Raw genomic sequence first — 112,483 nt, forward strand, 5'->3', positions numbered from 1 at the left:
TCCGCAACGAGCTGGCGGTGGCCGCCGAAGCCGGCGGCGCGGAAGCTCGGGCGCTGGCGGATCGGCTCAGCGCTCCGCTGGACTCCGCGGTGCGATTGACGCTGCTCGAAGCGCTGTCGACGGCCGCGGACGAGATCACCAGGGAGCTGGCTCCCGGGTCGGTCGACCTGCGACTGCGCGGTGGTTCGCCTACGTTCGTGGTCACGCTGGCGCCTGGGGGTGCGGCGCTCGAGGACGTGGCGCGGCAGCACGATGGTGCCACTGGTGTGCCATCGGTGGCACCAGAGGGCGATGACGGTCCCATGTCGCGGATCAACCTGCGACTGGCAGAACAGCTCAAGGCCCGGATCGAGGAGGCCGCGGGCCGCGAACGGCTCTCGGTCAACGCCTGGCTGGTCCGGGCCGCCGCCGCGGCACTGGAGCCGGAACCCCCGGCTCGCCCCAGTGCCGCCTACGGCCAGAAGTTCACCGGCTGGGTGCGCTAGCCCCACCCAGTTCCAGCTCCACCCCACACGTTCCCCACCTGCGGGAACGCTCATCAACGACCCTGAAAGGGCACAGCCATGCCTATTTTCGACACCGCCGCCCCGATCACCGTCGAACTGTCGCTGATCTCGGCCAACATCCGGATCAACGCCACCGACCGCATCGACACCGCGGTCGAGGTGCGACCGAGCACGGAGAGCAGCAAGAAGGACGTCGCCCTCGCCGACCTGACCGAGGTCCGCTTCAGCAACGGCACCCTGGTGGTGAAGACCCCCAAGCCGAAGCCCCTGCTGGGCGGCCGCGGCAGCATCGACGTGGTCATCGACCTGCCCGCGGGCTCCCGCCTGCGCGGCGATTCGGCCGTCGCCGACCTGCGCGCCACCGGCCTGCTCGGCGAATGCCGGTTCAGCATCGCCAGCGGCGACCTGGAGTTCAACCAGACCGGCCCACTGAACCTGAACACCACCAGCGGCCGCATCTCGGTCGAACACACCACCGGCCACGCCGACATCACCACCGGCTCCGGCGAGGTATGGCTGCACCAGATCGACGGCACCGCCGTGATCCGCAACTCCAACGGCCCCACCACGATCGGCGACATCACCGGCGACCTGCGAGTCAAGGTCGCCAACGGCGACACCACCATCCACCGCGCCCAGTCCACCGTCGCGGTGAAGTCAGCCGCCGGCAACATCCGCCTCAACGAGGTCGTCCGAGGCTCAGTCGTCCTGGACACCAACGTCGGCGACCTGGAAGTCGGCATCCGCCAGGGCACCGCCGCCCACCTCGACGTCAGCGCCCTGACCGGCCGCCTCATCAACGAACTCGCCACCACCGGCGGCCCCGAAACCAACGACGAAATCGTCAAAATCCAAGCCCGCACCCTGGCCGGCAACATCCGAGTCCACCGCACTCAGCCACAGACCGTGTGACCCGCAAGAAGAACTCCGGCATTGACCGCAGCAGTTCACCCTGCGGCCGGACAGATCCTGCCACGCAAAACCCCCAGGCCGGTGACCTGGGGGTTTGGTGGGCCGCGTGGGACTCGAACCCACAACCCGCGGATTAAAAGGGCTCCGCATTCCGTGTCTCTTGCTGTCAGGATGGTCGACGTTGTGGCGTTTTCGCTGGTAGCAGCACAGCCGTAGCGCCGTCATCTGACGCAATAGTTCGGCTCAGTTTCCCGCTGCCGAGCACATACGAAGCACAAATCAACCCGATATGTCGGCGGCCCTTCAGCGGCTGGCGTTGACACGCACCCGCTGCACGCGGTCGAGCGAGTGGCTACAACCCCATTTCACAACCACTTGTTCACCACGGCCAGTCCAGAGGCGGCCTACTCCCCGAAGAAGAGCCGGTCAGTCGCGATCAGCGTTCGTGCGGCGGGGGTGTGCGGGCCGGGTCAGTCGGCGGCCGCCTAGCGCCAGGAATCCGCCGAGCACGATCGTAACGATGAAGGAGTCGGCGGGTACCCCGCCGAGCAGGGCGAACAGGGCAAGGGCAATGAGGATCGTGCCGACAGTCAGCAAGATCCTGCCGCCCCACAGTCTTGGGGCGGTGTGCCGGGTCGTGCCCGCCGGGTCGGTGGGGATCGCGTGGATGGGTTGGCCGACGGGCACAGGAACCGGGTGTGAAGGTTGGAAATCGAGACGTTGTGGAACTACAGGTTCTCGGGAAGCAGGGGACAGGCTCGGCCTGCCGATCTCGGCGAGGATCTGCTGTGCCTGATCGACATCGAGTACTGGGACGTTGTTCTGGGCCGCCTTGTGCCGTCTCGGCTCCGTCGGGGACACAGTGTCGTCGACAACGACATGGGTGACGGTGGCGGTCAGGTTCTTCGCGATGCGAGCCCCGCCTTCCTGGCACCACTGCCGCAGCTGCTCGCTTTGGTCACTGGTGCCGAGGATCAGGATGCGCACCGCGCGCAGCGGCCCAGGCTGGGTCATTCGATCAACGGTGAGACCGTTGAAGAATCCCGGCATGCACAAGGCCGTGGCAGCAGTGACGAGTTGCCGGTGTTCAGCGTCGGTGATCCCACCATCCGCGGACGCGACCTCGCGCAGACCGGTCAGCACGTCCTGCTGTATCCGTCGCAGATCGCCCGGTGACAGCCCGGCCTGGCGCGCCTGTGCGGAGAGGGCGGAGGCTTCCTCCTGCGTGATCCGACCATCGGCCAACGCAGCGGTGAGCAGCTCGACATAGCTGCCAACAAGATCGTCGTCACGGTCGGCGCCGGCCAGTGGGAGCTGGTCCATCAGACCGCCAAGCCAGCTCTGACCGCGGTGGGCCGCGGTGCGTGGCTTGTGGCGGCTCGCGGCAGCCAGCAGCGGCAGTGGCGCGTGTCGTGGGGCCCTGGTGAAGCCAAGGTTGTACGGCGATGCGATCAGGGCGGCGAGCAGCCGTGCGCAGGCCCGCGCGTCATCGAGTGCGGCGTGCGAGGCCACCGCAGGCAGCCCGAGTTCATAGACAAGGGTGGCCAACCGGTAGTTGGGCATCGACATCGCTCGGCGGGCCGTACGCAGCGTGCAGACACCGAGAATCTCCGGGACAGCGACACCGATGAGGTCAAGTTCGTGCGCGAGGAACTTGTCCTCGAAGGACAGGTTGTGCGCGACCACGACACTGTCCCGACAGATTGCCAGCAGGTCCCCCACAACCTCGATGATCGGCGGGGCGCCGTTGAGGTCGCGGCGGGTGATCCCGTGGATCCTTGTCGCTCCTGGGGAGACACCGCGCCCGGGGTCGACCAGGGTGCTCAACTCGCCCAGGATGGTGCCGTCCCCCCGCATCCGGACCGCACCGATCTCGATGATCCGGCCGGGCGGGTGCAGACTGGTGGTCTCGAAGTCCACCACGGTGAACTCTGTGTCGCGCAACGGAAAAGACCCGGTCGGGGACAACTCGACAGTCTTGATCAGCCTAGGCACAGCCCCGCAGGCTAACGTCGGCCGTTCCACCGTTGGGCTGTTCCGGAAGAACCACCCCCAATGGACGCACAGCCAAACGTTGGAGCAGCGATACCCATCAGTCCAGAAGGCCGCGGATGTCCTCGGCGTTCAAGGCCGCGCTAACCGCATGGACAAGGCGTCGAATGGCAGCTTGCCCACCGTCAACGGAATCCACATACCCAAGTAACCGGATGCCCCAGACCTCCTCACCACGGAGCTACCACAATGACGGACCCAGACCCGGTGAGCGACACGGAACTCGCTCGCACAGACATCGCGTCGGAGTTGGGCCGAGTGCTGGCCGAGCATGCTGAAGGAGCCGGCAGCGCATTGCCCGGAGACCTCGCGGTTGCCGCGGCGATCACGCTTGGTCGTCTGGGGACTCTGCCCCGTTCTCTCACGTTCCTGGCCGAGATCGTGCGCAGCGGTGGCATCAGCTACGCCGCCGAACTCAGCGAGCCGTTGCCGACTCAGGAGAAAGGCCCGCGGCACCGGACCCGCCGCGATCTGAGAGAGGTCTGCCCTCAGCGAACAGTCACCCGGAAGGTGACCTCCTGAGTGTGGTCGTTGGTCAACGGACGATCTGGGAAGTCCCACTGGCACAGGAAGCAACGGAAGGCCGTGATCGTCGTGGTGCCCGGTGCCACGGCGTCGAATATGAAGTAGTGGGTTCCTCCGCTGCCGATGGCTCCACCGAAGGAGTTTGTGTCACGTTCCTTGCCGTGGACCTTCACCACTCGCTCGTCCGGATTTCCGGTGATATGCCATCTGGTCGAGGTCGCATCCTGCACCGGCAACACCAGCGTGAACCGGTCTCCCGCGCCTACCGCTACTTGGGCTCAGTCTAGTCAGAATCTGTCCAGTGGATGTCCCGCCGCCCGACTGACGGCGATTCAGGCCATGCGGTGGTGTGGCTTCACTGAAGCTCGGCAGGGTGACGTAAGAATCGAAGTGCTCCGGACAGTACTGAGTGACAACGTCCCCGGTTTGGGAGGCCACGACTCATGGGTGATGACCATCAGAGGTTCACCCAGCTCTACGAGACGCTGTACCCGCGTGTACTGGCATATGCCCTGCGCCGGGTGCCGGCGCAGGAGGCCCAGGACGCTGTGGACGAGGCGTTCCTTGTGGCATGGCGAAAACGTGCGCAACTGCCGGTGGATGCCTTGCCGTGGCTGCTGGTGACCGCTCGGAACACTCTGGCCAACCAGCAGCGCAGTCGACAACGTCAGGACGTGCTTGCCGCGGAGGTGGCCCGGTGCGCCGCCGCTCAACACACAGCGGCCGCAGAGACCGCGGTCGTCGAACGGATGACGGTGCTGATGGCTCTTGCGGAACTGACGCCCAGGGAGCGGGACGCACTGATGCTCACTGCATGGGACGGGCTGAGTGCACGGGAGGCAGCCAGGGTCGCGGGTTGTTCGGCCGTGGCCTTCGGTGTCCGGCTACATCGAGCCCGGCGGCGGTTCGCCGATGCCTTGGCTCGTCTCGACCGCGTCTGTCAGCCAAGCGGTTCTCCTGGGACACACACTCCCACTGTCGTCGGCGGGGAAGGACGGAAGTAGATGAACCTCCGGACCAAGCAGGCACTGCGGCGCTTGGCCGCGCAGGACCTAGCAGGGCGCGATGTGCCCGAGCATGGCCGCCGACTGCCCTGGGAACAGCCCGAACCGCAGTCCGAAGGCCGTTCGACCGCAAAGATTCAGCGCGGGACGAACCGGCTCGGAGTGCTTGTCGCCGCGGCGGTGGCCGTGGGGGTACTCGCCGTTTCGATGGTGATGGTGAACCAGTCGAATCTGTTCGCCGAACCGCTGGAAACTCCGCCGTTGTTGTCCTTCCGCGACCCAGTCGAGCGCGATCCAGCGGCGTTGCTGCTCCATCTGGCCGCCCGCGCCGCGAGCCAGCCTGTCCCGCGTGGTGCTGGCGCGGTGTTCTACGCCGATCGGCGTGAGTGGCAGTTCACCACGGCGTTCGGCGCCGACAGTCGATATCTGGGGGTGGAGTTCTCCCAGTATCGGCAGGAAATCTGGCGCACCGCTGACGGAACTGGTCGCAGCCTTCGCAGGGAACTCAACCCTCCGTCTGGCAGCAGGGCCATCACGATGGATGGGCCGTTGAAGCTGAGCACCTCGCCAGGACCTGCGGTCGGGTCGGCTGACCCGGAGGTGCTGAAGCAGTGGTTCCTGAAAGAAGGACAGGGACGGACAACTGCGCAGTGGTTCGAGAACATCTCGCGGGACTGGGGACTGCGTGCCGGTGAACCGGCAGCCGCAGCCGCCCTGTTGCGGATCCTCGCCAACCAGTCGGGAATGACGATCGACGGGATGACCACCGATCGGGCAGGCCGCCGGGCGGTCGCGGTCTCGACGCCGACAGACCGGCCAGGAGACTGGTTCCCGCGGCAGCGCCAACATCTGCTGATCGATCCAGAGACGGGACTGTTGCTGGCGACCGAGTTGGTCGGGTTGGCGGTGGACACCGACGCAGTGGGTGCGCCCGTGCGCACTCCAGCGACGATCGGGTTCACGCTCTGGCTGAGCTCGGCGCTCGTGCCCGACACCCACAGCCGACCGTGACACCGCAGGTCCGGTGCATCCCGCGCGCTGGGATGCACCGGACCTGTGAACGCGGGAGCAAACTCCGGTCAGCGGCGATGGAAAGGCTGGGTCAGGCCGACGTTGTCGCTGTACTCGCCCAGCCAGCGACCCTCGTCCGGAATGTCCTTAATACGAAACTCCGAGGCACTGTTGAGCGCACGGTTGTGAATCTTTGCCACTGTGCAGTCATTGTCCCCGATAATTGAGGACATGTTCTGCTGCCACCAGGAGTTGGGTTTGACCCGATATCCCGAATTGTCGCAGCCACCCTTATCGCCATAGATGTAGGTCATCCGACCCGGGTATCCGCCATGAGCTTCACTGTTGTAACCGATGTTTTCGTACCAAACCATGATCCGGGTTTCGACGGCCGCTGCCACTGGGGCGCCGACACCGGCGACCGTCGCGTATCGGGCGACCAGCCGTGTCTTCGCCTCCTCAATCGAGACATCTGAGCATGCCTGTGCCCGGACTGGCGACACACCGCCTTCAGGTGCCTTGCCGACCAGCATCGCACAGTAGGCGCCGTCCTCGCTGAGGCCAAGTGCCTGCGGATCGGCGTTCGCCGAGGCGGGAACCACCGCCATCACAGCGGCGACGAGTGTCACGGTGGTCAGCCCTGCCCCTCCGAGCTTCTTTCCATTTCGTGAAATATACACAAAACCCCCTATATCAAGGTCAGCAAATTATTCGCATACTGATTTTCCTGACGCGTCGCACTGCCACACAGAGAATTGGTCACCGCGACGCTGTCTGCAGCACGCGATAGACACACCGCGCAGCGGCCGGTTGCCGGGTGTTCTTTACGCCAATCGGCCGATAACACGCGGGCCGATGACGACTGCCCTCATCAGGAACTATGCCTGGGTAGCCGTGATTGACCTGGGCAACCGCCGGCCAGGCACGAAAGCGCCACTATCCGCAGCGTCATCAATGGCTCCCCCTGTTTCACACAGCAGCTCCATCCCCTGGCTGCCGCCCTCAGCCAAGACACTAGGACGAGCACATCTTTCTCGCATTAGTTCTTCCGGGTGAACCTGCCTGAGTCGGCACCACAGCTCACCCACCGATGCGGATCCTTGCCTACGCCCATTACAATCGCCCAGTCTCGCATCGACCGAGACAATCGGGCTCATCCACCGATCGCGGCACTACGCCCGGAATCCTGCGCGGCCAATATCGTTGCACTTACCGAAACCAGCGCGGCGACAACAACGAACCCGACTACAGTCAGCGCATGTCGAGCCCGCACTCTTTCTTAAGTGTCGACGTGTCAGTGCCACCGTATTGGTTTCACTCAAGCACTCCATCTCGGCTTCACCCAACCTGGGAAACCCTGGGCAAACCACACAGCCGAAGCAGTCGACCCCCTGCACAAACTCACCGTATCGCCTGTTCATCCCCATGGGTCACCAGCCAGCCACACATGCCGGCTGGGCCGTCTGCCCAGCCAACTACGACCAACGTGGACCGAAAAACTGGATTGCGCATGACAGGAGCAAGTGAAGAACCTAACCCATGTTCATCCATCCTCTGATTCAACTCAACAACCCTGACATTTCTTCAAACTCAAGACTTCAGACGCAGGCATACTTGTTGCATTTCGACACAATTGGGGGATATTGAACTTGCGAGCGTCCGGACGACGCCCTGGTTCTCCACTCTCATCACCAACACCATTTGCTGGGAGACGCTCCGCCATAGGTCGCTATTCTCTGACACCTGAACAACGCCAAGAACGCCTTGCATCTGCGCACCAGGAGCTTGCCGAGGCAGTCGAGTCGCTGACCACCGCCGAGGGCTGACCGGCCGTGATCCAGGCCAGGGCATGGCTGTGCCGCCACACCCTGAACGACCTGTAGATGATCCTGACCCAGTGCCCGTCTGCCTCGGACGTGTGGCCGCCGAAGGAGTGGAACGAACTCGGCCGGCGAGTCGGCACGGGTGAGCGCGGACTACGGCTCTGGCCCCCGGCTGCGCCGCGTCCAGGCCGAGGACGACGAGAAGGAAGCTCGCGCCGACGGCCCGGCTACCCGGGGCTCGCGGCGGTCGCCCCCACCTCGGAGGAGTCGGCGGCTACCAACCACCACTCGCCGCAACAGCCCGTCGTCCACACCCATCTGGACCAGTTGCTGGTGCCCGGCATGGTGAATGGTCGCTCGACACTCGTCCAGCTCCGAGTGAACACGGTGCAGAGCATCGGCCTCGGCGCCCTCCCGGAGTCGACCAGCTTGACCGCACGGCCTTCCGGGAGCGCCCACCGAATGGGACGCCATGAACCTCCTGAACCGCCTGAGCTTCCTCACCCACGCGGTATACGCCGCGATGTGGTCCGCATTGGCACCTCATGAACTCGCGCACCTCGAAGCTGCGCTTGCCAACGTTTCCGCCGACTTCGTGGATTCGACTGTTGAGGGCGAGTTCTTCCGTTGCCAGCTCTCGGCCTGCACTGCCGATGACGGAACGGCAGGCGCAAGGAAACCCTTGCAGTCGGTCCTCAACCTGCTCTCACTCATGGAGCGGAGCGCCCGCGAGGTTCGATCAGTACGACGTGAACTGTTGTCCGTCGGCGCCCGGAGAGCAGAGGTCGCCAGATGGCTGTTCCGCGATTGTCGCCTGCCGCGGCCACCGTCCTGCCCGGTACGGCCCGGATTCGGCAGCCCGATCCCACAATGGCCGGCAGCCCCGGACGATTCGTCAGGGTCGCCCGGCGAGGCGGTGAGAATCCGGGCACCGGTAGCAGCGCAACTGGAGCACGACCCCGACTGACGACGATCGTGCCCCGAGTGCAGATTTGATCTTCAATTCCGCCCGGTTCCCGCCCGCGAGCACACACGGAGCACACATCAGACCACTGTGGACGTTCACCTGCGCAAACCAGCAGTGTTTGCGCAGGTGGAACCAAGGTCGCGTGGTGGGCCGCGTGGGACTCGAACCCACAACCCGCGGATTAAAAGTCCGCTGCTCTGCCAGTTGAGCTAGCGGCCCGGGGACACTCTACCGATACCGGGCTGGGGCGTGCGTCGTGGTTGCGGTCACGGGGGGCTGGGGCGTTGCCAGTTGGCCAGCAGGGTGGGGAGTTCGGATTGCAGGAACTCGAAGAAGTCCCTGGTGAGTTCCAGGCGGTGGCCTGCGGGGGTGGTGGGGCCTACGGCCTGGATGCCTTCCTTGACGCTTTGGACCCAGCGGGAGATCTGCTGTTCGCGGCGCATCAGGGACTCGAACCACAGGTCGTCGCGGACTCGGTAGTGGTCTCGGCGGGCGCCGGGGGAGCGTTCCTTGGTGGCCAGGCCGATGTCGGTCAGGTAGCGGACGCCTCCGCTGACGGCGGCGGGGCTGATCTGCAGGTGGGTGGCCAGGTCGGCGGCGGTGCGGGTGCCGTCGTCGCTGGCGAGCAGGCTGGCGAAGATCCGGGACGGCATGCGGGGCCAGCCCGCGTCGGTGAGGACCAGGGCGAAGCGTTCCACGAAGCGGGCCACTGCTGCCTCGTCCCTGGCGGGCGGGGTGGGACCGGTCATGTAGGCCATCCTCTCCGTCACCCCCTTGACCTGCCGGTTTAGTTTAGCTGTTTCAGGAAGATGTGAAGCTAGTGCGGTGTGGTGGGGGCCACCTGGCGCGTCAGGGTTGCGGAAACGTGACTGGGCGGGGCGTCAGGGGCGCGTAGGGACGGCTGACTGCGGGGGCTGGGCGGCGTTTTCTCGTCATTGGCGGGCAACGTGCCCGTGACAGTGCCCGCGGAGGCCGTCGTGACTCTGGAGTACCTCATACCGTCGCTGCACCGATCGCTGCGCTCGCACCTGGAGCCGGGGATCTGGCCGGCGGGTACCGAACTGGGGCCGGACAACGACCTGGTGGTGGGGGGTGTGTCGCTGCGGCGGATCGCGGCTGACTTCGGGACTCCGTCCTATGTGCTGGATGAGGCCCAGGTCCGGGGGCGGTGCCGGGACTACCGGGCCGCGCTGCCGGAGATGGAGATCGCCTACGCGAGCAAGGCGCTGCTCACCAAGGCCGTGGCGCGGTGGGTGCGGGAGGAGGGGCTTTCGCTGGACGTGTGCTCGGCGGGGGAACTCGCCGTCGCGCGGGCCGTGGACTTCCCGGCGGAGCGGATCATCCTGCACGGCAACGCCAAGACGCCGGAGGACCTGAAGGCCGCGGTGGGGTACGGGGTTGGGCGGGTGGTGCTCGACTCCTTTGACGAAATCGAGCAGCTAGGCGCGCTGGCCCGGTATCCGCAGCAGGTGCTGGTGCGGGTGACGCCGGGCGTCGACGGGCACACGCACAAGGCGATCGCCACCGGGGTGGAGGACCAGAAGTTCGGGTTCTCGCTGGCCAGTGGGGCCGCGGCGGAGGCGGTGCGGCGGGTGCTCGGGCAGCCGAATCTGCACCTGGCCGGGTTGCACTGCCACATCGGCTCGCAGATCGGGCGGGTGGCCGGGTTCGAGCTGGCGGCGCGGCGGATGGTCGCCTTGCTGGCGGCGATCCGGGATGAGCACGGGATGGTGTTGCCGCAGTTGAACATCGGCGGTGGGCACGCGGTGGCCTACCTGCCGGGCGAGGACGAGTTCGACCTGCAGGGCTTCGCGGCGCGGATCCGGTGCGCGGTGAACTACGAGTGCTCGGCGCACGGGCTGCCGGTGCCGCGGCTGGTGGTGGAGCCGGGGCGGTCGCTGGTCGCGCGGGCCGGGGTGACGCTGTACCGGGTGGTCGTGGTCAAGGACGTGCCAGGCGTGCGGACCTTTGTCGCGGTGGACGGCGGGATGAGCGACAACCTGCGGCCCTCGCTCTACGGATCCCGTTACGCGGTAAGGATGTTCGGCCGGGCCAGCCAGGCGGCGCCGCGCACGGTGACCGTGGTCGGGCGACACTGCGAGGCCGGGGACATCATCGCCAGGGACGTGCGGTTGCCCGGTGACATCCACAGCGGCGACCTGCTGGCGGTGCCCTGCTCGGGCGCCTACCACCACTCGCTGGCGTCCAACTACAACCTGGTCGGCAGGCCGCCGGTGATCGCGGTGGCCGACGGTCAGTACCGGCCGATCATCCGGCGGGAGACGGATGAGGACGTGCTGGCCCGGGATCTGGGCTGAGCCGCACGGTGCTCCCTCGGCCGGTGCGTTCGCGCCAGCCGAGGGCGGTCACCGCCAGCACCAGCAAACCGAAGCCCAGCCACTGGGTGCCGGACAGGTGCGCGCCGAGCAGGCCGACGCCGATCAGCGCGGCGGTGGCCGGGAAAGCCAGTTCGGCCAGGGTGGCGCGGGTGGCCGGGGTGTTGCGCAGGCCCAGGTAGTACAGGCTCAGCGCGAGCAGGCCGGGCACGATCGCGAGCAGCAGCAGGGCGGGCGCGTTCGCCCAGTCCACCAGGAACGGGGCGCCCTGACCGGCCACCACCACCGCGGTCGCGGGCAGGCCGATGGTGAAACGCAGCACCGTGACGTCCCACGGGCGCAGATCGGCGCTGACCAGCCTGCCGAGCACGGTGCCGCCAGCCCACAACGCGGCCGCGCCGAGGGCGAGCAGCGCCGGGACCGCCGCGCTGACCTGCACCCGCAGTGGATCGGGGAAGCTCAGCAGCCAGGCGCCGAGCAGGGCGGGCACCGCGAAGTACAGGTAGTGCGCGCGCGGGCGTTCGCCGAGCAGGGCGAAGGCGGCCAGCAGCACGAACACCGGCTGGAACTTCTGCAGCACCAGCGGAGTCACCGGATCGCCGTAGCGGAAGGCGGCGGTGAACAACGCGGTCGCCACCGCCGAGGAGCCGACACCGATCACCAGCACCGCCACTCGCCGCGGCCAGCTCAGCCCGGCGAAGGCACGCAGCGCGCGCGGCACCCAGGGCAGCAGCAGGGCCACCACGATCAGGTGCTCCCAGAAGACCACCGTGGCCGAGGGCAGCGCCTGCGCGAGCGGCTTGCGGAGCAGGGCGTCCGTGCCCCACAACGCCGCGGCCAGCGCCACCAGCCAGGTCCGGTCCCGCATTCCCGCCCCCATATCAACCCGCCATACCATCGCTGCCTGCCGCTGCCGGAACTCACCGACCGTGCCAGGGTGAGCACCATGCGACGTCTTCCCCTTGCCGCGACCGGCGTCGCGGCAGTGTTGGTGCTGACCACCGGCAGCACCGCGCCCGCAGGCGCCGATCCGGTCAACTCGCTCTCCACCGATTCCATTCCCGTGCTCACCGTCGGCCGGTTCGCGCCCTATGCCGAGGGCGCCAAGGCCATCACCCACGACCCCAAGCTGGTGCCCGTGGGCGCCGGCGTGACGGTCGCCGCGACCCACGTCCGGCACGGCGGCACCCTGGTGCTGCTCGCGGTGCGCGGGCTGGTGCCCGGCCGCACCTACGGCGCGCACGCGCACACCAAGCCGTGCGGGGCCGCGCCCGCCGACTCCGGACCGCATTACCAGAACGTGCTCGACCCGGTGCAGCCCTCGGTCGACCCCAAGTACGCCAACGCTTCCAACGAGATCTGGCTGGACTTCACCACCAACCGGCACGGCGTGGCGCTCAGCAAGACCGTGGTGCCCTGGCACTTCGGTGAGCGCAGGGCCAAGTCCGTGGTGATCCACTTCGAGAAGACCAGCACGCACCAGGGTCACGCCGGTACCGCCGGAGCGCGGCTGGCCTGCGTGAACGTGGCTTTCTAGATCGAACCCAGCAACTTCGGCACGATCTGCTCGGCCAGGGCCTTCTCCAGGCCGCGACGGGCCTCGTCGGTGCGGTTGTCGCCCAGTGCCATCAGCCGCACCGCGAGCAGGTTGTCCATCTTGTCCCGCAGCAGCACCCCGGTGCCGCTGAGCACGCTGCCCACCTTGGCAGGCCGGCCCGCGACGGTGATCTCCGCGCCGTTGTACAGCCCGCCGTCCAGCTTGGTGGACAGCACCTGGATCCACACCGTGTGCGCGCCGCCCTTGAACGGCTCGCCGCCGGAGATGGTGCAGTCGCCGCCGTAGGTGAGCTGCCGTTCGCGCACCGGCGCGCCCAGGATGGTCTGGAACATCTCGTCGGTGGCCGCGGTGCACAGCGCGGCGGCGCGCTGCGGATGCGGCAGGTCGACCACGGCGCCGTCGGCGGGCGGCGGGAACGGGGTGAACGGCAGCGCGCCCTTCTCCCCCGGCGCCGGCGCGGCCGGGCCGGGCTTGGTCAGCTCGACCAGCAGCCTGCCCGCCAGCTCGTGCAGCACCTGCCGGGCCGCCTTGGGCGGGTTGTTGCCGGGGCTGGCGGTCAGGTGCAGGGTGCCCTTGGGCACCGCGTCCTCGCTGTTGCCGTACTTCTGCTTGTCCAGTTCCTGCTCGCCGAAGTGGTTGAACGGCACGCAGAGCACCTCGCCGCCGGAGTTGGTGCTCACCGCGGTCGCGGCCCGCCCGCTCACGTCGACCTGCTGCGGGTTGGGCAGCGTCTTGCACGGCTGCTGCCAGCTCAGCGCCGCGTACACGCTCTGGTGCCCGCCCTCGATCAGGCAGCCACCCCGCTGCGACCACCGGCTCTGCACCGGCCCGCCCAGCACCGTGGACCAGTCCGCCGCGGACAGCGCGCCACAGAGCAGCTGACCGGTCGGCTCCGGGTTGAGCAGGGACACCAGCTCACCACCGGGCGAGGGGACCTTGCGCGCCGCGGAGCCACGCTTGTCGTAACCCTCGACCGGGTCGCCCGCCTCGGCCACGCCACCCACCTTGGTGCACCCGGCCAGCAGCGCGGTGGCGGCCAGCAGCAGCGCGCCGATCCGGCGGGCGTTGGTCATCAGTCCTCCATTTGGCACAGCGGTTCCAAGATGTGATGTTCCCAGCAGGGGGCGAGCGCTGTCCTGGCAACTCCGAGAATCACCCGCGGCCGGTGTGATCTGGGCGGCACTCCCTTAATCGAACTGATCTGGTTCCGAAAACAAATCCATGAGCGCGAGTCGCAGGCAGAGCGTGGTGGACGCGTTGGAGGCACTGGCCGGGTTCACCCCCGCCACCGTCAACGGCTGGCCGGATCTCAGCGGCACCGTGCAGGTGCTGCTCGCCGACACCTGGTGGGATCGGTTCGACCCGGCGGAGAGCGTGGGCGAGCTGCTGCGGGACCAGGCGGAGGCGGCGGCGGTCAAGGCCGCCGTGCAGCCGTTGCTGGCGGTGCTCGCGGACTACAACCCGGCCACCCCCGATGAGATCTACCTCACCCATCCGCGGTGGCCGGAGGTGGCGGCCAGGGCCGGTGCGGCGCACGAGTTGCTCGCGCGCCGCCCCTGATGGCGTCCGGCGGTCCGAACATGCCGGACAATGGACGGGTGAACGCTCGTCCGCCCTCGCTGCGGGTCGGCCCCTACCAGGTCGATCCGCCGGTGGTGCTCGCGCCGATGGCCGGGATCACCAACGTGGCCTTCCGGCAGCTCTGCCGCCAGTACGGGGCCGGGCTGTACGTGTGCGAGATGGTCACCACCCGGGCGCTGGTCGAGCGGGACCCGATGACCTTGCACATGATCACCTTCAGTGCCGACGAGCACCCGCGGTCGTTGCAGCTCTACGGCGTGGACCCGGTGAACATGGCCAAGGCCGTCCGGATGATCGTGGACGAGAACCTGGCCGATCACATCGACATGAACTTCGGCTGCCCGGTGCCCAAGGTGACCCGCAAGGGCGGCGGGGCGGCGCTGCCGTACAAGCGGCGCCTGTTCGGCGACATCGTGCGGGCGGCGGTGCGGGAAGCCGAGCCGGCAGGCATCCCGGTGACGGTGAAGTTCCGGATCGGGATCGACGAGGAGCACCTGACCTACCTGGACGCCGGGCGGATCGCCGAGGCGGAGGGCGCGGCCTGGGTCGCGCTGCACGGCCGCACCGCGGCGCAGCGGTACTCCGGGCAGGCCGACTGGTCGGCGATCGCGCGGCTCAAGGAGGCGGTGAGCACGATCCCGGTGCTCGGCAACGGGGACATCTTCTCCGCCGACGACGCGCTGCGGATGATGGCCGAGACCGGCTGCGACGGGATCGTGGTCGGGCGCGGTTGCCTGGGCAGGCCGTGGTTGTTCCGGGACCTGGCGGCGGCCTTCGCCGGGCAGCCGGTGCCGCCGGGGCCCTCGCTGGGCGGGGTGGCCGCGGTGCTGCACCAGCACGCCGAGCTGCTCATCGACCATCTCGGGGCCGACAAGGGCATTCGGGACCTGCGCAAACACATGGCCTGGTACCTGCGTGGCTTCCCGGTGGGCGGGGACCTGCGGCGCAGTTTCGCGATGGTGTCCAGCCTGGGTGAGCTGGAAGGTCTGCTCGCCGAACTGCCGCACGAGGTGCCGTTCCCGGAGGACGCGGAGGGGCCGCGCGGACGCCAGGGCTCGCCGGCCAAGGTCTCGCTGCCGCACGGGTGGCTGGACGATCCGGAGGACGCCTCGGTCCCGGTCGGCGCGGAGCTGATGCACTCCGGCGGGTGAGCGTGCGGCAGGCCGCTGCGCTGCTGTGCGCGCTGCTCACGGCGGGGTGCGCGGCCGGGGTGGCCGGGACGCCGGAGGCCGCGCCCACCGAGGCGGTGGACGCCGGGCTGGTCGGCGGTTACTTCAGTGACGGGCTGGCCGCGGCACGCGGTGGGGCGGGGCCGCAGCGGGCGTTCCTGCAGCGCACCCAGCACCCCGATTTCCGCACCGGCGCCTGCGATCTCGGCGACCTGGTGCTGGCCGTGGAACCCGCGCTGTCCACCCTCCGGCCGGATCCGGACTGGGCGGCGGGCCGGGGCGGCGTGCCACGGGGGCGGGTGTACGTGGTGGCGGTCTCGGTGACCGCGAAACGGGACGGCACGACGGTCGGAGTCCAGATCGGGTCACAGCACGTGGTCGTCCTGGACGGGGCGGCCTACGGATTCGCCCCCTGCCCACGCTGAGCGTGACCGGGCCCACACACCTTGGGCTACCGGCAGTTTCCTGCTGGGCCAAGTGGGTGGGCTATGGCCGAACAGCTTGGGACGCCCCGCCATTTCCGGGTACACAACCAAGAGCGTGGTGGATCACGCTGAGTCACCGGGTCGGAGCAGTTCACGGTCAACCAGTTAAGTGAAATGCGCCACCAGCCCGGTTCAGTGGCTCAAGCGTGCCGCCGTAGCCGACGACACCACCGTGGTAGGGAGGTGAACGCGGTGACCGTACTGCGACCTGACATCGCCGAGTCTGATCCGCTCCGCGATGGCACGCGGCCGGTCTGCTCCGCGCCCACCCCGCCACGCTCTCCTGCCACCGCCGCCGGTCACCCGGGCCCGCCCGCCACGCCACCTGCCAACTCCGGGCTGGTGCAGTTACACGAGTCGATCGCCGCGCTGTTCGCCTCCAGGGGGCAGTGGCGGCAGGCCTACCAGCATCTGCGGTCCGCGCTGGACCTGCTCTCCTCCGAGCAGACCAACCCGCCGCAGGTGCCCGAACAGCTGCGCCGCGAGGTGGACCGGCTGCGCCGCGAGCATGCCGAGGCGCGCGAGCAGAGCCTGCGGGACAGCCTCACCGCCAGCTACAACCGGCGTTACCTGGACCAGCGGCTGCTGGGTCTGCTCGGTGAGGCGGACCGGCAGGGCGGGCTGGCCGTGGCCCTGGTCGACCTGGACTTCTTCAAACAGGTCAACGACACCTTCGGCCACCTCATCGGCGACCGGGTGCTGCAGCGTGTGGTGGAGCTGTTGCAGGACGGGCTGCCCGAGGGCGCCTTCTGCGCCCGCTACGGCGGCGAGGAATTCGTCCTGGTGGTGCCGGGAATCGACACTGGGACGGCGGTCGCCGTCTGTGAAGCGGCACGTGCGCGCGTCGAGCGGTACCCGTGGACCCAGCTGGCCCCTGATCTCCGGGTCACGGTGAGTATCGGGCTGGCGCACGAGCTGACCGGCTCACCTGCGCACACGCCCGCGACCGACCCGAAGGAACAGCTGCTGCGCGCGGACAGCTTGCTCTACGTGGCCAAGCAGTCCGGCCGCAACGCCGTCGCGTACCGGGAAGAGGACGGACGCGTTCGGCTCGCCGGAGCGGCCGGTGGGCGACGGGCAGTGGCCCAGCCCAGGCCGGTTGGCTATAACTGATCTTGCTCGGTACGGCCCCGATCGGGCTAAGCGACTCGGCAATTTTCCGTACAGGACGTGACAAAGCTCGCGGCCGCGCTCGTGTGTCCTACCCGTTATCCGTACTATCGGGCACCGGGCGATCCGTCGGGGGTTACAACCCGTGCGGTTCGCCCTGCGTCATTAGTCGGAGAGTCACACGATCGGGAAGGAGCACGGGTGCCGGACGACCACCGCGAGGGCGGTTACGGTTCCCGCTCCGGACGACGTCGGCGGGCCGAGGACGACACCCCCGATCTGGACCAGCCGAGCAGGCGCCGCCGGTCCCTTGACGACGGCGGCGGCACCTCGGTCTCGGACCTGCTCGCCAAGCACGGCGGCACCTCCGACAAGCTCCCCCGCCCGGCCCCGCCACCACCGCCGTCGCGCGATCTCTCCCCGCCACCGCTGCCGCCCGTGCCGCCGATGCCGCCGCGGGAGAGCGCGCCGCCGCCCATGGCGCCGCCGCCGATGCCGCCGCGCGAGCCCATGCCGCCGCGGGACGCGCCGCCGATGGCGCAACGGCCCGCCCCGCCCCGGGGCCAGCCGCCCCGGCCGCCGATGCCGCCGCAGGGCGACCTGGGGCAGCCGACCGGTGGGCGGATGCCCTCGGGTGAGCACGGTCAGCCGCTGCGGCCGCCCATGCCGCCGCAGGGCGATCTGAACCAGCCCAGTGGCGGCCAACTGCCGCCGCCCCGGTCCGCGCCGCCACGGCCGCCGCGACGGCCGCAGGGTGGACCGCCCCCTGGCGCGCCGCCGCAGAGTGGGCCGCCGCAGTTGGACCAGCCCTCCCATGGCGGGTTCGCCGCGCTGGACGAGCCGTCCCGGCCGCCCGGCCCGCCGCCGGGTGCGCGTCCCGGCGGGCCGCCGCCGGGCAACCGGCCGATGCGGCCTGCTGGACCGATGGACCAGCCCTCGCGACCGGCGATGCCGATGGAGCCGCCGCGGCCCGGGATCGACCAGCCGTCCCGCCCGGCCATGCCCGCGGGCCAGCCGCCCCGCCCGCCGCAGGGTGGGCCGCCGCCAGCCGGCGCCCGGCCCGGCAACCGCCCGCCCGCGAAGCCCGCGGCGCCGGTGGAGCCCGTTGTCGACGGGGAGATGGACGACAAGCGGCGCAAGATCGACGCGACGCTGTCCCGGTTCTCCGCCGTGCACGACGAGATGGCCGAGATCGAGGAGGCCGAACGGGAGCGGCGCGGCAAGCTGACCCAGTTCATCCGGATCGGCGGCAAGGACAAGGACAAGGGCGACAAGCCCGCGGTCAAGGACGAGCCCGCGGAGCGGACCCAGCTGGTCCCACTGCCAGGGTCGGTGGACGTGGCCACGGTCGGGGTGCCCTACCACGAGCTGGTCGAGGACGACGAGGACGAGCCGCCGCGCGAGACCGGCCAGGCCAGCCCGCCGCCCGAGGACGACCCGGACGCGCTGCGCAAGCGGCGGCTGCTGCTGGTGGGCAAGGCATTGGTGGTCGCGGTGGCCGCGATCGTGCTGGTGGCCACCGGGATCGGCTGGGCAGGCAAGCAGTGGATCAACAGCCAGATCCGCGAGGTGTCCGCGCTGGACCCCAACGCCGATGAGATCCAGGACAAGGACAAGCAGTACGGCGCGGAGAACTTCCTCATGATCGGCTCGGACAGCCGGGCCGGGGCCACCGCCGAGGACGGCGTCGGCGACGAGAAGATCGCCGGCGGCGCGCGCACGGACACCGTGATGGTGGCGCACGTGCCCGCGGACCGGAAGCGCGTGGTGATCGTGTCCTTCCCGCGCGACATGGACGTCACCATCCCGGCCTGCGAGGGCTGGGACGCCAAGACCGGCAAGTACACCGGCAAGACCGAGCCGGTGCGGAAGAACCAGAAGCTCAACGCGGCCTACGCCATCGGCGGCCCGAAGTGCATCACCAAGCTGGTGCTGCAACTGTCCGGGCTGAACATCAACCACTTCGTCGGCATCGACTTCCACGGCTTCAAGGCCATGGTGGACGCGATCAAGGGCGTCGAGGTGTGCGTGCCCAAGCCGATGATCGACGAGAAGATCGGCCCGGTGATCACCCAGACCGGGCGGCAGACCATCTCCGGCGACACCGCGCTGAGCTACGTGCGGGCGCGCACGCTCAAGGGCGATCCGATCCAGAGCGACTACGGCCGGATCCAGCGGCAGCAGAAGTTCCTGTCCTCGTTGCTGCGCAAGGTGATGTCCCAGCAGGTGCTCACCAGCCCCGGTCAGCTGCAGGACTTCGTGAAGGCCTTCGCTGGCTCCACCTACGGCGAGAACATCGGCATCGACCAGATGCTCACCCTGGGCACTTCGTTGCAGGGCCTGGAAGCCGGGCGGGTCACCTTCGTGCAGGTGCCGGTGCGCACGGTCGAGGTGGGCAAGGGTTACCGCGAGGAGTTCCGGGAGAAGGACGCCAAGAACCTGTTCCAGGCGATCATCAACGGAACCCCGCTGCCGCAGGAGAAACCGGCCGGTGGCGGCAACCAGAACCCGGTGCCGCAGGCGCAGAACAACCCGCCTGCGGACCTGAGCCCGGCCGCGCTGGTCGACCCGAAGACGGTGAAGATCCAGGTGCTCAACGGCGCCAACAAGGCGGGCAACGCGACCAAGGCGGTCACCGGCCTGGAGGACCTCGGTTTCTCGGTGGTGAAGAAGGGCAATTCGCCGACGCCCAGCGACAAGACGGTGATCCGGTTCAGCGATGAGCGCCGGGACGCCGCGCGCACGCTGGCCGCCTCGGTGCCGGGCGCCACGATGGTCCCGGACGCCGGCATGGGCGGCTCGATCCAGCTGGTGCTCGGCCCGGAGTTCGACGGCAAGATCGTCAAGCCCGGCAACGCATCCGGCGGTGGTGGCACGCCGACCTCGACCACCAAGCTGCCCGGTGATCTGTCCACTGTGAACGGTGCGGACAACAGCTGCACCTGATCCACCTGGCACCGCCGCTGACCGGGGCTTGTGCACCAGCTGTTCGGGGCCCGTTTACGGCTGGTTCACCAATGGATGCAGACCCCGCGACCCGCGCACCGTAGGCTGACCACATGCGCGAGGCCTATCACGAGCAGCTCGATCGTTTCGCCGAGATCCTGGGCGACATGACCGCCGATGTCGCGAAAGCGATGGAGAAGTCGACCGCAGCACTGCTGAATGTCGACCTCGGCCTTGCCGAACAGGTGATCGACGAGGACGCGAAGATCGACGACGCCCGCGCCGCGGCGGAGGAGCAGGCGTTCGCGCTGCTCGCCCTGCAGGCGCCGGTGGCCACCGACCTGCGGGTCGTCGTCGCCGCGATCCACGCCGCCGAGGACCTGGAGCGGATGGGTGATCTGGCGCTGCACGTGGCGAAAGCCACCCGGCGCAGGCACCCCAACGGCGTGCTGCCCGATCAGGTGCGCGAGGACTTCGCGCAGATGGGCCGGGTCGCGGTGGAGCTGGCCAAGAAGGCCGAGCTGGTCATCCGCAACCGCGATGTCGAGCTGGCCCAACAGCTTGAGCAGGACGACGACGAGATGGACGCCCTGCACAAGCACCTGTTCAGCGTGCTGATGGACAAGGACTGGCCGCACGGCGTGGCCCCCGCGGTGGACATCACGCTGCTGGGCCGGTTCTACGAGCGCTTCGCCGACCACGCGGTGGCGCTGGCCCGCCGGGTGGTGTTCATCGCCACCGGCAAGATGCCCGGCCGCGAGGACTGATTTCCCTTAGCCCACAACGAAGGCCGGGTCCCTCCGATGGGGACCCGGCCTTTGTGGTTTCAGAAACCCTTGTGGCCTAGCCGAAGCGACCGGAGATGTAGTCCTCGGTGGCCTTCTGGGTCGGGTTGGAGAAGATCTTCTCGGTGTCGTCGACCTCGACCAGGCGGCCCGGCTGGCCGACGCCTGCCAGGTTGAAGAACGCCGTCTGGTCGCTCACCCGCGCGGCCTGCTGCATGTTGTGGGTGACGATGACGATCGTGTATTCCTTCTTCAGCTCGGTGATCAGGTCCTCGATCGCCAGCGTGGAGATCGGGTCCAGCGCCGAACACGGCTCGTCCATCAGCAGCACGTCCGGCTGCACCGCGATGGCGCGCGCGATGCACAGCCGCTGCTGCTGACCGCCGGAGAGGCCGCCGCCGGGCTTGTCCAGCCGGTCCTTGACCTCTTCCCAGAGGTTCGCGCCGCGCAGCGAGCGCTCGCAGACCTCCTCCAGCTTCTTCTTGCCCTTCATCCCGGCCAGCTTCAGCCCGGCCACCACGTTGTCCCTGATGGACATGGTGGGGAACGGGTTGGGCCGCTGGAACACCATGCCGATGGTGCGGCGGACCGACACCGGGTCCACGGCGGTGGCGTAGATGTCCTCGCCGTCGAGCAGGACCTGCCCGTCCACCCTGGCGCCGGGGATCACCTCGTGCATCCGGTTCAGCGAGCGCAGCACGGTGGACTTGCCGCAACCCGAGGGTCCGATGAACGCGGTGACACTGCGCGGCGGCACCTGGAGGGTGACCCCGTCCACGGCGTGGAACTTGCCGTAGTAGATGTTGAGGTCTTTGACATCGATGCGCTTGGCCATTGCTCCTACCGCCCGCTCACTTGGTCTTGATGGCCGAGAGCCGCGAGATGATCGAGGCTACGAGGTTGAACAACATGATCACGATCACCAGGGTGAGCGCCGCGCCCCAGGTCCGGTCGAAACCGGCGGTCTCGGGGTTGGCGAACTCCGAGTTCATCATCAGCGGCAGGTTGGCCATGTTGCCGTCGAAGATGTTGAAGTTGATGAAGGGCGCGTAGGCCACCAGCACCAGGGCAGGCGCGGTCTCGCCCATCACCCTGGCCACGCCGAGCATCGCGCCGGTCACGATGCCGGACATCGCGGTCGGGATGACCACCTTGACGATGGTCTTCCACTTGGGGATGCCCAGCGCGTAGGAGGCCTCGCGCAGCTCGTTCGGCACGATCTTGAGCATCTCCTCGGTGACCCGGATGACCACCGGGACCATGAGCAGCATCAGCGCCAGCGTCACCGCGAAGGAGCTGCGGGAGAAGCCGAAGATGCTGATCCACACCGAGTAGACGAACAGCGCGGCCACGATCGAGGGCACACCGGTGAGGATGTCCACCATGAACGTGGTGATCTTGCCGAGCTTGCTGCCCACCCCGTACTCGACCAGGTAGATGCCCACCATCACGCCGATCGGCACCGACATGATCGCGGTGACCAGGCCTTGCACGATGGTGCCGAAGATCGCGTGGTACGCGCCGCCACCCTCGTCGTAGGGACGCAGGCCGGAGAGCGAGTGGGTCCACCAGGTGCTGGACAGGATCGGGCCGAGGCCGCGGGACAGGGTGGTGTAGAGCACCCAGACCAGCGGCACGATCGCGATCAGGAAGGCCAGGCCCACCAGCACGGTGGCCGCCACGTTCTTGGCCTTGCGGGCGCCACTGACCGGCTGGAAGGCCGGCGGCGCCGCCGGGCGTTCGAGGTCGACACTCGCCGTGGTCACGAGTACTCCTTCTTGCGGGCGACGATCGAGCGCGCGGTGGCGTTGACCGCGAAGGTCAGCACGAACAGCACCAGGCCCGCGGCGATGTAGGCGCCTGCGGCCAGCGGGCTGCTCGCCGCCTCGCTGATGCCAAGGGCGATCTTGGAGGCGAAGGTCGAACCACCGTCGAAGAGGCTGAAGAACGGCTGCTGCGCGGTGGTGGACAGGATCAGGTACAGCGCCATCGTCTCGCCAAGCGCGCGGCCGAGGCCGAGCATGGAGGCGTTGACGAAACCGGCCTTGCCGAAGGGCAGCACCGTGGTCTGGATGACCTCCCAGCGGGTCGCGCCGAGGGCCAGCGCGCCCTCGATGTGCTCGCGGGGGGTGCGGGCGAAGACCTCGCGGCTGACCCCGGTGACCGTGGGCAGGATCATCACCGCGAGCACCACGCCCGCGGTGAAGATGTGTCCGCCGCCTGCCGGGTTCACGTTGCCCTTGGCGAACAACGGGAACCAGCCGAGGTTGGCGGTGAGCCACTCGGCGAAGGGGGTCAGCACCGGGGCGAGCACCTGGATGCCCCAGAGCCCGAAGATGATCGAGGGCACCGCGGCCAGCAGGTCCACCACGTAGGCGAAGGGCCGGGCCAGACGGCGCGGGGCGTACTGGGTGAGGAACAGCGCGATGCCCAGGGACACCGGCATCGCCAGCAGCAGGGCCAGCAGGGAGGAGGCCACGGTCACCCAGAGCAGGTCCGGGATGCCGAAGCGCAGGTTGTTGAGGTCGTTGGTGTCCCAGGCGTAGGAGAACAGGAAGTTCGCGTTGTTCGCCTGGAGCGAGGGAATGGCCTGCAGCAGCAGGAAGATCCCGATGGCGCCGATCAGCGCGACGATGAAGACGCCGGTACCGCTGGCGATGCCGCTGAAGATGCGGTCACCCGGACGTCGGACCGGCTTGCTCGGCGCGGTGGTCACGGTGGAGATGTGTGCCTCCGGTAGTTCCGGCGATGCGGGCGGTCCTGGTTGGGGACCGCCCGCATCGGGTCGCTCATGGCGTCGCGATCAGCTTGGCAGAGCCGCCGACCGAACGATGTGGGTCAGGAGATCGACTTGATCGACTCGGTGAGCTTGGTGCGGAACTCCGCCGGCACCGGCACGTAGCCGATCTTGGGCAGGCGGTCCTGGCCGGTGGTGGAGGCCACGGTCAGGAAGTTCTTCAGCGCGGTCGCGGTGTCCGCGTCGGCGCTCTTGGCGCAGACGATCTCGTAGGTGACCAGCACCAGCGGGTAGGAGCCCGCGGTCTTGTCCGCGTAGAGCGCCTTGAGGTCGAGCACCAGGTCGCCGGGGGTGGTGGCGGTCTGCAGCTTGGCGTTGGCGATGGCCTTGCCCGCGCTGGCGTCGGTCAGCTCGACGCCACCGGCGCCGGAGTCCAGCTTGGCGATGCCCAGCTTGTTGGACTTGGCGAAGGAGACCTCGACGTAGGTGATGCCGCCCTCGGTGGCCTTCACCGCGCTGGCCACGTCGGCCGACTTGGCCTTGCCGTCGCCGATGCCGCCCTTGAACTCCTTGCCGTCGCCCTTGGTCCAGGACTGCGGGGCCGCGGCGGCCAGGTACTTCTGGAAGTTGTCGGTGGTGCCCGACTGACCGGAGCGGAAGACCACGCCGATCGCCTTCGCCGGCAGGTTGGCCGAGGGGTTGGCGGCCTTGATGGCCGGGTCGTTCCAGGTCTTGATGACGCCGCTGAAGACCTTGGCGACCAGGTCAGGGGTCAGGGTCAGCTCGACGCCTGGCAGGTTGTAGGCGATCGCGACCGGGCCGAAGACCAGCGGCAGGTGCAGCGGGGCGGACCCGGCGCAGCGCTCGGTGGCCTTGGTGATCTCGTCGGCCTTCAGCGGCGAGTCGGAGCCGGCGAAGTCGACCTGCTTGGCGAGGAAGTTCTTGATGCCGTCGCCGGAGGAGGAGACGTTGTAGGCGACGTTGAAGTCCTTGCACGCCTCGACGTAGGAGGCGGTGAACTCGGTCATGGCGTTGCCCTGGGCGGACGAGCCGTCGCCGTTCACCGACTTCTTGCCACCGCAGGCGATCGAACCGGCCGCGGAGCTGGTGGAGCCACCGGTGTTGCCGGGGGCGTTGTTGTCCGAGCCACACGCCGAGAGCAGAAGCGCGCCCGCGGCCACCAATCCGAGCACGGCTGCGTGCTGCTTGATCTTCACCTGAGTCCTCCAGAACGTGGACGGGCGGCGGCACCCGCCCTGCAAACCGGGACGTTAGGGACCGAGGGTGGATAGTTGGCCGTCAGAAGATGAACGGAGGGTGAACAAGCCACCTTCAGTGACCATTCACACCCCATTGGTGTGAACCCGTGACCCGGCTGCGACCAGCACGTTTGCACTCCGTGACCCCACCGTCATCTGGCGGAGTTCCGGTCAGCGTGACCGCGCGTACTGCACATCGCTGTCCCAGTGGGTAAAGCCGAGCTTCTCGTAAACCCGGATGGCGGTGGTGTTGTCCGACTCCACGTACAACATCACCGCGGGCAGACCGCGTTCGCGCAGGTGGCGCAGGCCGGCCAGGGTGAGCACCGAGCCGAGGCCGCCGCCCTGGGCGTCCGGGTCCACGCCGACCACGTAGACCTCCCCGATCGGTTGGTTTCCGGTGTCCGGGCGCGCCGCGTGCACCTTGGTCCAGTGGAAGCCCACGATCCGGCCGTCCCGGACGGCCAGGAAGAAGCCGGCCGGGTCGAACCAGGATTCGGCCTCGCGCAGTGCGATGTCCGCGGTGGTCCAGCCGCCCTGTTCCGGATGCCAGGAGAACGCCTTGTTGTTGACCTCGACCACGGCGGCCTCGTCCTGACCCGGCACGAAGGCGCGCAGGCTCAGCCCGTCGGGCAGCGCGCGCTCAGGCAGGTCGCCGGTGAAGGCCATCTTCATCCGCCACAGGTCGCGGGCCCGGGTGAAGCCGAGGCGGGCGCCGATGGCCTGGCCGCCGGGGTGGTCGCCGTGCGCCCAGATCCGCAGGTCGTCCTCGCCCGCGCGCTGCAGCAGCTGGGTGACCAGCTCGCTGCCCAGGCCGCGGCGGCGGTGTTCGGGGTGCACGGCGAGTTCGGCCACGTAGCGGCCGTCGTTGTCGCGATCGAGGTTGACGTAGCCGCCCAGCTCGCCGTTGACCTGCCTGGCCAGGAGGTGTTCGCCGGAGAGGGTCATCAGCACGTGCTCGCCCACCGGCGCGCGGCCGTCGGCCTCGGCGGCCGCGGCCACCAGGGAGCGGACGGCTTGTGCTTCGTCAGGGGTCAGCTGGGCTGCCCACGTCATCTGCACCACGGCTTCACCGTAGTGCCGGAAACGCGGGCAGGCAGCCGCTGGTGATCAGGAGGACACGTAGTCCGGGGCGGGCTCGTCCTGGCCCAGCTCGACCCGGCCGGCGCCGGCCCGCGGCGGGCGGACGAACTTGTAGCCCACGTTGCGCACGGTGCCGATCAGGGTCTCGTGCTCCAGGCCGAGCTTGGCGCGCAGCCGTCGCACGTGCACGTCCACCGTGCGGGTGCCGCCGAAGAAGTCGTAGCCCCAGACCTCCTGCAGCAGCTGCGCCCTGGTGAACACCCGGCCCGCGTGCTGGGCCAGGTACTTGAGCAGCTCGAACTCCTTGTAGGTGAGTTCCAGCGGGCGGCCGCGCAGCCGGGCGGTGTAGGTGGTGTCGTCGATGACCAGCTCGCCGAGCACCAGCGCGCCGTCGTTGCCGCGGTGCGCGGCGGCGCGACGGGAGCGGACCAGGCGCAGCCGGGCGTCCACCTCGGCCGGGCCCGCGGTGGGCAGCAGGATCTCGTCGATGCCCCAGTCGGCGCTGACCCCGACCAGGCCGCCCTCGTTGACCACGGCGATCACCGGGACGTCGATGCCGCTGCTGGTCAGCAGGCGACAGAGGCTGCGGGCGCCGACCAGGTCGGTGCGCGCGTCGACCAGCACCGCGTCATGCGGACCGGCCTCCAGCAGCGCGGAGACATCGGGCACCAGCGGGCGCACCTGGTGCGGCAGCAGCGAGAGGGCAGGGAGCACGGACTCCGGGTCGCGGTCCGTGGTCAGCAGAAGCAGGTCCACGCTGGTCATGGCGCCGCCTCCTTTCCACGCTCACCGGGTCGCCCCGGTCGCGCGAGGTAGTCAGGCTTCGGCGCCATTGCCGCTGGATGAACGGGAGAATACTCGGCATGGCACTCGTGACAACAGGCCACGAAACCGGTGTCACACTGCTGACCTCGGACAAGGTGCGGCTGAACGGGTTACTGCTCGGCCCGCGGACCCCCTCGGCGAACCCGGCCGCGGTGGTCGTCGCACACGGTTTCACCAAGCACACCGCTCGTCCGGATGTTCGCCGGTTGTTACGCCGATTGGCCTTGCGGCACACCGTTCTCGGCCTGGACCTGCGTGGCCACGGACGCTCCGGCGGGCGGTCCTCGGTGGGTCTGGACGAGCAGTTCGACGTGGCCGCCGGGGTGGAGTTCCTGCGCGGGCTGGGCCACCCGACCGTGACCACACTGGGATGTTCCCTAGGCGGGTCGGTGGTGTTGCGGCAGGCCGCGCTGGCCGAGGGCGCGGCGAAACCGGACGCGGTGGTGGCGGTCAGCCCGCCCGCGCGCTGGTGGGTGCGCGAGACGCCCAAGATGCGCCGGGTCAACCAGCTGCTGGAGCTGCCGGGTGGTCCGGCGTTCGGGCTGCTGATGCTGGGGGTCCGGCTGGGGCCGCGGTGGACGCAGGCGCCCGCCTCGCCGATCGAACTGGCGCCGCGGATCGCGCCGACGCCGCTGCTGTTCGTGCACGGCACCGCGGACAACTACTTCCCGGTGGCCGATGTCACCGCGATGCACCGGGCCTGCGGGCCGAGCGCGGAGTTGTGGCTGGAAGAGGGCATGGGGCACGCCGAGTCCGCATTGACGCCTGGACTGGTGGACCGGATCCGGGAGTGGCTGGGCGCAACCTCGGGGTCAGTACCCTCGTCCTTGGAGTTAACTGCCTCCGACTTTCGGAACGGGTCCGTGTGAAGAAGCTAGCCATCGTCCTGGTCGTGCTCATCGGTCTGCTGGTCGCCGGTGATTTCGGCGCCGCCGCGGCCGCGGAGTACCAGGTCTCCACCCGGTTGCGCGCCCAGCTCAAGCTGGCCGACGACCCGGCGGTGCGGATCAACGGCTTCCCGTTCCTCTACCAGGCGCTGGCCGGGGACTACCGCGAGGTCGAGGTCAAGGCGAGCGGGGTGCCGGTGGCCGAGCTGCGCAACGTGGAGGTCGAGGCGACCCTGCGGCACGTGCGCGCGCCACTGTCCGAGCTGCTCTCCGGCTCGGCCCAGAACGTGACCATCGACGAGGTCACCGGCCGGGTGAAACTGCTGGCCGCCGAGGTGGGCAAGCTGATCAACGTGGCCGACCTCAAGATCGAGCCCGCCAACCTGGACGAGCTGCTGGAGCGCAAGCCCAACGGCGATCCGATCGTGCCCACCGGCAAGCCGCAGGTGGTGGATGAGAAGACCGCGCCGGTGAAGCTGACCGGCAGCACCGACATCGCGGGCACCCGCACCCAGGTGACCGTGGTCGGGGTGCTCTCGCTGGTGGACAACCAGATCGAGGTCAGCCCGAAGCGGCTGCGGGTGAGCAACGAGACCGGCGAGGTGGCGCTGCCGCCCGCGGTGGACCGGCTGATCCGGCGGGCCTTCAGCACCCGGATCGACCCAGGCGGGCTGCCGTTCACCGTGGTGCCCACCGGTGTGCGGGCCGAACATGGGGCACTGGTCGTGGAGGGCAGCGCGAAGAACGTGCAGCTCGGCGGCGGCGCGGTGCCGAACCGGGGTGGTCAGTGACGCAGGTGTGGGTGGTCCTTGGCGTGCTGGTGCTGACCGGCGCGCTGGGTTTGCTGTACCGCTGGCGGAACGGGAAGGTGCGCGCGGCGGTGCCGATCGAGCAGTTGCCTGAAGAAATCCGGACCGTATTGGCGGCCGCCCCGGCGATCACCCTGGTGCAGCTGTCCACCACCTTCTGCGCGCCCTGCCGGCACACCAAGGTGCTGCTCGGCGACGTGGTCCGGCAGGAACCGCGGCTGCACCACGTGGAGCTGGACGTCACCGACCGGCCGGAACTGGCCGAACGGCTCAAGATCATGCGCACGCCCACCACGCTGGTGGTGGACGCCAAAGAGCGGGAGTTGTTTCGCATCTCGGGACTGCCGAAGCGGGACGAGCTGCTCAGCGCGCTGCGCCCTTTGCTCGATTAGTCCCATCCAGTGGACGCCCCTCCCGCAGGGCGGGCTCCGCGAGTAACCTCGCCGTCGTGTATGTGCTGCTTACTCAACGTCGCGCGGTGGACAACTGCCGCGTGGACAGCAGCCTGTGTCGGCTCGGCTGACTTCGGCGGCTTGATCTGGCTTGCCCGCTGCGCCTGACGCGCGGATGTGCCGATAACCGCCACTGACGGACCCATTCCGTGTCCCACCGTCAGGAGGTCCCCCCATGCCCGGCGATGTTCCCGTAGACCCCCGAGGCCCGCGCTTCACCGCGTGGATGACCAGTCTGGTGCTGGTCATCGTGCTGCTCACCGGGGTCTGGCAGCTGCTGGCCGCACAGACCGTCATCTTCGCGATGTGCGCGTTCATCGGACTGCGCCTCAACCCCTACGGCCAGCTCTTCCGCACGGCCATCCGGCCAAGGCTCAAGCCCACCAGTGAGCGCGAGGCCCCTGAGCCGCTGCGTTTCGCCCAGGGTGTCGGGTTCGTCTTCGCGCTGGTCGGCACGATCGGGTACGCCTCCGGGCTGACCACGCTCGGGGTGGTGGCGACCTCGGCCGCACTGGTGGCCGCGCTGCTCAACGCCGCGTTCGGGCTGTGCCTGGGCTGCGAGATGTACCTGATCATCCGCCGGTTCGCCCCGGCCAAGAGCACCTGATCGTCCACAGTAGACAGAAGTAGACAAGAGGAGCCGCGTCAGATGAGCCGCGAGAACGTCCTGGTATCGGCCGCGTGGGTCGAAGAGAACCTCGACGCCGCCGGCGTCGTGTTCGCCGAGGTGGACGAGGACACCACCGCCTACGAGGGAGGTCACATCCCCGGGGCGGTCCGGATCGACTGGAAGACCGAGCTGCAGGACCAGGTCCGACGGGACTTCGTCGACCGCGAGGGCTTCGAGAAGCTGCTGTCGGCCAAGGGCATCGGCAACGACGACACGGTCATCCTCTACGGCGGCAACAACAACTGGTTCGCCGCCTACGCCTACTGGTACTTCAAGCTGTACGGGCACCACAACGTCAAGCTGCTCGACGGCGGCCGCAAGAAGTGGGAGCTGGACGGCCGCCCGCTGACCAAGGACCCGGTGAGCCGCGCGGCCACCGAGTACAAGGCGCAGGAGCAGGACCTGTCCATCCGGGCCTTCCGGGACGAGGTGGTGGCCGCGATCAGCGCCAAGAACCTGGTCGACGTGCGCTCCCCTGACGAGTTCTCCGGCAAGCTGCTCGCGCCCGCGCACCTCCCGCAGGAGCAGGCGCAGCGCGGCGGGCACATCCCCAGCGCGATCAACGTGCCGTGGAGCAAGGCGGCCAACGAGGACGGCACCTTCCGGTCCGACGCCGAGCTGACCGAGATCTACGGCGAGGCCGGCCTGGACGGCGGCAAGTCCACCATCGCCTACTGCCGCATCGGCGAGCGCAGCTCGCACACCTGGTTCGTGCTGCGCGAGCTGCTCGGCCACGGCGATGTGAAGAACTACGACGGATCGTGGACCGAGTACGGCTCGCTGGTCGGCGTGCCGATTGAAACCGGCGCCGGAAAGTAAAGGGAGACAACATGAGTGACGGCTGCGGCGCTCCGGTCCAGGGCAGCGCGCTGCCCGCGGGCGTGGACGCGGGCAAGGAGATCGTGGTGACCGGCAAGGTCACCGCCGACGGGTCGCCGGTGGGCGGCGCGTTCGTGCGGCTGCTCGACGCGGGCGGCGAGTTCACCGCCGAGGTCGTCTCCTCCGCCGAGGGCGACTTCCGGTTCTTCGCCGCACCCGGCGACTGGACCGTGCGGGCGCTGCACCGCACTGGCACCGGCCAGGCCAAGCTGCACGCGGACGGTCCTGGGCTGCACAGCCTTGAGGTCGCGGTGGCCTGATACGACGTTCGACCAGTGGTCCCGGTTGCCCCGGAATTGGGGTGATCGGGACCACTTTTTTTATCCAGAAACGCGGCAACCGGTTTTGCGGGCCAAGCGTGTCAAGGAGGTGAGAGCGCCAGGGAATGGCCTGGCGACAACAGTCGAAACTTTTCCAGGGGGAATTGTCATGCGTAAGTGGGCTGCACGCGGAATGGTTCTGGCCATGCTGGCTCTGACCACCATCGGGATTGCTTCCAGCACCACCGCTCCGAAGGCCTCAGCCTGTTCCAGCCAGGAGAACTCCTCGGCGTACGCGGCTACGTTGTCGCAGGTCAACCCGGGTGACCGCGGTGCCGAAGTGAAGGGCATGCAGCTCCGGCTGCGCGAACTCGGTTACGGCCTCAACGGCACCGGGCTGTACGCGGACAACACCCTGGCCGCGGTCAAGGACTTCCAGCGCAAGCACGGCATCAACGACAGCGGCATTGTCGGCTCGAAGACCTGGCAGCAGCTGGTCGGCGTGCTGCCGAAGTTCCGCACCGAGAACCTCTGGCCCACCATGCCGCAGCTGAACCCTGGCGAGCGCAACCCGGATGCCGTGCTCCAGCTGCAGGACCACCTCATGCGGATCACCGACGCCGAGGTGCCGGGCGGGGCGAACGGCGTCTACGACGCGCCGCTGGCCACCGTGGTCAAAGAGTTCCAGCGGCAGGCCGGCATCAACGACAGCGGCATCGTGGGGGTCCGGACCTGGCGCGCGCTGGGCACCGTGGTCTCGGTGCGGGGCAACTGGGGCTGCTGACCTATAACGCTCATCACGGCCGGGGTGGCGGGGCAGGTGTCCCGTCGCTCCGGCCGTTATGCTGCGTCGTTGTGGAAATCTTCTTCACCGGCCTGCTCGTGGCGGCCTGCCTGGTGATCACCTGGTTCGCCGTGTACGTGGTGTACCGGCTGTACTCCGACCAGCGCTGACCCATGACGGAACCGACCACGCCCCAGCCCGGCAGCGGTGACGCGGCGATCCAGGCCGCCGAAGCGCGAGCCGAGGCCACCCGTGACCGCAACCTGCCGCAGTTCGACGATCTGCCGGTGGCCGCCGACACCGCGAACCTGCGGCTCGGCCCGAACCTGCACGACCAGCTACTCGCCCTGCTGCCCCTGATCGGGGTCTGGCGCGGCGAGGGCGAGGTGGCCTACAGCTCCCTGGAGGGCGGGCCCTACCGCTTCGGGCAGCAGATCACCTTCGCGCACGACGGCAGGCCGTTCCTGTACTACGAGTCCCGCTCCTGGCTGCTCAACGCCGACGGCAGCGTGCTGCGGCCGGCTGCCCGCGAGGTGGGCTGGTGGCGGGTGCAGGCCGACGACACCATCGAGGTCCTGCTCGCGCACGCGACCGGGATCATGGAGATGTACTACGGCAAGCCGCGCAACCAGACCTCCTGGGAGATCGCCACCGACGCCATCGTGCGTACCTCGAGTGCCAAGGAGGTCACCGCCAGCCAGCGGCTCTACGGCATCGTCGACGGCGGCGACCTGGCCTACGTGGACGAACGCGCCATGGTCGGCGAGGAAATGCAGCCCCACCTTTCGGCCCGGCTCATTCGCATCGCTGGCTGATGCGGCTGCTGCCCTGCGGGGCGCACGCCCTGCTGGTCGAACTGGACTCGGCGGCCGCGGTGCAGGCGGTGCACGCCACGCTGCGGGCCGCCGGACTGCCTGCGGTCGTCGACCTGGTGCCCGCCGCACGGACCGTGCTGGTCGAGGTGCGGCCGGGCTCGGCCGGACTGGACCAGGTCCGGGCCGTGCTGGAGTCACTGGACGAGCGTGAGCCGCCGGTGCTGGGCCGCGATGTGCTGCTGCCGGTGGTCTACGACGGCCCCGACCTCGAACTGGTGGCCCGCACCGCGGGGCTGAGCACCGCCGAGGTGGTCGAGTTGCACACCGGCGCGACGTACACGGTGGCCTTCTGCGGGTTCGCGCCCGGTTTCGGCTACCTCACCGGACTGCCCGAGCCACTGCGCCAGCCCCGGCTGGACTCACCGCGGGAGCGGGTGCCCGCCGGGTCGGTCGGCCTGGCCGGGGAGTACACCGGGGCCTATCCGCGTGCCTCGCCCGGCGGGTGGCGGCTGATCGGGCGGACCGCGGTGACGCTGTTCGACGTCGACCGCGACCCGCCCGCGCTGCTCGCCCCCGGTGACCGGGTGCGCTTCCAGGCTCAGTCCCGGTAGTTGGACTCGTACAGCTCGCTGAGTTCGGCGTGCAGGTCCGCGCTGGCCGCCACCGGCTGCCCGTTCAGCGTCCGGATCTGGGTCACCCGGCGCACGCTGGAGAGGAACCAGAGGCCGTCCGCACTGGTCAGCTCCTCGGCCTGGATCGGTTCGATCCTGGTCTCCCAGCCGGCCTTCGCCGCCGCGCGGAACAGCGCGGCCTGGGTGGTGCCGGGCAGGATGCCGATCACCGGCGGGGTGGTGCGCAGGGTGCGGCCGTTGGCCACCACCACGTTCGCGGTCGGGCCCTCCAGCACGCTGCCGTCGGCGGCGGTGAAGATCACCTCGTCCACGCCGTTGGCCTCGGCGTGGCGGATGGCGGCCATGTTCACCGCGTAGGACAGCGACTTCGCGCCCAGCAGCAGCCACGGCGAGCGCTCGGCCTCGGCCGGTTCGAAACCACGGGCCAGGGTCAGCGCGGACACGCCGTCCCGGCGGCGGCGCACCACACCGGCGCCGATCTGCAGGCCCATCGCGTAGGCGGTCTGACCCTCGCCGAACTCCGGGCCGCGGCTGTAGACCAGCTTGAGCGCCATCTCCGGGCTCACCGCCCAGTCCCAGGCGTCGATGACGGCCTTGGCGCAGTGCTCCCACTCGGCCGAATCCGGCTCGGGCAGGTCCAGCATGTGCGCCGAGCGTGCCAGCCGATCCAGGTGCGGCCCCAGTTCGCGGGGTTTGCCGTCCACCACGAGCACGGTCTCGAAGACACCGTCACCGCGGAGCATGCCTAGATCATCGGCACGCAGCAGCGGGGCTTCCAGGTCGAGGATCGTTCCGTCCAGCAAGGCCAGCACGCGCATGTTGTCCAAGCGTAGACCTGCGAGGAACGCCTAGGATCACGGGTGTGGACACCGCGCCGGAGCAGCTTCGCCGGACCTTGCACGAACGTGGGCTGCGGATGACCCCGCAACGCCAGCTGGTGCTGGACGCGATCATCGCGCTGGCGCACGCCACCCCCGAGCAGATCTGCGCGCACGTGCGGCGGATCACACCGACGGTGAACATAACCACGGTCTACCGGACGTTGGAACTGTTGGAGCGGCTCGGCGTGGTCCGGCACACCCACCTCGGCCACGGCGCGCCGGTCTACTCCCTGGACGAGCACGAGCACGTCCACCTGGTGTGCCACCGTTGCGGCCAGGTGGACGAGGTCCCCTGCGAGGCGCTGGCGGACCTGGGCGAGGCGTTGCGGGCGGCCAAGAACTTCCGCCTGGACCCGAGCCACCTCGCACTTTCCGGGGTGTGCGGGCAGTGTGGTGCGAAAGAGTCGAGGGAGACATCGTGAGTTCACCGTTGCTGGGCAGGCCGGGCGCGATCCCCGCGCCGGAGGGTTCACCGGACCTGGGCGTGCCATGGCACTTCGGTGACCCGCCTGCCGAGGCCCGAACCGCGGCCCGGCGCGCGGCCGTGGTGGACCGCTCGCACCGGGTGATCATCGCGGTGCCCGGCGCGGACCGGCTGGACTGGCTGCACTCGCTGACCTCCCAGCACTTCCACCAGCTGGCCCCCGGCACCGGCGGGGAGGCGCTGGTGCTGGACGCGCAGGGCCGGGTGGAGCACCACATGCTGGTCGCCCACCACGGCGAGACGATCTACCTGGACACCGAGGTGGAGACCGCGCCGGCGCTGCTGTCCTACCTGACCAAGATGGTCTTCTGGGCCAAGGTCGAGCCGAAGGACGTCAGCGCGGAGTTCGCGCTGCTCACCGTGCTCGGCCCGGACACGGCCGAGGTGCTGGCCAAGGTCGGCGCCGAGGTCCCGGACGACGCCTACGGCCTGTCCGAACTGCCCGGCGGCGGATTCGTCCGCCGGATGCCCTGGCCCACCCTGGACGTGGTGGACCTGCTGGTCCCGCACGCCGAGCTGGTCACCTGGTTCCAGCGGCTGGCCGACGCGGGCGCCCGCCCCACCGGCACCCTGGCCTATGAGGCCCTGCGGGTGGAGGCGCTGCGGCCGAGGCTGGGCCAGGACACCGACAACCGGACCATCCCGCAGGAGGTCAACTGGATCGGGGTGGCGGTGCACCTGGACAAGGGCTGCTACCGCGGCCAGGAGACCGTGGCCAGGGTGCACAACCTGGGCCGCCCGCCGCGCCGGATGGTGCTGCTGCACCTGGACGGGTCCGCGGACGCGGTGCCCGAGACCGGTGATCCGGTGCAGCTGGACGGCCGGGTGGTCGGCAGGCTGGGCAGCGTGGTGATGCACCACGAGCTGGGACCGATCGGGCTGGCGCTGCTCAAGCAGTCCGTGCCGGTGGACGCCCAGCTGCTGGCCGGGGCCGAGGACCGGGTGGTCGCGGCCACGGTGGACCCTGACTCAGTACCGGCCCCGACCGGCGAACCGCCGGGCAAGGCCGCGCTGCGCCGCCTCCGGGGCTGAACTGCCGGGTGCTGACTTGGCCGGGTCCTGCCTGGCAGGATCCGGGCCATGACAGCGCCGTCGCCCACCACCGGCACTCTGCTCACGGTCGCCCCCACCGGGGCCGAGCACGAGAAGGCCGAGGTCCCCAACCTCCCGGTCACCCTGGACGAGCTGGTCAGAACGGCCGCGGACTGCCAGCGGGTCGGGGCAGGGCTCATCCACGTGCACATCCGGGACGATGACGCCGAGCCCACGCTCGACCTCGGCAGGCTCAAGGAGACCGTGGACGCGCTGCGCTCGGAGACCGACCTGGTCGTGCAGCTCTCCACCGGTGGCGCGGTGACCGACGCGGAGGAGGACCGGCTGGCGGTGCTGGACGCGCTGCCGGACTCGGCCACCTGCACCATGGGCACGGTCAACTTCGGCGAGGCGGTGTTCATGAACCGCTGGGAGTTCATCGTCGAGCTGCACAAGCGGATGCAGGAACGCCACATCGTGCCCGAGTACGAGATCTTCGACCTCGGTCAGCTCTCCTCGCTGAACCGGCTGCTGGACCAGCACGGCCTGCCGGCCGGCGGGCATGTGCACGTCGACCTGGTCATGGGCGTGCCCGGCGGGATGCCGGGGGACATCACCACGCTGACCGCGGCGCTGCGGCTGCTGCCGGAGGGCGCTACCTTCTCCGCCACCGGGGTCGGGAGGAGCACGTTGCCCGTGCTGCTCGCCTCTTTGTCCGCGGGCGGTCATCTGCGGGTCGGGATGGAGGACACGCTCTCCTATGCCAGGGGCGAGCGGGTCCGGGACAACGCCCAGCTCGTCGCGCGGGCCGCGGCCGTGTCCAGGATTGCCCAACGTCCCCCGCTGACGCCGGAGCAGGCCCGAAAGTTGCTCGGGGTGCGTCAGGCTGGGTGAATAACCGGGAGAGGCGAAACGATTGTTGGCGGCTGACCGAAACGTCCCGCAGGATGGTCACGTGATGGAGGTCCGTCCAGGTGGGCGCCGGCGCATCGACCGGGTGCTCGCCCCGGACTACGCCCAGGACTGTGAGCAGCGAGCGCTGAACGAGGTGCGCGCGCTGCGGGACGAGGCCGCGCAGGAGGAGACCGACCTGTCCTACGTGCGCAGGCTGCTGCACGGCCGGATAGACATCGTGCAAGCCGAACAGCAGCGGCGGCGGGACGGCGGGTCGACCTCGGTGGTGGAGCAGCTGGTGGCGATCCTGGCCAAGAACGCGGTGGGCCCGGCGACCGGGCTCGGCCGTTACCAGACCCAGGAGCCGTCCAGGGCCGAGGCGCACCGGCGGCATGTGGAGGCGCTGGTCTCCGACGTGGACTTGTCGGATGTCACATCGCTCTCCGATGACAAGCTGCTGGAGACCCTGCGAGCCTATAGAGCCGAGGAAGAGGCCGTGTCCAGGCACCGGCGCGAGGTTCAGCTGGTCGTGGACCGGTTGAACGAGGAGATCGCGCGGCGCTACCGGGACGGCGGCGCCTCGGTGGACGAGCTGCTGAACGCGCAACGCACCCGGCAGCCGGTCGTGGAGCCACGCGAGGAGGAGTAGCCCTGAGCACCGAACTGGTCGAGGTGGTCCGTTCCGGCTTCCGGGAAGGAGTGCACCGCGGTTCGGTGGTCATCGTCCGGCCCGACGGCGTGCTCCGGCACGTGCGCGGCAACGGACGGCAGGTGGTGCTGCCCCGCTCCTCGAACAAGCCGTTCCAGATCCTGGGCATGCTGCGCTGCGGCCTGGACCTGCCCGATGACGTCGACCTGGCGCTGGGCTGCGGTTCGCACAACGGCGAGCCGGAGCAGGTGGCCAGGGTGCGCGCCATCCTGGCCAAGCACGGGCTGTCCGAGGCCGATCTGCGCTGCCCGCCGGACCTGCCGGTGCACGAGGCCACCGCGGACGCGATCCTGGCCGCCGGTGGCAAGGCCGAGCCGGTGACCATGAACTGCTCCGGCAAGCACGCGGCCATGCTGACCACCTGCGTGCAGCGCGGCTGGAACACCGCGAACTACACCGATCCCTCGCACCCGCTGCAGGTCACCATCAGGGACACCATGGCCGACCTGGGCGAGGAGCCGATCACGGTGACCACGGTGGACGGCTGCGGCGCGCCGATGTTCGGGCTGTCCCTGGTGGGGCTGGCCAGGGCCTTCGGCAAGCTGGTGCAGGGGTCCGACGGCAGCCACGAGCGGCGGATCGCCGATGCCATGCGGGCCAACCCGTTCATGGTGGCAGGCACCGGCCGCGAGGACACCCGGCTGATGAACGCGGTGCCAGGGCTGCTGTCCAAGGCGGGCGCGGAGGGCGTGTACGGGGCGGCGCTGCCGGACGGCACCGCGATCGCGATCAAGATCGACGACGGGCATCAGCGGGCCCGGCTGCCGGTGATGGCTGGCGCGCTCCGCTTCCTCGGCGCGGGAACCCCTGAGCTGGCCGAACTGGCCGAGGAGCCGATCCTCGGCGGCGGTCGCCCTGTCGGCTCCGCCCGGCTGCTGCCCGGCGTCTTCTGATCTCAGTCACCGGGAAAGCTCTCCCGGATCGTGGGCGGGCGATCTAGCGTGAGGTGAGTGACCACCTCTGGGTACCGCTGGGTCGTGCTGGCCGTCGGCGCGCTCGCGCAGGGGGTCAACGCGGCCGGGTTCCTCGGCCTGCCCTCGATCTCCCCGCAGCTGCGCGCCCACTTCGGCCTGGACCTGGCAGAGGTGGGGCTGCTGGTCGGCGCGGTGAACCTGGGCAATGTGCTCGCGCTGGTGGCCTGGGGTCTGGCCGCGGACCGCTACGGCGAGCGGCTGGTGATGACCGTGGGCCTGGCCGGGACCGCGGGCTGCCTGGCGGTGGCCGGGCTGGCCGACTCCCCGGTGCCCGCCGGACTGGCCCTGCTGGCCTCCGGAATATTCGGGGCGAGCACCAACGCGGCCAGCGGCCGGGCCGTGATGACCTGGTTCGCGCACCGCCAGCGCGGTCTGGCCATGGGTGTGCGGCAGACCGCGACCCCGCTCGGCGCGGCACTGGCCGCGGTGCTGCTGCCCGCGGTGGCGGCCTGGTGGCAGGCTCCGGCGGCGTTCCTGGCGCTGGCCGCGCTGAACGCGGTGGCCGGGGTGGCGGTGGCGATCTGGGTGCGCGAACCTCCTGGCCGGACCCGGTCGGCGAGTTCACTGGGCGGCCTCGGCCTGCTGCGTGACCGCCGGATGCTGCGGATCAGCCTGGCCAGCGGGTTGCTGGTGGTGCCGCAGTTCGTGGGCGCCTCGATGCTGGTGGAACTGCTGCACCGGTACGGGCTCTCGCTGACCGCGGCGGGCGGGCTGCTCGCGGTGGCCCAGGTGATCGGCGGCTTCGGCAGGCTGGGCAACGGCGTGTGGTCGGACCGGGCGGGCAGCAGGCTGGGCCCGCTGCGGATCGTGGCCCTGGGCATCCTGGCGCTGTTCACCCTGGCCGCGGCGCTGGACCCACTGGCGGGCACGGTGCCGGTGTGGGTGCTGGTGACGCTGCTGCTGCCCGCGGTGGGGCTGGCGATCAGCTGGAACGGGCTGGCGCTGACCGCGGCCGGGGAGATGGCTCCGCCGGAGCGCACCGGGGTGGCCCTGGGCATGCAGAACACGGCGAACTACGTCGGTGCGGCCCTCACTCCGGCCACCGCGGGCTGGGTGGCCACGGCGGTCTCCTGGCCTGCCGCGCTGCTACTGGCGGCGGCGGGTGGCGGCCTGGCCTGGGTGGTGCTGCGCGGGCTGCGCGAGGGCCGCTAGTTGTGCTGCTCTCGGTTGACCAACTCGTCCCAGAACTCGCGGAGTTCGCCGTAGCGTTCGGCGACCTCCTCGGCGTCGCCTGCTTCCAGGGCCGCGATCACGGCTTGGACGTCCTGGGCGGAGGTGTCGGCGAGCAGGGTGTCGTCGTCGATGAGCTGGACCAGGCCGCCGTAGTCGAGTTCGACCACCGAGCGTGGGTGGAAGTGCGCCAGCCAGCGGCCGGTGTCGCGCAGCACCTTGGCCGGGCTCTCCTCGCCGAGGGCGTTGTGCACCACGGTGAAGGCGCGTGAGACCCGGCTGCGGGCGTCGGTCATGCCGACCCGCCAGCAGCACATCCGGTCCGGGTCGTCCGGGGCGGCCAGCACCAGGTGCCGGGCCTCGGGTTCGACCATGGCGAACCAGGGCAGGGGCACGCTCCAGGTGGCCGAGATGACGTGTGCGGCGCCGCCGGGCATCTCCGCCAGGGCGGCGGCGGCGCGGGCCTTCACCACGTCGGCGGGCTGCTGCAGGGCGGCGTCCAGTAACGGCAGGGTGGCGGTGCCGACGAAGCCGACCAGGCCGGCCGCGCTGCGCGCCCGGACGTCCAGGGGGCACACCAGGGGTCCGGGGCCGATCTCCGTGCCCTCGGCCAGTGGGACCTCGGCCGGGTCCAGGACCAGCACGTCCAGCGGTTGCGCGCCGACCGTGTCGGCCGGTAGGAGGCGTGGCGGGGCGGCCAACTGTGATCGAAGCCACAGTTCGCGTTCCCGGTCACCCACCGCGTTCCGCGCCGTCCCGCCGACCCCAAGAGCCTGCTCCACTTGGGCGCGCAACGGCTGTTCCAGCACGGACAGTGGTTCGTACACCCGCAGGTAGGCGACGAACGGACGTGGCACGCCGGAATCGTGCCACGCGGGCAGAGCACGGCCGCACCCCGGTCGGCGGAGGTGGTGTGACGCACGCCTGCACAGGCGTGGCCACGTCGCGATCCGGGGCACTGACACGGTACTGTGGCGGCCAGGAAAATACCGTTGAGACGAGTGGGGCCGCCGTTCCCCCGGCCGCCCCCGTCCCTGTGCGAGGGGGTCGAGCCATGGGGCGCGGCCGTGCCAAGGCCAAGCAGGCGAAGGTGGCCCGGGAGCTGAAATACAGCACTCGGTCCACGGACTTCGACGCCCTGCAGCGCGAGCTGTCGGGCGGCGAACTGTCGAGTGGCGATCAGTCCGATGGCGACCGGTCCGATGAGGACCGCGTCGACGACTCGTACGACGACGGACAAGACGACCGGCGTTGAATGACGCGCACTAGGCGGTGGCCGATCTTCCCGGCCACCGCCTAGTGCGCGCCTTCATGGTTGGGTCGCGCTTCCCCGAGTTGGCGCAGTGCGCAGGGACCACCTTGGTGCTCGCTGCTGCCCAGCGCCGAATGGCCGATGACCTGGCGCGGGTCGACAATGCCGGGCATGGGTGACTTGCTGCTGCGGCGTTGGTGGTTGGTGGTCGTTCGCGGCGTGGCCGCGATCCTGTTCGGGGTGATCGGCCTGTTGTGGCCGGGGATCACCCTGCTGGTGCTGGTGTTCCTGTTCGCCTTCTACACCCTGGTGGACGGCGTGGCCGCGATCGCGGGCGCGGCGGCGGACCGGGTGGCGCCCGCGGCGGACCGGTGGCTGGTGGGGCTGCTCGGCGGGCTGGGTGTGCTGGCCGGGCTGGTGGCCCTGTTCTGGCCGGGGATCACGGCGCTGGCGCTGTTGTTCGTGATCGGGACCTGGGCGGTGGTGACCGGGGTGCTGGAGATCGCCACCGGCTGGCAGCTGCGGAAGGTGATCACCGGGGAGTGGCTGCTGTTCGTCAGCGGCGCGCTGTCGGTGGTGCTGGGGTTCCTGCTTTTCGCCTTCCCCGGGCAGGGGGCGGTGGCGCTGATCGTGACCATCGCCGCGTTCGCGATCTTGTGGGGGATCGTGCTGGTGATGCTCGGGGTGCGTTTGCGCCGGCTGGCGCGGGAGTGACCGGGGTCACAAAGCTGCGTTGAACCGCATTGGCTCCACCGGCGTTTGAGAGGGCGCCGGACTTGGGAGCGACCTGGGTCCGAAGAACTCAGGGGTGCGTCAATGTCTCGAACTCGCTTTGCGATGCTTGCTGCCGTCTTGACCGCAGGCGCCATTACCCTTTCCGCATGCAGTGGTGGCGGAGTGGAAAATGTGGCGAATACCGCGGCGGCGCCGGAAACGGCTCAGGAGGCGGCTCCGGAAGGTGTTCAGTTGCTGTCCGGGACGGCGCAGGGGAACAAAGCGGAGAGCAATACCGGGGATTGGGTGAAGCGGCGGGACAACGGCGAATCCGTTGATTCGGCCGCCGCGCAGCGGTGGGTCCAGCTGTCCGCGGGCAAGGCGGGGGCGCTGGACCCGGTGGTGCTGGACGGCGGCGGGTTCACGCTGTACCGGTTCGACAAGGACACCGCGAAGCCGTCCAAGACCACCTGTGTGGACGAGTGCGCCAAGATCTGGCCGCCGGTGCTGCTCGCCAAGGGTGGCCGGGTGTTCGTGGACGGGGTGCAGCGCTCCGCGGTCGGCACGGTGACCCGGCCGGACGGGACCCGGCAGCTGACCCTCAAGGGCTGGCCGCTGTACCGGTTCAACAAGGACCTCAAGCCTGGGGATGCCAAGGGCCAGGGTGTGGGCGGCACCTGGTTCGGCATTACCCCGGACGGCAAGAAGGCCGGTCAGCCGACGGCCAGCCCGACCACTCCGGCCGGTGGCCGCGGTTCCGCGGTGCTGCACGATGACGCGAATTTCAGTGACAATGGCGCGTCCCAGGGACTGGCCGGGCCGGGTTGCCAGAATGTGGCCCGGGACAATGTCACCTCTTCGCTGCAGATTTCCGGTGGTCCGGTGAAGATCTGGACCGAGAAGAACTGCAAGGGCAAGTCGCTGGCGGTGGACGCCGATATCGCGGATCTGGCGAAGGTCGGTTTTGACAACGACATCTCCTCGATCTTCTTCGGCTGATCAGCGGATCGCCAACCGGGCTCAGCTCAGATAACGGAGCTGGGCCCGTTTGGCGTCCTGCGCCGCGGCGTGGGCGGCGGTGATCTCGGCGCGGTGCGAGTTCTCGGGCACGCCGACCTCCCACCAGGCGCCCGCCTCGGTCCAGGAGGACGGGTGGGTGCGGATGAGCACCACGGCGGGGCGGTGTTCGGTCAACGCGGTCTGTTTGGCCTGGCGGTAGGCCTGGGCCAGGCCGGTGAGGCTGTCCACCGCGGTGACCGCGCAGCCCATGCTGGCGGCGTGCGCGGCGAAGTCGACCCGGGGTTTGCCGCCGGTGCCGGAGCGGCAGTGCTCGTACATGTTGTTGAAGCCGGCGCCGCCCTGGCCCTGTTGCAGCCGGTTGATCACCGCGTAGCCGTCGTTGTCGCAGACCACCGCGACGAAGCCGTGGCCGGCGAAGGCGGCGGAGAACAGTTCGGCGTTGAGCATCAGGTAGGAGCCGTCGCCGAGCAGGGTGGTGACCACGCCGTCCGGGTGGGTTTCCGCCCTGGCCATGGCCGCGCCCCAGGCGCCGGCGAGTTCGTAGCCCATGCAGGAGAAGCCGTACTCGACGTCCATGGTCTGCGCGCCCTTGGCCCGCCAGCCGCCGATCAGCTCGCCGGGCAGGCCGCCGGAGGCGGTCATCACGTAGTCGTGCTTGCCGGACTCCTCGTTGACCACGCCGACCACCTGGGCGTAGGTGGGCAGGTCGGCGGGGGTGGTGCGCAGGGACTCGATGTGGCTGTCCCACTTGGCGCGTTCGGTCTCGGCCTGGGCGGTCCAGGAGGCCGCGGCCTGCCAGGACCCCAGGGCGTGGCCGAGTTCGCGGATGCCTTCCTGGGCGTCGCCGACGAGTTCCTGGGCGGCGTGTTTGACCGCGTCGAAGCGGGCGGTGTTCAGGCTGATGATCCGGACCTCCGGGGCGAACACGGTCCAGGAGGCGGTGGTGAAGTCCTGCAGGCGGGTGCCGATGGCCAGCACCACGTCGGCCTGGGCGGCCAGGGTGTTGGCCGAGGTGGAGCCGGTGACGCCGAGCGGACCGGCGTGCAGGCGGTGCTCGTGCGGGACGAGGGTGCGGCCCGCGGTGGTCTCGGTGACCGGGATGCCGTGCTGCTGGGCGAAGTGGAGCACCTTGCTGCCCGCGCCGGAGTAACGCACCCCGCCGCCGATGACGATCAGCGGGCGTTGGGCGGCGCGCAGGGTTTCCGCGGCGGCCGCGAGCTGACGGGTGTCCGGGCGCGGGCGCGGGACCAGGTGCAGGACCGGCTCGAACAGCGCGGTGGGGAACTCGTAGGCCTCGGCCTGGATGTCCTGGGGCAGGGCCAGGGTGACCGGGCCGCAGTCGGCCGGGTCGGTGAGGATCCGGGCCACCTGGGGCAGGGTGGACAGCAGCTGTTCCGGGCGGGTGATGCGGTCGAAGTAGCGGCTGACCGCGCGGAAGGCGTCGTTGACCGTGGCGGTCGGGTCGTGGAAGTGCTCGACCTGCTGCAGCACCGGGTCGGGCGCGCGGCCGGCGAAGGTGTCGCCGGGCAGCAGGAGCAGCGGCAGCCGGTTGGCGTGCGCCACGCCCGCGGCGGTGACCATGTTCAGCGCGCCGGGGCCGACCGAGCTGGTGGCCACCATGACCTGGCGGCGGTGGGTGGCCTTGGCGTAGCCGACCGCTGCGAGGGCCATGCCCTGCTCGTTCTGGCCGCGCCAGACCGGCAGCTGCTCGCGGTGCTCTTCGAGGGCGTTGCCCAGGCCGAGCACGTTGCCGTGGCCGAAGATGGCGAACACGCCGGGGAACAGCGGGGCCTGCTCGCCGGTCAGCAGCTCGGTCCGCTGGGCGATCAGCCAGCGCACCAGGGCCTGGGCGGTGGTCAGCTTCACGGTGGACACGGGGGCGCTCCTCAGCGGTCGGTGCGGCCTGCGGCGGTGGTCACGGGGCAGCGCGGATCGGTCTGCTGATCGGCCCAGGAGTCCCTGATCCAGGTGTGCGCCGGGTCGTCGCAGAAGGCCATCGAACGTTCCTCGGCCGGTCCGGCCAGCACGTTGAGGTAGTACATCGGGTAGCCGGGGGCGGCCACGCACGGGCCGTGATAGCCGCGTGGGACCAGGAAGACGTCGCCGTCGCGGACGGTCACGTCCTCGTCGATCTCGCCGTCGGCGGTGTAGGTGCGGTGGAAGCCGAAGCCCTCGCGGGCAGGGGTGATCTGGTCGCGGGCGGCGATGCGGAAGTAGTAGATCTCCTCGTTGACCACCTCGCAGTCACTGGCCTCGTCGTGCTTGTGCGGCGGGTAGGAGGACCAGTTGCCGTCCGGGGTGATCAGCTCGCAGGCGTTGAGCTTGTCCGCGTGGTCCCAGACGCCGGGCACGCCGAAGCTGGTGACCTGACGGCTCGCGTTGCCCGCGCCCCTGGTCTCGGCCGGGATGCCCTCGGCCGGGCCGTATTTCGGGGTGAGGCGGCGGGTGCAGCGGGCCATCGGCAGCGCGATCTCGGCACCGGCGGCCGAGGTCAGCGTGACGGTGGCATCCCTTGGCACGTAGGCGAAATCGGTGACCCTGGTGAACACCGAGTCGCGGCCGGTCAGCTCGAAGCGCTCGCCGTCGGCCTCGACCACGCAGCCACCGGCGAGCGGCAGCACGAACGCCTCGAACTCGCCGGTCTCGATCACCCTGGGGACGCCGGGGGCCAGGGTGAGCACGCGCAGGCCGGTGTAGGTCCAGCCCGCCGACTCCGGGGTGAGGTGGATCGGGTCGGCGCCGTCGCTGAGCGTTCCCAGTGGGCGGTGCAGGTTCACGCCGGGATCTCCTTGAGCAGCTGGGCGGCCTTGGCCACCGCGGTGGCCACGTCGCCGTCGGGCGGGTAGAGCAGGGTGCGGCCCACGACCAGGCCGCGCACCGCCGGATGCCGCAGTGGCGGGCCCCAGGTCTCCAGGTCGGTGTCCGGGTTGCCCGAGGGCACGCCGCCGAGCAGCAGGATGGGCAGGGTGGTGGCGTCCAGCACCGCCGGATCGGCCGGGGCGGGCAGTTTGAGCCAGGTGTGCGCGGAGGTGACGCCGAGACCGGCGGCGATGGTGACCGCGCGGGAGAGCGCGGCGGTGTCCTCCTGGAGCACCAGTTTGCCGTCAAGGCGTTGGTAGGGCAGCGGTTCGACCATGGCCATCAGGCCGTGCCCGGCCAGCTGGGACACCGCGTTCGCGCAGGATTCCAGGGTGGGGATGGTGCCGGGGTCGTCATCGACCAGGCGCAGCAACATCTTCCCGCCGTCCAGGCCATAGTCCACAATGGACTGTGCGTCGTACCCGGTGAAGCGGTCGTCGATCTCCCAGCGGGCGCCGGCCAGGCCGCCGCGGTTCATCGAGCCGATGACCACCCGGTCGTGCAAGCCGTCCAGCAGCAGCAGTTCCTCGATCACGTCCGGCGTGCCGAGCACGCCGTCCACCTCGGGGTTGGCCAGCGCGAGGAGCAGCCGGTCCAGCAGGCCGCGCCGGTCGGCCATGGCCAGTGGGTCCGCGCCGACGCCGAGCGCGCCGCGGGCCGGATGGTCGGCGGCGACCAGGAACAGGGTTTCCTTGTCCGCGAACAGGTTTCGCCTGCGCCGGGCGGCGTAGGCGCGGCCGACCGCGCCCGGGTCGGTGGCCCTGGTGCGCAGCAGGTCGGCCCAGCGCTGATCGGTGATCACACTCGCTCCAGCAGCTCGTTGATCTCGGCCGGGGTGGGCATGGCGTCCGCGCAGGCCAGCCGGGAGGCGACCAGCGCGCCGGCCGCGTTGGCGTACTCGGCGATGCGCACCGGTTCCCAGCCCGCGAGCAGGCCGTGCGCCAGCGTGCCGCCGAAGGCATCGCCCGCGCCGAGGCCGCAGACGACCTCGACCGGACACGGCGGCACCGTCCAGGAACCTTCCGGGGTGGCCACCAGCACGCCCTCGGCGCCCTTCTTGACCAGGGCCAGGGACAGGCCGCGGTCGAGCAGCCGGGCGGCGGCCTCGTCCGGGTCGGCGGTGCCCACGGCCACCTCGACCTCGGTGCGGTTGCCGACCGCGACCGTGACGTGGTCCAGCATCCAGCCGATCTCCCGCCGCGCACTGTCCACATCGGACCAGAACATCGGCCGGTAATCCAGGTCCAGCACGGTGTGCGCGCGGCGGCCGCGACGTTCCAGCATGGCCCGCTGGGTGCCGCGGGCGGGTTCGACGCACACGCCGGTGCCGGTGACCCACAGCAGCGGGACCTGTTCGACCACGTCCCACGGGACGTCGTCGGCGGTGAGGGTGAGGTCGGGGGCGATGGGCAGCCGGTAGAACAGCAGCGGTGGGTCCTCCGGCGGGTCCAGCGCGCAGAAGACCACCGGGGTGAGCAGGTCTTCCGCCGTGCCAACGTGATCCGGGGACACGCCGAAGCCGGACAGGGCCTGCCGGACGTAGTCGCCGAAGCCGTCCGGGCCGACCTTGGTGAGCACCGCGGTGCGACGGCCCAGCCGGGCCGCCGCCACCGCGACGTTGGTGGCCGTGCCACCGAGGGACTTGGCGAAGGTCCGCACCTGCGCCAGCGGCACGCCGGACTGCTCCGGGTACAGGTCGACGCCGACCCGGCCGACGGTGAGGATCTCCGGCCCGGTCACGACTCCGCCCCGCGCAACTCGTGTTCCAGGGCCTCCAGTTCGGCGCCGCCGGCCATCTGCCTGGTCAGCTCGGCAAGGGTGATGTCCGGCTTGTCGAAGCAGCCGAGGCTGCGGCCCCGCTTGAGCAGCAGGAACCGGTCGGCCACCGGGTAGGCGTGGTGCGGGTTGTGCGTGATCAGCACAACCCCGAGGCCGCGATCCCTGGCCTGGGCCACGTATTTGAGCACCACCCCGGCCTGCTTCACGCCGAGCGCGGCGGTCGGTTCGTCCAGGATGAGCACCTTGGCGCCGAAGTGCACCGCGCGGGCGATGGCCACGCACTGCCGCTCGCCACCGGAGAGGGTGCCCACCGGCTGTTCCACGTCGCGCAGGTCGATGCCCATGTCCGCCAAGGCTTTCCGGGTGGTCTCCCGGGCGGCGCGGCGGTCCAGGCGGCGCAGCGGGCCCCAGCCGGTGGTGGGCTCGGAGCCGAGGAAGAAGTTGCGCCACACCGACATCAGCGGCACCACGGACAGGTCCTGGAACACCGTGGCGATGCCCCGGTCCAGTGCCTCCCGCGGTGAGGCCAGCTTGGTGGGCACGCCGTCGAGCAGGAACTCGCCCTCGTCGTGCTGGTGCGCGCCGGCCAGGATCTTGATCAGCGTGGACTTGCCTGCGCCGTTGTCGCCCAGCACGCAGGTGACCTCGCCCGCGTTGACCACGGTGGAGACCTCCTGCAGCGCGATCACGCTGCCGAAGCGCTTGCCGACGTCACGGACCTCAAGCAGTGGTGTGCTCATTTCCGGACCCTTTCCGCGCGCCGCCGGAAGGTGTTGTTGACCAGCACCGCGGCCAGCAGCATCACGCCGAGGAAGAGCTGGAACCAGTCGCTGTCCCAGCGGGCGAACACGATGCCCTGCCGGGCCATGCCGAAGATCAGCGCGCCGATCGCGGCGCCGATGGCCGAGCCGTAGCCGCCGGTGAGCAGGCAGCCGCCGATCACCGCGGCGATGATGAACTGGAACTCCAGGCCGATGCCCTGGTTGGCCTGCACGGTGGTGAAGCGCAGGATGTTGATGGTGCCGACCAGCCAGGCGGCGAAGGCGGTGATCATGAACAGCAGGATCTTGGTGCGCATGACCGGCACGCCGACCGCGCGGGCACTCGGCGCGGCCCCGCCCACCGCGAAGATCCAGTTGCCGAACCTGGTGCGCAGCAACAGCCAGCTGGCCACCGCGGCGGCCAGCAGCCACCAGATGATGGAGATCTGGAAGGTGGTGCCGCCGATGTCGATGGTGGAGGCGAACAGGAATCCGGCGCTGGCGTAACCGTCGGCGGCGCGCATGCCGGAGACCTGCACGGTGCCGGTGACCAGGCGGGTGATGCCCAGGTTGAGCCCTTGCAGGGCCAGGAAGGTGCCCAGGGTGACGATGAAGCTGGGCAGGCCGGTGCGCATCACCAGCCAGCCGTTGAGCGCGCCCACCGCCAGCGCGAACACCAGCGAGGCGAGGATCGCCAGCCAGGTGTTCCAGCCGAGTTTGGTGGCCAGGATCGCGGTGACCAGCGCGGTGGAGGCGGTCATCACGCCGGCGGAGAGGTCGAACTCGCCGCCGATCATCAGCAGCGCCACCGCGACCGCCATGATGCCCAGGGTGGCCGAGTCGTCCAGCCAGGTGGCCACGCCGAGTGGGGTCAGGAACCGTTCGGTGAGCACCGAGAAGAAGATCAGCACGGCCAGCGCGCCGAGCACCGAACCCAGCTCGGGCCGGGCTACCAGCCGGTCCAGCAGGCCCTTGCGGGCCACTCGTTCGTCAAGGCTGCCAACGGCGATCGCCATGTCAGCGCGTCCCCCGTTCCGCGTTCTTGCCGACCGCGTCCACATTGGACTTGTCAACGAAGCCGGGCCCGGTGAGGACAGGGCGGCCGCCGCCGACGGTGTTCGCGTTGTCCCGGTACAGCTTCAGGAAGACCACCGGCAGGTAGCCCTGGAGGTACTGCTGCTGGTCGACGGCGAAGAGCACCTGGTCGGCCTTGATCGCGGCCACCACGTCCGGGTTGAGGTCGAAGGTGGCGACCTGGGCCTTGCTCGCCGACTCCTTGATCGCGTTCACCGTGTTGGCCGCGACCTGCGGGTTCAGCGTGAGCACCGCGTCGATGGCCGGGTCGGACTGCAGCGCGCCCTTGATCCGGGCCTGCGCGTCGGTCGGGTTGCTGATGTCGACCTGGAGGTTCGAGGTGGCGCCGAAGCCGCGCTTGGCGCCGTCGCAGCGCTGGTTGAGGCCGATGTTGCCGGCCTCGTGGATCACGCACAGCAGCTTGGCCTTGCCCGCCTGCTTGAGCCGCTTGCCCGCGTCCTCGCCCGCGATGCCCTCGTTCTGGCCGACGTGGGTGACCGCGCCGAACTCGGCGCTGCGGCCCTCACCGGAGTTGATGGTGATCACCGGGATGCCTGCCTTGGTGGCCTTGCTGACCGAGTCGCGCAGCGCGTCCGGGTTGGCCATGGACACCACCAGGCCACTGACCTGCTGGGCCACCGCGTTGTCGATCAGTTTGGCCTGACCGGCCGGGTCGCCGTCGGAGTTGTACTCCACGGTGACCGCGAGTTCCTTGCCAGCGGCCTCGGCGCCGTTCTTGACCACGTTCCAGAAGGAGTCGCCCGCGGTGCCGTGCGAGATCACCGCGATCCGCAGCGGGCCGCCGGCGGGCTGCCCGGAGTTGGTGTTGGCGCCGGAGCCGGAACCGGCCGGACCGCTGCACGCGGTCAGCAGCAGCAGCAGACTTGCGGCCGCGGCGGTGAGTGCGCCGCGAGAGAACTTGGACATCGTCGTCCTTCCCAGATTCAGCCGAACAGGGGGCGGAGATGATCAAGGCTCCGCGCGGTGTCCTTCTTCGGCCGCGCGGCCGCGTCGGCGTCGCCCTCGGCCAACGCGGTGTCCTGCTCCAGGACATACCAGCCCTGGTAGCCCGCATCGCGCAGGAAACGCACGATGCCCGCGATATCCACGTCACCGTCCCCGAGCGGCACGTACAGTCCCTGGCCGACGGCGGTGGCATACGGGAGTTCGCCGTCGCGAACCCGTGCCGCCACCTCGGCCCGGACGTCCTTGAGGTGCACGTGGCCGATCCGCCCCGCGTGCTCGCGGGCCAGTTCGACCGGATCGGTCCCGCCGATCAGCAGGTGCCCGGTGTCCAGGCACAGTTCCAGGTCGGAGTCGGCCAGGAACCGCTCCACCTCGGCCTTGCGCTCGATGTGCGTGCCCACGTGCGGGTGCAGCACGGTGCGCAGGCCGTGCCGGGCGGCGATATCGCGGATCCGGCCGGAGATCCGGATGAGGGTGGCCCATTCGGTGTCGGTGAGCGCGGGGCGCTCGTCGTAGCCGTCCAGGCCGGTAGCCGCGGCCAGCACCAGCACCTCGGCGCCAGTGGCGGCCAGCAGCGCGGCGGTCCGCCCTGCTTCGTCCACTGTGGACTGTTCGGCGGAGTCCTCGTGCAGCACCACGGCGAGGAAGCCGCCGATCATGCTCAGCCGGTGGCCGCCGAGCAGTGCACGCAGCTTGGCCGGGTCGGTGGGCAGGTACTCGGGCGGGCCGAGTTCGGTGGCGGTCAGGCCCAGTTCGGCCATCTCGCCGAGCACGGTGTCCGCGTCGATCATGTGTCCCCAGCCGGGGACCTCGCACACACCCCAGGAAATGGGCGCGCCTGCCAGCTTCGGCGCGCTCTGTGCCGATGATTCGTCCCTGCGCGCAGGACTCATGCGGTCACCGCCGCGGTCGCCAGGCGCACCGGCTGACCGGAGCGGCGGGAGGTCTCGCAGGCCAGCGCGAGTTCCAGGCTGATCAGGCTTTCCCTTGCCGGGGAAGGGTTCTGCGCCTTGCCCGCGACCACGTCGGTGAACACCGCCATCTCGTTGAGGTAGGCGCGGTGGAAGCGTTCGGTGAAGCCGGGGTAGGCATCCGGAGCGACCTGGGGGCCGTCCGGTTCCAGCGAGGTCAGCGGGGTGCGCGGATCGAGGCCGACGGCCAGGGAGTCCTTGCTGCCGAGCACCTCGATCCGGTGGTCGTAGCCGAGCGCGTCCTGGCGGCCACCGGCCAGCACCGCGTGCGCGCCACTGGCGAAGCGCAGCGTGACCACGGCGTTGTCCACGTCGTCGGCCTGCGCGAACGCCTCGTGCACCAGCACCGAGCCGGAGGCGTAGACCTCCACCACCGGCTCGCCGAGCAGCCACGGCACCGCGTCCAGGTCGTGGATCAGCAGGTCGCGGAAGATGCCGCCGGAGGCTGGCAGGTAGCCGAAGTCCGGCGGCTGCGCGTCCTGGCCGATGGCCCTGGCCAGGTACACGGTGCCCAGCTCACCGGCGCGGATCCGGCGGTGCAACTCGACCACGGCCGGGTCGAACCGGCGCTGGAAGCCGACCAGCACCTCCACCCCGGACGCCTCGACCTCGGCGACCAGGGCGCGCATGGTGTCCAGGTCGCCGGCGATCGGCTTCTCGCACAGGGTCGGGACGCCGGCCGCGATGGCCCGCCGCAGCATTTCCGGGTGGGTGTCGGTGGGGGTGGCCAGCAGCACCCCGTCAGCCGCGGTGAGCAGCTCGTCGAGGGTGTCCACCGCCTTGGCCCGCCCGCCCAGCGCGGCCGCCGAGGCTGCGGCCCGGCCGGGCACCGGGTCGAACAGCACGACCTCGTCGAGGGAGGGCAACGTGGCGAGGTTCGTGGCGTGCATGGTGCCGATACGCCCGACGCCCGCTACTCCGATCCGCATCCGGGGATCTCCGTCCTGGTCAACGCTACTGTGCGTTAGAGCGCTCTATTGGTTGGAGCGCGCTAATGCTGTAGCGTCCGTCCCGCCGGTGTCAAGGGTCACATTCGTCGGGGAGGGAAAATGGGCCGTCCGACCATGGAGGATGTGGCGGCGCGCGCCGGGGTCTCCCGCGCGCTGGTCTCGCTGGTGATGCGGGGTTCACCCAAAGTCTCCGAGCAGCGGCGTTCGGCCGTGCTCAAGGCGGCCGAGGAACTCGGGTACTCCCCGCACGCGATGGCCCGCTCGCTGGCCAGCCGCACCTCCACCGTGCTCGGCGTGATGGTCTCCGACCTGCACAACCCGTTCTTCGCCGAGGTGGTGGACGGGGTGGACGCGGCCGCGCGGGCCGAGGGCTTCGACCTGATCATCAACACCGGTGGCCGCAGTGCCGCCCGCGAGCGCGGCGCGCTGACCAGCCTGCTCTCCTTCCGGCCTGCCGGGCTGGTGTTACTGGGCCCGGTGGTCAGCGCGAGCGCGATCGGCGCGGCCGCCGAGCAGGTGCCGGTGACCCTGGTGTCCCGGTCCTCTCGACTGTCCACTGTGGACACGGTGAACGATGACGGCGAGGTGGGCTCACTGCTCGCGGTGGACCACCTGGTCGCGTTGGGGCACAACCGGATCGTGCACCTCGACGGTGGCGGCGGCTCGCAGTCGGCGTTGCGCAGGCGAGGATACGAGCTGGCCATGCGACGGCACGGGCTGCGCGCCGAGGTGGTCCCCAGCGAGTACACCGACGCCGCGGGCGCCAAGTCCGTGCGCGAGTTCCTCAACTCCCGCAACGGCGAACCCCTGCCGACCGCGATCGTGGCTGCCAACGACTACAACGCGATCGGCGCGGTCTCCGCACTGGAGGAGGCCGGGCTGCGGGTGCCCGACGACGTCTCGGTCGTCGGTTACGACAACTCCGCGCTCGCCTCGCTCCGGCACGTCTCGCTCACCACCGTGGACCAGCCGCGGATCGAGATGGGCAGGCTGGCCGCCGAGGCCCTGCTGGAACGGGTCCGGCACGGCCGCACCAGCCCGGTCCGCCATCTGCTGCACCCGTCCCTGGTGATCCGCTCGACCACCGGCTCTGTCCCAGGAGGTTCCTGACATGTCCCAGCTCGTCCCGCACTGGATCGACGGCGCCCGCGCTGAGGGCGTTTCCGGCCGCCGCGGCGAGGTTTTCGACCCGGCCACCGGCCAGGTGACCCGCGAGGTGGTGCTGGCCGGGCAGTCCGATGTGGACACCGTGGTCGCGTCCGCGGTCAAGGCGGCGGCGCAGTGGGGCGAGTCCTCGCTGGCCGCGCGGTCCCGGGTGCTGTTCGGCTTCCGCGAGCTGGTGCACCGGCACCGGGACGAACTGGCCGCGCTGATCACCGCCGAGCACGGCAAGGTGCTCGCCGACGCCGCCGGTGAGGTGCAGCGCGGACTGGAGGTGGTCGAGTTCGCCTGCGGCATCCCGCAGCTGCTCAAGGGTGATCACTCCGAGCAGGTCAGCCGGGGCGTGGACGCCTACTCGGCGCGGCACCCGCTGGGCGTGGTCGCCGGGATCACCCCGTTCAACTTCCCGGTGATGGTGCCGATGTGGATGTTCCCGATGGCGGTGGCCTGCGGGAACGCCTTCGTGCTCAAGCCATCCGAGCGGGACCCGTCCGCGGCGGTGCGGCTGGCCGAACTGTTCGCCGAGGCCGGGCTGCCCGACGGTGTGCTCAACGTGCTGCAGGGCGACGCGACCGCGGTGAACGCCTTGCTGGACCACCCCGACGTGGCCGCGGTGTCCTTCGTGGGCTCGACCCCGATCGCCCGGCACGTGTACTCGCGCGGCACCGCCAGTGGCAAGCGGGTGCAGGCACTCGGCGGGGCGAAGAACCACATGGTGGTGCTGCCGGACGCCGATCTGGAGGTGGCCGCGGACGCCGCGATCAACGCCGGCTTCGGCTCGGCCGGTGAGCGGTGCATGGCGATCTCGGTGGTGGTCGCGGTCGGCGACGTCGGCGACCGCCTGGTGCCTGCGATCGCGCAGCGGATGGCCGGGCTGGTCACCGGACCGGGCACGGACCCGAAGTCGCAGATGGGACCGCTGGTCACCGGGGTGCACCGGGACCGGGTGAAGTCCTATGTGGACGCCGGGGTCGAACAGGGCGCCAAGCTGGTGGTGGACGGGCGCGGGTTCGCACCGGCCGGTCACGAGAACGGGTTCTGGCTGGCGCCAACGCTGTTCGACCAGGTGGGCGCGGAGATGTCGATCTACACCGACGAGATCTTCGGGCCGGTGCTCTCGGTGGTGCGGGTGCCCACCTTCGAGGCTGCGGTGGAACTGGTCAACGCCAACCAGTACGGCAACGGGACCGCCGTGTTCACCGCGGACGGCCTGGCCGCGCGGGAGTACCAGCGGCGGGTGCAGGTGGGCATGGTCGGCATCAACGTGCCGATCCCGGTGCCGATGGCCTACTACAGCTTCGGTGGCTGGAAGGACTCGCTGTTCGGGGACACCCACGTGCACGGGGCGGACGGGGTGAAGTTCTACACCCGGCTCAAGGCGGTCACCGCGCGGTGGCCGCGGGAGTCCGGCATCGACCTGGGCTTCCCCACTCACGGCTGAGGCTCACCTGACCCGTTTCCCCTTGCGCGCCAGGGGAAACGGGCCGTCACCTCACTTGGCGCCGGGCATCCTGGTGGTGGCCGACGGCGGCGGGGTGACGACCGTGGTGAGCGGCGGCGGGCTGGTGATGATCGAGGTCGGGCGAGTGGTCCCCGGCGGTGGCGGGCTGGTGATGATCGAGGTCGGCCGGGTGGTCCCCGGCGGCGGCGGGCTGGTCGGGCGGGTGGTGCCCGGCGGCGGCACGGTCGGGCAGGCGCCCGGCGTGGGCTCCAGCAGCGAGCCGGGCCTGCCACAGGGCTGCGTCGGCTCCGGGGTGCGCACGGACTCGGTGACACCGGCGGGCTGCACGTTCTCCCCGCCGCCGAAGCCACCGGCCAGCGCGGTGGCGCCGAAGCCCACCGTCAGCACCCCGGCCATCACGCCGGTGGTGAGCAGCACCCGGCCCCGCAGCAGGCTGCGCCTGGCCGAGGCCAGCACGGTCTCTGGCTCGTTGGTCATGGTTGGTTCCTCTCCCAGTGCCCTGGCCAGCAGCGTGCGGGCCTCGGCACATTCCAGTTCGGACAGTTCGTGATGGCTCATCGCCCTGCCTCCAGCACGAGATAGCCGGATAACGACTTGCGGAGCGCGGCCAACCCCTTGGCCGACTGACTCTTCACGGTCCCCTCGGAACAGCCGAGGAGCCGAGCCACCTCCTGCACCGGGAGGTCCTCCCAGAACCGCAGCACCACCACGGCCCGCTGGCGTTTCGGCAGCGCGGCCAGCGCCCGCCGGACATCCAGCGCGTCCTCGGCGCCCGATTCGGGGATGGGGAGGTCCGGCAGGTCGGCGGTGACCTTCTCCCGCCGCCAGAACCGGCGGGACTCGTCGATCGCGGTCCGCACCAGCACCTGCCGCGCGTAGGCCTCCACGGCCCCGTGCGGCTCGACCCGCCGCCACGCCTTGTACAGCTTGATCAGCGCGGTCTGGGTCAGGTCCTCGGCGCGGTGCCAGTCGCCGCACAGCAGGAACGCGGTCCGGCGCAGGGCCGGGCCGCGGGCGCGGACGAATTCGACGAACTCGGCGTTGCGATCCGCCAAGGGGACCTCCTCCCGGTCTACCCCTGTGTACGAGGTGGACCGGGCAGCAGGTTGCCTCCGAGTCCGCAACCGCACGACTTGGCCCAACTCGTACGCCCACTTCGGCCAAATTGGCGTACGAGTTGGGCCAACTGGGCGTACGACAACGGCCAACACGCCCGGGGGGAGGGGGTGTTGGCCGTTGGCGGGATCGGCGAGTAGCTGGGGGACTAGACGCCGATTGAGTCGCGATCGGACTGTTCGCGCTGGTCGTGGGAGGGGCGACGGCGCTTCCGGAGCAGCGCGCCCACCAGCGGAGCGAACAGGATCGCGGCCACCACCAGATAGACGGTGATGGAGAAGGGGGTGTTGACCAGCCCGGTGACGTCGCCGTCACTGAGCTGCAGGGCCCGGCGCATCTGGAGTTCGGCGGCCGGGCCGAGGATGACGCCGAGCACCGCGGGCAGCACCGGCAGGCCGTAGCGCCGCATGGCGAAGCCGAGCAGGCCGATGACGAACAGCACCACCAGGTCCAGCACGTCGCCGCTGACCGCGTAGGCGCCCACGCTGGCGAAGAACAGGATGCCCGCGTACAGGTACGGCCGCGGGATGCGCAGCAGCTTGGCCCAGATCGGGGCCAGCGGCAGGTTCAGCACCAGCAGCAGCACACTGCCGATGAACAGGCTCGCGATCAGCGCCCAGACCAGCGTGGACTCCCGCTGGAACAGCAGCGGACCCGGCTGGATGCCGTACTGCTGGAAGGCGGCCAGCATCACCGCGGCGGTGGCCGTGGTGGGCAGGCCCAGGGTGAGCATCGAGGTCAGCGTGCCCGCGGCGGAGGCGCTCGCGGTGGCCTCCGGACCGGCCACGCCCTCGATCGCGCCCTTGCCCCACTCGTCCTTGCGCTTGGACAGTTTCCGCTCCGCGGCGTAGGAGAGGAAGGTGGGGATCTCCGCGCCACCGGCCGGGATCGCGCCGAAGGGGAACCCGATCAGCGGCCCGCGCAGCCACGGCTTCCAGGACCGGCGCACATCCTCCTTGCCCAGCCACGGCCGCCCGACCGGAATCGGCAGGGCGGGCTTGCTGCGCAGGTGCGCGGCCACCCACAGCGACTCGCCGATGGCGAACAGGCCGACCGCGACGATCACCACCTCGATGCCGTCGTTGAGGTGCAGCAACCCGAAGGTGAGCCGTTGCTGGCCGGTCATCTCGTCCAGGCCGACCAGGCCAAGGGACAGGCCGATGAGCAGCGAGGCGAAGCCGCGGATCCGGGACTTGCCCAGGATCGAGGTGACCGCGATGAAGACCAGCACCATGACCGCGAAGTAGTCCGGCGCGCCGATGTCCACCGCCAGGCTGGCCACCAGCGGCGCGAGCAGCACCAGGAACATGGTGCCGACGATGCCGCCGATGAAGTGCCCGATGGCCGCGGCGGCCAGGGCCTGGGAGCCACGACCGTTGCGCGCCATCGGGTTTCCCTCGATCGCGGTCACCACGGCCGCGGTCTCCCCCGGCGTGTTGAGCAGGATCGAGGTGGTGGAGCCGCCGTACATGCCGCCGTAGTAGATGCCGGCGAACATGATGAACGCGCCGGTCGGGTCCAGGCCGTAGGTCACCGGCAGCAGCAGGGCCACCGCCATCGCCGGGCCGATGCCGGGCAGCACGCCGATCGCGGTGCCCAGCAGCACGCCGATCACCGCGTACAACAGGTTCATCGGGGTCAGCGCGGTGCCGAAACCGTCGATCAGATGGGCCAGCGCGTCCATGTCAGAGCACCCCAGTCAGCGGCCCGCCCGGCAGTGACACGCCGAGCAGGGAGTTGAACACCAGGTAGGTCGCGATGGACAGCCCGGCCGCGACCAGCGGATCACGCACGTAGTTCCGGCTGCCCAGCGCGTAGGCCGCACCCCAGAACAGCACCATCCCGGACAGCGGGAAGCCGACCAGGTTGATCAGCACCACGTTGGCCAGGAAGGCCGCCGCGAGCTGGGCCACCACCCGCCAGTCCGCCGGTGCGTTGAGGTCGACGTCCTCGCCCGCCTCGGCCTCGCCGCGCCCGCCCCGCAGCACATCCCTGGCCAGCAGCGCGGCCACCAGCACCAGGCCGCCGCCGACCAGGTAGGGCACCAGCTCGGGACCGACCGGACCGCGCTGGGCGAAGTTGGCCGGGATGCGGATCGCGTCGACCAGCACGAGCACGCCCAGGGCGAGCAGCAGCACGCAGATGCCGAGTTCGGACCGTTCCTTCAGCCAGGCCAGCGCCGAGCGCCCCTGCACCTGCTCACTCATGCCAGCCCCAACTCCTTCAGCACATCGGCCACCCGCTTGCTCTCCGCGGCCAGGAACTCGCCGAACTTGGCCCCTGGCAGGAAGGCGTCGGTCCAGCCGTTGCGCTTGACCGCCTCCTGCCACTGCGGGGAGTCGTGCAGCTGCTGGAACAGCTCGACCAGCCGGGTGCGTTCGGCGTCGGAGAGGCCGGGCGGGGCGACCATGCCGCGCCAGTTGGTGAAGGTCACCGGCACGCCAGCCTCGGACAGGGTGGGCGCGTCGATGTCCTTGATCCGGTTCGCCCCGGTGACCGCGAGCACCCGCAGCTCACCGGCCTTGACCTGGTCCACGTACTCGCCAACGCCGGAGACGCCGAAGTGGATCTTGCCGCCGAGTACCGAGGAGAGCAGCTCGCCGCCGCCGTCGTAGGGGATGTAGCTGACCCGCTTGGGTTCCAGGCCGACCGCCTTGGCCATCAGCATCGGGGCCAGGTGGTCCGGGCCGCCGGGGCTGGAGCCGCCGCCCACGGTGACCGCGCCCGGGTTGGCCTTCCAGGCCGCGACCAGCTCGCCGATGGTGCGGTACGGGGAGTTCTTGCCGACCACGACGATGTCGGGTTCCTCGGTCAGCTTGGCGATCGGGGTGGTCTCGGCCAGGGAGTTCGGCGACTTGTTGGTGAACACGCTGCCCACCACGCCCAGGCCCATGGACATCACCAGGCGCTGGTTGCCGGTCTCGGCCACGGTGCGGCCGAGGCCGACCGTGCCACCGGCGCCGGGCAGGTTGAAGACCTCAGCGTTGCGGGTCAGCTGGACCTCGTCCATGGCCTTGGCCGCGGTGCGCGCGGTGACGTCGTAGCCGCCGCCGGGCGCGTTGGGCACCAGCAGCCGCAGGCCCCGCAGCGGACCGGTGGCGTCGCCGCCTGCCCCGGAGGTGAACAGCGGTGGCACGACCAGCGTCGCGGCCACCGCGGCCAGCCCCGCCAGCCAGTTGCGGATCGGCATCGATCCTCGCCTCCTCGTCTCGCAGTGAGCTAAGCCATAGTGACCACTTACGCTGAAAACCGTGTTCTTGCGTCCGCAGCGTTCGTTGTGGTCGTTGTGTTCACGCGATAGAGGCACGAGGAGGTGCGCGGCGTGGGTGTGCGTGGGTCGCTGGCGCGGCAGCTCTTCGGATTGCAGTTCCTGGTCGTGCTGGCGCTGCTGGGCGCGGTGACCGCGTCCACGCTGAGCCAGTCCACCGCGAACTTCCGGGAGACCCAGGGCCGCCGGATGCTGCTGGTGGCCGAGCAGCTGGCCGCCACCGACGGGGTGCAGGACGCGCTGGCCGACGGGCAGTACCACCGGCTGGTCCTCTTCGCCGAGACCGCCCGCGGCCAGGCCGGGAACAGCTCGATCAGCATCGCCACCACCGACCTGCGGATCCGCACCGCCACCGATCCCCGGCGGGAGAACGAGCAGCTGGCGATCGGGATGCCGCTGGTGGCCAGTGGGCGGAGCTGGGACGGGGTGCTCGGCGATCAGGTGGTGGCGCAGGTGCCGGTGTACTCCGACGAGGGCAAGCGGGTCGGCGTGGTCAGCGCGGCCCAGGACGAGCCTGGACTGTGGGAGTCGCTGGTCAGCTCGCCCGGCGACCTGCTGCTCCACCTCGGGCTGGGCACCGGGATCGGCCTGATCGGCTCACTGCTGGCCGCGCGCTGGGTGAAGCGGCAGACGCTGGGGCTGGAGCCCAGGGAGATCACCGGGCTGGTGGAGCACCGGGAGGCGATGCTGCACGGCATCCGGGAGGGCGTGCTCGGTCTGGACCAGCAGCACCGGATCACCCTGATGAACACCTCGGCCAGGGAACTGCTCGCGCTGCCGGACGCCATCGGCACCCAGGTGGACGAGCTGGCCGATGCCAACGAGCGGCTGCGGGACGTGCTCACCGGGCGGGCCAGCGGGGCCAACCAGGTGGTGCTGCGCAGTGGCCGCGTGCTGGTGATGAACCGGATGCCGATCGGGCTGCACGGCCAGCAGATCGGCGCCGTGGTCACCCTCCGGGACCGGACCGAACTTGTTGCGCTGCAACAGGAACTGGACGTCAACCGGCATGCCACGGACACCCTGCGGGCGCAGGCGCACGAGTTCCGCAACGAGCTGCACACCATTGCCGGGCTGATCGAGCTGGGCGAGTACGACGAGGTGGTCCGCTACGTCACCCGCGCCAACCGGGCGCACGCGGACTGGAGCCGCGCGGTGACCGGGCGGATCGCCGATCCCGCGCTGGCCGCGTTGCTGATCGCCAAGGCCAGCCTGGCCGCGGAACGCGCGGTGGGCATCAAACTGTCCGAGGAGTCCATTGTGGACAGAGTTGACGACGCGCTGTCCCAGGACCTGGTGACGGTGGTGGGCAACCTGGTGGACAACGCGCTGGACGCGTTGCCAGCCGGGGCCGGACAGTGGGTGGAGGTGCACATCGCCGCCTCGGCGGAGCAGGTGCTGGTGCGGGTGCGGGATTCCGGGCCGGGCATCGCACCCGAGCTGGCCGAGGAGGTCTTCGAGCACGGCTTCACCACCAAGGTGGCCACCCAGGGCGGGCAGCGCGGCATCGGGCTCGCGCTGACCAGGCAGATCTGCGTGCGCCGGGGCGGCTCGGTGTCGGTGCGCAACGAGGGCGGCGCGGTGTTCACCGCCACCCTGGGCCGGGCCACCGCGGCCGTGGGCACCCGCCCGCCGGAGGTGCGCGAGTGATCAAGGTGCTGGTGGTCGACGACGATTTCATGGTGGCCAAGGTGCACAGCGGTTACGTCGCGCGCACCCCAGGGTTCGAGGTGGTCGGGGTGGCGCACACCGCGGCCGAGGCCATCCGCTCAGTACGTGAGCTGCGGCCGGACCTGGTGCTGCTGGACATCTACCTGCCCGATGCCGACGGCGTGCACGTGCTGCGTGAACTGCGCGGCGGGGCGGCGGGCGAGCAGGCCGGGCACACCGACGTGATCGTGGTGAGCGCGGCGCGGGATGTGGAGACGGTGCGCGCGGCGGTGCGCGGTGGGGTGCTGCACTATCTGATCAAGCCGTTCGAGTACGCGGCCCTGCGTGATCAGCTCGCGCACTTCGCCGAGGTCCGCTCCCGGCTGACCGGCTCGGTGGACCAGGCCGTGCTGGACCAGGTCTTCGGCGCCCGCCCGACCGCGGCCCCGACCATGCCCAAGGGCCTGACCCCGCAGACGGCCAAGCTGGTCGAGGAGGTGCTGCGGTCGGCCGACGGCGATGTGTCGGCCACCGAGTGCGCCGGCCAGACCAACCTGTCCCGGGTCAGCGCCCGCCGCTACCTGGAGCATTTCGTCAGCGCGGGCCGGGCCGAGGTGCGGTTGCGCTACGGCAGCACCGGCAGGCCGGAACGCCGCTACCGCTGGCTGAACTAGCCCGCCAGGTTGGTGACCAGGTCGGCGATCTCGCTGCCGGAGAGGATCGGCCAGGCGCTGTTGTCGATGACCACCGCGCCGACCTGCAGGCCGGTCTCGGTGGTGACCAGCACCTCGCGTTCGGTGCTGGCGATGTCGGTCTTCTTCACCCAGGTGTACCTGTTCTTGCCGCTGCGCATGACCTCGGCCCGGCAGCCGTCGGAGTCCCGGCAGTAGACCGGGTGCCCGGTGGGCGAGCGCACGGTGAGCACCAGCAGACCGGTGTGGCCCTGCCGGTCGGTGAGCTGGACGCCGAGCCGGAGGAAGTCCTCGACCAGCTGGAACTGGCCGGGTTTGGCGCCGCTGTCGGAGACCGCGGTGTAGCCGGGGGGCGGCCACTGCTGTTTGGCCAGCAGGACGCTGTACCACTCGATGTCCTTCCTGGTCATCGGTGGGAACAGCGGCTTGTCCTTGGTGCTGCCCTGGTTCGTCGTGGTGGGGGTGACCGACGGCGGCGGGGTGACCGAGGGCGCTGGGCTGACCGGCGGTGTTGGCGAGCCGGTGACCCCGGCCGATTCGACCTCGGACACGGGCAGCAGCGCGATCGTGCCGACCGAGAGCACGGTGAGCACCGCGGCCAGCACGATGGCCACCCCGATCCGCCGCCCGCGCACCACCCTGCGGCCGTCCCGCACGACATCGGCGCAGCTCACCGTGGGTGGCGGTGGGTCGACGGCCAGCACTGACCGCAACTCGCTCGCGCGTAGTTCCCCGCCTGGCACCGCTGACCTCCTTCCGCACTCACCGCTACTACGGCGAAACAGCGCGGAAGGTTGTCAGGGCAACCCGATCGTGGGAATCAGAACCGCGGGTGATCCCCGCGCAGCACGGCCCGGTCCTCGGGCTTCTCGCCCGGCTCGGTGCTCTTGCCGACCTCGCCGAGCACCCAGGCAGGCACGTGCCGGGCGGTGAGCACGGCCAGCGCGCGGTCGACCTCCTCGGGCGCGACCACGGCGACCATGCCGACGCCCATGTTGAAGGTCTTCTCCATTTCCAGCTTCTCCACCCGGCCGCGCTGGGCGATCAGCGCGAACACCGGCGCGGGCGTCCAGCTGCCGCGGTCCAGGTCGGCGGAAAGGCCCTTGGGGATGACCCGGCCCAGGTTGGCGGCCAGGCCACCGCCGGTGATGTGCGCGAACGTCCGGACGTCGGCCTCGGCGGCCAGCGCCAGGCAGTCCTTGGCGTAGATCCGGGTGGGTTCGAGCATTTCCTCGCCGAGGGTGCGGCCGAACTCCTCGACGTGGCCCTCCAGTGGCATCCGGCCGATCTCCAGCAGCACGTGCCTGGCCAGCGAGTAGCCGTTGGAGTGCAGGCCGGAGGAGCCCATCGCGATCAGCACGTCACCGGGGCGGACCCGGTCCGGGCCGAGCAGCTTGTCCGCCTCGACCACGCCGACGCCAGTGGCGGACATGTCGTAGTGACCGGGGTCCATCAGGCCGGGGTGCTCGGCGGTCTCGCCGCCCAGCAGTGCGCACCCGGCCTGCGTGCAGCCCTCGGCGATGCCCTTGACCAGCGCGGCGATCCGCTCCGGCACGACCTTGCCGACGGCGATGTAGTCCTGCAGGAACAGTGGTTCGGCGCCGCAGACGACCAGGTCGTCCACGACCATGGCGACCAGGTCGATGCCCACGGTGTCGTGCTTGTCCAGGGCCTGGGCCACGGCGAGCTTGGTGCCGACGCCGTCGGTGGAGGAGGCGAGCACCGGCTCCTTCCACCGGTCCAGCTTGAGCTTGAACAACCCGGCGAAGCCGCCGATGCCGCCGAGCACCTCGGGTCGGGTGGCCTTCTCCGCCCACGGCTTGAGCTGCTCCACAGCTTCGTCACCTGCGGCGATGTCGACTCCGGCGGCCGCGTAGGTGGCCTTCCCGCTTTCGGCGTGCGCGGTCACTGCTCGTCCAGCTCCATCCGAGATCAATTGTCTAGCCAGGTCAGGGACGCCGAACGGCGTCTTCGGCACCGTACCCGCTGGGCAGCACGGGCTCGGCCGGACCGGCCACACCCTTCTCGATGTTCTCCAGCAGGTGCTTGCCGATCTTGAGGTCATCGGGCAGCGCGATCGGGTACTCGCCGTCGAAGCAGGCCGAGCAGAGCCGGGTCTTGGGCTGCTCGGTGGCGGCGATCAGCGCCTCCAGGGAGACGTAGCCGAGCGAGTCGGCGCCGACCGAGCGGCGCACCCCGTCCATGTCCAGGCCGTTGGCGATCAGCTCGGCGCGGGAGGCGAAGTCGATGCCGTAGAAGCAGGGCCAGCGCACCGGCGGCGAGGCGATCCGCACATGCACCTCGACCGCGCCTGCCTCACGCAGCATCCGGACCAGGGCACGCTGGGTGTTGCCGCGCACGATCGAGTCGTCCACCACGACCAGCCGCTTGCCCCGGATGACATCGCGCAGCGGGTTCAGCTTGAGCCGGATGCCCAGCTGGCGGATGGTCTGCGAGGGCTGGATGAAGGTGCGGCCCACGTAGGCGTTCTTGACCAGGCCGGAGCCGTAGGGGATGCCGGAGGCCTGGGCGTAGCCGATGGCGGCCGGGGTGCCGGATTCGGGCACCGGGATGACCAGGTCGGCCTCGACCGGGAACTCCGCGGCCAGCCTGCGGCCGATGTCCACCCTGGCGGCGTGCACGCCGCGGCCGGCGATGGAGGTGTCCGGGCGGGCCAGGTAGACGTACTCGAACACGCAGCCCTTGGGCTCGGGGTTGGCGAAGCGGGAGGACCGCAGGCCGTTCTCGTCGATGGCGATCAGCTCGCCGGGTTCGACCTCGCGCACGAAGGAGGCGCCGGTGATGTCGAGTGCGGCGGTCTCGCTGGCGACCACCCAGCCGCGTTCCAGCCGACCGAGCACCAGCGGGTGCACGCCCTGCGGGTCACGCGCGGCGTAGAGGGTGGACTCGTCCGAGAAGACCAGGCAGAACGCGCCGCGCAGGGTGGGCAGCAGTTCCATCGCGGCCTGCTCGAAACCGACGTCCGCGGCGGCCGCGGCGAGCAGCCCGCAGACCAGGTCGGAGTCGGTGGTGGCGCCCGCGGTGGCGACGCCCGCCTCCTTGGCCCTGGTCAGCAACTCGGCGGTGTTCACCAGGTTGCCGTTGTGGCCGAGGGACAGGGCGCTGCCGGTGGCGGTGTTGCGGAAGGTGGGCTGGGCGTTCTCCCAGGTGGTGGAGCCGGTGGTGGAGTACCGGCAGTGGCCGACGGCGACGTGGCCGCGCAGCGAGGACAGGACCTGCTCGTCGAAGACCTGGCTGACCAGCCCCAGGTCCTTGAACACCACCACCTGGTGTCCGTCGCCGACGGAGATGCCCGCCGCTTCCTGGCCACGGTGCTGGAGGGCGTACAAGCCGTAGAAGGTGAGCTTGGCCACCTCCTCGCCGGGGGCCCAGACACCGAAGACACCGCATTCCTCGCGGGGGGTGTCGTCCTGGTCGCGATCGGTCTGGCTGGGGTCGATGACCACCGAGAACTCCCTCGGGACGGGATCAGACACGTCTCAGTGTAAGTGCCCCGGAGTAGTGCTCCTGACCCTTCTGGCCGGTGACGCGGCTCTCGTTCGGGCCAACTCCGGACCCCCTTCGCGCGTCTGCTGAACGGACGAGAGCCAAAAAAGAGGCGAGGTGGGTGCTCGTGCTGGAGTTGCTGAACGGCCGGCTGGACCGGGATCTGAACCTGGCCGAGCGGATTTTCGCCCGGCCGGAGGTGCTGGCCTACGCGGTCGGCGCGGGGCTGGTGCTCGGTGTTATCGGGCTGCTGCTGGGCCGGTTGTTCGGCTGGCGGGCGCTGTTCACCGGGCTGTCGCTCGGCTCACTGGGCGGGGTGCTCGCGGTGACGCTGGTGCGGGTGGGCAGGCAGGGCGGCGAGGCCGCCTCGCTCGGCCAGGCCTGGGCGGAGTGCATCCAGAACGAGTTCTCCCTTGCCGGGTCCTGGCAGCGGCTGAACTTCGTGCTGTTGATGCCGTTCGCCTTCTTCGGCGCGATCGCGGTGCGCCGGTTCCTGCCGGTGGCGTTGCTGAGCGTGGCGCTGGCGGTGGGCATCGAGCTGTACCAGGGCATGACCGGACTGGGCGCCTGCGAGACCCAGGACATGATCAACAACGGCCTTGGCGGGGTGCTGGCGGCGCTGATCGGCTGGGCGGTGGCGGGTCGGCGGGGTGGCGGCAGGCTCCGGAACGCCACCCCGCCGGGCTCAGCCGGTCAGCACGCGGCCTTGATGTCCACCGTGCGCTGATGTTCGATCTGCCGGGACCAGTTCCCTGACCAGCCCATCATCTCGATCTTGTAGTAAAGCTCGACCTTATAGCTGCCCTCGGCGCACTTGAATGATTTTCCACTCGCCTGCACGTTGCCGCTGACCGACTCCATCGTGGACATGTCCTCATTCGACTTCGTGCCCGCGGGCTCGGTCAGCGAGTAGCGGGCCTGGGAGGTGCGGCATTTCGACGGCGGCTTACCCCAGAAGAAGTGGTAGTTCCACCTGCAGTCACCCCGGACCACCACCTTCAGCTCACCCTCTGCGCCGGGGGTCAGGCAGATGCGGCCGTCGAAGCCCGCATCCGCGTTACGGTCGCTGAACGGGTCGGAACAGGACTCCTGGACGGCCGGGGCCGCCTGGGAAACGCTGCCGAAAAGCAGCAGGGAGATCGCGGAAACCAGGACGAGGACAACCGGGCGGAGATAACCGATCATGCCCTCAATACTGCATATGCCGCTCTAAACAGGCGATAACCGAAACGGGGGTGCCGAATCGGGTGAGTGGTCACTTACGGACAGTTTCCGGCAGTCCGAACAGGCACAGCAGGCTGATCAGCCCGGCCGCGGACATGTAGGTCGCGACCAGCCAGGAGGAGCCGCCTGCCGCGGTGACCAGGGTGTTGGCGATCAGCGGGGACAGGCCACCGCCGAGCACCGCGCCGATCTGGTAGCCGAAGCCGACGCCGGTGTAACGCAGTTCCGGGCCGAACAGCTCGGAGAAGTAGGCCAGCATGGGGCCGAAGATGGCCGCGGAGCCGCCGAAGGCGAGCACGATGCCGAGCACCGCGAGCGCCGGGTCACCCGAGTCGACCAGGGCGAAGAGCGGGAAACCCCACAGCGTGCAGAAGATCGCGCCCGCCATCAGCACCGGCTTGCGGCCGATCCGGTCGGTGAGGCGGCAGAAGTAGACGATCCCGGCGACCTGGGCGATGCTGCCCGCCATCGAGCCGTAGAGCAGCACCGACCGGGAGATGCCCACCGCCTGACTGCCGTAGGAGAGCAGGAAGGTGACCACGATGAACATGAACGCGTTGAAGCCAAGGTTGACCCCGGCGGTGAGCAGCACCAGGCGTTTGTGCTCGCGCAGCACCACGATCAGCGGCGCGCGCTCGGTGCGTTCGGTCTTGGCCAGCCGCTCGAACTCGGGGGTCTCGGCCACGTTGCGCCGGGCGAACAAGCCGACCAGCACCACCGCGATGCCGGCCAGGAACGGGATCCGCCAGCCCCAGTCGTAGAGATCGGCCTCGGGCAGCAGCAGGACCAGCGCGAACGCGCCGTTGGCCAGGAAGGCGCCCAGTGGCGAGCCGATGGTGACCAGGCTGCCGTAGAGCCCGCGCTTGCCCTCCGGGGCGTGTTCGACGGCCAGCAGGGTGGCGCCCGCGGTCTCGCCGCCAACGGAGAGGCCGTGCACGATCCGCAGTGACAGCAACAACAGTGGCGCGGCGATGCCGATCGCGGCGTAGGTGGGCAGCAGGCCCATCAGCGCGGTGGACACGCCCATCAGGGACAGGCTGATCACCAGCATCCGGCGGCGGCCGAGCCGGTCGCCGAAGTGCCCGAAGATGATCGAGCCGATCGGCCGCATCAGGAAGCCGACCGCGAAGGTGGAGAAGGCCAGCAGGGTGGCCGTCCACGGCTCGCTCTGCGGGAAGAACAACCGGCCGAAGACCAGCGCGGAGGCGGTGCCGTAGATCAGGAAGTCGTAGAACTCCAGTGAGCTGCCGACGCCGCAGGCCACGGCCAGCCGGGCGAAGGTGGGCCGTGCACGCTGCGCTGTCTCCGCCATGCCGAGCACTCTGCCGGAGCGTTCGGGACCGAACAAGACGGATTCAGTGTGCTTGCACTCCGGAGAGCAATACCGGGTCCCCTTCGGCCATCGGCAGCTCGATCCGGCCCCAGAGACCGTGGTAGAGCGCGGTGGCCCGACCGGCGGTGGTGGCCCTGGCGGCCGGGATGTCGGCCGGGTCGCGGACCACTTCTGGGGCCTCGCCGGGTTGCAGCCAGACCAGCCAGCGCTCCGGTCCGTCGGTGCAGGAGACCAGCACCGCGCCGGTGGCGGCCGGACTGGACGCGGCGGTGTACCGGCTGGCCAGCAGGGTGCCGAGCACCTCGTCGATGCCGTCCACGGCCAGTGCGCGGTCGGCGGGGACCAGGCAACGCAGGGTGGCCTGGGCGTCCCAGCGGCGCAGGTTCAGCTCGTGTGCGACCCGGCGGTGCCAGAACCAGGCCAGGCTGGGCGCGGCCGGACTGAATGTCCACAGTGGACGATTCGGCGGGCAGGCGGCGAGCAGCCGGAGGCAGTCATGCAGCTGCTGGTCGAACCAGTCGAGTGGATCGCCGACGGTGGCGGGTTCCGGCACCGGGCGGGCCCGGTCGGCCCCGCCGGTGCGCAGCTGGCCGCCGACGATCTGCAGGAACCGCGCGGTGTGCAGCACCAGCTCGCGGAAGCGCCAGCCGGGGCAGGAGGGCACCGGCAGGTCCGGGTCGGCGGCCTGGGCGGCCTGCCGGAAGGCGGCCGCCTGCTCGGTCGCGACGGCCAGCCACCACGGGCTGTCCTGCGGTCCTGCCATCTCGTCTCCAGGGGAACCGGGGTCGGGTGTCTGCCGTCACAGACGTGCCGAGCAGCCCTGGAGGTTCCATGACCGAGCACATCCGGGTCGAACCGGACCGGTTGCGCGCGGCCGCCCGCGAGTTCTTCGCCGGGGCCGACGCGACCGCCGACGGCGCGGCCCTGCTCGACCACCTGCGGCTGGACCCGGCCCTGCTCGGCGAGGTGGACGGCGCGAGTGCCTTCGCCGCCGCGCTGACCCGCTTCGGCGCGGCGCACGGCACCGATCTGCGGCACGGCTCGGCCTGGTTCGCCGACGCGGCACAGGCGCTGACCAGCAACGCCGACGGGTACGCCGAGGGCGAGACCGAGGCCCGGCGGTTACTGGGCGGCACCCGGTGAACCCGGAGGCGCTCTACGCGCGGATGACCGGCGGGGATCCGGCCCGGCTGGTCGAGGCGGCGGATCCGCTGACCGGGGCGGTCAGCGCGGTGGACCGGGCGGGCGAGTCGGTCCGGCACGGCCGGGCCGCGGCCGGGTCCTGGGCCGGGGCGGCTGGCGTGGCCTTCACCGAACGTGGTGACCTGAGCCGCACCGCGGCAGGCACCTCGGTGTCCAGGCTGCGCTCGGCGGTGGCGATCGTGCACGCGGCCGCCCGCGCCCAGCGGAGCATGCGCACCGGCGCGGACCGGGCCATCGCGATCTGGCGCGGCCGCCCGGCCGGGGCCGATCCGCTGGTCGAGCGGGAACTCGCCGCGACCGTGGTCCGCGCGCTGGAGACGGTCCGCGCGCCCTACACCGAACTGCTGCGTTCCCTGGCCGGTGCGCTGGACCGCCTGGAACCGGGATTCGGCACGGTGGCCGGGCAGACTCCGGAGTGGCGGGCGCTGCCGGTGCACGGGCTCGTGGTGCCGCCGGCGGGCGCGGATCCACGGCAGGTGGCGGCCTGGTGGTCCGGACTGTCCACTGTGGAGCGTGAGCGGCTGTTGCTCACCCAGTACGACCAGCTCGGCCGGTTACGCGGACTGCCCGCGCCGGTGCTGGACGCGGCGAACCGGCGGCGGATCACCGAGGACGGCGCGCGATTCCGGGACGCGCTGGCCGAGGCCGACCGCCGGCTCACCGACCGGGCCCGCGAACTCGGCCTGGACCCCGCTGACACCGAAAACCTGCGCAACGCCAACGATCCCGCCCTGTCCCGCCTACTCGACGAACGCGCCCAGGCACAACGCCAGCTGCGCAACACCGACCTCGCCGCGGACCGCCTGGCCGAGGCCGAACGCCTGGCGGGCGAACGCGGCATCCCGCGCGCGGAAGTGCTGATCATGGCCTGGGAACCGGACGGCCCACGCGGTCAGGGCGGACTCGCCGTAGCCTTCGGAAACCCGGACCAGGCAACGGATGTCGTGATCTGCGTACCCGGCACCGGCTCTGGTCTGGGCGGTTTCAGCCTGGGCCAGGCAGCGAACCTGCGCGCGGAGATGGACGCGGCCAGTCCCGGCGGCAACGCGACCATCCAGTGGCTGGGTTACGACGCCCCGGACGCGCTCACCAACGCCCAGGTCAGCCGCCCGGACCAGGCGATCGAGGGCGCGGGCAGGCTGGTCGCGGACGTGGACGGCTACCGGGCCGCGGCGGAGCACCGGCAGCACCTCACCGTGATCGGGCACAGCTACGGCAGCACGGTGGCCGGGTACGCGGGGATGAACGGGCTGGCAGCGGACGAGCTGGCCTTCGTCGGCTCCCCTGGCGTCGGCGCGGCCAGTGCCGCGGAACTGCCAGGGCGGGTGTGGGCCGGGATGACCGAGCACGACCCGGTGGTGCGGGCCACCGACGGCAGCTGGTTCACCGCCAACGGCGCCTACCACGGGCCCTACGACGAGCAGTTCGGCGCGCGGGGGTTCGGCGCGAGCGAGGACTCCGGACTGCGGCACGCGCACTCGGCGTACTTCGACCAGGGCTCGGAGTCCCTGCGCAACCTGGGCAACATCGCGACCGGCCAGCCGGAGCGGGTGACCGGGGCCGGGTCAGGGCTCGGCGGCGAGGTGGGTGAGGCGGGCGGGGACCTGTGGGACGGCGGCGGCCGGGTGATCGGCAGCGCGCTGGACGGGGACTGGGACGGCGCGCGGAACGCCGCGGCCGACACCGGACGCGAACTGCTCAACGACCTCGGCGACGCGGCCGTCTCCGGGGCAGGCCGCCTGGTGGAATCCGGCCGCGACCTGCTCGGCGGCCTGGGCCGACTGTTCTGACCCGCCGACTTGGGCCAACCGGTACGCCCACTTGGGCCAACTTGGCGTACGACTTGGGCCAACTCGGCGAGGTCAGACCTGGAGCAGTGGCAGCCAGGTGGCGATTTCCTCGGCCCGGTTGCCGGAGGCGGTGAGGGCGCCGGTGTCCAGGGCGGTGGCCCAGTCGCGGCGGCCCAGCGCGAGTTCCAGCCAGGTGCGCGGGTCGGTCTCCACCACGTTCGGCGGGGTGCCCCTGGTGTGCCGGGGGCCGGCCACGCACTGGACCGCGGCGAAGGGCGGCACCCGCAGCTCCACACTGCGGCCAGGGGCCAGGCCCTCCAGCGTGCGCAGGCTCAGCCGGACCGCGGCGGCCAGGGCGGCGCGGTCGGGCTGATCACCGCCGTCCAGCCAGGGCAGGACCTCGGTCACCGCGGCGCGCAGCTCATGCGGATCCACCGCTCTGCGTAGAGGCACGCCGAAGGCTAACCCGGACCTCCGACGATAGGACTGTTCTCCTGGACACGGCGCGCTCGCTGTCGCAGAGTGAAGGAGTATTAGTAATACTTTTGCCGTTGGGCGGCGGAGAGGAGCTTGTCGTTGTACCGATGGGAAACACTGGCCGCACTGGCCGGACAGCGGGTGTTCGGCATCGTGCGGGCCGGGGACGCCAAGACTGCGCTGGCCACCGCCGAGGCGATGATCGACGCCGGACTGCGCACCCTGGAGATCGCGCTGACCACCCCCGGCGGGCTGTCGGTGATCGAGGAACTCGCGGGCAGGCCGGGGATCACCCTGGGTGCGGGCACCGTGCTGGATGAGGCCACCGCCCGGCTGGCCATCCTGGCCGGGGCCAGTTTCCTGGTCTCGCCCAGCCTGCACCCCGAGGTCATCCGCACCGCGCACCGCTACGGCGCGGCCGCGCTGCCCGGCGTGGCCAGTCCGACCGAGATCGTGACCGCCCTGGAACACGGGGCCGACGCGGTGAAGTTGTTCCCCGCCAGGGGTTTTGGCCCGCGCTGGCTGGCCGATGTGCGGGCCGCGCTGCCGCAGGCGCCGATCATGCCCACCGGCGGGGTGGCCCTGGCGGAGGTGCCGGAGTGGGTGGCCGCGGGCGCGGTTGCCTGCGGGGTCGGCGCGGGGCTGACCGAGGGCGGTCCGGAGGCGGCGGCGCGACGCGTGCGAAGTCTGGTCGAATCACTCGCAGGCCCGGCTACCGTGAGTTGATCTGCTCATCAGCCCTGTGGAGCGATCATGACCCAGCGCGGTCTGCATGGTCAGCTGCTGGACCAGCTGGGCCAGGCCATCACCTCCGGCGCCCTCCCCGGCGGCCGGGTGCTGCGGATCGAGGAACTCGCCACCCAGCACGGGGTCTCCCGCACGGTGGCGCGCGAGGCGGTGCGGGTGCTGGAGGCCATGCGGCTGGTGCACAGCAGGCCCAAGGTCGGCACCACGGTGCGGCCGAGCACCGAGTGGAACCTGTTCGACCCGCAGGTGGTGCGCTGGCGGCTGGGCAGCACGCAGCGCGGCGAGCAACTGCGCCAGCTCAGCCACGTGCGCGCGGCGGTGGAGCCCGCGGCGGGCTCGCTGGCCGCCGTGGCGGCCAGTCCGGAGCAGCGGGCCGAGTTGCTGGCGCTGGCCACGGAACTGGGCAGGCTGGCCGAACGCGGCGAGGTGGATCAGTTCGTGGAGGTGGACGTGCGCTTCCACCGGCTGGTGCTGACCGCCTCCGGGAACGAGATGTTCGCCCATCTCGGTGACTTCACCGCCGAGCTGCTGCGCGGGCGCAACCGGCTGCACCTGATGCCAGCGGCGCCGGACGCGGTGGCCACCCAGCGGCACGTCGAGGTGGCGCGGGCGATCGCGCAGGGACAGCCGGAACGGGCCGAGGAGTTGTTGCGGCAGATCGTGGCGGGCGCCGCGGCCGAGGTGGCGGCACTGCTGACGCGGAAGTAGCTTCGTGGCCTTGCGATCTTCCCCGTACCCCAAGGCCACGAAGCCATGTGATCCACAAACACCGCCGATGGTGGGCTGGAAGGAGATCCGCGAACCACCCACCGACGAGTCAAACCTAGCGCGCACGCACACTCCGTGCACGGATGGCACGCCGACTGCACTCCATTGGGGAAGACGATCACTCAGTCGTGCCAGTAGCCGTCACAAATTTGCTGGTCGGTTCTCTAGAGTGATCAACGGTCGCCGCGATCGGGGCCTTGAAACGGCGGGGCCACTCTGCCTGGTCCGCGCTGGTCGAAACGGTCGCCGAAGCGGCCGTCGTCCCGGTTGGGGCCCTTGCCGACGTACTCCCGGTCGTGGCGGTTGTGCCCACCGCCGTGACCGCCGACGGTGAGGCCGACCACCCCGGCGCCGACCACCGCGCCGAGCACGCCGACCGCCACCAGCTGCACGGCCTTGCGCTTGGCGAAGCCCTTGAGGCGGCTGGGAAGGGGCGGCACGGGCGGAGCGGGGGCTTCCGCCGCCTGGGCCGCCGCGGGCTGTTCAGCGGGCTGAGCTGGGGCTTCCGCGGCCTGCTTGGCCTCGGGCGCTGCCGCGGCGGGTGCGGGTTGTTCCGGTTGCGCGGGCGTGGCCGCGACCGGCTGGGTGGGGGCGTCGGGAGTGGGCTGCCGCGCGCCGGGTTCCTCGGGAGAACCGGCCGCCCTCTTCTCGTTCTCCTCGGACATGTGCCGCTCCAGATCTCGGTGTCAGCCACCCGGCTCTGGGTGGCTGACACCGAGGATGCGCGCGCTAGCTGTGTCCTGGCTGTGAGAAACCTGTCGAAAACCAATCGGTCACCGGCGGTGTCGTTTCCGCAGGTCACGCTGGGCCCGGTGCAGGTTGGGCGGGTTCACCTTCGGCGTCCCATAGGACTCGATCTTGGAGTTGAGCGCTCCCGAGAAGTCCGGTTTGTCGATCTGGCCGAACTCGGTGACCTCGGAGATGCCGACCGTGGCGCTGAACGGGGCCACGTGGTCGATCTTCACGCAGCCCGCCCTGCCGTTGGTGACCGTGACGTTCCAGTGGGTGAACCGGGCGCCGTAGAGCGGTCCGGCGTTGGCGCTGCCGCCGTGCGCGCCGTCGTTGAGGATGCTGACCTCGGTGCGCACGTTGGCGAAGGGCAGTCCGCGGTGGGTGTCGAAGGTGCCTGCCTGCATCTCGCCCTTGGACCAGACGTTGCCGCAGGACAGCCCCTCCACGTTGATGCCGTGGTGGCCGGAGCCTGGTGTGGGCGGCTCGGTGAACTTGCCGATCCGGAAGTTCTCCACCAGGTTGTCGTGCGCCTGTTCCCGGCAGGCGTAGGAGTGGTGCTGGCCGCGGCCGTCCACGCTGGTCCGGGACAGGGTCACGCCCTTGGCGGCGACCAGCAGGAAGCCGTTGTCGCTGTCCACCACGGCGACGTCGTCGGCCCAGCAGTCCCAGGCGCACTGGAAGGCCAGGCCGTTGTAGCCCTTGTCCAGCAGGTGCTTGGGCCGGACGGTCTTGACCATGCGGATGGTCAGCCCCTCCACGCCCGCGCCGGTGATCGGCGGCGCGAAGGTGGTCAGCCGCGGCTTCCAGGCGAGCCGGGCGTCCACCGGCAGCGGCTGTTCCAGGGTCACCTGGTTGCCGCGGACCCTGGTGATCCGCACCGGCCACTGGAACGGCCGGTAGGAGAGCAGCTTGTCCTTGTTCGACCACACGTACTCGGCGGTGCCGGGGCCGTCCCCGCACATGTGCCGGAGCAGGCCGTAGCCGGCGTCGTCGTCGATCTGCACCAGCACCCGCTGGCCGGCGTGCAGGGCCCGCCCGTCGGCCACGGTGAGGGTGAATCCGCCGCGGGCCGCGGGTGCGGTGACGGTGGTCAGGGTGCGGATGCCCTCGCCCTCGTTGCCCAGCCAGCCTTCCAGCGGCCACTTCTTGGCCTTGATGGCCGCGATCAACGGCTGGTGCCGGTCCCGGTGGCTTACCCAGACCAGGCCGCCCGCCCAGCTCCAGGCCGAGTTCTCGCTGCCGTAGCGGCTGCGGTTGATGCCGACGATCTCCTCCAGGCACCGGGTGGCGTACAGCGTGGTCCGCCCGCTGCCCTCGCCGCGCAGCACCACGTTGTCGTAACCGAGCTGGATGATGTTGTCGATCCGGTAGGTGCCGGCAGGCAGCAGCACGGTGCCGCCGCCGCGCCTGCCCACGTCCGCGATGGCGGCGTTGATGGCCGCGCTGGCGTCGGCCGAACCGTCCTTGACCGCGCCGTAGCGCAGCACGTTGGCCCGGACCGGCGGATGCGGCCAGCGCTCACCGGTGCGATACCCGGCGAAGGAGACGTCCGGGATCTGCGGGTGGTTGTGCGGGTTGCGGACATACTCCTGCCACAGCGCGGCTGTCGGCGCCTTCGCTTCGCCGGTCTTCGCTGCGACCTCGGTCGCGGCCTGCGCCGAACCTGCCCCGCTGGTCAGGGTGTAGGCCGCGGCCGCGACCCCACCGGCGAGGAATGTTCTGCGTTCGATCGTCATCGATCGTCTCCATCTCCCAAACGCGGGCGGCGGTTTGGTTGACGCGGGCAGCTTCACCCGCCGGAGGGGGGCACGGCAAGAGGGGAATTTCGTTCGTAAGGACCCTTGCCAAAGCAGGCGTTGACCAGCGAGAGTTGCCTGGGAAAGCCCCATCCAGCCGCCGCCATGTGGTTGCCGGGAGCGTTCAATGACCAGACGTCGTGCCCCGTGGCTGGCGGCAGCCGTCAGCCTTGCCCTCCTCCTGCCCGCCCTACCAGGCATGGCCGCCCCAGAACCCGCTGCGGCCGGACCGGCCTATCAGCTCGGCGCGACCCCGGCGGCCCCCGCCCGCGCCGCGCAGATCACCACCATCCCGGACTGGCGGTTGCAGTCCTCGGCGGTGGCCACCGGCACCGGGGCGGCGATCTCCGCGCCGGGCTTCAACGACAGCTCCTGGTACGCGGTGCCCAAGCGGTCCACCGTGATGGCAGGCCTGGTCGCCAACAACAAGTACGGCGACGTCAACTACGGCAACAACCTGCAGAAGGCCAACCGCAACGACTTCCTGGTGCCCTGGTGGTATCGGCGGTCCTTCACCGCGGATCCGGCGCCGGGCACGCACACCTTCCTCAAGCTCAACGGCGGGGTGATCTCCCGCGGCGAGGTGTGGCTCAACGGCACCAAGATCGCGGGCACGGACACCGTGATCGGCGCCTACCCGACGTTCGAGTTCGACGTGACCTCGTTGCTGCGCAAGGGTGACAACGCGCTGGCCATCCGGGCGAACTCGGCCGACCAGGATCGCGACCTGATCATCCACTTCATCGACTGGGCGCAGCTGCCGCCCGACCGCAACCAGGGCATCTTCCGCGATGTGCAGCTGGCGGCCAGCGGCGCGGTGTCCCTGCGCGAGCCTCGGGTGGACACCGACCTGCCGCTGCCCAGCCTGAACCACGCCGACGTCACGGTGAAGGTCAACGCGCGCAACAACACCAACGCGCCGGTCACCGCCGAGATCAGCGGCACCGCGGGCAACGTGGGCTTCCGGCAGACGGTCTCGCTGGCGGCCAAGGAGACCAAGACGGTCAGCTTCACTCCCAGCAACACCGTGGGCCTGCGTTTCCTCAACCCACAGGTGTGGTGGCCGTTCCAGATGGGCGGCCAGCCAATGTACGACGCGGCGCTGTCCGCGTCGGTGAACGGCGCGGTCACCGACACCGCCAAGACCAGTTTCGGCGTGCGCGAGGTCAGCTCCCGGCTGAACAAGGGCGGCCGCGAGTTCTCGGTCAACGGCAAGCCGTTCCTGGTCCGCGGTGGCGGCTGGGCCTCGGACCTGTTCCTGCGCACCGACCTGCGGTACCTGCAGGACCAGATGAACCTGGTCCGGAGCATGGGCATGAACACCATCCGGCTGGAGGGCAAGCCGGAGAACGACGAGTTCTACGACATGGCCGACCGGGCCGGGGTCATGCTGATCACCGGCTGGGAATGCTGCTCGAAGTGGGAGAAGTACAGCTCCTTCACCGCCGAGGACAACCGGGTCGCCGGTGAGTCGGCCGAGGACGAGGCCAAGCGGATCCGCAACCACCCGAGCCTGCTCGCGTTCATGATCGGCAGTGACGCGGCGCCCGGCGCGGGGCTGGAGAAGATCTACCTGGACGCGCTGGGCCGGGCCGAGTGGAAGCTGCCGGTGATCTCCTCGGCCAAGGCGCTCAGCTCGCCGCAGCTGGGCAGCCCCGGCATGAAGATGGACGGTCCGTACTGGTGGGAGCCGCCGAACTACTGGTACAACGAGCAGCTCGGCGGGGCGGCCGGGTTCGCCTCCGAGATCGGGCCCGGCCCGGCCATCCCGGAAATGGACGAGCTGAAGAAGTTCCTGCCGCAGGGCGACATCAACAAGCTCACCGACTACAACGCCACCCAGTACCACCTGTCCCGGTCGGCCACGTTCAACAAGCTGACCTTCTGGGGCACCGCGCTGGACGGCCGCTACGGCAAACCGGCGAACGCGGCCGAGGTGGTGAAGAAGGCCCAGCTGGCCAACTACGAGACCAACCGGGCCCAGTTCGAGGCCTTCGGCCGGGACTGGTCGGACACCAACAAACCGGCCACCGGCGTCATCTACTGGATGCTGAACAACGCCTGGCCGACCATGTACTGGCACCTCTACGACTACTACCTGGCCACCGGCGGCTCCTACTTCGGCGCCAAGACCGCGCTGCGGCCGCTGCACGTGCAGTACTCCTACGACGACAAGTCGATCGCGGTGGTCAACACCGGGCTGGCCGACGTGCCGGGGCTTTCGGTGCAGGCCACGGTGTTCAACCTGGACGGCACGGTCAAGGCGGACGAGACCCGGCCGGTGAGCGCCAAGGCCAACGGTTCGGTGCGGGCGGGCACCCTGCCGCAGCCGAGCGGCCTGTCCACCACCTATTTCACCCGGCTGTTGCTCAAGGACGGCAGCGGCAAGGTGCTGGACCGCAACGTGTACTGGCTCTCCACCAAGGCCGACACGCTCAACTACGGCGCCTCCACCTGGTACCACACGCCGCAGTCCGGCTACGCCGATCTCAAGGGGCTGAACAACCTGGCCGCGGCCAGCGTGCAGTCCTCGGCGAAGTCCACTGTGGAGGGTGAGCACACGAAGACCACGGTGACGTTGACCAACAACTCCAGTGGCAAGCAGGTCGGTTTCTTCCTGCGCGCCAACATCCGCAAGGGCGCGGGCGGGCCCGAGGTGCTGCCGACGGACTGGAGCGACAACTACGTCACGCTGTGGCCCGGCGAGACACTGACCCTCACCGGCAGCTATCGCACCGCGGACCTGGGTGGCGCGACGCCGAGTGTGGAGATCAACGGCCACAACGTGGCCAAGCAGGTGCTGTCCGCGCCGATCCGGTAGCGGACCGGAAAGACTGAGGGCGGCTCTCCCGGGTACAGGGCTCCGGAGGGCCGCCCTCGGCCTGCGCCGGGTTGGTTGGAAATTTACTTCGTTAGGAGTCTTGTCGAAACTGGGCAACCAACGGCAGAGTGCCGGACATGCGCCTGCCGCCACTGGTTCTCGGGATCGCCCTCGCCCTGTGCGCCTCGCTGACCCCGGCCGTCGCCGACCCGGCGCCGGATCCCGGGCTGACCGTGGCCGGACCCGGCAGCACGGTGGTGCCGGACTGGCGGATGCAGACCTCGGCCACCGCAGGGCTGGACGGCTCGCTGATCTCCAGTCCCCGGCACGGCGACCGCGGCTGGCTGACCGTGCCCGCGCGCTCCACCGTGATGGCCGGGCTGATCGCGAACCGGCGTTATCCGGACCTGAACTACTCGACCAACCTGCGGGATTCGGTGAACCCGGCCGATTTCAGCGTGCCGTGGTGGTACCGGCGGGAGTTCCTGGCCTTACCGCAGCCGGGCAGGCACACCGTGCTGCGACTCAACGGCGGGGTGATCTCGCGTGGCGAGCTGTGGCTCAACGGGGTGCGGCTCGGGGACACCGCCGGGGCCTACCCGCGGGCGGAGTTCGACCTGACCGGGCTGCTGCGCCCGGGTCGCAACGCGCTGGCGATCAAGGCCATGCCCGCGGACCCGTTCCGCGATTTCACGGTGAGCTTCCTGGACTGGAGCCCGCCGGCGCCGGACCACAACATGGGTATCTGGCGGGATATCAGCCTGGCGACCTCGGGCGCGGTGTCGGTGGCCGAGCCGAGAGTGGTCACCGCGCTGGAACCCGATCTCAGCTCGGCCCGGCTGACCGTGAAGGCGGCCGTGCGCAACCATTCCGGCCAGCCACAACGCACCACGGTGACCGCCTCGATCGGGACTGACCGGCTGCGGCAGCAGGTCGAGCTGGCTCCGGGAGAGAGCAAGATCGTCGCATTCCCGGAGCTGCGGGTGGACCGGCCGAAGGTGTGGTGGCCCGCGCAGTTCGGCGAGCAGCCGCTCTACCGGCTGGCCGTGTCGGCGGGTGAGTCCACGGCGAGCACCGACTTCGGCATCCGGGACGTGCGTTCCGAGCTGACCCCGCAGGGCCAGCGCAAGTTCCTGGTCAACTTCCGGCCGTTCCTGGTGCGGGGCGGCGGCTGGGCCTCAGACCTGTTCCTGCGGGCCCAGCCGCGGCGGCTGGCCGAGGAGCTGAAGCACGTGCGCGATCTCGGCGTGAACACGCTGCGGCTGGAGGGCAAGCAGGAGGACCACGAGCTGCTCGAACTGGCCGACCGGCTGGGCATCATGCTGCTGCCCGGCTGGGAGTGCTGCACCAAGTGGGAGAAGTACAGCACCTGGTCCGAGGAGGACTACCGGATCGCCGGGGCCTCCACCGCGGCCGAGGCGGCCCGGCTGGTCAACCACCCCAGTGTGCTGGGCTTTTTCATCGGCAGTGACAACGCGGCCACCGCCAGGGTCGAGCAGACCTACCTGGACGCCCTGCGCGCGGCCGATTTCACCGCGCCGATCCTGCCCTCGGCCGCGGCCAAGAGCACGCCGCAGCTGGGTAAGTCCGGGATGAAGATGGACGGGCCGTACTGGTGGATCCCGCCGAACTACTGGTACCAGGACAAACTCGGCGGCGCGGCCGGGTTCGCGTCCGAGGTCGGGTCCGGGCCGATGATCCCGGAGCTGGCCAGCCTGCGGAAGTTCCTGACCCCGCAGGAGATCGACGACCTCTGGCGGGCCCCGACGAAACCGCACTACCACCTGGCCAAGAAGGAAGTGTTCGCCACACTGAGCCTGTTCGCCGACGCGCTGGCCAAGCGGTACGGCCAGCCCAGGGACCTGACCGACTTCCTGCGCAAGGCCCAGCTGGCCAACTACGAGGGCAACCGGGCCCAGTTCGAGGCCTACGGCCGGGACTTCGCCGATCCGGCCAACCCGGCCACCGGCGTCATCTACTGGATGATCAACAACGCCTGGCCGACGCTGTACTGGCACCTGTGGGACCACAACCTGGACGCGGCAGGCTCCTACTTCGGCGCGAAGAAGGCGTTGCGGCCACTGCACGTGCAGTACTCCTACGACGACCGCTCGGTGGTGCTGGCGAGTACCGGGCTGACCGATGTGCCGGGGCTCAAGGTCCGGGCCACCGCGACCACCGTGGACGGCCGGGTGTTGGCCGAGCAGACGGTCACCGCCACCGCGCCTGCCAACTCCTCGGCCCGGGTGCTGACCCTGCCGGAGATCACCGGGGTCAAGGGCACCTACCTGGTGCGACTGCTGCTGGAACGGGACGGCGCGGAGATCGACCGGAACGTCTACTGGCTCTCCACCAGCGCCGATGTGCTCGACTTCACCAAGTCCACCTGGTGGCACACCCCGGTCACCGGTTCGGCCGATCTCACTGGCCTGCAGGATCTGCCGATGACCACGGTGAAGCACAGCGCGCGGCGGGTGCCGGGCGGGGCCGAGGTGCGGTTGCACAACAGCTCCGGCACGGTCGCGCTGGCGGTCAAGGCCAGTCTGGACGGGGCGCACGGCCCGGTTCGGTGGTCGGACAACTACGTGACGTTGTGGCCGGGCGAGTCGATCACCCTGCGCGCGGAGTACGCGGGCGCCGGCGGGCTGCCGCCGGTCCGGCTCAGTGGGTTCAATGTGGGCGGATAGCCGTGTCCGGTCGGGCAATTGCCGGGGCGGACGCCTAACCTCGGTGGAGTGGCCGATCACGAGCTAGCCATCTCCGGTGGTCCGGGACCGATCGAGGACTACGCCCTGCTGTCCGATCTGCGCACCGCGGCGCTGGTGAGCAAGACCGGGTCGGTCGACTGGTTGTGCCTGCCCCGGTTCGACTCGCCGTCCTGCTTCGCCCGGCTGCTCGGCGACGAGCAGTCCGGGCACTGGCAGATCGCGCCCACCGGGCCGGTGGAACACACCCACCGGCGCTACCGGGACACCTCGCTGGTGCTGGAGACCGAGTTCCACACCGCCGACGGCACGGTGCGGCTGATCGACTCGATGCCGCCGCACGAGAAGAACATGGATGATCAGCCCGCGCTGGTCCGGGTGCTGGAGGGCGTGTCAGGCGAGGTCGAGGTCCGGCTGCGCTGGGTGATCCGGTTCGCCTACGGGGACTCGGTGCCCTGGGTGCGCCGGACCGAGGCACACGGTTCGGAGTGCATCATCGCGGTGGCCGGTCCGCACACCGTGGTGCTGCGCGGTGACCGGCTGCCCTACCGGGTCGCGGGTGAGCGGGCGCACGAGGCGGTGTTCACCATCGCCGCCGGGCAGCGGCTGGCCTGGATCATGCAGTGGTCCACCTCCTACGAGGCGGTGGCCGAACCCCTCGATCCGGTGCAGGAAACCCAGGACAGCGAGGACTTCTGGCGGGAGTGGGCGGAGAACATCCGCTACGACGGCCCGCACGCCGACGCGGTGCACCGCTCGCTGGCCACGCTGAAGGCGCTGACCTTCGCGCCCACCGGCGGCATGGTCGCCGCGCCGACCACCTCACTGCCGGAAACCCTTGGCGGGGAACGGAACTGGGACTACCGCTACTGCTGGCTGCGCGATGCCACCTTCACGTTGCTGGCACTGGACAACTTCGGCTGCTCCGGCGAGGCGGTGGCCTGGCGGAACTGGCTGCTGCGCGCGGTGGCGGGCGATCCGGCCGATGTGCAGATCATGTACGGCATCGACGGCGAACGGCACCTGATCGAATGGGAGGCGGACTGGCTGCCCGGCTACCAGGGCGCCAAACCGGTGCGGATCGGCAACGCCGCCTACCGCCAGCTCCAGCTCGACGTCTACGGCGAGGTCATGGACGCCCTGCACCTGTCCCGCGAACGCGGGCTGGGTGAGACGCCGGAGTCCTGGGCCTTGCAGCGCGGCATGATGCGGCACCTGGAAACACTGTGGCAGCAACCGGATTCCGGGCTGTGGGAGGTGCGCGGACCGGACCGGCACTTCACCCATTCCCGGGTGATGGTGTGGGTGGCCTTCGACCGGGCGGTGCGCGCGGTGGAACAGCACGACCTGCCGGGACCGGTGGCACGCTGGCGGGAACTGCGGGACGCGGTGCACGCGGAGGTGCTGGCCAAGGGCTGGAACGCCGAGCTGAACTCCTTCACCCAGTACTACGGCGGCGCCGAACTGGACGCCTCCACCCTGCTCATCCCCGCGGTCGGTTTCCTGCCGGGGGACGACGAGCGGGTGGTCGGCACGGTGCGCGCGATCGAGCGGGAGCTGAAGAACGGCGACCTGGTCGACCGGTACAGCACCGACAGCGGAAAGTCCGATGTGGACGGTCTGCACGGCCGCGAGGGCTCGTTCCTGGCCTGCTCGTTCTGGTTCGTGGACGCGCTGGCCCTGTCCGGCAGACGAAATGAGGCGGCTTCCATGTTCGACCGGTTGGTGGCGCTGGCCAACGATGTCGGCCTGCTGGCCGAGGAGTACGACGCCGCGCACGGCCGGTTCACCGGCAACTTCCCGCAGGCCTTCAGCCACCTCGCGCTGGTCAACAGCGCCGCGGTGCTCTACGGCGGCCAGACCAGGGACGCCAGGGACCGCACCAACGGGCTCGACGCGTGAAGGCCGTGGTCGGCGTGCCCGGCGAACCCGGCCGGACCGCCCTGCGCGAACTGCCCGATCCCGTTGCGGGACCGGGGGAACTGCTGGTCACCGGCTTGCTGGCCGGAGTGTGCGGCACCGATCGCGAGGTGGTCGAACAGGGCTACGGCGAGCTGCCGCCGGACCGCGCCGAGATGGTGCTGCTGCACGAGTCGCTGGGCCGGGTGCTCAGCGCGCCCGACGGCAGTGGCTTCACATCAGGGGACCTGGTGGTGGGCCTGGTTCGGCGGCCCGATCCGGAGCCGTGCGGGGCCTGCGCGGACGGGCAGTGGGACCTCTGCCGCAACGGGAAGTACACCGAGCGCGGCATCAAGGCGCTGGACGGGTACGGCTCGCAGCTGTGGACGGTCGAGCCGGAGTTCGCGGTGCGACTGGATCCGGCGCTGGGCGAGCTGGGCGTGCTCACCGAGCCGACCTCGGTGGTGGCCAAGGTGTGGGACCAGATCGAGCGGATCGGCCTGCGTGGCTACTTCCGGCCGCGCACCGTGCTGATCACCGGGGCCGGGCCGATCGGCCTGCTGGCCGCACTGCTCGGCGTGCAGCGCGGGCTGGACGTGCACGTGGTGGACCGGATGCGCACCGGTCCCAAGCCGGACCTGGTGTTCGGCCTGGGCGCCTGGTACCACGCCGACCTGGCCGAGATCAGCTTCGAGCCGGACCTGGTGATCGAGTGCACCGGCGCGCCAGAGGTGGCCTTCGAGGTGCTGCGCCGCACCTCGCGCAACTCCATCACCGTCCTCACCGGACTGTCCGGTTCGGACGGTGACCTGCCGCTGCCCGCCGGGCAGATCAACAACAACCTGGTGCTGCGCAACGGGGTCGTGGTCGGCAGCGTGAACAGCAACCTGCGGCACTACCGGCGGGCCGCGGCCGCGCTGGCCGACAGCGACCGGGACTGGCTGGGCGCGCTGATCACCCGCCGGGTGTCCCTGGCGGACTGGCCGGAAGCGCTGGCGCGCAAGGACGAGGACGTCAAGGTCGTGCTGGACCTACAGGGCTGAGCGCGGTGCCGCCGGGGCTACCCCAGTCCCGGCGGCACCGGCCTTTCAGCCTCCGGTCTGCTGGGCGATCCAGTCCCGATAGGCGGGCACCGCGGTGTACACCGAGGGCGCGGTGGCACAGGTGGTGCTGGTGCTGCCCGCGCGGCTCGCCGCGCCGACGAGCTGCCAGGCCCCGCCGATCGAGCGCAGTTGTGGGCCGCCGGAGTCGCCGTAGCAGGCGCCGGAGTTCCCGCCAGGGTTGTTGACGCACAACTCTGACTTGTCGATGCCGAGGCAGCGCCGGGCCTCGACCACACTGGTGTCCAGCTGCTGCAACACCTTCGGCGTGCCGCCGCAGCCGGGCCGGGCGCAGGTCTGGCCCCAGCCGAGCAGCCGGGTCGCACTGCCGACCGGGACGTCCGCGGCGATCGGGATCGGGCGCTGGCCGACCGCGCGGTCGAGCTGGACGACCGCGATGTCGTAGTAGGCGGTCGGGCCCCAGCGCGGGTGCGCGATGATCCGGCGCACGCCGGTGAGCGTGCCGCCGCTGCCCGCGTCCCGGCTGCCGATCCGCACCCGCAGCTGACCCGGCTGCTCGTCCTTGACGCAGTGCGCCGCGGTGACCAGCCAGTCCGGTTTGATCAGCGAGCCGCCGCAGAAGTGCGCGCCGTAGCTGGTCTGCAGGCTGGCCATGAACGGGTAGTCCTGGTCCGCCGGGGTGCCGCCGACCAGGAACGGGATGATCGCGGCCGCGCTGAGCAGCTTGGTCAGCACCACCCTCACACCCCGGAGACCTGGCGGATCCAGTCCCGCACCGCGGGCACGCTGCTGTACTGCTGGGTGCTGCGGCCGTCCGCGGTGGAGGCCACGCCCACCTGGAGCCCGTTGAACACCTGCGGTCCGCCGGAGTCACCGGACCAGGCGTTGCCGGTGATCCGGCTGGTGCACAACGCCTGACCGCCGTAGTAGTCCCGGCAGATCGAGGTGAGCCGGACGTCGGCGACCTTGAGCTGGGTGGCAGGCGGCGCACTCTGGCTGGTCATGCCCCAGCCGTAGATCTGGTTGATGCTGCCGGTGGCCGGGTTGGCATCGGCGAGTTTGCTGTACTCGCTGGTCTGCACCGGCGCGGCCAGCCGCAGCAGGGACTGGTCGGCGCGGGCGTGCGAGGTGTAACTGGCCACCGTGGCCAGGGTGCCCTGGGCGCGGTGGACGTTGCCGACCCGGACGGTCAGGCCGCTGCCCACGCAGTGTTTCGCGGTGAGCACCCAGGTCGGCGCGATGATCGTGCCGGAGCAGGTGAAGGAGCCGTTGCGGTACACCGCGGCCGCCCACGGCGCCGAGGTGACGAACTTGCCGCCGATGATGAACGGGTCCGCGGTGGCCCCGGCCGGAGAGGCCAGCGGCACGAGTGCGGTGGCGGCCAGCGCGAGGGTGATCGGAAGCAGGCGGAGCAGACGCATGGGCACTCCTAGGCATCGCAGGGGACCCTGACGCTAGGAAGCCGTTGCCTGGGCACGAAACGGGGAAATCCCGGTCACCGCACCGGCCCGGCTGCGGGGTCCGGAAGGCGGAGCGCCAGTTCGGTCCGGGAGCGGACGGCGAGTTTGCGGTAGATCCTGGTCAGCGCGCCCTCCACGGTCTTGCCGCTGACGTTGAGCCGGGCGGCCACCTCCCGGTTGGTGGCCCCGCCCGCGACCAGCCGGGCGATCCGGTGCTCCAGCCCGGTCAGCGCGCCGCACGGCTCCTGCTCCTGATCCTCGCCCAGCACCGCCAGTGCCCTGGCCGCCCACGGCGTCGCGCCCGCGCCGGTGAAGGTGCGGTGCGCCAGCCGCAAGGTCTCCCGCGCGGCCGCCCGGCGGCGACGACGGCGGGCCGCGATGCCCAGCCACAGCAGGCTGCGCCCGTACTGCACGGGCTGGCCGAGCGCGGCCTGTTCGGCACAGGCGGATTCCAGTGCCCGCACCGCCTGTTCGGTCTGCTGGGCCAGCAGCAAGCGGATACCGTCGGCCCGCGCCAGGGTCGCCAGCACACCGCGGCGGCCGAGTCGTTGCGCTTGTTCGGCGGCGGCCGCGAGCACCTCGGTGGCCTCGGCCTGCGCGCCGGTGACCACCAGTGCCTCGGCCAGATCGGCGCGCAGCCCGAACACCGCCGGATCGGCCACGGCCAGCTCGGTTTCCAGGCCACCCGCGCGCCGCAACGGTTCCAGCGCCGCGGCCGGATCACCCGCGGCCAGTCCGGCCAGGCCGAGCGCATGCAGGTTACGCAGCACGAACGCCTGATCGCCGTCGGCTTCGGCGGTGGCCAGTCCGGCCGCGGCCAGGTCGGCGGCACGGGCCGGATCGCCGCCGACCGCCTCGGCCAGCGCGGCGGCGTAGCGGGCCGGGCCGAGGTCGGCGCCGGTGGATTCGGCCTGGCGCAAGGCTTCCGCGGCGCGCTGCCGGGCCTGCCCGCACCGGCCTGCGGCCAGCAGCACCTCGGTGGCGCTCCAGCTCATCGCGACCAGCTCACCCAGTTCGCCGCGTTCCTCGGCCAGCTCGAACAGGTTCGCCAGCTCGGTCTGGGCGGCGGGCAGCCGGTCGGCGAACAGGTGCAGCCGGGCCGCGGTCCAGCCCACCCCGCCGTGCAGGGCCACCGGTTCGGCCACCGGCACCGCGGCCGCGGTGGCCAGGGTGTCCTCGGCGGCCGGATCCCCCAGTGCCACCTGGCACAGCGCCAGCGAGCACCGGGCGTTGACCTCGGTGTGCTGATCACCGGCGGTGTGCGCGAGCTGGGCGGCCCTGGCCAGTCCTGCGGCGGCCGCCGGGAAATCGCCGCCGATGGCCGCGTGCACGGCGTGCCGCAGCCGGACCGGGGCCTCCAGCGCGGGTTCGCCGCGGGATTCGGCCAGCGCCCGGCGGAAGATCCGCTCGGCGGTGGCCCTGGTGTGCCGGGCCGCGTCCACCAGCGCCAGGCAGGCGGTGACCCGCTGTTTCCGGCTGCTGTGCGGGCAGGTCAGCACCGCGGCGGCCAGCGTGCGGGCCAGTTCGTGCGCGCCGGCGGTCACCGCGTCGGTGGCCGCGGCCAGCCGCCGGGCCACCGCGGCCTTGGGCTGCCCCACCGGCGTGCGATCGGCGGCCAGCGCACCCAGCTCGGCCGCGGCGGCGGGCAGTCCGCGCTGCCGGGCCGAGCCCGCGGCCGAGGCCAGGGTGCGGGCCAGGTCCTCGGCCGGGGCGGGCCGGGCCCTGGCCAGTTGCCGGGCCTGCTCCACCGGGTCCGAACTGACCGCGGCCAGCTCCTCGTGCGCCTGCCGCAGTTGCGCCGGATCCGCCTCCGCCACCACCAGATCGGCCAGCAGCGGCAGCCGGAAGGACAGCGCGCCGTCCACCGCCCGCTCCAGCACGCCTGCCCGCAACGCGGTGTCCACTGTCGACTCCGGCTCGGGCTGCCCGCAGGCGTGCAGCAGACTCACGGTGACCCGCCCGGCCAGCGCGATGCGCAGCAGCACCGTCCGATCGAGCCGGTCGAGCCGTTGGCGGAGCAGGGTTTTCGCCACCTCGGTGAGTCCGCCACCGGACCGGCTCAGCTCCAGGACCAGCCGGGGATGCCCGCCGGCGGCCTGGTGCAGTGCGGCCGGATCTCCTTGTCCACGCAACAGATCCGTGGTCTCGGCCAGGGTCAGCGGCGGCAGCTCCAGCACGGTGGCCGGGCTCAGCCAGGTGGCCAGCGGACTCGCCCCCGGCGCGACCAGCTCGGCCGCGGCGAACCGGGCCGCCTGCCCGGTCCGGCGGGCGGCGAAGGCGAGCAGGTCGACGCTGTCCGAATCGGCCCACTGGACATCGTCGAGCACCAGCAGCACTGGCGCCTCCGCACCCAGCGCCCGCAGCAGGGCGAGGAATCCCAGCCGCAGCGCGAGCCGGTCCAGGGTGCCGGGGTGGTCCCGGCGCACCGCCTGGCGCAGCGCGGCGAGCTGGGGTTCGGCCAGCGGCCGCCAGGGCTGCGGCGGCAGCTCGTCGAGCAGGTCGGCCAGGGTGGTCCAGGGCACCGCGGCATCGGCCGGTCCCGGCGCGGCCCGCAGGATCCGGCCCCGCTGGGCCGTTCGGGTCACCAGCTCGGCCAGCATGGTGGTCCGGCCATAGCCCGCCGGGCCGTGCACCAGCACCGGCCCGGCGGTCAGCCCGGCCACCGCGCACCGCAGGATCTCCGCTCGCCCCGGCACGACCAGCTCCTTCATCGCCTGACAGTCCACAATGGACAGTTGCTACCCGATCGAGCGATCGACCGACCGGGTTGCCGACGCAAGAATCGTTGCGCCCATTGGGTATTCGCGACTCCGCCAAGTGAGGGAAGAACCTGGTAACGATCGCCGAACGGGCTAGTCACAACCGATCGGAGCCGCTCTAATGGCGCGGAGTTATGGACGTGCATATGCGGGACCTTCGATACTTCGTCGCGGTGGCCGAGGAACTGAGCTTCAGCGCGGCCGCCGAGCGGCTACACGTTTCCCAGCCCGCGCTGAGCAAACAGATCCGGCTGCTGGAACGCAGTCTGCGCTCGGCGCTGCTGCGCCGGGACCGGCGCAGCGTGGCGCTCACCGCGGCCGGGGTCGCCCTGCTGCCCAGGGCCCAGCGACTACTCGCCGACTGGGGCACCGCGCTCGGCGAGGTCGGCCGGGCCGCCGCCGGGGAGCGGATGGTGTTGCAGATCGGCGTGCACAGCAACCTGGCGCCCGGCCTGTTCGAGCGGATCTCGGCCCGCTTCGCCGAACTGCTGCCCGGCTGGCGGATCGGCGTGCACCGCAGTGACTGGGACGATTCCTCGGCCGGACTGCGCGACGGCCAGGTCGACCTGGCGCTGGTCTGGCTGCCAGTGGCCGACCAGGACCGCTACGCCTACCGGGTGCTGCTGGCCGAACCGCGCTGGGTGGCCCTGCCAGCCGAGCACCCGCTGACCGCGGAGGCCGAGGTGGCCTTCAGCGACCTGCTCACCGAACCGTTCGTGGCCCTGCCCGAGGCATCCGGCCCGCAACGCGAGTTCTGGCTGGCCGCCGACGCCCGCCGGGACCGCCCGGCCACGGTGACCGCGGTGGCCAACAACCTGGCCGAGGTCTTCGCCGCGGTGGCCGCCGGCACCGGCATCGCCCTGGTGGCCAGCAGCACCAGCGAGTCCAACACCAGGGAGGACGTGGTGTTCCGCCCGGTGCCCGGCATCCGGCCAGGCCGGCTGGCCGCGCTGTGGCGGCTGGGCGAGCAGCGCGGCGCGGTGAACGCCTTCGTGCGCGCCTGCCGGGAGGCCACCGAGTAGCTCAGCCGGTGCGGGCCGCGGAGATCAGCTCCTGCACCCGGTGCGCGATCCGCTGGTTGTCCGCCGCGCTGATGGACAGCCGGCCGCGCTCGCTGACCAGCAGATAACGTCCGTCCTCGCTGTCGAACCAGGACACCACGGTGGGATCGCGTTCCATGTGCGTGGTGTAGCGCTCGGCCAGGCTGACCGAGAACTGCCCGCCCTGGTGCCGGTGCCTGCTCAGGAAGTCCAGCGTGTACGCCTCATTGCGGCTCATCCCGGCGGCGACCAGCTGATCAACGCTGTCCCCGAACGGATCCAGCTTCTCCGGCCCGCTGGCCCGTTGCAGCCCGGCCAGCGGCGCGGACACCGGTGCCTGCCGCCCGGCCTGTCCCGGCGGCAGCGCGCTGACGATCGCCTCGGCCAGCCCGGTGTCCCGCACTTCCTGCAGGTGCACCGACTCGTCCTCGGTCTGCACCGCCAGCACCGCGCTCTCGCCCCGCGACACCGCGACCGCCAGCACCGGGGAGTCGGTGTACTGGATCAGCTCCACCGCCAGCGAATGCCGGGCGAGCAGCCCGAGCTGGTCCTCCAGCACCGGATCCAGCTCCCAGCGCGGCCCGCGTTCCCTGGCCAGCCGCCGCTGCCGCAGCCCTTCCAGCACCCGCAGCCGCAGCGCGGACCGTTCCTCCATGGTCACGCCGTGGCTGCGCAGCTTGAGCGGGTACGGCGCCCGCTCCAGCCCCAGTTCCTGCCAGGCGAAGTCCAGCTCCGTCGCGGTGAGCGTGGTCAGCACGCTGGTCATTCCCCGATCACCGGAGGCGCCACCCGCTGCCCGTCACCCCACACGTCCTCGGTCTCCTGGAGGTAGTCGGCCCGCTTGTGCTCCTTGTCCTCTTCCTTGCGACCCGCACCGGCGCCCATCGGCCCGCCGCCCATGCCCCCGGCGCCCGGTCCACCCCTGGCCCCGGCCGCACCGGCCCCGGCCACCGCGCCACCCAGCCCGGCGCCCGCGGCCCCACCCGGCCCGAAACTGGTCTTGCCTGCCCCGGTCCCGGTGCCCGGCGTGCCCCCGGCGCCCCCGGTGAGCGCACCGAGGATGCCCCCGGGCGCGATGCCACCCGGCGGCTTGCCACCGGGCCCGGTGGCACCCGGCAGGTTCGGCGGCGGCACCGGCACCCGCCCGGACGGCTTGGTCGGATCGCCCGGCTTCGGCAGCGGCAACGGCCGGTCCGGCAGCTTGTTCTTGTCGGGCAGTTTGTTCTTGTCCGGCACCGGCGGTGGCGGGAACGGCGGCGGCAACGGCGGCTTCGGCACCGGCGGCTTGCCCTTGGGCGGCGGCGGTGGCACTGGCGGCGGCAACGGCCGCACCGGCACCGGAATCGGCGTGATCACCGGCGGCGGCACCGGCGGCACCACCCGCGGCGGCTGGATCACCCGCGGCGGATCCGGCGGCCAGTTCGGCGGCGGGTTCGGCGGCCAGGGCGGCGTCGGCTTGGGCGGCCACGGCTCCCCGGGAATCCCGCCGATCGGCGGCGGCGGCGAGAACACCGGCGTGGTGGCATCCACCTGCCGCGAACTCGCCTCGTTGTTCTGCATCACCCGGATCGCGTTCTGATGCGCGTTGTCCGCTTCCTGACGCTTGGCCGGGATGTCCTGCACCGCGGACTTGACCAGCCCAAGCAGCCCACCGGACTTGAACGCGTCCCGCATCATCTGGTTCTCGTCGAACTTGACCGGCTCGGGCATCCGGTTCTTGCTGTCCTCGGCGATCAGCCCGAGGTCGTTGGTCCGGTTCCCCATGTACTGACTGGTCTGCGCGGCATCGCCACCCCACTTGGCCAGCTTGAGCGTGGCCTCCCGCGCCGCATCGCCGCCAAGGCCACTCCACCCGTGCTCAGTGGCCTTGATCAGCTTGTCCATCTCCTCGGAGGACTTCGCCATCTCATTGCCGAGCTTGGTCCACTGCTCGGCGACCGAGTAGACCTGACCAGGGTCGTTGTTGTTGGTGATCTGGTCATACAGGGCCTGATGCTCGACTCCGGCCCAGTTCCCGGTCTGGGTGAGCGCCCGGTCGGTGCCCATCTTCAGGCCCTCACGCAGCTCACGCTCCTGCGCGGCGACCGCGTCCCGGTCGTCCTCGGTCCCCATCACCGCCCGCCCGAAGGTCCCCTGGTCCGCTGGGTTGACCTTGGACTCGACCTGGCGGTAGTCGCCGTTCTGCGGCTGGGTCATGACATCCCCCTGCTACTTCTTCGGCATTCTCGGCAGCACGAAACCGACCATCTTCTCGGTGATCGAGCACACTGGCGCGGGCGTAGCCGCCTGGCGCAGGCTTGTCTGCACGAAGACCACCTCGGTCTTGTTGACCTCGATGTTCACCGTGCACAGGGTGCCGTCAGCATTGGGGTAGTAGTTGACCCGCCTGCCATCCACGGTGAGCTTGCGGATCCCGGCCTCGTCGGTGTTCGGCGGGGTACGCAGCTGGTCGAAGCCGAACACCGGGTCGATAGTGACGTTGCCGGTCACCGGCGACGGCTTGGAGACATCGCGGAACTGGCACTGACGCTTCTTGCCGAAGTCCTCTGGCTGGCCTGCCAGCAGGCCCAGCGAAGCGGCCTCAGTGTTGGTCAGCAACGCGCAGGGCAGGACCGCGGCCAGCGAAGCACCCGGACCGTCGCCGGTCGAGGCACTCGAGGTGGCCGCGCCGCTGGTCGCGGGGGTCGGCGTGCCCGCGATCGAGCCGCCCGAACAGCCACCGAGGAAGACAGCGGCCGCCAACGCGCCACCAACAACGATCTTGCTACGACTCACGTCTACTTCCCGTGCTTTCCGAGGTCGGCGGCGCTACCGGTGTCCGCGCCCGTGGTCGCCCGGATCGCCTCATCCAGCACGACCTGGGCCTTCTGCAGTTCATCGATGTACAGGTTGACCTGGGTGGCGAAGGAGAAGTCCGTGCCGCTGGCACGCTTGCTCATCTTGTCCGCCATCTGCTGGCCCACCCAGTGGTTGCCAAGCGGCAACGCCTGCTCAAGCTGTGATGCGGTCTCCTGCCACTTCAGGGCCCGCGATTCCTGCTCGGTGAGGGCCTTCTTCAGCTGCGCGCCTGCTGCCGGGTCGAGCTTGACCCGGCCCGCGCGGACGTCCTCGCGCAGCTGGTTCATCGCGTCGACCGACTTGTTCAGGCTGGTCAGGGCGGACATCGCCATGGCGGGGCCTGGTTGGGCGCTGTTCGGGTCGGTCACTGTGTTTCCCCTCCGTCACGCAGTGCGCGTCCACGGTCACCGTACCAACGACGCAGCACACCCACGGGTGGTTCCGTGAGCTGGGGAAATGTCTAGAGCAGGCCGTCGATGCTGGCCGGGGGTCCTGGCTTGGCGAAGAGCCAGCCCTGGCCGGAGTCGCAGCCGATGGCGCGCAGGCGTTCGGCCTGGGTGGTGGTTTCCACGCCTTCGGCGGTGACGGTCAGGCCGAGGGCGTGCGCCAGTGAGACCAGGGTGGCCACGATCTGCTGGTCGACCTCATCGCCCGCCGCGGCGGCGCGCAGGCCCTCCACGAACGAGCCCGCGATCTTGAGTTCGTGCACGGGCAGGTGGCGGAGGTAGGCCAGGTTGGAGTAGCCGGTGCCGAAGTCGTCGATGGCGATGCGCACGCCCATGTCCGACAGCGCGCACAGGGCGTCCAGTGGCTCGGCCGCGTTGCCCATGATGGCGCTCTCGGTCAGTTCGAGCTGGAGCTTGCCAGGGGGCAGGCCGGACTCGGCCAGGATCCGGGCCACGTCGCCGACCAGGCCGGCGTCACGGAGCTGGCGAACGGCCAGGTTCACACTGACGAAGGGGGCGGCCGCGCCGAACTCGTCGATCCAGCTGCGGGCCTGGCGGCAGGCCTGTTCCAGCACCCAGCGGCCGAGCGAGACGATCAGGCCGGTCTCCTCGGCCAGTTCGATGAACCGGTCGGGGCCGAGCCTGCCGAACTCCGGGTGCTGCCAGCGGACCAGCGCCTCCACCCCGACCACCGCGGTGTCGGTGAGCCGGACCAGCGGCTGGTAGTCCACGTAGAACTCGCCGCGTTCCAGCGCCGCGGGCATGGTCGCGGACAGGGTGAAGCGGGCCACCTCGCGGGCGTTGCGCTCGGAGTCGAACAGCGCCCAGCGGCTCTTGCCATCGGCCTTGGCCCAGTACAGCGTGATGTCGGCGTCGCGCATCAGGTCGGCGGGGCAGGCCACGCTGGTCGGCCGCTCCACGATGCCGATGCTGGCCGAGATGGACAGCTCGTGCCCGGCCACCTTGATCGGTTCGACCAGCGCGTCCAGCACCTGCTCGGCGACCGCGATGACCTCGTCGTCGCCGGTGGTGCCGTCGAGCAGGATGACGAACTCGTCCCCGCCCATCCGGGCCACCAGCCTGCCCGGGCCGGACACGCAGTCGTCCAGCCGCCGGGCCACCGCGACCAGCAGCTGGTCGCCGATGTCGTGGCCGAGGCTGTCGTTGATCACCTTGAAGCCGTCGAGGTCGAGGTAGCAGAGGCCGACCCTGGCCTGCGGCTCCTTGCGGGCGAAGGCGGTGGCCAGCTCGTCCAGGAACAGCGCCCGGTTGGACAGCCCGGTCAGCGGGTCGTGCAGGGCCTGGTGCACCAGCCGGGTCTGCAGCAGGTGCCGGTCGGTGACGTCCTCGATCATGGCCACCACGTACCGCGGCGCGCCCTGCTCGTCCCTGATCAGCGAGACGGTGATGTGCGTCCAGATCTCCTGGCCGTCCCGCCTGGTCAGCCGGGAGTCCAGCCGGACGTGGTCGCGGGCGCCGGAGGCCACCGAGGCGCACAGGTCGCGCAGGTCCGCCCGGTCCTGCGGGTAGAGCACGTCGTGGCCCTTGCGCTGGCACAGCTCTTCGAGGGAGTAGTCCAGCATGTGCTGCAGGGAGGCGTTGGCGTCCAGGAAGCGGCCGTTGGTGTCCAGGATGCCGATGCCGATCGCGGCTTCGGTGAACACCGCGCGGAAGCGGGCCTCGCTGGCCCGGCGGGCGTGCTCGGCGGCGTCCCTGGCGTCCAGCACCGCCTGGCGGATCGCCTCCTGCTCGTCCAGGGTCCGCTCGCGCAGCGCCTGGGCGTAGCCCGCGGCCAGCGCGCCCTGCAACGCGGCGATCCGGGCCTGCAGTCGCTCGTCCGGCTCCACCCGCAGCTCGCCGAGGAACTCATCGCCCAGCAGTGCGACGGTCCGGCTCAGCGTCTCGATTCCGGTGAAATGCGCCTGGACGAGCTGGAATCCGATCTCCCTTGCCGGGGTGGCCCGGAACGGATCGGCGAACAGCGCCTGCACCAGGCGCTCGGTGTGCGCGAGCAGCAGCTGCTCCGTCTCGGCGAGGCCGAGGGAGACGTAGCTGGTACCGGCGATGGCGCGGACCCAGCTACGGGCGAATCGCGCACAGGCCTGGTGGGTTCGGTCGGCGCCGTCAGTCACCAGCAGCCTTCCAGGGCGGAAAGAATCGCTGTTCGTCGCACTCATACCCATCGCCCGACCGCGGCACACAAACCAGACTGTCCGGGTCGCCCGCTGTCCTCCTGGGTCCAGTTTGCCGTGGTCACGGTCGTCGAGACGAGCCCCTCATCAACAAATCCGAAGCTGACCGGCAATTCCATGACCTGGCGCACACTCGCGAAGATCAGCGAAGTGGGAGCGGGTCGGCACATCGTCCTGATCCTCTCACTCGTCACCTGCGGGGATCATCGCTGATGGGGGTAATAACTCTACGATAACGCCACCAGTGGCGACACTCCGCCACCGCGGCCGGAAAAGACGGGTCAAGTTCCCCTGACGCGTGGCTGGATCCAACCCTTCCGCGCAGTTCCGTAACGGTTCGACGCCACGAAGGGTAGCGGTGTCCCGGGCCCGCAGAAAGCCCGAAAACCCGGGAATGATTCCCATCTCAGTCGTTTCCGCTGGCCACATGGTCTAGACCTTCTGGCCGACCGCGGCGAAGCCGGCGAAAACTGCCGGATCCCCCTCGTGCGGGGCTGCCGGGTCCGGTCGCCACAGCGGCAGCCGGACCAGTCCCGGCTCGACCAGCCGGGCCTGCCCGAACAGGCCCGCGACCTGGTCAACGGTCCGCATGGTCAGCGCGCTGCCCGCCCGGCGGTAGAGCTTCTGGTGGAACTCGGCCTGCTCGCCGACGCCCTCCAGGCAGGCGTGCGAGAGCACCAGGAAGCTGCCCGGCGCGACCGCGTCCAGGTACTGGCGGACCAGTCCGGCCGGATCGGCCTCATCCGGCACGAAGTGCAGCACCGCCACCATCAGCACCGCCACCGGCTGGGACAAATCCAGCAGGGCCTTGGTCTGCGGCGCGTCCAGCACCCGTTCGGGTTGTCGCAAGTCGGCCTGGACGATCTCGGAGAAATCGTTACCCGCGAGCATGATTCGGCTGTGCGCTACGGCAACCGGGTCAATATCGACATAGACCACCCGGCAGTCCGGGTCGAGTTCCTGGGCCACCTCGTGCACATTGCCCACGGTCGGTATTCCTGAACCGATGTCCAGAAACTGGCGTATCCCCGCTTGTACGCAGAACTTCACCGCCCGGCGCAGGAAGGCCCGGTTCGCCTGCATGATCATCGGCAGCTCGGGCCAGTCCTCGATGGCCACCCTGGCCAGCTCCCGGTCCACCCCGAAGTTGTGCGAACCGCCCAGGTAGTAGTCATAGACCCGGGCCGCGCTGGGCCGGCTGAGGTCGATTCCCGGTGGCACCCAGCCGTGTTCCTGTTGCACCGCGCCTCCCCGGTTCAGGCCTTGTAGCCGACGCCGGTGAACCCGCTGAGCTGTTCCGGCGAGCCCCAGTACTCGTCGTCGGGCTCCGGCCGCCACTGGGTCATCTGACTCAGCCCCGGCGGCAGCAGCTCGCAGTCGCCGAAGTAGGTGAGCACCCGCTGGCGCGAGCGCATGAAGATCCGGCTGCCGGTGCGCTGGTAGAGGTCCTCGTGCTGGGCGGCCCGCTGCGGCGCGCCCTCGCTGCTGCCGTGCGAGAGCACCAGGTAGCTGCCGGCGGGCACCGCGTCCAGGTAGCGGCGGACCAGTCCGGCCGGGTCCTCCTCATCGGCGATGAAGTGCAGCACCGCCACGAACAGCACCGCGGTCGGCTGGGACAGGTCGAGCAGCTTGGTCAGCTCGGGCGCGTCCAGCACGTCCTCGGGTGTGCGCAGGTCGGCCTGGATGACCGCGGTGTTCGGGTTGTCGCTGAGCATCAGCCTGCTGTGCGCGACCGCGACCGGGTCGATGTCCACGTAGGCGATCCGGCAGGCCGGGTCGAAGGCCTGGGCGATCTCGTGCACGTTGCCCACGGTGGGGATGCCGGAGCCGATGTCCAGGAACTGCCGGATGCCCTTGGCCAGGCAGAACTTCACCGCGCGGCGCAGGAAGGCCCGGTTGGCCCGCAGTGCCGCGGGCAGCAGTGGCCACTGTTCGATCGCCTGCCGCGCCTGGGCCCGGTCCACCGCGAAGTTGTGCGAGCCGCCGAGGTAGTAGTCATAGACCCTGGCCGCGCTCGGCACGGTGAGGTCAAGCTCGCCCGGCGCCCAGTTCGGGCGTTCCACAGTCCGCTCCCCTGTCCGGTTCGGGTGACCAGCGAGCATACGACCAGACGAAACTCGCCGGTGCCGCTTACCTGGCGAACTACCGCCGGACGTTGAACGTCCACTCGAATGGCGGCACGATCATCGCCGTGGACAACGGGTGGTGGCTGCTGGGACCGGGTATCGGCGGGTTCGCGGTGGCACTGGGGGTACTCGGCTTCGGCATGCTGCGCCGCAGGCAGGCGGTGGTGCTCACCGGCACCGTGCTGCTCGCGATGGGGGCGTTGCTGCTGGTCGGCGGGGGTTTGCTGGTGGCGGATCCGAAGGCGGGGCTGACCGAGGCGCTCAAGACCGGCGGGCTGGGCGCGGGGTCGGTGGTGGCGCTGTACGCGCTCTGGCTCAACGACCGGCGGCGGCAGGTGGAGGAGCAGCGGCAGCGGCTGGACACCAGCCGGGCCGAGCACGACCGGGAGCGGGTCAGCGACGAGCGCTTCGCCAAGGCGGTGGAGCTGCTCGGGCACGAGGCGGACCAGGTGCGGGTGGGCGCGCTGCACGCGCTGGCCGGCATCGCGCGCAGCCGTCCCGAGTACGCCCAGACCGTGCTGGACATCTACTGCGCCTACCTGCGCCGCCCGTTCGAGATGCCGGACGAGCGTAAGGGCGAGTCCCGCTACTCCCGCGAGGGCGAGGTGCGGCGCAGCGCCCAGCAGCTCATCCGGGACCTGCTGCCCAAGGCGGGCACCGACGGCCCTCGGTACAACCTGGATCTGATGGGCGCCACGCTGAGCAGGCTGGACCTCAGCGGCAGGCTGGTCGGCGGGATGCGGATCCAGGACGCCACCCTGTGGCGGGTCACCCATCTCGACCACGCCGAGTTCCACGGCAACGTCTACCTCACCAGGGCCACCTTCATGGGCCCGCTGAACTGGGACGGGGCCCGTTTCCACCGTCGCGTCGGCCTCGGCGGCGTGACCTGGGCGCAGCGCCCCGACCCGGCCAAGGCGACCTTCGCGACCCCGGACCAACCCTGCGGATGACCCATCGGGGGTGGTTTTTCACTACAGTCGGGTCACAACGGTGCGTGTCGGGTGGACCACAGAATACGAAAGAAGGACTGCGGCCATGCTCGAAGTGTTCGGGATCGTCGCGATGATCCAGGGCTTCGGCGGGCTCATCGCCAGCCAGGTCGGCGGCGAGGGCTGGCTGTTGATGCACATGGTCCCCGAGCACCTGCAACTGCTCACCGGCCTCTCCCTCGGCCTGCTCGGCCTGGTCCTGCTGCTCACCGCGACCAGCCGCAGGCGAGCCACCAGCCAGTAAGCGAAAGGGGAGGGACCAGTGGCCCCTCCCCTTGTCGCAGTGCGGGAAACTCAGTCGAACAGCGCGTGCAGCGTGCCCTCCCAGGCAGTGCGCAGCTCGTCAAGGCCCACCGTGAACTGGCCCTGGACCTGCACCGCCTTGGACTCGGTGTCCACCACGCCCACCCGGGTGCAGGGCAGCTCGCGCGCCTTGCACATCTCGGTGAACCGCAGCTCCTCGCTGCGCGGCACCGCGACCAGCGCGCGACCGGCGGACTCGGAGAACAGGAAGGTGAACGCCTCGGCGCCCTCGGGCAGCACGATCCGGCAGCCGCTCTCGCCGATGATCGCGGCCTCCACCACGGCCTGGATCAGACCGCCCTCGGAGAGGTCGTGCGCGGCGGAGAGCATGCCGTCCCTGGACCCGGCCACCAGCACCTCGGCCAGCACCCGCTCCCGCTCCAGGTCCACCGTCGGCGGCTTGCCGCCCAGGTGGCCGTGGATGTGGTTGGCCCACTCCGAGCCGCCGAACTCGTCCTTGGTCTCACCCAGCAGCAGCAGGGTCTCGCCGTCCTCCGCGCCCAGGCCGGTGGGGGTGCGGCGGCTGACGTCGTCGATCACGCCGAGCACGCCGACCACCGGGGTGGGCAGGATCGCCACCGAGCCGGTCTGGTTGTAGAAGGAGACGTTGCCGCCGGTGACCGGGATGCCCAGCTGCTTGCAGCCGTCGGCCAGGCCGCGCACGGCCTCGCTGAACTGCCACATCACGCCAGGGTCCTCCGGCGAGCCGAAGTTGAGGCAGTTGGTCACCGCGTACGGGCTGGCGCCGGTGGCGGCCACGTTGCGGTAGGCCTCGGCCAGCGCGAGCCGGGTGCCGGTGTAGGGGTCCAGCTGCACATAACGGCCATTGCAGTCGGTGGAGATCGCCACGCCGCGGCCGGTTTCCTCGTCGATCCGGATCATCCCGGAGTCGGCGGGCTGGGCCAGCACGGTGTTGCCGCGCACGTACCGGTCGTACTGCTCGGTGACCCACTTGCGGCTGCACAGGTTCGGCGAGGCGATCAGCTTCAGTAAGGTCGCCCGCAGTTCCTCGGCCGATCCGGGTCGCGGCAGCGTGTCCGGCACGTCCGCGATCAGCGCGTCCTGGGTGGCCGGGCGCTGGATCGGCCGCTGGTACACCGGGCCCTCGTGCGCCACGGTGCGCGGCGGCACGTCCACCACGGTCTGGCCGTTCCAGGTGATCACCAGCCGGTCGCCCTCGGTGACCTCGCCGATCTCGGTGGCGATCACGTCCCACTTGCGGCAGACCCGCAGGAACGCCTCGACGTCCTTGGGCTCGACCACCGCGCACATGCGTTCCTGCGACTCGCTGGAGAGGATCTCCGCCGGCGACATGCCGGTGGCGCGCAACGGAACCGTCTCCAGGTTCACGTGCATGCCGCCGTCACCGGCGCTGGCCAGCTCCGAGGTGGCGCAGGACAGGCCGGCACCGCCGAGGTCCTGGATGCCCACCACGATGCCCTCGCGGAAGAGTTCCAGGCAGCACTCGATGAGCACCTTCTCGGTGAACGGGTCGCCCACCTGCACGCTGGGCAGCTTCTTGCGCCCGGCGCCGGATTCGTCGCCGGAGAAGCTGTCCGAGGCGAGCACGGACACCCCGCCGATGCCGTCCAGGCCGGTGCGCGCGCCGAAGAGCATGATCTTGTTGCCGGTGCCGGAGGCGTGTGCCAGGTGCAGGTCCTCGACCCGCATCGCGCCCACGCACAGCGCGTTGACCAACGGATTGCCCGCGTAGGTCGCGTCGAAGACGACCTCGCCGCCGATGTTGGGCAGGCCGAGGCAGTTGCCGTAGCCGCCGACCCCGGCCACGATCCCGGGCAGCACCCGGCGGGTGTCCGGCGCGTCGGCAGGGCCGAAGCGCAGCGGGTCCATCACCGCGAGCGGGCGGGCGCCCATGGCCAGGATGTCCCGGACGATGCCGCCGACACCGGTGGCCGCGCCCTGGTACGGCTCCACATAGGACGGATGGTTGTGGCTCTCCGCCTTGAAGGTCACCGCCCAGCCGTCGCCGATGTCCACCACACCGGCGTTCTCACCGATGCCGGCGAGCATGTGCTGCTTCATCTCCGGCGTGGTGGTCTTGCCGAAGTAGCTCAGGTGCACCTTGGAGGACTTGTACGAGCAGTGCTCGCTCCACATCACCGAGTACATCGCCAGTTCGGCGTCGGTGGGGCGGCGGCCGAGGATCTCCCGGATGCGGGTGTACTCATCGTCCTTGAGGCCGAGTTCGCGGTAGGGCTGCGCCAGCTCTGGCGTGGCCGCCGCGTGCTCGACGGTGTCCACTTGCTGTTCAGTCGTTGTCACGCCGCCACCAGCGAGTCGAGAACGGACAGGAACAGGCCGAGACCGTCATCGGTCGGGCCGGTGAGGGCCTCGATCGCGTGCTCGGGGTGCGGCATCAGGCCGACGATCCGGCCGTTGGCGCTGGTGATGCCCGCGATGTCGTCGAGCGCGCCGTTGGGGTTGCCGCCGACGTAGCGGAACACCACCCGGCCCTCGCCCTCGAGTTCGTCCACAGTGGACTTCTCCGCGACATAGCGGCCCTCGCCGGACTTCAGCGGCACCAGGATCTCGGCGCCCTGCTCGTACCGGGAGGTCCACGCGGTGGAGTTGTTCTCCACCCGCAGCCACTGGTCCCGGCAGACGAAGTGCAGTCCGGCGTTGCGGACCAGCGCGCCGGGCAGCAGCCCGGCCTCGCACAGGATCTGGAAACCGTTGCAGATCCCCAGCACCGGCAGACCCTTGGCCGCGGCCGTGACGACCTCGCCCATCACCGGGGCGAACCGGGCGATCGCGCCTGCCCGCAGGTAATCCCCGTAGGAGAACCCACCGGGCACGACCACCGCGTCCACCCCGCGCAGATCCGCGTCGGCGTGCCACAGCGGTACGGCTTCGGCCTCGGCGTAACGCACGGCGCGCTGGGCGTCGACGTCGTCGAGGGTGCCGGGAAAGGTGATGACCCCGATCCGGGGGCTCATGACTCGATCCGGCGGACGGTCCAGTCCTCGATCACCGGATTGGCGAGGAAGGTCTCGGCGATCTTCGCGAGAGCTTCGTCGTCGACGTTGTCGTCGACCTCCAGCTCAAAATGCTTGCCTTGGCGGACGGAGGCGATGCCATCAAATCCGAGACGGGGCAGCGCATTCGCCACCGCCTGTCCTTGCGGATCGAGGATCTCCTGCTTGGGCATGACGTCGACGACGACTCGGGCCACGCGAATGCTCCTGGATTTTGCCGGGAAGCGGGACGAGAGGAGCCTACCTGACCTGCTTGTTCACTCCGCGCGCTCGATGCGTTACCGCTCTCACCGCCGTTCGCTCTGCGCGAGATCGGTCGCGGGCCGCGCGGTCCTCCAGCAGGGTGTGGGCATGCGGATTCTGGTACTGGGCGGGACGATCTTCCTTTCGAAGGCCGTCGCCGAAGAAGCGTTGCGACGTGGGCATGAAGTGGTCTGCGCGGTCCGCGGGGTCTCTGGACAGGTGCCAGCCGGGGCGGTCACCGCGGTGGTGGACCGGAGCGCACCGGAGGGGCTGGCGGCGCTGGCCGGGGAGCGCTTCGACGCGGTGGTGGACGTGGCGAGGATCTCCTTCCCGTGGGTGCGGGACGCGCTGGAGAAGCTGGCGAAGACCGCCGCGCACTGGACGTTCGTCTCCACCATCAGCGTGTACGCGGACAACGCGACGCCCGGCCAGGGCGTGGACGGAAAACTGGTCGAGCCGCTCGTGGACGACGCGGCCGGACTGCCCACCGCCGAGGTGGGTGAGCGGTACGGCCGGATCAAGGTAGCCAGCGAGAACGCGGTGCGCGAGGTCTTCGGCGAGGACGCGTTCATCCCGCGCCCCGGGCTGATCACCGGGCCGGGCGATCTTTCCGACCGGTTCGGGTACTGGCCTGCCCGGTTCGCCCGCGGCGGCCGGGTGCTGCTGCCGGATGTGCCGGGGCTGCCGTTCCAGCACATCGACGCGCGCGATTTCGCCGCCTGGATCGTGCTGGCCGCCGAGCAGCGGCTGGGCGGCACCTTCGACGCGATCAGCACCCCGTCCCCGCTGCCGGAGTTCCTCGGCGAGATCCGGGCAGCGGTCGGCACGCCGATCGAACCGGTGCCGGCCGATGAGGCCCGGCTGGCGGAACTGAAGGTGGCGCCCTGGGGCGGACCGCGCTCGCTGCCGCTGTGGCTGCCGCCGGACTACCAGGGCATGGCCTCGCACCAGGCCCAGCCCGCGCTGGACGCGGGCCTGACCATCCGCTCCACCGCGGAGACCACGCTGGACACGCTGGCCTGGGAACGCGAGCTGGGGCTGGACCGGGCGCGCAAGGCGGGGCTGAGCGCGGCCGAGGAGGCCGAGGTGCTGGCGCGGCTCTGAGCGGAGGCCCGCCCGGTCGATGGGGGTCGACCGGGCGGGCGGTGGCTCAGAGCAGGTTGCCGATCTTCGCCGCCACCAGGTCGATGCGCACGCCCTGGTTCGGGCAGCCGCCGAAGTGGTGCAGGCCGATCACCTTGTGCGTGTTGCCGGAGAGCACCGGCGAACCGGAGGAGCCGCCCTCGGTGTCGCACATGTAGGAGATGTCGCTCTGCGAGCTGCTGCCGTTCACCCGCACCGCGCGGACCTGGCAGTTGCCGCTCGGGCTCTGGTCGTCCTTGAGCGAGAGCTTCTTCAGCTTGCCCGCCGGGTGGCCGATCACGTACATCCGCTCACCGACCGCGGGCACCCGGACGTCCAGCTCCAGGAAGCCGAAGCTGGAGATCGCGGCGAAGTTGTTGACCTCGAACAGGGTGTAGTCCAGGCCGGCGTCGGTGCTGAGCACCTTCGAGGCGAGCACCTTGGTCGGCGTGCTGGTGGTGCCGTTGCAGGTGGGGCACTGGTAGTTGAACCACACCTCGATGCCCGCGGTGCTGGTGAAACAGTGGTTGTTGGTGAGCAACCCTAAAACTCACACCACGGCTCCCGTGACCAGCAGTTATGATGTCCGCGGGGGGAAGGGGAACACCATGCACTACGGGTCTGCCACTGACACCACGCCTGCGGGTGGGTGGGTCGCCATCCGGTATCACCGGATCTCGGACCTCAAGGACACATCTACGTCGATCGAACGCCAGGAGCCCAAGACCCTGGCGCAGATGCACGCACTCGGCGCCACTGAGCACGCCGTGTACGCCGATGTCGACAAGTCCGCGTACATCCCGGGCGTCTACCGGGATGACTGGGAAAAGGGGATGGAAGACCTTTACGCCAAGCGAGCCAACCTGTTGATCGTGGTCAAAGTGGACCGCGCAACTCGGCAGGGGATCTTGCAGGCGGCCGAAATTATTCGAGTGGTCGTCACCACAGGGTGCCGTTTCATCTCGATTGAAGACGGAATTGACTCCCTAGTCGAAAACTGGGAGCTTAGTCTCGCTTTTGCCGCACACATGGCCCAAAGGTCATCAAAAGACACATCCGGCCGCTACTCGGACGCCAGAGACCACCTGCGAAACCTGGGGCTTTGGATCGGCAGGCGCCCGTACGGCAACATCGTAACCTCAGCTAAGAAGCTGATTCTTGAACCATTCGAGTCCCAGATCCAGCGCAACTACGCGTCCGCCGTTCTTTACGGGGACAAGTCAACCGGCTGGGTCGCGGACAGCCTGAACGCCCGGGGTATTGACACCCCTTCGTGGGCCAGCAGGAAGCGCGCGGTCGCGAAATTGGAGCGCATTGGCGAGCCCGAGAAAGCCGCCAACCAGCGGGAAAAACCCATGAAGTATCCGAACCATTGGAGCGAGTCGACCGTTCGTTCCATGCTTACGTCACCCGTACTGGCAGGCTACATGCCCCACAATGGTGACTTCTGGCACCACGGGAAAACTGGCGACAAGGTACGTTGCGGCGAAGGCATTGTTTCACTCGGGGAGCTTTTGCAACTGCGGGAACTGCTGGGTATCCGCGCCGGGCAGTGGGAGCGTGCTCAAGTACTGCGGAACATCCCCGCGAGCCGTTCCCAGAAGACAGGGCAACCCGCGTCGACGGAGGCGACGGGCTATGTCGCCTGCCGCGAATGTGGCGCCGATTCCACGCCGGATTGGAAGACCAAGGCTGCCAAGAGGGCGGCACTGTACCGCTGCATGCGAAAGGCCGCCGGTGGGGATTGCATCGGCTCCGGCATGGTCGACCACGCCGTGCACACGTTCGTCGGCAACGCCATCGTCAGCCACATTGCCACGCTCGACCCGAACGACCCCAAGGTGCTTGCCCTGGCCGAGAGGTGGGAAGCGATCAAGAATCCGGGGCTCGGCCTGCGGATTCAGGAGATCGACGCGGAATTGGCGACGGAACAGGCATACGTCGACAATCTTGACGCCGAAAAGCTACGCGGGGTCATGTTCTCCGGCCCGCAGGGTGATGAGAAGTACGACCGCCTGCATGGGCAGGTGAACGAGCGGATTGCGAACCTGAACGCCGAGCGCGCGCAACTCAAGGTGGAGGCGAAGGTACTCGGTACCGGGTTCATCGACCAGATTGAAGCGGTCACCGAGTACTGGGAGAACGCCGGGCCGACCGAGCGCCGGGAGGTATACGCGCTGCTCATCCACAAGGTGTGGATCAGCAAGGCGCCGCGGAACGGGGCGAAGCCAACCCCGGACCGGCTGACGTTCTGGTTCGTGGGCGAGCCGGAGCCGGAGTTCGCCAAGGCGTTCCGCCGCCACCACAAGGTGACGGACATGCGAGGCAAGACGCGGCCCCCGAAGAGGCGCGGCAGGAACACGACCACCAGGAAGCGGCCTGACCAGGGCGAAGCTGCCTGACGCGGCGGATGCGGGAACGGCCCCAGTGCAGAGATGACAAGTTGGGGCCGTTCCCAGAACCCCTATAAATTTTGGTTTTGGTTTTTATAGGAGAAGTAGGAACAGGGGGCAACTATGCATCTCTACATCGGCCCCGGCTCTGCCTGCCGCGGTTGGTCACAGGTAGGTCACGGTCCTGGCGGACCGCCGCGTTTCCCCAGGTCCATGGTTGCGCCACAGGGGGTGTAGTAGGTGACGGCTACCGCACAGCACTGCGGTAGTTACGATCACCGTGTTCGTAACGTGCGAGGGGGTGGGATGCGGCGAGCCTGCATGACCTGCCCCCGGACCGCGGTCCCCGGCTCATCCCGGTGCACCGCCTGCGGTGGTGCTCGCCAGGTAGGCCGTGAGCGAGCGCGCCTAGCTGTGCGCCGGGCTGTGAACCGGGCGGGCGGGGCGACCTGCGCGACGTGCGGCAGGTGGCACCCTGCGCTTGCAACCCGGATCGATCACGCCGTGCCCCTGGTTGACGGCGGCAGGGATGAGCCCGGCAACGTCCAGGTGCTGTGCACCGCGTGCCACGCCGACAAGACGACCACCGAGGCGGCGGAGCGCGCGCACCGGCGGCGCTGACCAGGGGGAGGGCGGGGAAAAAGTTCAGCGCCCTGACCTGCGGAAATGATCCCGCCCCTCTCTGGACGATCCCTGAGTGCAGGACGAATTTTTGTTGATCTTCCCGCGTGGCCTGAGCTGCGCGAACAGCTCTCAGCGCCGAGTCCCCCGCCGTACAACAGCCCGCTGAGCGGGCCTGTGCGCAGGGTCAAAGGGCGCTGAGCCCGCCCGGAACCGAGCGCCAAGCGCCGTTTCCAGGCTGCATCACCGGTCCGGTGGGGTCGAGCGCGAGGGGGACGCGCTCCCCCGCCGGACCGGGTTCACGGCCGCGCGCGCTCACCGCGGAGGAGACCCGTCCACCCGATCCGGTCGGCGGGGCGAGCGCGCACGGCACCTTACATATGGGGGGCTGCTGTGGGACTGGCGCGAAGCGTCGCCGCGGCGGGTGCGTTTCTGCTGGCGTTGGTCGCCGCGAACGCGCTCACCGCGAACTTTGGATTAATCCCCGCCGGGTTCGGGCTGACCGTGACGGCGGGGACGTACTGCGCGGGGCTGACGCTCGCCCTGCGAGACGTGCTGCACGAGGTTGCCGGGCCGCGCGCAGTGGTGGCGGTGGTCGCGGTCGGCGCGGGGGTCACCGCGCTGTTCTCGCCGAGCCTGGCCGCGGCGAGCACAGCAGCGTTTGTGGTCGGCGAGCTGGTCGACCTGGTGGTGTTCGTGCGCCTGCGCGCCCGCGGCTGGTTGCCCGCGCTGGTCGGCTCCAACGCCGTCGGGGCGCTGGTGGACACGGCGGCGTTCGTGGCGTTTGCCGGGTTGCCGTTCACCGTGGCCACCTTCGCCGGGCAGTTCGTGGTCAAGGCGGTCTGGATGACCGGGTTGTTCGTGCTCGGGGTGGTGGTGTGGCGTGCTGTATCTCGGCAACGCCTCCAGTCCACGAATCCGTGAGGCCATGGCCGCGGGCGAGTTGGGGCAAATGTGTACCCCGGCGGAGGGCCGGACGCCGCTGCCCGGCGTGACGTGGGCGGCCGACAACGGCTGTTTCGGCCGCGGGTATCCCGGGGACGGGCGGTGGCTCCGGTGGCTGGATCGGCACGCCGACGCGGCCGAGCGCTGCTTGTTTGCGACCGCGCCGGATGTGGTCGGCGACGCCGCGGCGACGCTGGCCCGGTCGACACCGTGGTTCGAGCCGATCCGCGAGCGTGGGTACCGGGTGGCGCTGGTCGCGCAGGACGGGCTTACGGCGGCGGACGTGCCGTGGTCGGCGGTCGACGTGCTGTTCGTCGGCGGGTCGACGGAGTGGAAACTCGGCGACCAGGCGGTGCGGCTTGCGGCCGAAACGGTCGACCGCGGGCTGACAGTCCACATGGGACGGGTCAACTCGGGTCGCCGGTGGCGGTACGCCACCGGGCTCGGGTGCGACTCCGCTGACGGTACGTTCCTGGCGTTCGCGCCGGACGCGAACCTGGCACGGTTGCGCGCCTGGATGGTCTAGCCATCCAGGCGCGCGGGCGGGTGCACCTGACATCAAACGGGACGTTCAGGCACTTTCGGGTCTTCGCCGATGTACCACCGGATGAACGCGAGAACCGCCGCGGAACGATCAGTGTTGGCTCGCTGCGTGGCCGTCTCAAAGTGGTCCCACTCGCTCTGCGGGATGCCTCTCAAGCCTCGCACCGGGTGTTTGTGTTGGTTAGCCATGCCGAAGATTCTGCCAGGGTGGTTGACCACCTGGCAACCGATGTGCCACACTAAGGTGGTCAACCACCTGAGAACAGGCAAAACTGAAAGAGGACCACGAGATGCTGGCTTACGAGACCGCGACCAAGATGCGCGCTGACCAGATCATTCCGGGCGAGATTGTGGACACGCACTGTGGTATCGGTTACCTGGCTTGGGCCTTGGTCCTGCGAGTCCGCGTTATCGAGAACAACAACCCTAACTGTGAGGACCGGATTGAGGTTACGTTCGAGGGGGATGCAATCTCCAACACTCGCGTGTACCTTTCCAGTAGCCTCGTTGATGTAATCCCGATCTCCTGAAACTACAAACTCTCGCCGCACGATGGCACCCCGCAAGGAACTCTTGCGGGGTGCCTTGTGTTTGCCCACTACGTCCAGGCACCACCCACATGCGGCCGGACGCTAGATGCTCTGAGGGCCGTGGCGAACGAGGCTACGCGCCACCCGCTACCGCGCCCGTTGGTGTGCACACCACAACAAGGGGGTGAGCCGTGTCCCGTGCCAAGGCGAGCCCGTCCGGTAACCCGCGCGCCGGGGACGTGGCGAACGCCCCGGTGGTCCACACCGGCCGCGCACCGCGGGTACCTGCTGGGCTCGGTGACGCCGGGCGTGAGGTGTGGCGGGCGGTGTGGGCGGCCGGAGACGGCGCCTATCACCCTCAGACGGACCGGTGGGTGATCGCGCGGTACTGCGAACTGCATGACCGCCGGGTGGCGTTGCTCGCCCTGGTCGAGCGAGACGGGCTGACCGTGGTCGGCTCGACCGGGCAGACCGTGATGCATCCGGCGCTACGGCATGTGGAGAACACCGAACGCGAGATGCGCGCGATCGAGTCCGTTCTTGGGCTCTCCCTTGAGGCCCGGCTACGTCTGGGGATCGCGGCGAACACGGTCAAGCGGAGCACATTGGACGACTTGCTTGGGGGCCTGGACGACTGAACCGGGGGTGATGCCGTCTGCGCACGGAGGGACGACGCGTCGCCAAGTTCATCTCTCACCTGACGCTCGGCGGCTCCTACCTCGGCCAGCGCTTCCGTTTGCTGCCATGGCAAACCGAGTTCATCAACAAGGCGTACCGCATCCGTGCGGACGGGCGGCGGCGTCACCGAACCGTGGTGCTCGGCGTCGCCCGCAAGAACGGCAAAACCCAGTTGGCGGCGGCTATCGCGCTGTATCACCTGTGCGCCGACACCCGCGACTCCGCGCCCGAGGTGATCTGCGCGGCCAACACGCGCGACCAGGCCCGGTTGTTGTTCGCGGAGGCGTCGCGGATGGTGCGCATGTCGCCGATCCTGGCGCAGATGTGCACGGTTCTGAGGGACCGGATTACCTGCCACACCAGCGGCGGAACGTTCCGCGCGGTGAGCGCGGACGCCGGGTTGCAGCAGGGTTTGAACCCGACGTGCGTCATCGTGGACGAGTACGCGCAGGCGAAGACCTCGGACCTGTTCGACGCGCTGACGCTGGGTTCGGCGCAGCGCCGGGAACCGCTGTTCCTGGTGATCTCCACCGCCGGGCCGTACCCAGACGGGCCGTTTGCCGGGCTGGTCGACTACGGCCACCGGGTCGCCTCCGGCGAGGTGGACGACCCGTCGCTTTACCTTGAGTGGCACGGGGTTCAGCCTGGTGAGACTGTCGACCATTCCGACCCGGACGTGTGGCGGCGCTGCAACCCGTCCTGGGACCTGATGTCCGAAGAGGACTTCACCGCGGCGCACCGGCGCACGCCCGAATCAAACTTCAGGATGTACCGGCTCAACGAGTTCGTCCGCGGCGGCTCAGTGTGGTTGCCGCACACCGCATGGGCGGCGCTTGCCGCACCGGACAAGGGGTTCCGACGCGGTGATGAGATCGTGGTGGGGCTGGATGCCGCGTGGCGCAACGATTCCACCGCGATAGTCGGCGTTCGCTTGAGCGACCTGCACACCGAAGTACTCGGGCACTGGGAAGCGCCCCGGGATGACCCGCACTGGCGGACCCCGGTGGCCGAGGTCATGGACCGGGTGCGCGCGATCTGCCGCCGCTACCTGGTGCGCGAGGTCACTGCGGACCCGGCGTGGTTCTCCGTTCAGCTCCAGATGCTCAGCGACGACGGCTTGCCCATGACCGAGTTCCCGAACAGCGTGCAACGCATGGTGCCTGCGACGCAGGCGGCGTACACGGCCGTGGTCGACGGGCTCGTGTCGCACTCCGGGCAGCCCGCGCTTGCGCGGCACTTGGGGAACTGCGTGCTGCGGCAGGACTCCCGCGGCGAGCGGATCACCAAAGAGTCCCCGACGTCGCGGCGTCATATCGACTTGGCGGTTGCGTGGGTCATGGCGCTGCACCGGGCACAGCTCTACCGCGACGCGCAACGGCGTAGCGATGGGTTCCTGGTCGACGGCGACCCGTGGCGCGGCGACCTGGACGACGAGTGGTGAGGGGGACCATGTCAGAGACCCGGCGGCCCGAGCCGCACTGGGAGTTTTCACGAATCAGAGCTTGGCTCACGCGGGCGCGTGCGTGGGTCGGCGAGTACGTCGCCGAGCTGGTCGCGATCGTGGGCGGATGGCAGCTCGCCGACGGCGCGGCCGAGCTGCATCCGGCGGCCGGTCCGCTCACCCGCGGCGCGCTGCTGGTCGCGGGCGCCGTCTGCCTGGTGCGCGCGAGGGGTCGCCGTTGAGCGGCTTCATGAACGCGTTTGCCCCGGAGCGCCGGGCCGCGCCGGTCGAGCCCGCCGACGCCACCACCAACGCCGAGCTGATCGGCTGGACCGGGCGAGAGCACGGCGGCGACGGTCCGATGCCCGCACGGGACGCGTTGACCATCTCCGCGGTGTACGCCTGCGTCAATCTGTTGGCACACAGCGTAGCTACCACGCCGTTGGAGACATACCGCCGGACCGGCGGGCGGCGCGAACCGTTCCCGCGTCCACAGTGGATCGACCAGCCAAACGAGGACACCCTCCGGATTCGTTTCGTGGCAACGGTGATGACGTCGCTGTTGCTGGACGGCAACGCCTACATTCTGGTAACGCGGTCCGGCGGTGAGGTGGTGGCGCTGGACGTCATACCGGCCGCGGCCGTGGAACCGATGTACGTGCTCATGCCCAACGGCAAGCGCAGCCTGGTCTACCAGCTCTCCGCCGGGGACGACCAGGGCCGTGTTCAGGTGCTCGGCGCGCTCGGACGGGCGGACGTGCTGCACATCGTGGGCCTGCCGCTGGCCGGACAGATCAGGGGCGTTTCGCCCTTGCAGGCGGCCAAACGGACGTTCGAGTTGACCATCGGCGCGGAGTCCTACGGGGCGGAGTTCTTTAGCAACGGGGCCGTGCCCGGCGCGATCATCTCCGTGCCAGGAGCCATGACGCCGCAAGGGCTCAAGGCCGCTAGGCAGACCTGGCGCACGATCCACGGGGGCAAGGGCAACAGACACGGGCTTGCGATCCTCACCGAGGACGCCAAGTTCCAGACTGTCAGTGTCGCGCCGGATGAAGCGCAGTTCCTACAGACCCGAGCGTTCCAGATTCCCGACGTGGCACGGATCTACGGGGTTCCGCCGCACCTGATCGCCGATGCCTCCGGTTCGACGTCGTGGGGTTCGGGGCTGGCGGTGCAGTCCAGTGGGTTTGTCCAGTTCAGCGTTCGCGCTTGGGCTGAGCGGATTGAAGAGGCGCTGACCACGCTACTTGGCCCGCAGGCACACGCGGTGGGGGCGTTCGTCCGGTTCAACCTGGACAGCTTGACCCGCGGTGCGTTGACCGAACGCCTTGAGGCATACCGGACAGGGATACAAACCGGGGTCTACACCCGCAATGAGGTTCGCGCCCTTGAGGATCTGCCGCCGGACACGTCTGGATATGGCGATTTCGCCATGGTGCCAACGAATCTGGCGTTGCTGACGCCGGACGGACCGGTGCCGTTGGCCTCGCCGACGGCGCCCACCGATGACGACCAGGACGACGACGGCGAGCCAACGCAGGGCGGTGACGAGCCGCCCGAGGCCGACCAGAACGACAAGGGGGAGGTGGGGGACTGAGCAGTACCGAACGCCGGGATTACGCGCTACCCGTTGAGGTGCGCGACCGGGGGGACGGCAGTTCGGGGCGCACGATTCGGGGCTATGCCTACGTGTTCGACAAGCTCAGCGGTGACCTTGGGGGGTTCCGTGAGCGGATCGACCGCGGGGCGGGGCTGGACAGTCTGTCCGGCGACGACGTGTACGCCACGTACAACCACAATGACTCAGCCGTGCTGGCGCGGTCCGGGGCCGGTCTGCGGACCGGCGAAGACGAGCGCGGCGGGTGGTACGAGATCGACCTACCTGACACCAGCACCGGGCGCGACGTCGCCGAGCTGGTCGACCGGGGCGTGCTTCACGGGTCGTCCTTCGCATTCACGGTGGAAAGCCCGGACGCCGATCAGACCTACACCCGCGATGAGAAGTCCGGCGAGCTGATCAGGACGCTCAAACGCTTCCGCGTGCACGAACTGGGGCCGGTCACACGGCCCGCGTATCCAGACACCACCGTGGCCAGACGCTCCATTCCGGGCAGTCTCACCGCGGCGCGCACTACACCTGGGGGGGTGGCCTTGCCGGAAACCGTCGAAACGGTTGCCGAGGAACGCAAGCACGTCGAACACCAGCTACAGACCGCAAGCGACGAACGTCGGGATGACCGAGTTGACCGGCTGTTGTCGGTGCTGGACCGCCTGGACGGCCGGTTCGCCGAACTGGACGTGACGGGGGCGGCGGAACGGCAGGCTGAGCAGCACGCCGCCGACATGCGCGAGGTCGTCAAGGCCATGCGCGCGCCGGGCTACAGCAACGCGGCTGCACAGGATGACGGCGCGGTGCTGCGGGCGCTGCGAGAGGGCGAGTCGACCGAGTTCCGCGCCACGATGGGCGTCACCGTTGACGTGCAGAACAAGCAGTCTGGCAAGGCAGTCCCGTTGCGGACGCTGCACACCTTGCTGACCAAGCTTATCGGCGAGCGCTCGACCTACATTGCCGGTGGCGCAACGACTTTGGAGACCAGCTCGGGTGAGGTGATCGACCACCCGCGGGTGCGTCCGACCCGCCCGACCGCCAAGGTTGCCGAGGGCGCGCCGATCCCGGAGAACTACCCGAGTACCGACACGGTGCCGCTCGGGGTGGAGAAGTACGGCTATGTCTCCCACGTCAGCAACGAACTGATCCAGGACGATCACGTTGACCTGGTTGGGTTTCTCAGCCGCGACATGGCACCGAACCTGGCCGACCAGATGGGCCGCGATTTCGCCGCGGCGCTGCTGTCCCCGACCACCGGGGTTACGCCGGAGATGCGGATCACGCTCACCGCGGCGGCTAGGGACACCGTGATCACCGATGCGGTGATCGACCTGTACTACACCCTGGCTTCCGCGCAGGCTGAGCGCGCTCAGTGGCTCATGGGTCGGAGGACCGTCGGCCGCGTCCGCAAGCTCAAAGACGCTGAGGGCCGCTACCTGCTCAAGTCAGCGGTCGACGGTTCGTCTCTGGCGTTGATGGGCCGTCCTGTCAGCCTGGACCCGGCGTTCACCGACCACGCCGAGCAGGTTCTCTACCTGGGCGACCTGTCCGGGTTCACCGTGAGGTACGCGGGCGGCTACCGCATTGCACGATCCACTGAGGTGAAGTTCTTGGAGGACTTGACTTCCTTCAAGGTCGTCCGCAGGGCGGGCGCGGTGCTGATCGACACAACCGGGTCGGCGCTGCTGACGCTGCCTGCACCTGCGGGTGCGGGCGCAGCAAGCAAGTAACCGACCACCCATACCCACGTTACGATCACTGTGTTCGTAACGCGGGTATGGGTTTCCGTCCACAAGGGAGGGACACTCTGGACCTGTACGCGACGCTGCCCGAGTTGCGCCGCCTGGACGGCATCGGCGACGCCGAGCTGTTTCCGGACGCAGACCTGTTGCAGGCGCGGGGATTCGCCGTTGAGCTGGTCGAGTCCTACACCGGGCACCGGTGGACCGCGGCCGAGCCGCCGCCGGTCGCGATCCGTTGGGCTGTACGCACAATCGCGCGTCAGTGGCTGGTCGACCTGCATTCGCGGGTGCCCGACCGGATGCTGTCCTTGACCACCGAGTTCGGCACCACTTCGCTCGCGCAGGCAGGCGGGGCGTGGCGGCCAACCAGCCTGCCGGAGGTCAACGCGGTTCTCGGGCGCTACCGCGACCGGCCGCCGTTCTAGGGGGCGCGGTGCTGGTCTATGACACCAAGATGAAGCTGTACACGTTGCTGCGCAGCAGGTTCGGTTCCCATGCGCAGGTCACCTGGGCTGATCCGGGCCGGAATGCTCGGCGCGTGTCGGTGTGGTTTGGCGAGACGACTGAACCCACGATCGAACCCACGGCCCTGGTTGCCGGTCGGCGCAAGCCCAGCAAGCTCACCGCTGAGTTGACCGTCCGCGCCGTGGCCGTGGTGCCCGGTGAGCCGCAGCGCGCCGAACGCGCGGTCTATGCGCTG

General features: G+C 70.1%; 111 protein-coding genes, 1 tRNA gene and 1 pseudogene (2 of these 113 running past the window's edge). 61 read left to right on the forward strand and 52 right to left on the reverse strand.

Translation table 11 applies throughout. From position 1 onward, the window contains the following. Both ACTOWY_RS10065 and ACTOWY_RS10070 read left to right on the forward strand, forming a co-directional pair. On the forward strand, positions 1 to 485 hold the 3' portion of the coding sequence (locus tag ACTOWY_RS10065; protein ID WP_441309327.1) for a hypothetical protein. Its footprint begins 28 nt before the window's first position; 485 of the gene's 513 nt are visible here — the last part of the coding sequence; its start codon lies beyond the left edge, outside the window; it ends in the stop codon at positions 483 to 485. A 78-nt stretch (positions 486 to 563) separates the two neighbouring features. Then, positions 564 to 1,418: a DUF4097 family beta strand repeat-containing protein gene (locus tag ACTOWY_RS10070; RefSeq protein ID WP_441309328.1), complete on the forward strand. Its 855-nt coding sequence runs from the start codon at positions 564 to 566 to the stop codon at positions 1,416 to 1,418. A 426-nt stretch (positions 1,419 to 1,844) separates the two neighbouring features. Here the strand turns inward: ACTOWY_RS10070 and ACTOWY_RS10075 are convergent, their stop codons facing one another. Continuing rightward, the gene (locus ACTOWY_RS10075; protein WP_441309329.1) at positions 1,845 to 3,413 is read right to left on the reverse strand and encodes an exonuclease domain-containing protein; all 1,569 of its coding nucleotides are present in this window, start codon (positions 3,411 to 3,413) and stop codon (positions 1,845 to 1,847) included. Between the two features lie 264 nt (positions 3,414 to 3,677). Between ACTOWY_RS10075 and ACTOWY_RS10080 the strand changes: the two genes are divergently transcribed. Then, positions 3,678 to 3,992 (forward strand): hypothetical protein, encoded by a 315-nt coding sequence (locus ACTOWY_RS10080; protein ID WP_441309330.1) that lies wholly within the window; start codon positions 3,678 to 3,680, stop codon positions 3,990 to 3,992. On the opposite strand, the pseudogene ACTOWY_RS10085 reads toward ACTOWY_RS10080, so the two are convergent. Further along, a pseudogene (locus tag ACTOWY_RS10085) lies at positions 3,959 to 4,246 on the reverse strand (protease inhibitor I42 family protein); the annotation flags it as partial. The gene ACTOWY_RS10080 and the pseudogene ACTOWY_RS10085 sit on opposite strands and share 34 nt — an antisense overlap. A 192-nt stretch (positions 4,247 to 4,438) precedes the next feature. Between ACTOWY_RS10085 and ACTOWY_RS10090 the strand changes: the two are divergent. Next, the gene (locus ACTOWY_RS10090) at positions 4,439 to 4,999 is read left to right on the forward strand and encodes an RNA polymerase sigma factor (RefSeq protein WP_441309331.1); all 561 of its coding nucleotides are present in this window, start codon (positions 4,439 to 4,441) and stop codon (positions 4,997 to 4,999) included. Then, a complete protein-coding gene (locus ACTOWY_RS10095) occupies positions 5,000 to 6,010 on the forward strand; it encodes a hypothetical protein (RefSeq protein WP_441309332.1) in 1,011 nt (336 codons plus the stop codon). 68 nt (positions 6,011 to 6,078) lie between these two features. Here ACTOWY_RS10095 and ACTOWY_RS10100 read toward each other — a convergent pair whose 3' ends face one another. Then, entirely contained in the window at positions 6,079 to 6,639 is a 561-nt protein-coding gene (locus ACTOWY_RS10100) for a hypothetical protein (protein ID WP_441309333.1), read from the reverse strand. A gap of 1,666 nt (positions 6,640 to 8,305) precedes the next feature. Here ACTOWY_RS10100 and ACTOWY_RS10105 point away from each other — a divergent pair. Beyond that, positions 8,306 to 8,800 carry a hypothetical protein gene (locus tag ACTOWY_RS10105; protein WP_441309334.1) on the forward strand — a complete coding sequence of 165 codons (495 nt, stop codon included), beginning with the start codon at positions 8,306 to 8,308 and terminating at the stop codon, positions 8,798 to 8,800. A gap of 143 nt (positions 8,801 to 8,943) precedes the next feature. Here ACTOWY_RS10105 and ACTOWY_RS10110 read toward each other — a convergent pair. Together ACTOWY_RS10110 and ACTOWY_RS10115 are read right to left on the reverse strand one after the other, a co-directional pair. Next, a tRNA-Lys gene (locus ACTOWY_RS10110) sits at positions 8,944 to 9,019 on the reverse strand. Between the two features lie 47 nt (positions 9,020 to 9,066). Continuing rightward, on the reverse strand, positions 9,067 to 9,549 hold the full coding sequence (locus ACTOWY_RS10115; RefSeq protein WP_441309335.1) for a GbsR/MarR family transcriptional regulator: 483 nt from the start codon (positions 9,547 to 9,549) through the stop codon (positions 9,067 to 9,069). Positions 9,550 to 9,777: 228 nt separating this feature from the next. Between ACTOWY_RS10115 and lysA the strand changes: the two genes are divergently transcribed. After that, positions 9,778 to 11,118, forward strand: coding sequence for a diaminopimelate decarboxylase (lysA, locus tag ACTOWY_RS10120; RefSeq protein WP_441309336.1), 1,341 nt, complete (start codon positions 9,778 to 9,780; stop codon positions 11,116 to 11,118). Here lysA and ACTOWY_RS10125 read toward each other — a convergent pair. Further along, on the reverse strand, positions 11,069 to 12,004 hold the full coding sequence (locus tag ACTOWY_RS10125) for a DMT family transporter (RefSeq protein WP_441309337.1): 936 nt from the start codon (positions 12,002 to 12,004) through the stop codon (positions 11,069 to 11,071). The genes lysA and ACTOWY_RS10125 overlap by 50 nt on opposite strands. Positions 12,005 to 12,082: 78 nt before the next feature. On the opposite strand from ACTOWY_RS10125, the gene ACTOWY_RS10130 reads away from it, so the two are divergent. After that, positions 12,083 to 12,673 carry a superoxide dismutase gene (locus tag ACTOWY_RS10130; protein ID WP_441309338.1) on the forward strand — a complete coding sequence of 197 codons (591 nt, stop codon included), beginning with the start codon at positions 12,083 to 12,085 and terminating at the stop codon, positions 12,671 to 12,673. Here the strand turns inward: ACTOWY_RS10130 and ACTOWY_RS10135 are convergent. After that, a complete protein-coding gene (locus tag ACTOWY_RS10135; protein WP_441309339.1) occupies positions 12,670 to 13,767 on the reverse strand; it encodes a hypothetical protein in 1,098 nt (365 codons plus the stop codon). The two genes, ACTOWY_RS10130 and ACTOWY_RS10135, sit on opposite strands and share 4 nt — an antisense overlap. Before the next feature lie 148 nt (positions 13,768 to 13,915). On the opposite strand from ACTOWY_RS10135, the gene ACTOWY_RS10140 reads away from it, so the two are divergent. From ACTOWY_RS10140 to phoU, 6 genes are all read left to right on the forward strand, one after another. Further along, entirely contained in the window at positions 13,916 to 14,254 is a 339-nt protein-coding gene (locus ACTOWY_RS10140) for an SCO4402 family protein (RefSeq protein ID WP_441309340.1), read from the forward strand. 38 nt (positions 14,255 to 14,292) lie between these two features. After that, a complete protein-coding gene (gene dusB / locus ACTOWY_RS10145; protein WP_441309341.1) occupies positions 14,293 to 15,426 on the forward strand; it encodes a tRNA dihydrouridine synthase DusB in 1,134 nt (377 codons plus the stop codon). Then, positions 15,423 to 15,869: a hypothetical protein gene (locus tag ACTOWY_RS10150; RefSeq protein WP_441309342.1), complete on the forward strand. Its 447-nt coding sequence runs from the start codon at positions 15,423 to 15,425 to the stop codon at positions 15,867 to 15,869. Before dusB ends, ACTOWY_RS10150 begins: the two co-directional genes overlap by 4 nt. A gap of 252 nt (positions 15,870 to 16,121) precedes the next feature. After that, complete coding sequence (locus ACTOWY_RS10155) at positions 16,122 to 17,042, forward strand: GGDEF domain-containing protein (protein ID WP_441309343.1); 921 nt, start codon at positions 16,122 to 16,124, stop codon at positions 17,040 to 17,042. 198 nt (positions 17,043 to 17,240) lie between these two features. Continuing rightward, positions 17,241 to 19,985 (forward strand): LCP family protein, encoded by a 2,745-nt coding sequence (locus ACTOWY_RS10160; protein ID WP_441309344.1) that lies wholly within the window; start codon positions 17,241 to 17,243, stop codon positions 19,983 to 19,985. Between the two features lie 113 nt (positions 19,986 to 20,098). Then, positions 20,099 to 20,752, forward strand: coding sequence for a phosphate signaling complex protein PhoU (gene phoU / locus ACTOWY_RS10165; protein ID WP_441309345.1), 654 nt, complete (start codon positions 20,099 to 20,101; stop codon positions 20,750 to 20,752). A 76-nt stretch (positions 20,753 to 20,828) separates the two neighbouring features. Here the strand turns inward: phoU and pstB are convergent, their stop codons facing one another. The 6 genes from pstB to ACTOWY_RS10195 all read right to left on the reverse strand — a co-directional run bounded on the left by pstB (position 20,829) and on the right by ACTOWY_RS10195 (position 26,614). Continuing rightward, positions 20,829 to 21,605: a phosphate ABC transporter ATP-binding protein PstB gene (pstB, locus tag ACTOWY_RS10170; RefSeq protein WP_247755324.1), complete on the reverse strand. Its 777-nt coding sequence runs from the start codon at positions 21,603 to 21,605 to the stop codon at positions 20,829 to 20,831. Positions 21,606 to 21,621: 16 nt separating this feature from the next. Next, positions 21,622 to 22,536: a phosphate ABC transporter permease PstA gene (gene pstA, locus ACTOWY_RS10175; protein ID WP_247755323.1), complete on the reverse strand. Its 915-nt coding sequence runs from the start codon at positions 22,534 to 22,536 to the stop codon at positions 21,622 to 21,624. Beyond that, a complete protein-coding gene (gene pstC / locus ACTOWY_RS10180) occupies positions 22,533 to 23,486 on the reverse strand; it encodes a phosphate ABC transporter permease subunit PstC (protein ID WP_247755322.1) in 954 nt (317 codons plus the stop codon). The genes pstA and pstC overlap by 4 nt, the downstream gene beginning before the upstream one ends. A 122-nt stretch (positions 23,487 to 23,608) precedes the next feature. Then, a complete protein-coding gene (pstS, locus tag ACTOWY_RS10185; RefSeq protein WP_441309346.1) occupies positions 23,609 to 24,724 on the reverse strand; it encodes a phosphate ABC transporter substrate-binding protein PstS in 1,116 nt (371 codons plus the stop codon). Between the two features lie 213 nt (positions 24,725 to 24,937). Then, entirely contained in the window at positions 24,938 to 25,831 is an 894-nt protein-coding gene (mshD, locus tag ACTOWY_RS10190; protein ID WP_441309347.1) for a mycothiol synthase, read from the reverse strand. A 45-nt stretch (positions 25,832 to 25,876) separates the two neighbouring features. Beyond that, a complete protein-coding gene (locus tag ACTOWY_RS10195) occupies positions 25,877 to 26,614 on the reverse strand; it encodes a winged helix-turn-helix transcriptional regulator (RefSeq protein ID WP_441309348.1) in 738 nt (245 codons plus the stop codon). 98 nt (positions 26,615 to 26,712) lie between these two features. Here ACTOWY_RS10195 and ACTOWY_RS10200 point away from each other — a divergent pair, with 98 nt between their 5' ends. From ACTOWY_RS10200 to pxpB, 9 genes are all read left to right on the forward strand, one after another. Continuing rightward, positions 26,713 to 27,543 (forward strand): alpha/beta hydrolase, encoded by an 831-nt coding sequence (locus ACTOWY_RS10200; RefSeq protein ID WP_441309349.1) that lies wholly within the window; start codon positions 26,713 to 26,715, stop codon positions 27,541 to 27,543. After that, positions 27,540 to 28,352, forward strand: a complete 813-nt coding sequence (locus ACTOWY_RS10205) for an LmeA family phospholipid-binding protein (RefSeq protein ID WP_247755318.1) — start codon at positions 27,540 to 27,542, stop codon at positions 28,350 to 28,352. Before ACTOWY_RS10200 ends, ACTOWY_RS10205 begins: the two co-directional genes overlap by 4 nt. Further along, positions 28,349 to 28,762, forward strand: a complete 414-nt coding sequence (locus tag ACTOWY_RS10210; RefSeq protein WP_441309350.1) for a TlpA family protein disulfide reductase — start codon at positions 28,349 to 28,351, stop codon at positions 28,760 to 28,762. The genes ACTOWY_RS10205 and ACTOWY_RS10210 overlap by 4 nt, the downstream gene beginning before the upstream one ends. 235 nt (positions 28,763 to 28,997) lie before the next feature. Further along, entirely contained in the window at positions 28,998 to 29,429 is a 432-nt protein-coding gene (locus ACTOWY_RS10215) for a DUF4395 domain-containing protein (protein ID WP_441309351.1), read from the forward strand. Positions 29,430 to 29,471: 42 nt separating this feature from the next. After that, a complete protein-coding gene (locus ACTOWY_RS10220) occupies positions 29,472 to 30,311 on the forward strand; it encodes a sulfurtransferase (protein WP_247755315.1) in 840 nt (279 codons plus the stop codon). 11 nt (positions 30,312 to 30,322) lie between these two features. Continuing rightward, positions 30,323 to 30,631: a DUF1416 domain-containing protein gene (locus ACTOWY_RS10225; RefSeq protein ID WP_441309352.1), complete on the forward strand. Its 309-nt coding sequence runs from the start codon at positions 30,323 to 30,325 to the stop codon at positions 30,629 to 30,631. A gap of 205 nt (positions 30,632 to 30,836) precedes the next feature. Further along, entirely contained in the window at positions 30,837 to 31,415 is a 579-nt protein-coding gene (locus ACTOWY_RS10230) for a peptidoglycan-binding protein (protein ID WP_441309353.1), read from the forward strand. 173 nt (positions 31,416 to 31,588) lie between these two features. Then, complete coding sequence (locus ACTOWY_RS10235; protein WP_441309354.1) at positions 31,589 to 32,230, forward strand: FABP family protein; 642 nt, start codon at positions 31,589 to 31,591, stop codon at positions 32,228 to 32,230. Then, entirely contained in the window at positions 32,230 to 32,841 is a 612-nt protein-coding gene (pxpB, locus tag ACTOWY_RS10240) for a 5-oxoprolinase subunit PxpB (RefSeq protein WP_441309355.1), read from the forward strand. Before ACTOWY_RS10235 ends, pxpB begins: the two co-directional genes overlap by 1 nt. Here pxpB and ACTOWY_RS10245 read toward each other — a convergent pair. Further along, entirely contained in the window at positions 32,829 to 33,680 is an 852-nt protein-coding gene (locus ACTOWY_RS10245) for an aminodeoxychorismate lyase (RefSeq protein WP_441309356.1), read from the reverse strand. The two genes, pxpB and ACTOWY_RS10245, sit on opposite strands and share 13 nt — an antisense overlap. A 44-nt stretch (positions 33,681 to 33,724) precedes the next feature. Here ACTOWY_RS10245 and ACTOWY_RS10250 point away from each other — a divergent pair, with 44 nt between their 5' ends. From ACTOWY_RS10250 to ACTOWY_RS10275, 6 genes are all read left to right on the forward strand, one after another. Beyond that, positions 33,725 to 34,165 carry a Fur family transcriptional regulator gene (locus tag ACTOWY_RS10250; protein ID WP_247755310.1) on the forward strand — a complete coding sequence of 147 codons (441 nt, stop codon included), beginning with the start codon at positions 33,725 to 33,727 and terminating at the stop codon, positions 34,163 to 34,165. Further along, the gene (gene ygfZ, locus ACTOWY_RS10255) at positions 34,162 to 35,259 is read left to right on the forward strand and encodes a CAF17-like 4Fe-4S cluster assembly/insertion protein YgfZ (RefSeq protein ID WP_441309357.1); all 1,098 of its coding nucleotides are present in this window, start codon (positions 34,162 to 34,164) and stop codon (positions 35,257 to 35,259) included. The genes ACTOWY_RS10250 and ygfZ overlap by 4 nt, the downstream gene beginning before the upstream one ends. A 48-nt stretch (positions 35,260 to 35,307) precedes the next feature. Continuing rightward, a complete protein-coding gene (locus tag ACTOWY_RS10260) occupies positions 35,308 to 36,153 on the forward strand; it encodes a 3-keto-5-aminohexanoate cleavage protein (RefSeq protein ID WP_441309358.1) in 846 nt (281 codons plus the stop codon). A 61-nt stretch (positions 36,154 to 36,214) separates the two neighbouring features. Further along, positions 36,215 to 36,802: an RsiG family protein gene (locus tag ACTOWY_RS10265; protein WP_185000752.1), complete on the forward strand. Its 588-nt coding sequence runs from the start codon at positions 36,215 to 36,217 to the stop codon at positions 36,800 to 36,802. A gap of 14 nt (positions 36,803 to 36,816) precedes the next feature. After that, entirely contained in the window at positions 36,817 to 37,755 is a 939-nt protein-coding gene (locus ACTOWY_RS10270) for an asparaginase (RefSeq protein WP_441309535.1), read from the forward strand. A gap of 57 nt (positions 37,756 to 37,812) precedes the next feature. Then, a complete protein-coding gene (locus ACTOWY_RS10275; RefSeq protein ID WP_441309359.1) occupies positions 37,813 to 38,988 on the forward strand; it encodes an MFS transporter in 1,176 nt (391 codons plus the stop codon). Here the strand turns inward: ACTOWY_RS10275 and ACTOWY_RS10280 are convergent. Then, entirely contained in the window at positions 38,985 to 39,863 is an 879-nt protein-coding gene (locus ACTOWY_RS10280) for a hypothetical protein (RefSeq protein ID WP_441309360.1), read from the reverse strand. The two genes, ACTOWY_RS10275 and ACTOWY_RS10280, sit on opposite strands and share 4 nt — an antisense overlap. A gap of 197 nt (positions 39,864 to 40,060) precedes the next feature. Here ACTOWY_RS10280 and ACTOWY_RS10285 point away from each other — a divergent pair, with 197 nt between their 5' ends. From ACTOWY_RS10285 to ACTOWY_RS10295, 3 genes are all read left to right on the forward strand, one after another. After that, positions 40,061 to 40,261 carry a DUF3073 domain-containing protein gene (locus ACTOWY_RS10285; RefSeq protein ID WP_185000755.1) on the forward strand — a complete coding sequence of 67 codons (201 nt, stop codon included), beginning with the start codon at positions 40,061 to 40,063 and terminating at the stop codon, positions 40,259 to 40,261. A 168-nt stretch (positions 40,262 to 40,429) separates the two neighbouring features. Further along, positions 40,430 to 40,972 (forward strand): HdeD family acid-resistance protein, encoded by a 543-nt coding sequence (locus tag ACTOWY_RS10290; RefSeq protein ID WP_441309361.1) that lies wholly within the window; start codon positions 40,430 to 40,432, stop codon positions 40,970 to 40,972. Between the two features lie 102 nt (positions 40,973 to 41,074). Next, entirely contained in the window at positions 41,075 to 41,971 is an 897-nt protein-coding gene (locus ACTOWY_RS10295; RefSeq protein ID WP_441309362.1) for a hypothetical protein, read from the forward strand. 21 nt (positions 41,972 to 41,992) lie between these two features. On the opposite strand, the gene iolD is transcribed toward ACTOWY_RS10295, so the two are convergent. From iolD to ACTOWY_RS10340, 9 genes are read right to left on the reverse strand one after another with little or no spacing between them, the layout of a single operon-like run. Further along, positions 41,993 to 43,858 (reverse strand): 3D-(3,5/4)-trihydroxycyclohexane-1,2-dione acylhydrolase (decyclizing), encoded by a 1,866-nt coding sequence (gene iolD / locus ACTOWY_RS10300; protein ID WP_441309536.1) that lies wholly within the window; start codon positions 43,856 to 43,858, stop codon positions 41,993 to 41,995. A gap of 20 nt (positions 43,859 to 43,878) precedes the next feature. Further along, on the reverse strand, positions 43,879 to 44,769 hold the full coding sequence (iolB, locus tag ACTOWY_RS10305) for a 5-deoxy-glucuronate isomerase (RefSeq protein ID WP_441309363.1): 891 nt from the start codon (positions 44,767 to 44,769) through the stop codon (positions 43,879 to 43,881). Then, positions 44,766 to 45,653, reverse strand: a complete 888-nt coding sequence (locus tag ACTOWY_RS10310) for a Cgl0159 family (beta/alpha)8-fold protein (RefSeq protein WP_441309364.1) — start codon at positions 45,651 to 45,653, stop codon at positions 44,766 to 44,768. Before ACTOWY_RS10310 ends, iolB begins: the two co-directional genes overlap by 4 nt. Then, entirely contained in the window at positions 45,650 to 46,591 is a 942-nt protein-coding gene (gene iolC / locus ACTOWY_RS10315; RefSeq protein WP_441309365.1) for a 5-dehydro-2-deoxygluconokinase, read from the reverse strand. Before iolC ends, ACTOWY_RS10310 begins: the two co-directional genes overlap by 4 nt. Further along, positions 46,588 to 47,370, reverse strand: coding sequence for an ATP-binding cassette domain-containing protein (locus ACTOWY_RS10320; RefSeq protein ID WP_441309366.1), 783 nt, complete (start codon positions 47,368 to 47,370; stop codon positions 46,588 to 46,590). Before ACTOWY_RS10320 ends, iolC begins: the two co-directional genes overlap by 4 nt. Then, positions 47,367 to 48,407 carry an ABC transporter permease gene (locus ACTOWY_RS10325; RefSeq protein WP_441309367.1) on the reverse strand — a complete coding sequence of 347 codons (1,041 nt, stop codon included), beginning with the start codon at positions 48,405 to 48,407 and terminating at the stop codon, positions 47,367 to 47,369. The genes ACTOWY_RS10320 and ACTOWY_RS10325 overlap by 4 nt, the downstream gene beginning before the upstream one ends. A gap of 1 nt (position 48,408) precedes the next feature. Further along, entirely contained in the window at positions 48,409 to 49,392 is a 984-nt protein-coding gene (locus ACTOWY_RS10330) for a sugar ABC transporter substrate-binding protein (RefSeq protein WP_441309368.1), read from the reverse strand. A gap of 17 nt (positions 49,393 to 49,409) precedes the next feature. Further along, a complete protein-coding gene (locus tag ACTOWY_RS10335; RefSeq protein WP_441309369.1) occupies positions 49,410 to 50,324 on the reverse strand; it encodes a TIM barrel protein in 915 nt (304 codons plus the stop codon). Next, positions 50,321 to 51,331 (reverse strand): Gfo/Idh/MocA family protein, encoded by a 1,011-nt coding sequence (locus ACTOWY_RS10340; RefSeq protein ID WP_441309370.1) that lies wholly within the window; start codon positions 51,329 to 51,331, stop codon positions 50,321 to 50,323. The genes ACTOWY_RS10335 and ACTOWY_RS10340 overlap by 4 nt, the downstream gene beginning before the upstream one ends. 120 nt (positions 51,332 to 51,451) lie before the next feature. On the opposite strand from ACTOWY_RS10340, the gene ACTOWY_RS10345 reads away from it, so the two are divergent. Together ACTOWY_RS10345 and ACTOWY_RS10350 are read left to right on the forward strand one after the other, a co-directional pair. Continuing rightward, on the forward strand, positions 51,452 to 52,462 hold the full coding sequence (locus tag ACTOWY_RS10345; protein WP_441309371.1) for a LacI family DNA-binding transcriptional regulator: 1,011 nt from the start codon (positions 51,452 to 51,454) through the stop codon (positions 52,460 to 52,462). Position 52,463: 1 nt separating this feature from the next. Further along, positions 52,464 to 53,954 carry a CoA-acylating methylmalonate-semialdehyde dehydrogenase gene (locus tag ACTOWY_RS10350; protein WP_441309372.1) on the forward strand — a complete coding sequence of 497 codons (1,491 nt, stop codon included), beginning with the start codon at positions 52,464 to 52,466 and terminating at the stop codon, positions 53,952 to 53,954. A gap of 51 nt (positions 53,955 to 54,005) precedes the next feature. Here ACTOWY_RS10350 and ACTOWY_RS10355 read toward each other — a convergent pair whose 3' ends face one another. The 5 genes from ACTOWY_RS10355 to ACTOWY_RS10375 form a co-directional block, all read right to left on the reverse strand. Next, entirely contained in the window at positions 54,006 to 54,533 is a 528-nt protein-coding gene (locus ACTOWY_RS10355; protein WP_441309373.1) for a hypothetical protein, read from the reverse strand. Continuing rightward, a complete protein-coding gene (locus ACTOWY_RS10360; RefSeq protein ID WP_441309374.1) occupies positions 54,530 to 55,030 on the reverse strand; it encodes a SigE family RNA polymerase sigma factor in 501 nt (166 codons plus the stop codon). The genes ACTOWY_RS10355 and ACTOWY_RS10360 overlap by 4 nt, the downstream gene beginning before the upstream one ends. A 209-nt stretch (positions 55,031 to 55,239) precedes the next feature. Further along, entirely contained in the window at positions 55,240 to 56,775 is a 1,536-nt protein-coding gene (locus tag ACTOWY_RS10365; RefSeq protein ID WP_441309375.1) for a tripartite tricarboxylate transporter permease, read from the reverse strand. Position 56,776: 1 nt separating this feature from the next. Continuing rightward, positions 56,777 to 57,298 carry a tripartite tricarboxylate transporter TctB family protein gene (locus ACTOWY_RS10370; protein ID WP_441309376.1) on the reverse strand — a complete coding sequence of 174 codons (522 nt, stop codon included), beginning with the start codon at positions 57,296 to 57,298 and terminating at the stop codon, positions 56,777 to 56,779. Next, a complete protein-coding gene (locus ACTOWY_RS10375) occupies positions 57,295 to 58,281 on the reverse strand; it encodes a Bug family tripartite tricarboxylate transporter substrate binding protein (RefSeq protein ID WP_441309377.1) in 987 nt (328 codons plus the stop codon). The genes ACTOWY_RS10370 and ACTOWY_RS10375 overlap by 4 nt, the downstream gene beginning before the upstream one ends. 132 nt (positions 58,282 to 58,413) lie before the next feature. Between ACTOWY_RS10375 and ACTOWY_RS10380 the strand changes: the two genes are divergently transcribed. Both ACTOWY_RS10380 and ACTOWY_RS10385 read left to right on the forward strand, forming a co-directional pair. Then, entirely contained in the window at positions 58,414 to 60,009 is a 1,596-nt protein-coding gene (locus ACTOWY_RS10380) for an ATP-binding protein (protein ID WP_441309378.1), read from the forward strand. Beyond that, the gene (locus ACTOWY_RS10385; protein ID WP_441309379.1) at positions 60,006 to 60,683 is read left to right on the forward strand and encodes a response regulator; all 678 of its coding nucleotides are present in this window, start codon (positions 60,006 to 60,008) and stop codon (positions 60,681 to 60,683) included. Before ACTOWY_RS10380 ends, ACTOWY_RS10385 begins: the two co-directional genes overlap by 4 nt. Here ACTOWY_RS10385 and ACTOWY_RS10390 read toward each other — a convergent pair. From ACTOWY_RS10390 to purF, 3 genes are all read right to left on the reverse strand, one after another. Beyond that, positions 60,680 to 61,444: a hypothetical protein gene (locus ACTOWY_RS10390; RefSeq protein WP_441309380.1), complete on the reverse strand. Its 765-nt coding sequence runs from the start codon at positions 61,442 to 61,444 to the stop codon at positions 60,680 to 60,682. The two genes, ACTOWY_RS10385 and ACTOWY_RS10390, sit on opposite strands and share 4 nt — an antisense overlap. A 77-nt stretch (positions 61,445 to 61,521) precedes the next feature. Next, on the reverse strand, positions 61,522 to 62,610 hold the full coding sequence (purM, locus tag ACTOWY_RS10395) for a phosphoribosylformylglycinamidine cyclo-ligase (RefSeq protein ID WP_441309381.1): 1,089 nt from the start codon (positions 62,608 to 62,610) through the stop codon (positions 61,522 to 61,524). Between the two features lie 40 nt (positions 62,611 to 62,650). Then, positions 62,651 to 64,168, reverse strand: coding sequence for an amidophosphoribosyltransferase (gene purF / locus ACTOWY_RS10400; RefSeq protein ID WP_441309537.1), 1,518 nt, complete (start codon positions 64,166 to 64,168; stop codon positions 62,651 to 62,653). A 167-nt stretch (positions 64,169 to 64,335) separates the two neighbouring features. On the opposite strand from purF, the gene ACTOWY_RS10405 reads away from it, so the two are divergent. Beyond that, positions 64,336 to 64,935, forward strand: a complete 600-nt coding sequence (locus ACTOWY_RS10405) for a VanZ family protein (RefSeq protein WP_441309382.1) — start codon at positions 64,336 to 64,338, stop codon at positions 64,933 to 64,935. Here ACTOWY_RS10405 and ACTOWY_RS10410 read toward each other — a convergent pair. From ACTOWY_RS10410 to ACTOWY_RS10420, 3 genes are all read right to left on the reverse strand, one after another. Then, entirely contained in the window at positions 64,902 to 65,393 is a 492-nt protein-coding gene (locus ACTOWY_RS10410) for a hypothetical protein (protein WP_441309383.1), read from the reverse strand. The two genes, ACTOWY_RS10405 and ACTOWY_RS10410, sit on opposite strands and share 34 nt — an antisense overlap. 70 nt (positions 65,394 to 65,463) lie before the next feature. Then, complete coding sequence (locus ACTOWY_RS10415) at positions 65,464 to 66,744, reverse strand: MFS transporter (RefSeq protein WP_441309384.1); 1,281 nt, start codon at positions 66,742 to 66,744, stop codon at positions 65,464 to 65,466. A 43-nt stretch (positions 66,745 to 66,787) separates the two neighbouring features. After that, on the reverse strand, positions 66,788 to 67,528 hold the full coding sequence (locus ACTOWY_RS10420) for a maleylpyruvate isomerase N-terminal domain-containing protein (protein WP_441309385.1): 741 nt from the start codon (positions 67,526 to 67,528) through the stop codon (positions 66,788 to 66,790). A gap of 68 nt (positions 67,529 to 67,596) precedes the next feature. On the opposite strand from ACTOWY_RS10420, the gene ACTOWY_RS10425 reads away from it, so the two are divergent. Together ACTOWY_RS10425 and ACTOWY_RS10430 are read left to right on the forward strand one after the other, a co-directional pair. Continuing rightward, the gene (locus ACTOWY_RS10425; protein ID WP_441309386.1) at positions 67,597 to 67,908 is read left to right on the forward strand and encodes a hypothetical protein; all 312 of its coding nucleotides are present in this window, start codon (positions 67,597 to 67,599) and stop codon (positions 67,906 to 67,908) included. Beyond that, positions 67,905 to 69,758, forward strand: coding sequence for an alpha/beta hydrolase (locus ACTOWY_RS10430; protein ID WP_441309387.1), 1,854 nt, complete (start codon positions 67,905 to 67,907; stop codon positions 69,756 to 69,758). Before ACTOWY_RS10425 ends, ACTOWY_RS10430 begins: the two co-directional genes overlap by 4 nt. 72 nt (positions 69,759 to 69,830) lie before the next feature. Here the strand turns inward: ACTOWY_RS10430 and ACTOWY_RS10435 are convergent, their stop codons facing one another. Beyond that, positions 69,831 to 70,211 (reverse strand): sterol carrier family protein, encoded by a 381-nt coding sequence (locus ACTOWY_RS10435; protein ID WP_441309388.1) that lies wholly within the window; start codon positions 70,209 to 70,211, stop codon positions 69,831 to 69,833. Between the two features lie 123 nt (positions 70,212 to 70,334). On the opposite strand from ACTOWY_RS10435, the gene ACTOWY_RS10440 reads away from it, so the two are divergent. Continuing rightward, a complete protein-coding gene (locus ACTOWY_RS10440) occupies positions 70,335 to 70,961 on the forward strand; it encodes a bifunctional 4-hydroxy-2-oxoglutarate aldolase/2-dehydro-3-deoxy-phosphogluconate aldolase (protein WP_441309389.1) in 627 nt (208 codons plus the stop codon). Positions 70,962 to 70,988: 27 nt separating this feature from the next. Next, positions 70,989 to 71,690, forward strand: a complete 702-nt coding sequence (locus ACTOWY_RS10445; protein ID WP_441309390.1) for a FadR/GntR family transcriptional regulator — start codon at positions 70,989 to 70,991, stop codon at positions 71,688 to 71,690. 233 nt (positions 71,691 to 71,923) lie between these two features. Here ACTOWY_RS10445 and ACTOWY_RS10450 read toward each other — a convergent pair whose 3' ends face one another. Further along, on the reverse strand, positions 71,924 to 72,415 hold the full coding sequence (locus tag ACTOWY_RS10450) for a hypothetical protein (RefSeq protein WP_441309391.1): 492 nt from the start codon (positions 72,413 to 72,415) through the stop codon (positions 71,924 to 71,926). A 108-nt stretch (positions 72,416 to 72,523) separates the two neighbouring features. Further along, the gene (locus tag ACTOWY_RS10455) at positions 72,524 to 74,218 is read right to left on the reverse strand and encodes a glycosyl hydrolase family 28-related protein (RefSeq protein ID WP_441309392.1); all 1,695 of its coding nucleotides are present in this window, start codon (positions 74,216 to 74,218) and stop codon (positions 72,524 to 72,526) included. A gap of 187 nt (positions 74,219 to 74,405) precedes the next feature. On the opposite strand from ACTOWY_RS10455, the gene ACTOWY_RS10460 reads away from it, so the two are divergent. The 4 genes from ACTOWY_RS10460 to ACTOWY_RS10475 all read left to right on the forward strand — a co-directional run bounded on the left by ACTOWY_RS10460 (position 74,406) and on the right by ACTOWY_RS10475 (position 82,746). After that, the gene (locus ACTOWY_RS10460; RefSeq protein ID WP_441309393.1) at positions 74,406 to 77,099 is read left to right on the forward strand and encodes a glycoside hydrolase family 2 protein; all 2,694 of its coding nucleotides are present in this window, start codon (positions 74,406 to 74,408) and stop codon (positions 77,097 to 77,099) included. Positions 77,100 to 77,236: 137 nt separating this feature from the next. Continuing rightward, positions 77,237 to 79,786, forward strand: coding sequence for a glycosyl hydrolase 2 galactose-binding domain-containing protein (locus ACTOWY_RS10465; RefSeq protein WP_441309394.1), 2,550 nt, complete (start codon positions 77,237 to 77,239; stop codon positions 79,784 to 79,786). Positions 79,787 to 79,834: 48 nt separating this feature from the next. Then, positions 79,835 to 81,706 carry a glycoside hydrolase family 15 protein gene (locus ACTOWY_RS10470; protein WP_441309395.1) on the forward strand — a complete coding sequence of 624 codons (1,872 nt, stop codon included), beginning with the start codon at positions 79,835 to 79,837 and terminating at the stop codon, positions 81,704 to 81,706. Then, positions 81,703 to 82,746: a glucose 1-dehydrogenase gene (locus tag ACTOWY_RS10475; protein WP_441309396.1), complete on the forward strand. Its 1,044-nt coding sequence runs from the start codon at positions 81,703 to 81,705 to the stop codon at positions 82,744 to 82,746. Before ACTOWY_RS10470 ends, ACTOWY_RS10475 begins: the two co-directional genes overlap by 4 nt. A gap of 45 nt (positions 82,747 to 82,791) precedes the next feature. Here ACTOWY_RS10475 and ACTOWY_RS10480 read toward each other — a convergent pair whose 3' ends face one another. The 3 genes from ACTOWY_RS10480 to ACTOWY_RS10490 all read right to left on the reverse strand — a co-directional run bounded on the left by ACTOWY_RS10480 (position 82,792) and on the right by ACTOWY_RS10490 (position 86,935). Next, entirely contained in the window at positions 82,792 to 83,502 is a 711-nt protein-coding gene (locus ACTOWY_RS10480) for a S1 family peptidase (RefSeq protein WP_441309397.1), read from the reverse strand. Between the two features lie 2 nt (positions 83,503 to 83,504). Then, positions 83,505 to 84,185: a S1 family peptidase gene (locus ACTOWY_RS10485; RefSeq protein ID WP_441309398.1), complete on the reverse strand. Its 681-nt coding sequence runs from the start codon at positions 84,183 to 84,185 to the stop codon at positions 83,505 to 83,507. Between the two features lie 74 nt (positions 84,186 to 84,259). Next, positions 84,260 to 86,935, reverse strand: coding sequence for an AAA family ATPase (locus tag ACTOWY_RS10490; RefSeq protein ID WP_441309399.1), 2,676 nt, complete (start codon positions 86,933 to 86,935; stop codon positions 84,260 to 84,262). A 194-nt stretch (positions 86,936 to 87,129) separates the two neighbouring features. Between ACTOWY_RS10490 and ACTOWY_RS10495 the strand changes: the two genes are divergently transcribed. Beyond that, entirely contained in the window at positions 87,130 to 88,005 is an 876-nt protein-coding gene (locus ACTOWY_RS10495; protein ID WP_441309400.1) for a LysR family transcriptional regulator, read from the forward strand. A gap of 1 nt (position 88,006) precedes the next feature. Here ACTOWY_RS10495 and ACTOWY_RS10500 read toward each other — a convergent pair whose 3' ends face one another. From ACTOWY_RS10500 to ACTOWY_RS10530, 7 genes are all read right to left on the reverse strand, one after another. Continuing rightward, on the reverse strand, positions 88,007 to 88,789 hold the full coding sequence (locus ACTOWY_RS10500) for an ESX secretion-associated protein EspG (protein ID WP_441309401.1): 783 nt from the start codon (positions 88,787 to 88,789) through the stop codon (positions 88,007 to 88,009). Further along, positions 88,786 to 90,219 (reverse strand): PPE domain-containing protein, encoded by a 1,434-nt coding sequence (locus ACTOWY_RS10505; RefSeq protein WP_441309402.1) that lies wholly within the window; start codon positions 90,217 to 90,219, stop codon positions 88,786 to 88,788. The genes ACTOWY_RS10500 and ACTOWY_RS10505 overlap by 4 nt, the downstream gene beginning before the upstream one ends. Before the next feature lie 12 nt (positions 90,220 to 90,231). Next, a complete protein-coding gene (locus tag ACTOWY_RS10510) occupies positions 90,232 to 90,798 on the reverse strand; it encodes a DUF3558 family protein (protein WP_441309403.1) in 567 nt (188 codons plus the stop codon). A gap of 2 nt (positions 90,799 to 90,800) precedes the next feature. Beyond that, the gene (locus ACTOWY_RS10515; protein ID WP_441309404.1) at positions 90,801 to 91,229 is read right to left on the reverse strand and encodes a hypothetical protein; all 429 of its coding nucleotides are present in this window, start codon (positions 91,227 to 91,229) and stop codon (positions 90,801 to 90,803) included. Between the two features lie 92 nt (positions 91,230 to 91,321). After that, entirely contained in the window at positions 91,322 to 93,439 is a 2,118-nt protein-coding gene (locus ACTOWY_RS10520) for a putative bifunctional diguanylate cyclase/phosphodiesterase (protein ID WP_441309405.1), read from the reverse strand. A gap of 492 nt (positions 93,440 to 93,931) precedes the next feature. Further along, positions 93,932 to 94,741, reverse strand: a complete 810-nt coding sequence (locus ACTOWY_RS10525) for an SAM-dependent methyltransferase (protein ID WP_441309406.1) — start codon at positions 94,739 to 94,741, stop codon at positions 93,932 to 93,934. A gap of 14 nt (positions 94,742 to 94,755) precedes the next feature. Beyond that, positions 94,756 to 95,562, reverse strand: coding sequence for an SAM-dependent methyltransferase (locus tag ACTOWY_RS10530; protein WP_441309407.1), 807 nt, complete (start codon positions 95,560 to 95,562; stop codon positions 94,756 to 94,758). Positions 95,563 to 95,654: 92 nt separating this feature from the next. On the opposite strand from ACTOWY_RS10530, the gene ACTOWY_RS10535 reads away from it, so the two are divergent. After that, on the forward strand, positions 95,655 to 96,578 hold the full coding sequence (locus ACTOWY_RS10535) for a pentapeptide repeat-containing protein (protein WP_441309408.1): 924 nt from the start codon (positions 95,655 to 95,657) through the stop codon (positions 96,576 to 96,578). An 85-nt stretch (positions 96,579 to 96,663) separates the two neighbouring features. Next, positions 96,664 to 96,861 (forward strand): hypothetical protein, encoded by a 198-nt coding sequence (locus tag ACTOWY_RS10540; protein WP_441309409.1) that lies wholly within the window; start codon positions 96,664 to 96,666, stop codon positions 96,859 to 96,861. Positions 96,862 to 96,911: 50 nt separating this feature from the next. Here ACTOWY_RS10540 and purL read toward each other — a convergent pair whose 3' ends face one another. From purL to purS, 3 genes are read right to left on the reverse strand one after another with little or no spacing between them, the layout of a single operon-like run. Continuing rightward, positions 96,912 to 99,203: a phosphoribosylformylglycinamidine synthase subunit PurL gene (gene purL / locus ACTOWY_RS10545; protein WP_441309410.1), complete on the reverse strand. Its 2,292-nt coding sequence runs from the start codon at positions 99,201 to 99,203 to the stop codon at positions 96,912 to 96,914. After that, positions 99,200 to 99,877 (reverse strand): phosphoribosylformylglycinamidine synthase subunit PurQ, encoded by a 678-nt coding sequence (purQ, locus tag ACTOWY_RS10550; protein WP_441309411.1) that lies wholly within the window; start codon positions 99,875 to 99,877, stop codon positions 99,200 to 99,202. Before purQ ends, purL begins: the two co-directional genes overlap by 4 nt. Beyond that, on the reverse strand, positions 99,874 to 100,113 hold the full coding sequence (purS, locus tag ACTOWY_RS10555) for a phosphoribosylformylglycinamidine synthase subunit PurS (protein ID WP_185000803.1): 240 nt from the start codon (positions 100,111 to 100,113) through the stop codon (positions 99,874 to 99,876). Before purS ends, purQ begins: the two co-directional genes overlap by 4 nt. Before the next feature lie 154 nt (positions 100,114 to 100,267). On the opposite strand from purS, the gene ACTOWY_RS10560 reads away from it, so the two are divergent. After that, positions 100,268 to 101,263 (forward strand): NAD-dependent epimerase/dehydratase family protein, encoded by a 996-nt coding sequence (locus ACTOWY_RS10560; protein ID WP_441309412.1) that lies wholly within the window; start codon positions 100,268 to 100,270, stop codon positions 101,261 to 101,263. Positions 101,264 to 101,309: 46 nt separating this feature from the next. Here the strand turns inward: ACTOWY_RS10560 and ACTOWY_RS10565 are convergent, their stop codons facing one another. Further along, entirely contained in the window at positions 101,310 to 101,822 is a 513-nt protein-coding gene (locus ACTOWY_RS10565; RefSeq protein WP_441309413.1) for a trypsin-like serine peptidase, read from the reverse strand. Between the two features lie 67 nt (positions 101,823 to 101,889). Between ACTOWY_RS10565 and ACTOWY_RS10570 the strand changes: the two genes are divergently transcribed. The 12 genes from ACTOWY_RS10570 to ACTOWY_RS10625 form a co-directional block, all read left to right on the forward strand. Then, positions 101,890 to 103,683: a recombinase family protein gene (locus ACTOWY_RS10570; protein ID WP_441309414.1), complete on the forward strand. Its 1,794-nt coding sequence runs from the start codon at positions 101,890 to 101,892 to the stop codon at positions 103,681 to 103,683. A gap of 312 nt (positions 103,684 to 103,995) precedes the next feature. Next, positions 103,996 to 104,295, forward strand: coding sequence for an HNH endonuclease (locus ACTOWY_RS10575; RefSeq protein ID WP_441309415.1), 300 nt, complete (start codon positions 103,996 to 103,998; stop codon positions 104,293 to 104,295). A 393-nt stretch (positions 104,296 to 104,688) separates the two neighbouring features. Further along, positions 104,689 to 105,219 (forward strand): VUT family protein, encoded by a 531-nt coding sequence (locus ACTOWY_RS10580; protein WP_441309416.1) that lies wholly within the window; start codon positions 104,689 to 104,691, stop codon positions 105,217 to 105,219. Further along, the gene (locus tag ACTOWY_RS10585) at positions 105,179 to 105,766 is read left to right on the forward strand and encodes a hypothetical protein (protein ID WP_441309417.1); all 588 of its coding nucleotides are present in this window, start codon (positions 105,179 to 105,181) and stop codon (positions 105,764 to 105,766) included. The genes ACTOWY_RS10580 and ACTOWY_RS10585 overlap by 41 nt, the downstream gene beginning before the upstream one ends. A 307-nt stretch (positions 105,767 to 106,073) precedes the next feature. Continuing rightward, entirely contained in the window at positions 106,074 to 106,313 is a 240-nt protein-coding gene (locus ACTOWY_RS10590; RefSeq protein WP_441309418.1) for a hypothetical protein, read from the forward strand. A 191-nt stretch (positions 106,314 to 106,504) separates the two neighbouring features. Next, positions 106,505 to 106,951, forward strand: a complete 447-nt coding sequence (locus ACTOWY_RS10595; protein WP_441309419.1) for a phage terminase small subunit P27 family — start codon at positions 106,505 to 106,507, stop codon at positions 106,949 to 106,951. 98 nt (positions 106,952 to 107,049) lie between these two features. Further along, positions 107,050 to 108,432, forward strand: coding sequence for a terminase large subunit domain-containing protein (locus tag ACTOWY_RS10600; protein ID WP_441309420.1), 1,383 nt, complete (start codon positions 107,050 to 107,052; stop codon positions 108,430 to 108,432). 119 nt (positions 108,433 to 108,551) lie between these two features. Next, positions 108,552 to 108,674, forward strand: a complete 123-nt coding sequence (locus ACTOWY_RS10605; RefSeq protein WP_441309421.1) for a hypothetical protein — start codon at positions 108,552 to 108,554, stop codon at positions 108,672 to 108,674. Continuing rightward, entirely contained in the window at positions 108,671 to 110,029 is a 1,359-nt protein-coding gene (locus ACTOWY_RS10610) for a phage portal protein (protein WP_441309422.1), read from the forward strand. Before ACTOWY_RS10605 ends, ACTOWY_RS10610 begins: the two co-directional genes overlap by 4 nt. A gap of 38 nt (positions 110,030 to 110,067) precedes the next feature. Continuing rightward, positions 110,068 to 111,771: a phage major capsid protein gene (locus ACTOWY_RS10615; protein WP_441309423.1), complete on the forward strand. Its 1,704-nt coding sequence runs from the start codon at positions 110,068 to 110,070 to the stop codon at positions 111,769 to 111,771. A gap of 104 nt (positions 111,772 to 111,875) precedes the next feature. After that, positions 111,876 to 112,208, forward strand: a complete 333-nt coding sequence (locus tag ACTOWY_RS10620) for a hypothetical protein (protein WP_441309424.1) — start codon at positions 111,876 to 111,878, stop codon at positions 112,206 to 112,208. A gap of 8 nt (positions 112,209 to 112,216) precedes the next feature. After that, positions 112,217 to 112,483, forward strand: the 5' portion of a protein-coding gene (locus ACTOWY_RS10625; protein ID WP_441309425.1) for a hypothetical protein. It continues 168 nt past the right edge of the window; the window shows 267 of its 435 coding nt (coding positions 1–267); its start codon is at positions 112,217 to 112,219; its stop codon lies beyond the right edge, outside the window.

The organism is Crossiella sp. CA198, assembly GCF_052078295.1.
Classification (GTDB): domain Bacteria; phylum Actinomycetota; class Actinomycetes; order Mycobacteriales; family Pseudonocardiaceae; genus Crossiella.

Bases quoted from the DNA above. Each gene is read 5' to 3' on its own strand.
- ACTOWY_RS10070 (WP_441309328.1), top strand. From the start codon at position 564: ATGCCTATTTTCGACACCGCCGCCCCGATCACCGTCGAACTGTCGCTG.
- ACTOWY_RS10090 (WP_441309331.1), top strand. From the start codon at position 4,439: ATGGGTGATGACCATCAGAGGTTCACCCAGCTCTACGAGACGCTGTAC.
- ACTOWY_RS10095 (WP_441309332.1), top strand. From the start codon at position 5,000: ATGAACCTCCGGACCAAGCAGGCACTGCGGCGCTTGGCCGCGCAGGAC.
- ACTOWY_RS10105 (WP_441309334.1), top strand. From the start codon at position 8,306: ATGAACCTCCTGAACCGCCTGAGCTTCCTCACCCACGCGGTATACGCC.
- ACTOWY_RS10115 (WP_441309335.1), bottom strand. From the start codon at position 9,549: ATGACCGGTCCCACCCCGCCCGCCAGGGACGAGGCAGCAGTGGCCCGC.
- ACTOWY_RS10125 (WP_441309337.1), bottom strand. From the start codon at position 12,004: ATGCGGGACCGGACCTGGCTGGTGGCGCTGGCCGCGGCGTTGTGGGGC.
- ACTOWY_RS10130 (WP_441309338.1), top strand. From the start codon at position 12,083: ATGCGACGTCTTCCCCTTGCCGCGACCGGCGTCGCGGCAGTGTTGGTG.
- ACTOWY_RS10135 (WP_441309339.1), bottom strand. From the start codon at position 13,767: ATGACCAACGCCCGCCGGATCGGCGCGCTGCTGCTGGCCGCCACCGCG.
- ACTOWY_RS10140 (WP_441309340.1), top strand. From the start codon at position 13,916: ATGAGCGCGAGTCGCAGGCAGAGCGTGGTGGACGCGTTGGAGGCACTG.
- phoU (WP_441309345.1), top strand. From the start codon at position 20,099: ATGCGCGAGGCCTATCACGAGCAGCTCGATCGTTTCGCCGAGATCCTG.
- pstB (WP_247755324.1), bottom strand. From the start codon at position 21,605: ATGGCCAAGCGCATCGATGTCAAAGACCTCAACATCTACTACGGCAAG.
- ACTOWY_RS10195 (WP_441309348.1), bottom strand. From the start codon at position 26,614: ATGACCAGCGTGGACCTGCTTCTGCTGACCACGGACCGCGACCCGGAG.
- ACTOWY_RS10200 (WP_441309349.1), top strand. From the start codon at position 26,713: ATGGCACTCGTGACAACAGGCCACGAAACCGGTGTCACACTGCTGACC.
- ACTOWY_RS10215 (WP_441309351.1), top strand. From the start codon at position 28,998: ATGCCCGGCGATGTTCCCGTAGACCCCCGAGGCCCGCGCTTCACCGCG.
- ACTOWY_RS10220 (WP_247755315.1), top strand. From the start codon at position 29,472: ATGAGCCGCGAGAACGTCCTGGTATCGGCCGCGTGGGTCGAAGAGAAC.
- ACTOWY_RS10225 (WP_441309352.1), top strand. From the start codon at position 30,323: ATGAGTGACGGCTGCGGCGCTCCGGTCCAGGGCAGCGCGCTGCCCGCG.
- ACTOWY_RS10230 (WP_441309353.1), top strand. From the start codon at position 30,837: ATGCTGGCTCTGACCACCATCGGGATTGCTTCCAGCACCACCGCTCCG.
- ACTOWY_RS10235 (WP_441309354.1), top strand. From the start codon at position 31,589: ATGACGGAACCGACCACGCCCCAGCCCGGCAGCGGTGACGCGGCGATC.
- pxpB (WP_441309355.1), top strand. From the start codon at position 32,230: ATGCGGCTGCTGCCCTGCGGGGCGCACGCCCTGCTGGTCGAACTGGAC.
- ACTOWY_RS10245 (WP_441309356.1), bottom strand. From the start codon at position 33,680: ATGCGCGTGCTGGCCTTGCTGGACGGAACGATCCTCGACCTGGAAGCC.
- ACTOWY_RS10260 (WP_441309358.1), top strand. From the start codon at position 35,308: ATGACAGCGCCGTCGCCCACCACCGGCACTCTGCTCACGGTCGCCCCC.
- ACTOWY_RS10285 (WP_185000755.1), top strand. From the start codon at position 40,061: ATGGGGCGCGGCCGTGCCAAGGCCAAGCAGGCGAAGGTGGCCCGGGAG.
- ACTOWY_RS10290 (WP_441309361.1), top strand. From the start codon at position 40,430: ATGGGTGACTTGCTGCTGCGGCGTTGGTGGTTGGTGGTCGTTCGCGGC.
- ACTOWY_RS10295 (WP_441309362.1), top strand. From the start codon at position 41,075: ATGTCTCGAACTCGCTTTGCGATGCTTGCTGCCGTCTTGACCGCAGGC.
- ACTOWY_RS10320 (WP_441309366.1), bottom strand. From the start codon at position 47,370: ATGAGCACACCACTGCTTGAGGTCCGTGACGTCGGCAAGCGCTTCGGC.
- ACTOWY_RS10325 (WP_441309367.1), bottom strand. From the start codon at position 48,407: ATGGCGATCGCCGTTGGCAGCCTTGACGAACGAGTGGCCCGCAAGGGC.
- ACTOWY_RS10330 (WP_441309368.1), bottom strand. From the start codon at position 49,392: ATGTCCAAGTTCTCTCGCGGCGCACTCACCGCCGCGGCCGCAAGTCTG.
- ACTOWY_RS10335 (WP_441309369.1), bottom strand. From the start codon at position 50,324: ATGAGTCCTGCGCGCAGGGACGAATCATCGGCACAGAGCGCGCCGAAG.
- ACTOWY_RS10340 (WP_441309370.1), bottom strand. From the start codon at position 51,331: ATGCGGATCGGAGTAGCGGGCGTCGGGCGTATCGGCACCATGCACGCC.
- ACTOWY_RS10345 (WP_441309371.1), top strand. From the start codon at position 51,452: ATGGGCCGTCCGACCATGGAGGATGTGGCGGCGCGCGCCGGGGTCTCC.
- ACTOWY_RS10350 (WP_441309372.1), top strand. From the start codon at position 52,464: ATGTCCCAGCTCGTCCCGCACTGGATCGACGGCGCCCGCGCTGAGGGC.
- ACTOWY_RS10355 (WP_441309373.1), bottom strand. From the start codon at position 54,533: ATGAGCCATCACGAACTGTCCGAACTGGAATGTGCCGAGGCCCGCACG.
- ACTOWY_RS10365 (WP_441309375.1), bottom strand. From the start codon at position 56,775: ATGGACGCGCTGGCCCATCTGATCGACGGTTTCGGCACCGCGCTGACC.
- ACTOWY_RS10370 (WP_441309376.1), bottom strand. From the start codon at position 57,298: ATGAGTGAGCAGGTGCAGGGGCGCTCGGCGCTGGCCTGGCTGAAGGAA.
- ACTOWY_RS10375 (WP_441309377.1), bottom strand. From the start codon at position 58,281: ATGCCGATCCGCAACTGGCTGGCGGGGCTGGCCGCGGTGGCCGCGACG.
- ACTOWY_RS10410 (WP_441309383.1), bottom strand. From the start codon at position 65,393: ATGATCGGTTATCTCCGCCCGGTTGTCCTCGTCCTGGTTTCCGCGATC.
- ACTOWY_RS10415 (WP_441309384.1), bottom strand. From the start codon at position 66,744: ATGGCGGAGACAGCGCAGCGTGCACGGCCCACCTTCGCCCGGCTGGCC.
- ACTOWY_RS10420 (WP_441309385.1), bottom strand. From the start codon at position 67,528: ATGGCAGGACCGCAGGACAGCCCGTGGTGGCTGGCCGTCGCGACCGAG.
- ACTOWY_RS10425 (WP_441309386.1), top strand. From the start codon at position 67,597: ATGACCGAGCACATCCGGGTCGAACCGGACCGGTTGCGCGCGGCCGCC.
- ACTOWY_RS10445 (WP_441309390.1), top strand. From the start codon at position 70,989: ATGACCCAGCGCGGTCTGCATGGTCAGCTGCTGGACCAGCTGGGCCAG.
- ACTOWY_RS10450 (WP_441309391.1), bottom strand. From the start codon at position 72,415: ATGTCCGAGGAGAACGAGAAGAGGGCGGCCGGTTCTCCCGAGGAACCC.
- ACTOWY_RS10455 (WP_441309392.1), bottom strand. From the start codon at position 74,218: ATGACGATCGAACGCAGAACATTCCTCGCCGGTGGGGTCGCGGCCGCG.
- ACTOWY_RS10460 (WP_441309393.1), top strand. From the start codon at position 74,406: ATGACCAGACGTCGTGCCCCGTGGCTGGCGGCAGCCGTCAGCCTTGCC.
- ACTOWY_RS10465 (WP_441309394.1), top strand. From the start codon at position 77,237: ATGCGCCTGCCGCCACTGGTTCTCGGGATCGCCCTCGCCCTGTGCGCC.
- ACTOWY_RS10485 (WP_441309398.1), bottom strand. From the start codon at position 84,185: ATGCGTCTGCTCCGCCTGCTTCCGATCACCCTCGCGCTGGCCGCCACC.
- ACTOWY_RS10490 (WP_441309399.1), bottom strand. From the start codon at position 86,935: ATGAAGGAGCTGGTCGTGCCGGGGCGAGCGGAGATCCTGCGGTGCGCG.
- ACTOWY_RS10495 (WP_441309400.1), top strand. From the start codon at position 87,130: ATGCGGGACCTTCGATACTTCGTCGCGGTGGCCGAGGAACTGAGCTTC.
- ACTOWY_RS10500 (WP_441309401.1), bottom strand. From the start codon at position 88,789: ATGACCAGCGTGCTGACCACGCTCACCGCGACGGAGCTGGACTTCGCC.
- ACTOWY_RS10505 (WP_441309402.1), bottom strand. From the start codon at position 90,219: ATGACCCAGCCGCAGAACGGCGACTACCGCCAGGTCGAGTCCAAGGTC.
- ACTOWY_RS10540 (WP_441309409.1), top strand. From the start codon at position 96,664: ATGCTCGAAGTGTTCGGGATCGTCGCGATGATCCAGGGCTTCGGCGGG.
- purQ (WP_441309411.1), bottom strand. From the start codon at position 99,877: ATGAGCCCCCGGATCGGGGTCATCACCTTTCCCGGCACCCTCGACGAC.
- ACTOWY_RS10560 (WP_441309412.1), top strand. From the start codon at position 100,268: ATGCGGATTCTGGTACTGGGCGGGACGATCTTCCTTTCGAAGGCCGTC.
- ACTOWY_RS10570 (WP_441309414.1), top strand. From the start codon at position 101,890: ATGCACTACGGGTCTGCCACTGACACCACGCCTGCGGGTGGGTGGGTC.
- ACTOWY_RS10575 (WP_441309415.1), top strand. From the start codon at position 103,996: ATGACCTGCCCCCGGACCGCGGTCCCCGGCTCATCCCGGTGCACCGCC.
- ACTOWY_RS10590 (WP_441309418.1), top strand. From the start codon at position 106,074: ATGCTGGCTTACGAGACCGCGACCAAGATGCGCGCTGACCAGATCATT.